This is a genomic window from Stappia stellulata (assembly GCF_020176715.1).
GTDB lineage: Bacteria > Pseudomonadota > Alphaproteobacteria > Rhizobiales > Stappiaceae > Stappia.
In genome coordinates, this window is the sequence record NZ_JAIVMF010000014.1 from 1 (window position 1) to 114,930 (window position 114,930).

Below are 114,930 nucleotides of genomic sequence, written 5' to 3' on the forward strand. Positions count from 1 at the left end.
TGGCTGATCAGCTTCATGAGCTATGATCTGGGATACATCGACCTGGAGCAGAGAACACTACAAACAATCGACAACCCGTTCGGCACGAGGTTGTAACCCATGTCTCCGGTACAAACCGTGACCCATGTCTCCGGATCGGACATATTGGAAAGTGGTAGCGGAGGAGGGACTCGAACCCCCGACACGCGGATTATGATTCCGCTGCTCTAACCGGCTGAGCTACTCCGCCGTCCGTGCCGCGGAAATGGCTCCCGCGCGGATGTGAGCCGCATATAGTCGCCGGCGCGGCGAACTGTCAAGCCACCTGATGCGTTTGCCGGGCGTTCTCCCCAGACCGGGGCCTTTCATCCGCGGTCCGCCCCGGACGGAAGGCATGGGACGGATGGACGGGGCCTGCGGAAACGCCGTCGCCCGCGCGTGCCCAGAGCCCCCTCGGCAGGGACGGCGCCGCGTCCGCCACACCGGCCTCTCGGCGTGTCAGGCCCGCTCCCGGTCCGGCCAGCGCCGCGGCGCCAATCGCTGGGGGCGGGGATGGCAAGACGCCTGTCGCCACGCCCGCTCCCGCCGCCGGTCCACGCGCGCACATGCCGCCAATGCTTGCCCGCGCGCCAAGGGAAGGGTACGAGAAGGCCGCACCGTTTTGCTGCAAGGCGGGCTCCCGGGATGCCACCCGACGACGAACCGACGGCGGAGACGACCGGGCACGGGCTTCGTCCTCGACAAGGCCGCTGGGAGACGGGCTTGCGAAAACGCGCGTTGCGGCTCTCCATTGAGGCGCGCGCGAGGCAACGCGTAATCAGGGGAGCAACGCGTGAGCGCTGCGAAAGACACGAAATCGGCGGCGGGCAATCTCTTCCTGCTGTTTTCCTTCCTGATCCGGGACGGCAACCTGCTGCGCTCGCCGGTGCTCGCCTACGCGATCCTTGCAAGCTTCACCCGGTCGGGAATGATTTTCGCCATCAACGCGATCGCCGGCGGGGCGGCCATCGCATTCGGCAATGTCGCGCTGCTCGCCGTCACGGTGATCTCGACGCTGACCTTCTCGCATCTCGCCCGGGTCAATTCGTTCAAGCTCGTCGAAACCACCAAGCGGCGGATGCGGACCCGGCTGAGCCGCCGCCTGCTGGATGCGCGCGCGGACTATCTGGCGACCCGCGATCAGGGCAAGGTCTATTCCATCGTCACCCATGAGGTGAACCAGATCTCCAGCGCCTCGACCAATTTCATCGAATCGCTCGAGGCCTGCCTGCTGATCGCCTTCTGCATTCCCTATCTCTTCTACCTGTCGTGGCCGAGCGGCGCGGCGACGCTTGCGGCCGTCATCGTCGGCGGGCTCGGCTATCTTCTCGCGCAGGGGCCGGCCCAGGCCAGCGCGGAAGCCGCGTCGCGCATCGAATGGCAGTTCTTCGACCGGATCAACGACGTGCTGCGCGGCTACAAGGAATTGCGCCTGCGCGAAGCCCGCAAGGACGAGCTGCAGAACGACATCGTCGACATCTCCCTGCGCGAGCGCGCGCTGAAGCTCGTGGCGGAACGCTACTACAGCCTCGGCCAGGTCTTTGCCCAGGGGGCGATGATGGGACTGCTCTGCGCCATTGTCGTCGGCCTTCCGCTGCTGGCGGGAACCGAAACCGCCACCGTCCTGCAGATCCTCACCGTCGTGCTCCTGACCTACGGGCCGATCGAGACGGTAATGGGCAATCTCTCCTCCTTTTCGCGCGCAACCGTTGCCAAGCGGCTGATCGACGGGCTGGAACGCGATCTCATCCGCGAGACGGAAGATCCGGCGACGCTCGACCGGACGGCCGGTCCCGCATCCTTCCGTCGCATCGAGCTCAAGGGCGCAACCACGATCCTGACGAGCACCAGCACCTCGGGCGACGACGAGACCTTCACGGTCGGCCCGCTCGACCTGACACTGGTGCCGGGCGAAGTCGTGTTCATCTGCGGCGGCAACGGCGCCGGCAAGTCGACGCTGATTTCATTGCTCACCGGTCTGCGCCAGCCGGACGGGGGCCAGATCCTGCTCGACGGCCAGCCGGTCGGCGACAGGGACCTTGCCCGCTACCGCAGTCTGTTCAGCGCGGTGTTCAGCGAGTTCCACCTGTTTTCGCGGCTCTATGGCCTGAGCGCGGACGAACGGGCCGCCATCCCGGGCCATCTGGCCGATCTGGACCTCGCCCACCGCGTTTCGGTGACCGACGAGAAGTTTTCCACGCTGGCGCTGTCGTCGGGCCAGAAGCGGCGGCTGGCACTTTCGGTGGCGCTCGCCGAAAAGCGCCCGATCATCGTGCTGGACGAATTCGCGGCCGATCAGGATCCGGTCCGCCGCGCGCTCTTCTATGACATTCTGGTGCCGCAGATGGCCCGCGACGGCCATCTCGTCCTCGCCGTGACCCACGACGAACACCGCTTCGCGCAATGCGACCGGCTGATCCGGATGGAAGCGGGACAGATCGTCTCCGACGAACGCATGGACGGCGGCGCGCGCAAGGCCGTATAGCCCAGCGGGTGCGGGACGTGCGACCGGGCGGCGGCGTGCCCCCGGTCCGCCACACCCTTGCCCGACAACGGCCGTTTGCCGTTGGCGGAAATCTCCATTAGGAAACGGACGCAGGACTAGCCTTGCCGACATGCGCGTCGAGCAGGAATCACCGGGATCATTTGGAGACACGCGTCACATGGCCGATCTTTTCGTCGACGGCGGACATCCGATTGCGGGCACGGTCAGCCCGTCGGGAAACAAGAACGCCGTCCTTCCCATGTTGTGCGCCACATTGCTCACCGACGAGCCGGTGACGCTGGAAAACGTTCCCGAAATCAGCGACGTGGAAAAGATCCTCGCCTATTTCGAGCGCATGGGCTCCACGGTGGCCCGCGCCGACGACGGCGCGACGCTGACCATTCGTCACGATTTCGCGGCCTTTCGCGACGCAAAGGCAGAACTGCCGCTCGGCATCCGCTCCGCCGTGCTTTTGCTGGCGCCGGTGATGGTGCGCACCGGCACCTTGCGCTTCGACACGGATGCAAAGGGCTGCGCGCTGGGCCTGCGCGAGATCGATCCGCATCTGGAAATCCTCGAGCAGTTCGGCAGCCGGATCGTTGCGACGCAACCCTATGACATCCGCCGCGACGGCACGCTCGAAGGCCAGGAGATCTGGGCCGACTATGCCTCCGTCACCGCGACCGAGACCTTCGCCATGATGGCGGCCACCGCCAGGGGCACCTCCGTCCTGATGAATGCCGCCTCCGAGCCGCATGTGCAGGCATTGTGCCGGATGCTCACCGACATGGGCGCGCGGATCGACGGCCTCGGCACTTCGCGGCTGACGATCACCGGCGTGGAGAAGCTCTCCGGCACCCGCGCGCGCGTTCCCGACGATCACCATGAGGTCGCGACCTTCCTGGCGATCGGTGGCGTCACCGGCGGCCGGCTGACCGTCAAGACCGACGTGACCGAACACATGACGCTGATCCTGCGTCAGCTTTCCAAGCTCGGTCTGCAGTTCGAGGTGGAAGACGGCGCGATCACCGTGACCGGCTGGACGCGCGAGGTGCAGCGCCCCTACACCCGCGAGATGCTGCCGAAGATCGAGGCCGCGCCCTGGCCCTATTTCCCGGCCGATCTCCTGCCCCAGGCCATCGGCGTTGCGGTCGGCTGCAATTCGGAGATCATGTTCTGGAACAAGATCTACGAAGGCGCGCTGGGCTGGAGCTCCGAACTCGCCAAGTTCGGCGCACGTGTGCACCTATCCGACCCGCACCGGCTGATCGTCTTCGGCGGCAACTCCTTGCGCCCGGCGGTGGTGGAAGCGCCCTACATCATCCGCGTGGTGCTCGGGCTGTTCCTGGCCGCGATCCAGGTGGAAGGCCAGTCGCTGATCAAGAACGCCGATCCGATCCGCCGCGCCCATCCGCGCTTCGTCGAAAAGCTCACGGAACTGGGCGCCAAGGTCCGCTGGACCTGAAAGCGTCCGCAAGCTGAAGGAGCCCCGGATGAAACTTGCCGCACTCGAGACCTTCGTCGTCGGCAATCCGCCACCGGGCTTCGGCGGGCGCTACTTCGTCTTCGTCAAGCTGGCGACCGCCTGCGGGATCGTCGGCTACGGCGAGATCTATACGGCGGCGTTTTCGCCTTTCGTCGTGGAACAGATGGCGCTGGACCTTTTTGCCCGCTATCTCGACGGCGCCGATCCGTTTCGTTGCGAGGCCTTCTTTCGCCGCGCCTACGGCTCGGGCTTTTCACAGCGCCCCGATCCGTCGATGGCGGGGGTGGTCTCCGGGCTAGAGATGGCGATGTGGGACATCGTCGGCAAGGCGGTCGACAAACCCGTGCATGCGCTGTTGGGCGGCCGGGTGCATGAGCGCCTGCGCAGCTACACCTATCTCTATCCCTCGCAAGGCGAGGATCCGGCGACCTTCTACCATGATGCGGACCGGGCGGCGGAAACAGCAGAACGCTATGTCGCGCAGGGTTTCACCGCCGTAAAATTCGATCCCGCCGGCCCCTATTCCGTCTACGACGGCCGCCAGCCGGATCTGGACGCGCTTGAGCGGTGCGACGCCCTCTGTCGCAAGGTGCGCGAGGCGGTCGGCACCCGGGCGGACCTGCTGTTTGGAACGCACGGCCAATTCACCGCCTCGGGGGCGCTGCGCCTGGCGCGGCGGCTGGAGGCCCATGATCCGCTGTGGCTTGAGGAACCCGTGCCGCCGGATGCACCGGAGGAAATGGCGAAGGTGGCGCGCGGAACATCCATTCCCGTGGCAACCGGCGAACGACTTTGCACCAAATGGGAGTTTGCGCGCGTGCTGACGAGCGGCGCCGCCTCCATCCTGCAGATGAACCTCGGTCGGGTCGGTGGACTGCTGGAGGCGAAGAAGATCGCCGGCATGGCGGAGGCCTTCCACGCCCAGATCGCGCCGCACCTCTACTGCGGGCCGATTGTGGCCGCCGCCAATATCCAGCTTGCCGCCTGTTCGCCCAACTTCCTGATCCTGGAAAGCATCGGAACCTTCGACGGTTTTCACACCCGGCTGCTCAAGACGCCGATTGTCTGGGAAAACGGCTACGTGGTGACGCCGACGGCGCCCGGCCTGGGCGTGGAGCTCGATGAGGAGGTCGCCCGCGCCCATCCCTACGAAGGGGAAGGCCTGCACCTCGACATGGCGCAGACCCCGGTCGATCCTACCCGCGACGCCCGTTTCGGCGTGCCGCGCCCCTGAGGCCGCGGCACGCGGCGCACGTCAGCCGTTCAGGTCGCGGTCGAGGCGCGCACCGACGCTGAGGACACGCGTGTCCTGTCCTTTCGCGCCGCCGATCATCAGCGCTCCGGGACGTCCGGTGCCGGTCGTGCGCGTCGGCATGGTCATGGCGCAGGCATCGGCCAGATTGAGCAGCGACGTGTTGCGCAGCATCGCCGCATTGACCCGGTCGAAGTCGGCTTCGGCCTCGCGGATCGTCGGCGGAAGGATCTGCAGGGTCGGCGCGATCAGCGCATCGAAGCCGGACAGCGCCTCGGCAAGGCGGGCAATCACCGCCCGGCGCTGCGCATAGGCCTCGGCAATCTCTTCGGCCGAGGACGCCTCGCTGATGCGGATGCGCGCCAGCACGCGCGGATCGCCGATCACAGCCAACTGATCCAGGTCGTCCTTGTAAACCTCATGCGCTTCCGCCGAAACCAGCAGGCGATTGAGACCGAGCGCTTCGTGCAGGAAGGTCAGGTCCAGTTCGACAAGCGTGTGGCCGCTGTCCTCAATCCGCGCCTTCGCCGCCTCGAAGTGACCACTCGACCAGCCATCGAGATCGTTGGTGAAGGCGCCTTTGGGCACCGCAAGCCGCAGCGGACCCGATGCCGCCTCGACCGCCTCGGCGGGTGTCGCGCTCATCACCGCAAAGGCGGCGAGCATGGTGGCGAAATTGCGGGCCAGCGGACCGCAGGAATCGAAGGAACCCGCCAGCGGATGCACGCCCTGGAGCGGCACCGCGTCCTGGCTCGGCTTGTGACCGTAAAGACCGTTGATGGCGGCCGGAATGCGCACCGACCCGCCCGTATCCGTTCCAAGCGCGACATCGGCAAGGCCGAGCCCCACGCTCACGGCACCGCCGGAGGTGGACCCGCCCGGGATGCCCTCGTCGTCGAACACATTGGCCGGCGTTCCGTAGTGCGGATTAAGCCCGACGCCGGAATAGGCGAGCTCGCTCATCGTCGTTCGGGCGAAGGGAACGCCGCCGGCATCTTTGATCCGTTGCACAACCGGACAGTCAGCGGTTGCCGGCTCCCGGTCGCGCAGGAGGCGGGAGGCTGCAGTCGTGCGCTGGCCCGCCTCGTCGTACAAATCCTTGACGCTGACCAGAAGGCCTGCGAGCGGCAAGGGCCGGTCGGCGGCGGCAACACGGGCTTCCGCCCCGCTTGCGTCCCTGCGGATCCGCTCCGGATCGAACTGCGTGAACAGCTTGCCCGCGGCCTCGCCCATCGCCTCCACCCGAGCAATCGCGGCTTCGGCCTTGTTGACTATCTCTCCCATGTCCCCTCCGGTCGGGCGACCGCGCGCCCATGTCAAACGAACGCCGATCAGGATATGATCGGCAGTGTCCTGATCTGGTAGCGGTGCGCGATGGTGCGATCAAGCTCGGGATCGCGCAGCTCCATCCGGAAGGCGGCAGCCGGGCGCACTCCGCCGATGGCGCCGAAGGTTCCGCACAAGACAGCAGCGGCCCCCCGGGCGGAAGACGCAAGCCCCGCACCGTCGATCAGCTCCTGCAGTGGCCGGATCGAGGCGATGCTCCCCTCCTGATAGAGGGTCCACTCCGCGTCCGGCGTTTCCTGGATCCAGGAGCGCAGCTCGAGGCTTTCCAGCCGCCCGGCGACCTCGGACAGGCGCCACAGATCGCGCGCGACCGGCTTGGCGCAGATCTGCTTGGACAGCGCGACCGAATGCGCTTCCAGCTCGCGGTCGGTGTGATCGGAGGCAAGGCCGAGATAGTATTCGCCGGCATGAGACACGATGAAGGGTTCGACCTCGCCCGACGTGCCCTCCCCGACGACCTCGATTTCGGCCGCCTGGGTCAGCTGGGCGGCCGCGCAGCGATAATAGAGCGGCACGGTGGACGGCGGCGCCACGCCAAGCGCGGCAAGCTCGTCGATGTGATGGCGGATCGCCTCCGGATCGCGTCCCGTCCAGCCGGCAACGGTGAGATCGCGAACGTCGATGGAAATGACGCCATCGTCGAGAAAGAATTCCATTTCAGACCCTTTTTAAAGACTGTTCGGAAGGAAGAGGGCGACATCCGGCACGAGGACGAGCAGTGCCACCATCGCCAGCATCACCAGCACATAGGGAATGGTCCCGACCATCACCTCCGACAGGGTGCCGGATTTGCGCGCGCCTTGAACGACATAGAGGTTCAGCCCCACCGGCGGCGTGATCAGCGCCATTTCCACCAGCACGATCATCAGGATGCCGAACCAGACCGGATCGTATCCAAGGCCGATGACCACGGGCACGACGATGGGAATGGTCGCCACCATCAGCGACAGCGTCTCGATGAAGAACCCGAGCACGATGTAGAGCAGGATCACGACGAGGAGCGTGCCGACGGGCGGCAGGTCCAGGCCTGTGAGCATCGCCTGCAACTCCCGTCCAAGCCCCGCCGAGGCCAGCGTGAAATTGAGGAAATAGGCGCCGGTGATCACCAGCATGATCATCGCGGTGATGCCGATGGTGCCGAGCAGGCTGTCGCGCATCATGCGCATCGACACACCGCCATGCGCGGCGGCGATGGCAAGCGCGATCGCCACACCCACGGCTGCCGATTCCGTCGGCGTCGCCCAGCCGGCGTAGATCGTGCCGATCACCACGGTGAAGAGAATGATGATCGGAATGAGCTGCAGCAGGCTGGCGAAACGCTCGCCCCAGCCGAAGCTGCGGCTTTCGCCACCGAGCGAGGGCTTGATCTTGCACAGGATGGCTGTGATCACGATGAAGGCCAGCGCCATCATCAGTCCCGGCAGCAGTCCGGCGAGGAAAAGCCGCGGGATCGAGGTCTGGGTCAGAAAGCCGTAGACGATCAGGTTGATCGACGGCGGGATCAAAATGCCCAGCGTTCCGCCTGCGGCAATCGCCCCGGAGAAGAGCCGCGGATCATAGCCGAGCCGTTCCGCCTGCGGCATGGCGACGGTGGCGACCGTCGCGGCGGTTGCCACCGACGATCCCGACGTCGCCGAAAACATCGTCGCCGTGCCGATGTTGGCGTGGATCAGCCCGCCCGGCAGCCATGAGAACCATTTGTCGAGCGAGGCATAGGTCTTTTCCGCCACCCCGCCGCGCACCAGGATTTCGCCCAACAGCACGAAAAAGGGAATGGCGATCAGCGTGGCGTGATTGGAGGCGGACCAGACCACCTGCCCCAAGCCGCGCATCAGCGGAAAGGCGGAGAAGAACTGGTCGATGCCGAACCCGAGCAGGAACAACACGATGCCGACGGGAATGGAGAGGGACAAGAGCCCAAGCAGCGCGACCGCGACGCTCCAGATCATTACTCGGTCTCCACTTCAGATCCCGGCCCGACAAGGGCTTCCACCTTGGAAAAGTCTCGGCGCAGCAGAAGCGCGCAGGTCAATGCGACCAGCACGCAGGCCGAGACCGCGAACCAGACCCAGCCGGAGAACCACACGACCTGCGGGATCCACAGGGGCGTTTCCAGCGGCGTGTTCGCCCGCGACGACCGCGTGATCGATTTTTCCAGAACCGGCCAGGCCTGGAAGGCGATGATGCTGACGGTCGCGGCCAGGACGGTGATCGCGAAAAGGTCCATCAGCGCCTTGCCGCCGGCGCGAAGCTTGTGGCGGATCAGGTCGATACGCACATGGGCAAGCTCGGTGAGCGCATAGGAGAGGCCCCAGCTCGCCACGCCGGCCATGACATAGCCGGAGATCTCGTCGGATCCGCCCAGCGAGCGGGCGAACTGGCGCATGGTGATGTCGACAATGATGAACCCGGCGGTGACGAGAAGCACCACTCCAAGGACCAGTGCGATCATCTTATTGAGACGGCGCAGGGCCGTTGCAATTGTATCGATCATATCTCGGTCTCCGCCGGGTTCCTTCTCATCAGTTCAGCGGGATCGACACGCCGACAACCTGGCCGACGCTGTCGTTCCAGCGCTTGGCCCAGTCGTCGCCCGCGCGCTGCGCCCACTCAGGCAGAACCGTATCGGTGAGAATGGCACGGGCAGCCGCGATGTCCGCCTCGCTCGGCTCGACGAGCTTCAGCGATGCCGGATCGCCGGCGGCGCAGTCGCCGTTGCCGGTCAGGCAGGCGATGTCGCTCTCCAGCGAGCCTGCCGCCACATCCCACGCCGGGGCTTCGAACTTCGTGGCGACCTTATCCTGGATCAGGGTCTTGGTCTCATCCGACAGGCTATTCCAGCGGTCCATGTTCATCGCCGTCACGACGGCATCCCAGCCGCCGAGCGGCAGCGTCATCAGCGTGTCGGTGACTTCCCACCAGCCGGCGGAATAGCCCGAACCGGAGCCGGTCACGGCGCAATCGATCACACCACGCTCCAGCGCGCCCGGCACTTCCGAGAAGCCGACGTTGACGCCTTCGGCGCCCAGCGCCTCCAGGAACTTCGTCGTCATGCGGCCGGATCCGCGGATCTTCTTGCCTTCAAGATCGGCAAGCGACGACAGCTCGCCCTTGCAGAAGACGACCTGCGGCGGATAGGGCGCGATGGCGAGCAGCTTGGCGTTGAAGCGGTTCGCGAAGATTTCCTCCACCATCGGGCGGGCGGCGTCCACCATCGCCTTGGCCTCTTCCGCGGTCGTCGCGAGCAGCGGCACATCGAGCCCTTCCAGCTCCGGCGCATCGCCCACGGCGTAGTCGGCGACCGTCATACCGACGTCGAACACGCCGTCGCCCAGCATGCGGAAGACGTCGCCGCCCTTGATGCCCATCTGGTCGTGGGTGGTCAGCTGCACGGTAATGTCACCGCCGGACGCCTCGGGAAGCGTCTCGGTCCAGAACGGCGCCTCGAACTGCTTGTGCAGCGGCAGGCCGCTCCAGCTACCCACCACGGAAATCTCCTCGGCCGCGACCGGCGCGAGCGCCAGCAGGGATACCGCCGATGCGGCTGCGATGCGGGTTAGGGCATATTTCATGTCAACTCTCCTCTGGGTTTTCAGGTCGACGATTGGCGGGCGCCGCCGAGAGAAAACTCGGCCGCATCCGCGGATAGATCGGTGACGAGCATGTGGCCTGGCTCATGGGTGATCGCGAGGTCCGGGCGGGCCGCGCGGATCGCCATTTGCGGGGTCACGCCGCAGGCCCAGAACACCGGAATATCACCGGGCTCAAGGGTCGGCACTTCGCCGAAGTCGGGGGACATGAGATCCGCGATGCCGATCTGGGCGGGATCGCCGATATGCACCGGCGCGCCATGGGCAAGACGATAGCGATCGGACAGAAGCACCGCCTGGATCGCGTCAGCGGCCTTGAAGGCGCGCATCGACACGACCATCGGGCCGGAAAACGGTCCGGCCGGCTCGGTCTGGATCGAGGTGATGTACATCGCAACATTCTGCTTGCGGGCGATATGCGGAAGCGGAATGCCGGCCCTTAGAATGGCCGCCTCGAAGGAAAAGGAACAGCCGAGCACGAAGGAGACGAGATCGTCCCGCCAGACCTCTTCGAGATCGGACACGCGGGCAAATCCCTCCTGATCGGCCTTGAAAACCCGGTAGGCGCCGATGTCGGTGCGAATGTCGAGATCGCGCCCGAGCGCGGGGATCCTCGGATCGCCCGGCTCCGAGATCCCGATCACCGGACAGGGCTTGGGGTTGCGCTGGCAGTAGCGCAGGAAATCCCCCGCAAGCGCGCTCGGCAGAATGGCGAGATTGCCTTGAAGGGCGCCCTCGGCGTAGCCGGATGTCGGGCTGCGAACGTCGCCTGCGCGAATGGCGCGGCGCAGGTCTTCCGGAGACATCCGCCGCGGGTCAAGCGCCGCCTCGAGGTGTGTCTTGGCTGTGGCCGTCACGGTCCGCATACCCTCCCTTGTATGACAAGTGAAGGATTGCGGTCGAAATTGATCTTGTCAAGTTATCGTCTGAAGATTTTTATGATCTATTTAAACGATCACTTTGATCGCAGGCCAGAGCGATCGAGGCCACTGCCGCGCCGAGCTCGGCATTGCGCTCGGGCATATAGGCGACCATGAAGCGCAGATTTGCGAGCTTCGCCGCATCGACAACGGGCAAGGACTTGATGCGCTTGCCGAAGGGTTCGGCCTCCGCCATGCGCTCGGGCAGGACCCCGATGCCGAAGCCATCCGCGACCAGGTGAATGACGGTCGAGAGCGATGCGGACCCGTGCAGCTCGAGCGCTGGCAGGTCCGGCGCGGAGAGCAGAGCCTCAAGTTCGCGAAACGGCGGCGTCGCCTTGGGAAAGGTGACGATGGTATGGCCGGCCAGCTCCGCCAGCGACATCGGTTCGGCCGGCAGGTGCATGTCGAGGGTTCCGTACCAGCCGAGCTTCAGCGGGGTCAGGGCGACGGAGGCGGCACCGCGCGGAACGCTCTCGCGCAGCAGGATGGCGACATCCAGCTCATCGTCGGCAAGAGCCGCGCTCAATTGCCCGGATGTGTCCACCGACAGCTCAAAACGCACCTTCGGATGCGCGTTCTTGAGCTGCGCCAGAAGATCCGACAACAGCGTGTGAACGATGGTTTCCGCGACACCGATGCGCACGGTGCCGCTCAACCCGCCGGGCCGCGTGACCTCCTGCACCAGCCGGTCGCGCGCCGCGACCAGCCGATGCGCTTCCTCCAGAAAGCGGCGCCCGACGGGGGTCAGGCGCACCTGCCGCCGGGCCCGGTCGAAGATCTGGATCCCGAGGCGCTTTTCCAGCGCCAGCACCCGGTTGGAGATCGCCGACTGCGACAGGCCGTACTTTTGTGCCGCAGCGCGAAACCCGCCGGCGCGCACGATGTCCTGCAGGATCTCGATATCTTTCAGTTCAAACACCAACCGCCTCCTCGCGCGCACCGGTCCCCGCCACGGCGCAAGCACCTTAGCCAATTGCTGCGCCCTGTCACGCAGACAGCAAGCGTCCGCTGCAGAGGGCTTTAATCCGCCAGACGGTGGACACTGCGGATTTTCAAGACTTGATTGTCCTGAGCGGGATCGTTTTATCTTAAAGGTCCCCGCCCGGTGCCATCGCCTTTCCGGCGACATCACGCATCGCCCTCATGATCCGAAGCCGATCGCCAGAGTGTCGAACGCCGGCTTCCCCGCCCGCATCGCCTGAAAACCGAAACGAACCGCTCCATGCCCTTCGACCAGCTCTTTGCCTTCGCCACCTTCGCCTATGTGGCCTCGGCAACCCCCGGCCCGAACAACATCCTGTTGACCGCTGTCGGCGGCGCCGGCGGTATTCGCGGCGGGCTTCCGGTCTTGCTCGGCATCGTCTTCGGCTTTTCCGCGATGGTCTTCCTGCTGGCCTTCGGCCTCGGGCGCACGGTCTTCACCATGGACGCGGTGCTCGACACCATCCGATACGGCGGCCTCGCGGTGCTCGCCTGGCTTGCCTGGAAGATCGCCACCGCGCCCGTTGCACAGGCCGACGAACCCGTGCCGGACCTCGGTAGGCGCGGCAGTTTCCTGGGCGCGGCGCTGTTTCAATGGGTCAACCCGAAGGCCTGGATCGTGGCGGCGGGCGCGATCACCTCGTTCCTGCAGCCGGACCTTCCGGTTCTCGCCCAGGCCACGACGCTCGCCGCCGTCTTCATCCTGGCCGGCGCTTTCGGCTGCCTGCCGTGGCTCGCCTTCGGCGCGGTGGTCAAGCGCTTCCTGCGCGATCCGCTGCATGCCCGCCTCTTCAATGTGGCGATGGCGTTGCTGCTCGTGATCTCGATGCTGCTGGTGGTCTTCGGCGGCTGACGCGGGCATCGCGCCAGCCGCCCTTTTGTCACTCAAACGGATCAGACGAGGCCCTTGCGCATGACCTCGCCGAGACGGCGCGCGAAGGCCGCCGTATCGCTCGGGGCGTCGCCGTCCAGGATCCGCGCCTGATCGAAAAGCAGCCACGCCATGTCGGCGAGTTTGCCCTTGTCGCCATCGCCGCTCAGACGCCTGGACAGGCCCTCCACAAGGGCATGCGACGGGTTGAACTCAAGAACCGGCGCAAAGGCCCCGGACGCCGCCCCGGTCTGGCGGGCCATCAGCTTTTCCAGCTGCCGATCGGGACCATGCTCGGGCGCGACCAGACACACGGGGCTCTCCGAAAGCCTTGAGGACGAGCGCACGTCGGACACGCTCTCGCCGAGCGTTTCCTTCAGGAACGCTGTGACCAGTCCGATATCGGCCTTCTCGCCGGCATCAGAGTCCTTGGCCTTGTCCTCCGTGTCCGCGTCGCCTTCGACGGGGATGGCATCAAGCGCCGCCGCGCCCTGGGTGACCGACTGGAACGGCTTTCCTTCAAACCCTTGAGCCATCTGCACCCAGAAGGCATCGACCGGATCGGCGAGATAGAGCACCTCGACGCCGCGCGCGCGAAAACCCTCCAGATGCGGGCTGGAGGCGATCGCCTCGACGCTCGACCCGGTCGCATAGAAGATCTGCGTCTGGTTTTCCTTCATGTCGGCGACATAGTCGGCAAGCGTGCGCCAGCCTTCACCCTTGTCCTTGCTGGAGCGGAAGCGGGCCAGCGCCAGCAGCTTGTCCTTGCGCTCGAAGTCCTCGTAGATGCCTTCCTTCAGCACCGGGCCGAAATTTTCCCAGATCTTGAGGAAGGTCTCGGGATCGTTGTCGGACAGCTTCTGCAGCTCGCTCAGGATGCGGTTGGTCACACCCTTGCGGATCGATTCCAGCACCGGATTGTGCTGCAGCATCTCGCGCGACAGGTTGAGCGGCAGATCGGCGCTGTCGATCACGCCGCGCGCAAACCTCAGCCAGGCCGGCAGCAGATCGACGTCGTCTGCAATGAACACCCGCCGCACATAGAGCTTCACCCGCCCCTTGCGGTCGGGATCGAACAGGTCGAAGGGTTTCATCGACGGCAGGAAGATGAGCACGGAATACTCGTGCCGGCCTTCCGCGCGGTAATGCAGCGTCAGCGCCGGATCGTCGTATTGGCCGGACACATGGCCATAGAATTCCTTGTATTCCTCCGCCGAGACATCGGACTTCGACTTCGTCCAGAGCGCCGTGCCGTCGGCAAGCTGGCGTTCGGCCGGAGCCTTTGCCAGCTGTGCGTTCTCCTCGTCTTCCGTTGCCGCCTCCGGCGCGGCGTCCTCCGCCGCCTTGGCCTCAAGGTCGACGAGCAGGATCGGCACGGGGACATGGGCGGAATAGGACCGAACGACCCGCTCGACTTCGCCCGCCTTCGCATAGGACAGCGCATCGTCCTTCAGATGAAGCACGACACGCGAGCCGCGGGCGGGCGCCTCGGCAAGATCCACCGGCTCGACGGTGAACTCGCCCATGCCATCAGAGCTCCAGCGCCAAGCCTCGTCGCTGCCGGCCGCCCGGCTCACGACCTCCACCTGATCCGCCACCATGAAGGCGGAATAGAAGCCGACGCCGAACTGCCCGATCAGCGCGGAGCCGTCCTTGGCCTCGCCGAGCTTGTCCATGAAGGCGCGGGTGCCGGAGCGGGCGATGGTGCCGAGATTTCCGATCATCTCCTCCTGCGTCATGCCGATGCCGTTGTCGGCAACGACAAGACGCTTGGCCGCCTCATCCACCTCGAGGCGGATGGCGAACTCCGGATCGTCCTTGATCAGGTCGGGCGCGGTCAGCGCGCTGTGGCGCAGCCGCTCGCAGGCGTCCGCCGCGTTGGAAATCAGCTCCCGCAGGAAGATGTCCTTGTTGGAATAGACGGAATGCACCATCAGGTGCAGAAGACGGGCCACCTCGGCCTGGAAGGCATGCGCCTTGGGGGCGGCATCGTCCGTCTTGGTCTTGGTTTCGGTCGTCATCGGGCTCGCGGCTCCTGTTGGATACGTCTCGATCAATCTGGGGGAGCGGCACGCGGGCCGCTCCGGCGGCTCAGATATCGGTGAAGCGACGGGCCGTTTCAAGCGTCACGCGCACTCACCACACGCCTTCTTCCTGCGCCACACGCTTGAGCACCGACGGCCGGTCGGTGACGATGCCGTTGACGCCGAGCCGGATGAGCCGGCGCATCTCCGCCTCCTCGTCGATGGTCCACACGTGAACCGCAATGCCGTGGCGATTGCAGTGGCGCAGGAAGCCCCCGGTCGCCAGCGGCACGCCGTATTGCGACAACGGGATCTGCGCGCAGGCGACATCGGGAACGCCGACCGGCGCGCGCCAGGACCCGAACCGAAGCACGGCGACACTGCGCGGGCCGGAACTGAGGCAGACCCGCTCGCCGAAGCGGGCCCGCGCGGCGCGCAACCGGCTATCCGAAAAGGATGCAACACAAACCCGGTCGAGACAGTTCATCCGCTCAAGCAGGTCCAGCGTCGGCGCGAGCGCGTGATCAGTCTTGATATCGATGTTGAAGCGCATCTCGGGCTGTTCTTCCAGCGCCTCCGCCAGGGTTAGCAGAGGCTCGCCGCCCGCAATCCGCACGCCCTGAAGATCCTGCATGCGCTGCGCGGAGACCACGCCGCGCCCGTCGGTGGTGCGCTCCAGCCGGTCGTCGTGAAAGACGACGACCGTTCCGTCGGAACTCGCCTGCACGTCGATCTCGATGAACCGGTAGCCCATCGCCGCCACGGTGGCAAAGGCGGCACGGCTGTTTTCCGGCTGCTCCAGCCCGCCGCCGCGATGGGCAAGGGCGGCAAACCGCTGGTCGGCCAGATAGGGGTGGACGGGGGAAAAGCCGTCGGCCATGACACACTGATCCTGCTGGCGCCCGGCACGCGGGCCATCCTCCAAGTCCTAGGACCGGGGCGCGGGATGTGCAATCGGGAGCGGAAAGATTGACGCCAATGTCCCGATCGGCTGCAATCGGCAAGAGTGCGGTCCTTGCGTGAAGGATACCGCAGACATTGGGCGGCAAGGGAGCTGACGTAATGACACAGTCCTGGAAAAACGACGGCTCCCGCTGTCGCATCTCCGGCCTTGCAGCCATGCTCATGACCCTTCTGTTCGGCGTCTTGCACCCGGCGAGCGCCCTTGCCGCGGACAGACATGCGCTGGTCATCGGCAACGCCGACTACACGGGCGACACCCTGTCGGCCCTGAAGAACCCGGCGAACGATGCAGCGCTGATCGCCGATACGCTGGAAAAGGCCGGCTTCGAGGTGACGCTGGTACTGGACGCCGACCTGCGCGACATGAAGCGCGCGGTGCGCGATTTCACCGAAACACTCGGCGCGGCCGGTCCCGGCGCGCTGGCGGCCGTCTACTACTCCGGCCACGGTTTCCAGGCCGGCGGGCGAAACTATCTCGCTCCGCTCGGCGCGGACCTGCGCGACGAAGTCGATGCCGAATTCGAGGCGCTTTCCGTCGACTGGGTGCTGTCGCGGGTCGAAGCCGCCCATGACGGTGCAAACATCGTCATTCTGGACGCCTGCCGCAACACCGCGCTGAGCCGCTCCATCGGCACCGGCAGCGAAGGCTTTGCCCTGCTGCAAAGCACACCGCGCGGCAGCTTCATCTCCTTCGCCACCGCGCCGGGCAGCACGGCCGCCGACGGCACCGGCCTCAACAGCCCCTACACCTCGGCCATCGCGGCGGAAATGCTCGTGCCCGGCCGCACGGTGGAAGCCGTCTTCAAGGCCGTGCGCCGGCGCGTCGTGGAAACCACCGGCGGCGAACAGGTCCCCTGGGACCACTCCTCGCTGACCGCCGACGTGGTGTTCCTCGCCGACGGCTCCAGCGATACGGCCCCGGGCGCTGCCACGGGTGCGGCCGTCTCGGACATGCAGATCGAGCTGCAGCTTTGGAACGACGTCAAGGACAGCAATGCGCCCGAGCAACTGCAAGCCTATCTCGACCGCTTCCCGCAAAGCGCCTTTGCGGCACTTGCCAGATCCCGGCTGGAAACGGCGCAACAGGGCGGCACCGGCGAGGTCGAGAAGCTCTTCGCGCAGCTTGCCAGCCGCTCGCTCCTCGTCGACAATCCGACCCGGCCGCATGAGTTCTACAGCAACGCGCGCCTGCGCGAGATCCGCGGCGACTACCCCAAGGCGCGGCAGGACTATCTGAAATACTTCGCCTTCGGCATGCCCCAGGTGGATCCGCACCTGCGGTTCCAGGCCGTCTTGAAGATCCAGGAGGGCCGCGAAGGGGCCCGGGAGGTCTACCGTGCGCTGTCGCAGGGCCGGCAGGACCCGACAACCCTTTTTGCGGAGATCCTGCTCGCCGAGCGCGAGGAACGCGTGCGCCGGCTGACGGCCTTTCTCACGGCGAACCCGGAGTTCACGCCGGCACATTATGCGCTGTCGCAGGACTTCAGCGAGGCCCGGCTTGGTCAACAGTCGACGACCGACAAGAAGCGCGAGCACGCGCTTCTGAGCCGCTTCATGGAGGGGGTCGAGGACGGACGTTTCCTGAGGTTTTATCTGGATCAGCAGATGGCCGCGGAGCAGATCGAGGACGCCAGGACACGCCTTGCGGCCTTGTCCTTCCTGAACACCGCCGCGCTTGCCAATCCGGTGAAGCTCAACGCCATGCGCAGCAATCAGGGCTGGATGCTGACGCTCGCCATCGCCGACCGGGCGCGGGAGATCTTCGTCCAGCTTCCCGGCGAGGAGTTCAAGTCGACCGGATTTGTCAATGGCGCGCTCGACCCGACAACGGGCCAGAAGATCCCCTATCCGGCCTTCGAACTGCCCGGAACCGTGGGGGACACCGAGATCAACGTGCGCTACCGCGACATCCGCGACGAGATGCAGGGCCCCTTCACCGTCAGCTTCACACCGGCGACCGCGCTTGTCGCAGGGCAGAAGGACATTCTGGAACGCCTGTCGAGCGGCTGGCTCAGCTTCCGCGACTGGGACGGCCAGATGTACGTCTATTTCTCGCATCTGATCAGCTATCGCTGCGCCATCGACAGCGTGATGTATGCGGTGGACAGCGACACGCCGGACACGCCCTTCGAGACCGGCCCTTGCGATCCGGAGAATCCGCACGCGGTGCCCCAGACCGGCCCCGGGTCGAAGATCCATATCATTGTGCCAAAGGCGACCGACTATGTGAGCGTCCAGCTCACCTATGCGGACGGAACCCGCTCCGAGATCAAACGCTTCGACGCACCGAAATGACGGTCGGCTAGAAAGATGACACCCGCACCCGCGAGCCGCCACCGGCGGCTGCAGGCGCTCGCCGCTGTCTTCGTCGCGGCAGTGAGCGCCCTCGCCGCCGCCCCGTGGCTGGAACCGCGCGCCGGCGATCTGGCGCTGGCATTCGCCCCCTCGCCCGAGACGGCGGTCGCCGATCAAATCGTCGTGGTGGCGATCACCGAGGAGACGCTTGCCGGCTTTCCCTATCGCTCGCCCATCGACCGCGCGTTTCTCGCCGGACTGATCGAACGGCTGGACGCAGCCGGCGCGCGCGCCATCGGTCTCGATATCCTGATCGACCAGCCGAGCGATCCGCAAAAGGATGCGCGTTTCTTTCAGGCCCTCGATGCATCAGCAACACCGGTGGTGCTGGCGCTGGCAACCCGCAACGACGGGCTGACAGACCGCCAGGCCGGCTATGTCGCGCGCGCAATCGCCCCCCGCCCCGCCGGACTGATCAAGCTGGCCCGCGACGAGATCGACGGCGTCCTGCGGCATCTGCCGGGCGCGCGCCCGGGCATGGCCACTTTCGCGGCAGTCCTTGCAGGTGCCGGACCGGAGATGCCATCGGGGCGGATCCTCTATTCGCGTGCCATCAACGACGCCAGCCCGTTTCCCGTCTATCCGGCGCATCTGGTCGCACAGCTTCCCGATGACTGGTTTGCCGGAAAGATCGTCCTGATCGGCACGGACCTGCCGACCATCGACCGCCATCCGACGCCAATGACGACGCTTGACGGGTCTGCCGCCGGCACCCTGCCCGGCGTCGTCATTCACGCGCATATCCTTGCGCAAGCACTCGCCGGCCTCAGCCTGCGCCCGCTGTCCCCCCTGGCGGTCGGTATCGCGATCCTGGCAGCCGCGATCCTTGCAGCCGTCGCCTTTTCCACCCGCGCCGCACCCCGGCATCTGGTTCTCGGCCTTGCGCTGGCACTTGTCGCCTATCTTGCCGTCGCCGGCATGCTGACTGCCCGCGCCGGCATCCTGCCGCCGCTCATCGCCCCGCCGCTAGCGGCCCTCGTCGCCGGTGGGCTGGTCGCGCTGGCGCGCTGGCGCGCGGATCATGCCGACCGCAGCTTTCTGCGCCATGCCTTCGCGCGCTACGTCAGTCCGTCGGTGGTGGAGCGGATCGCGAGCGGCCGACTGCAGCTCGCGCTCGGCGGGGAAAAGCGCGAGGTCACCTATCTCTTCACCGACCTGGAGGGCTTTACCAGCCTGTCGGAACGCCTGCCGCCCAACGAGGTCGCCGACCTGCTCAATGGCTATCTCGACCGCATGTGCGACCTGATCACCGAGCATGGCGCCACCATCGACAAGGTCATCGGCGATGCGGTCGTCTGTTTCTTCGGCGCACCCGACAACGACCCGGACCAGACGGAGCATGCGCTCGCACTCGCACTCGCCCTCGATGCCTTTGCCGAAACACATCGCGCACGGCAATTGGAGGAGAAAGGCATCGCGCTTGGCGTCACCCGCATCGGCGTGCATCGCGGCGAGGCGGTCATCGGCAATTTCGGAGGACGCCGCTTCTTCGATTACACCGGCGTCGGCGACACGGTGAACACCGCCGCCCGCCTGGAAGGCGCCAACAAGTATCTCGGCACGCGGATCCTGGTCAGCGAGACCGTCGCGCGGGCCTCCTCCTCCTGCCTCCTGCGCCCGGTTGGCAATCTGGTGCTCAAGGGACGCGCCAGCGCGCTCGCCTGTTTCGAACCGCGCCCGACGGAAGACGCACAGGCGGACTGGCTGGCGGCCTATGCCGTCGCCTTCGAGCTTCTCGAGACAAACAGCAAGGAAGCGCCGGCTGCCTTCGAAGCGGTGCTTGCGCTGAAGCCGGACGACCCGCTGGCGCGCCTGCATCTGGAGCGGTTGCGGCGGGGCGAGGAAGGCGCGACACTCACCCTTGGCGGGAAATAGGCAATCGGGGCCGGACAAACGCAGGAGATGGACATGAAACGGCTTTCTGGGAGGCGCCCGCGCCATGCCGCGCGCACGGCCTTCCGCGCCACGGTTGCGCTTGTGGCCCTGTCCCTGACCGTCGGCATGGCGCGTGCGGATTTCGTCGTGCTGGCCGCGAGCGGAGCGTCCGGCGCGCTCCAGCCGGGAGCGCGCCTTGCAGACGACGCGACGCTCACCTTGCCGGACGGCGCCAAGGTCACGCTGATGTCCAGGGATGGGCGCATGCTGACGCTCGAGGGCGCCTATTCCGGTCCGCTCGACCAGCCGTTGGAAGCGGCGGCAGCAGCCAAGGGCAACGACGGCGCCTTGCAGAAGCTCTCAAGGCTGTTGCAGGGAGGGGGTGCCCGCTCCACCGTGCTGGGCGCCGCCCGCGCCGGTGCGGGCGACATTCCCCCTCCGCCGGGCATCTGGCACATCAGCGTCGACAGCTCGGGCCCGCGCTGCGTGCAACCGGGAGCGCTTCAGCTCTGGCGGCGCGATGCCGGGCAGGACAGCCCCGTCACCCTGCGCAGCGCCTCCGGCCGGCGCGACGGCCTCGCCTTCGCGAAGGACAGGCATGTGCTGGCGGTCGAGAATGCGGTGAGCGAAGACGACGACCGGCTGCTGGTCTCGCTCGGAGACGAGTTGCGCGACCTCGCGCTCGCCCACCGTCCGGACACGCTTGCCGACGCCTCTCCCGGCGAACTCCTCGTCTGGATGCTGGACAGCGACTGCAAGCGCCAGGCGCTCACCCTGATCGGACGCGTTCACGCCGGACAACCGCTCGACTGATCCGGCAAGCAGGGGCTTTCGCGAAGGGTATCTGTCTCAGGCGAGTGCCGGACGCGGGGTGCGGGTGCGCCACATCACCAGGCAGATGACCGCGATATTCAGCAGGTTCCAGGCGATGCCATTGAGGAACGCCGCCTGATAGGACGCCGTCAGGTCGTAGATCCAGCCGGACATCCACCCGCCGAGCGCCATGCCGACGATTGTCGCGGTGATCACCATGCCGACGCGCCGGCCGGCCTCGCGCGCGGGCATATATTCGCGCACCACGATTGCATAGCTCGACACGATGCCGCCCTGCGACAGACCGAAGATCAGCGACACCATGTAGAGCGAAGCCAGTCCGTCGTAGGGAATGTAAAGCAGCAGCGCCAGGCACTGCAGCACGGCGCCGATCAGCAGCGTCGGAACGCCGCCGATCTTGTCGGCCAGCACCCCCGAAATCAGCCGGCTGGCGATCCCGCCGGCAAGCATCAGCGACAGCATTTCCGCGCCCCGCGCCACGCCATAGCCGAGATCGACGCAATAGGCGACGATATGAACCTGCGGCATCGACATGGCGACGCAGCAGCCGAGACCGGCGATGATCAAAAGCCCCTGCAGGGCACGCGGCGACATGGCGATCTGACGCGCCGGCGGGGCCTCGGGAACGGGCTGGGCAAGACCGCGCGATGTCATGTGCGGCGGCGGACGGCGCAACAGGAAGGCGACCGGGATCAGCACGCAGAGGCAAACGGTGCCGACGAAAAGATAGGCGCCGCGCCAGCCATGGTCCTGCATCACCGCCTGAAGCACCAGCGGCCAGATCGCGCCGGCGAAATAATTGCCCGACGCGGTGGCGGCGACCGCAAGACCGCGCCGCTTGGCGAACCAGTGCGAGACATCGGCGAGCAGCGGGCCGAAGGTCGCGGCGGACCCGAAACCGATGAGTGCGCCCTGCAGGATCGCGAAAACGAGCAGGGACTGGGCCTGCGACGCGAGCAGGAACCCGGAGCCGAGCGCGGCGGAGGCAATGGCGAGCGGTGCGGTGACGCCGTAGCGATCGACGAAGCGGCCGATCAGCAGATTGCCGAGCGCGAAGCCCATCATCGTCGCTGTATAGGGAAGCGAGGCGTCCGCGCGGTCGACCCCGAACTCGGCTTCCACCGAGGGAAGCACGACGATCACCGACCACATGCCGACGCCGCCGACGGTGGCGAGCAGCATCGACAGGCCAAGGCGCAGCCAAGCATAGGCGCTATCGACGCCACCGGGCGTCGGGGTGTCCGCAGTCGACATGCGCGGGAGTTCCTCGGATCACTTCAGGCGTGGTCCTTTCGAGGTACAACCGCCTGATCGTTCTGGCAATCCCGGACCGACGGATTTCCTAGCAGGCTTTGACGGAAGCGTCGGTCGCCGCTTCCATGGTTTGCTCCGCCGCGCGCGGCGCCGGCTCGCCGGCCAGCCGTTTCATCAACCAGGCACCATCGCCGTCGCTGGAGCGGCGATAGGACATGTCCCGTTCCGGCGGGATCGACGCGATGCCGTCCAGCGTGCGCTCACCGATGGCAAAGCGGAATGCGTAGCCGGGCGTCAGTCCCATGCGCAGGTCCGAGACCACCACCTTGCCGTCGGCTTCCTCGGCACGGAAAAACCCCCGGCTGAACCAGACGAGTTTCTCGAACGCATCGGAGCCGGACAGGCAGGCGACGAGATCGGGACGACGCGGGTGGGTGTAGACCGGGGTGTCCGCCCCGTCGGGATCGAGCAGCGACAGATAGACATTGTGGTATCGGTCCTCTTCAAGCCCGATGACCTTCCAGACGACCGTTGTGAAGGGCGCTGCGATGGCGAAGACCCGGTCGGGTTCGACGCCGGCCCGCGCGAACACCGCCTTGGCCCGCGCCTCCATATGCCCCTGAAGGATGACCGACAGGCCGAGATAGGCCGTACTGACCACAAGTGCCGTCGTCAGCCCGCGCGCGAAGCTGCGCCCCCAATCACGCTTGAACAGCGCCCACACGGTCACAAAGAGAAGCGGCAGCGTGTAGAGCGGATCAATGATGAAAACCGATCCGACCCCCACCGGATCTGGATAAAGCGGCCAGAAGAGCCGCGTCCCGTAGACCGTCATCGCATCGATGATCGCGTGGGTAGACAGACACAGATAGACGGTGAGCCAGACGAGCCAGCGCTTGTCGCGCAGCACGCGAAAGATCCGCATCAGCGCCTCGCCGATCACCGGCGCGGCCAGCGCCTGGATGAACAGCGAATGCGTCGCTCCGCGATGCAGCACGAAACTGTCGACCGGATCGTCGAAGGGAATGAACACGTCGAGGTCCGGCAAGGTGCCGAGCACGCCGCCGACGAGAGCGGCCTTGCGCGGTCCGAGCGTCTTGCCGAGGCAGGCGGTGGAGACCGCCGCACCGAGGAGAAATTGGGTAAGCGAATCCATGCGGGTCTTTTCCGGGTCCGGAACGGGCGGCGGGCGGTCCGCCAAGCCGCCTCGCCCACGGCGAGCTGGCACGGCGACTTGACGCGATCAGCCGAACATAGGGCATCGCCTCAGGGAGACCAGCCCGCAAACTGCCGGCCAGCCGCCCCTTACCCCTCGCTGTTAAGCGAGGCGAAGGTCTTTCCCTCCTCCGCCAGACGCACGAGCAACGGCGCCGGCTCCCAGAAGAAGGCATCTTCCTTCGCGAACTCGCGAAGATCGGCGAGGATGGTTTTCAGGCCCACCGTGTCGGCGTAATGCATCGGCCCGCCGCGCCAGCGCGGGAAGCCGTAGCCGAACAGCATCGTCACATCGACGTCGAGCGGACGCAGGGCAATGCCTTCCTCGACCGTCTTCGCCGCCTCGTTGATCATCGCGGCCATGTAGCGGCGGATGATCTCGGCGTCGCTGAAGTCGCGCGGCACGATCCCCTTGGCCTCGCGCTCGGCCGCGATGATCGCCTCCACCTCCGGGTCGGGCGTGCCCCGGCGTGCACCTTCCTCGTAGCGATAGAACCCGCGGCCCGTCTTCTGGCCGAACCACTCGCGCTCGCACAGCCGGTCGGCGAAACCGACGACACGCTCGCGCGGATCCCTGGTTGCCGCGCGCCGCTTGCGGCCGGCCCAGGCGATATCAAGACCGGCAAGGTCGCCGACCGCGAAAGGACCCATGGGAAAGCCGAAGTCCACCAGCGCGGCATCGATTCGGTAGGGGCTTGCCCCGTCCTCGACCATATAGTCGGCAGCCTTGCGATAGGTGTTCAGCAACCGGTTGCCGATGAAGCCGTCGCACACGCCGGCGCGCACCGCGACCTTCTTCATCCGCTTGGCGAGCGCAAAGCCGGTGACGACCACGTCGGCGGCGGTCTTGTCGGCAACAACCACCTCCAGCAACCGCATGACATGTGCCGGCGAGAAGAAGTGAAACCCGATCACATCCTGCGGCCGGGTCGTCGCCGCCGCGATCTCGTTGACATCGAGATAGGAGGTGTTGGTCGCCAGGATCGCGCGGTCCTTGCACACCGCGTCGAGCTTGCGGAACACCTCCTTCTTGACCTCCATGTCCTCGAACACCGCCTCGATGACCAGATCGGCCTCCGCAAGCGCCGAGTAGTCCGTCGCAACCCGGAAAAGACCGGCCAGAATTCCGTCGCGCTTGGAAGCATCCATCTTCCCGCGCCGCACGCCATCGTCAAGGAGACGCGCCACCATTGCATGAGCGCGCTCGGCGCTCGCGTCGTCGCGCTCGACCAGGGTCACGTCGAGACCGCTTCCAAGTGCTGCGACCGCGATGCCGCTGCCCATGGTGCCGCCGCCGATGATGCCGACCGTATGGAGCGGGCGTGCCGTCGCCTGTCCGGCTTCCGGGATCTTGGCAACCGCACGTTCGGCGAAAAACGCATGGATCAGCCCGGCGCGCTGGTCGGAGGCCATCAGCTCGGTAAAGAGCGCCCGCTCGCGCGAAAGCCCCTCAAAGAATGGCAGGTCGTAGGCCGCCTCCACCGCGTCGATCGCGACCATCGGCGAGAGCTGCCCGCGCGCGCGCTTCTGCGTCGCCTTGCGCACGTCTGCGAACAGCGCCTCGCCCTTCGCCCCCGGATCGATCTCGCCCGTGCGCCTGAGCGCCGGGGCCTTGTCGAGATAGGCACGGGCAAAGGCGAGACCGGCGTTGAGCGCATCGTCGTCGCGCGATACCGCATCGACGATCCCGAGCGTTTCGGCCTCGGCCGCACCGACATGGCGGCCCGAGGTGATCAGATCGAGTGCGGCCTTCGCGCCGGTGAGGCGCGGCAGCCGCTGGGTGCCGCCGGCGCCGGGAAGAATACCAAGCGTCACTTCCGGAAGCCCGACGCGGGCGCTTTCCAGTGCCACACGCGCATGGCAGCCGAGCGCGACCTCGAGCCCGCCGCCAAGCGCCGTGCCATGAAGGGCTGCGATAACCGGCTTGTCGCAGGCCTCGATACGGTTGATCACGTCCGGAAGAAACGGTTCGGCCATCGGCTTGCCGAACTCCTTGATATCGGCACCCGCAATGAAGGTTCGCCCGACGCCGTAAAGCACCGCGATGCGGGCGCTTTCGTCCTGCGCAAAGCGGGCGAGCGCGTCGTCGAGCCCGGCCCGCACGGCCTGCGACAGGGCATTCACCGGCGGATTGTCCACCGCGATCTGCGCAATGCCATTTTCAACGGAGTAGCGAACGGGGTCTGTCACGAACCAAGTCTCCCTGACGAGTGTCTGAAGGCGGGTGTCACGCGCCGCGCAGTCTAAGCAGCGGCAGATTTGTTTCAATCTTAAAATATGTCGCGCGGGCTGCTGCGCAGGCTGCGCCTGCACGCCGAACGGCACGCAGGCCTTGCTCGCTCATGCGGTGATCTCAAGCGCGATATCGGCAAGCGGCACCCCCTCCACCCGGGTCGCCCAGGTCTCGCCCGGCGCGACGGGAAAGGCCCGCGTCAGCGTTCCCGTCGTCACGATCATGCCGGGACCGACAGGTTCGGCCAGCGCCGTCGCCGGCAGCCCGTCGACCATCGCCTTCAGGGCACTCAATGGCCCGCCGAGCACATTCTCCGACGCCCCCCGGTCGATGACCTCGCCGTCCTTTGCCAAGGACAGCGTGAAGGCGGACAAGTCCGCGAACCAGCCATCGCGGTTGTCATCCGTCACCGCGACAAAAGGACGGTGTCTTAGCAATCCATGCAGCGCAAAGGCGGCAACCGTGTCGGGCGCGCGAAACCGCCAGTCGGGATAGGGGGACTGCACGAGTTCAAAGCCGAGCGCGACGCCGTCGATACAGGCAAGAAGCTCCGCCTCGCTCGATCCCGCACGCAGCGGCCTCGCCACCCGGAACACGATCTCCGGCTCGATCCGCGGTTCCATCAGCCGCGCAACGCCGCAGCTTGCCGTCGTATCATCCGTCGCGACATCGACGGTGCTGTCATAGACCGGGCCCCAGATCGGCGCATGCACGTCGTATTCGTCCCAGATCGTTCGGTTGGTGAAACCGATCTTCCAGCCGACCGGCGTCTCGCCGCCCGCGATCCGATGCGCCCGTATCTCAGCCGACACACCGTAGGCAGCCGCAAGATCGAAACCGGGGTCACGATCGGTGACCGGCGCGCTGGATCCCGCACGTCGGGCGACCTCGAGCAAGCTCCGGGCAATCTCGCCGCGCGTGGCGTCCTGGCCGTTCATGGCGTCACTCCCGTTCCCCGGTCGGCGTGCGAGGCGCCCCAGGCAATTGTTTCGCGCGCAACGATGCCGAGCCGGGCGGCGATTGGCAAGCCATGCTTCGGTCAAGATTGCAAGGGAAGAGGGATTGCTAGGGCGCTTGCGCTTGCGCCCCCGACGGCGCGCGCTAATGTGCGCCCGCTTTGCAACATGATCGCGTTCCGGCGAGCCGCCGGAATTTCAAAAGATATTCAAGCCCCTGCGAGGACCCATGAAACGTTTGCTGACCGCGCTGAGCGCCCTTTTCCTCACGGTCGCGCCGGTGGCCGCGGCCGACCTGCAAGTGACCGACGTTGCTGTCGGCAGCGGCGCCGAAGCCGTGCCCGGCTCGACGGTCTCGGTGCATTACACCGGCTGGCTGATGGACGGCACGAAATTCGATTCCAGCCGCGACCGGGGCGAGCCCTTCTCCTTCCCGCTCGGCGCCGGCCGCGTGATCCGCGGATGGGACGAAGGCGTTGCCGGGATGAAGGTCGGCGGACGCCGCGAACTCGTCATCCCGCCGGAAATGGGTTATGGCGCGCGCGGTGCGGGCGGCGTGATCCCGCCGAACGCCACGCTAAAGTTCGACGTGGAACTCCTCGACGTCTCCAACTGATCCTGGCAAGGGAGGCGACCGCCTCCTTTGGGAGACCATCCGCCGGGCCGGAGGACCTCCGCGTCACTCCGGCCCGGCCTCCTCTTGCCTGGTGTTGTCGCTGTCGGCCGCCCGAAGCAGCCCAACGGCGCGCCGCATACGCTGCACGGCTGTCAGATGCGACAGCACGCCGTAGACGCCAAGGCCCGCGGCAATCACGCTTGCCCCGGCAATGCCGGCAAGCGGCGCGGCCCCGGCCGCCAGCAACATCGCGCACAGAAAGATGATCCGCTCCAGCCGCTCGAAAAAGTCCGGCCAGGCCTCGTTGCTGATCGGGATCTCGATGGCGGTGCGCGCCTTGGCGTAGCTCGTCAGCACACCACCGGAAAACGCAAAGAGCGCCAGTCCCCACATGTCCTGCGCGGCGGCGATTGCCGCGAGCACCACGAGCTCCTGGTAACGGTCGACCATCGCATCAAAATAGCCGCCCGAGCGCGTGCACATGTCGCGCCGCCGTGCCACCGCCCCGTCCAGCGCATCGAAGGCGAAGGACACAGCCAGTGTCACCCCGAAAAGCGCGGCATTGCCGTGCCAGAGATAGGCGAGCGAGGCAAGGCAGATCAGCACGAGACCCGTTGCGGTCACCTGGTTCGGCGTCATCCGCGCGCGCACCAGCGGCGTCGACAGGCTTTCCCACAAAGGGTCGATATGGCGCTTGAACAATCCGTCGATCATCGGTGCTGAATCCCTTGAAGGCGCCGCGCCGGGCGGCGATTTCGGTTTGAAGACATGCGTCCGGCCCTATCGGTAAAGGGACAGAAGCCCCTTGCGGTGACGGTCGAGCCGCGCCGCGCGGGCCGCGCAGCGCGCAACGCCGGCGGGCTCGGGATCATAGATCTCGACCGGGCCGGAGGACAGAGCGGGCGCCGCCGCCTGAACGCTGTCGAACCAGCCAAGCGCCGCGCCGGCAATGGCCGCGGCTCCGCGCACGCCCGCATGGCGCGGCGCGCGCACCTCGACCCTGCGGTCAAGCGCATCGGCGAGCAATTGGGCGAAGCGGGGATTGACGGCGGCACCGCCGACCAGCGGCAACGGCAGGTCGTGGCGCACGCCCTTCTGGCGCGCGACCTTCGACATTGCCCAGCGCAGATTCAGCGCAACGCCCTCCAGGGTCGCCCGCAAAACCGCGTTTCGGTCGTGGCGCACGCTCAAACCGTACAGCACCCCGCGCAGACGATCGTCGTCGACGGGAACGCGCTCACCGGCGAGCCACGGCACGAACAGCGGGTCGTCGTCCTGCATCTCGCCGATGCCGTCATAGAGCGTGTCCAGCGCGCTGTCGCTGTCGCCGGCGGATTCGCCGACGAGACGGGCAGCCCAGGCGAAAGCCGTTCCAGCACTTTCCTGGGTCGCGATCAGAAGCGGCCGGAACCCGACGCTGCTGGCAATGGTGGCGTAGGAGTGGAACACATCGAGCCGGCGGGACGGAAAAAAGCCGCTCAGCCACGCGCTCGTGCCGGCATAGACGTGAAGTTGGCCGTCCTCCACCGCCCCCGAACCGATCGCCGTCGCCCCGACATCGCCGGCGCCGGCGACGACGGGAAGCCCCGCCGAAAGCCCAAGGTCGACCGCCGCCCGCTCGGCGAGACGGCCTGCAATAGAGGCGCCGTCGACAATCTCCGGCAGCTTGTCGAGCGGAATTCCGAGCCGGCCGGCGAGAAAGGGCGACCAGCCTTCCCGCCCCGGACGCGTGTCCATCATCCACGTCAGGTTCGCGCTGTCGGCGGTCGTGGTGAGAGCGCCGGTGGCGCGGAAGATCAGCCAGTCCTTGACGTCGAGAAGCTTGTGCGACGCAGCCCAGACCTCCGGTTCATGGGTCTTGATCCACAGCATCTTGGCCGGCGGGTCCATGCCGTTGTGCGACGGCGCGCCATTGGCGATCCTTGTCCAGGTGAACAATTTGTCCGCCCGGTATCCGGCGACCGTGGGAAATCCGCCGTTCATCTTGCGCGACAGAGTACCGGCGCGCTTGTCGAGCGAGATCAGGGCCGGGCGCAGCACATCGCCCGCGCGGTCGACGCACACCAGCCCGCACATCTGCGCGCAAGGGACCAGCGCCACCGCGCGCTTCCTCAGGTCCGGGATCTGGTCGTGCAGCGCGGCAACGCCTCGGCGCAGGGCCTGCCACCAGTCGTCCGGCTGTTGTTCGGCCATGTCCGGGCCGGGAAAGGAAAGCGGGTAGGATTCGGCCGCGGTCGCCAGGAGTGCCAGCGAGCGGTCGAGCGCTGCAAGCTTGACGCCTGACGTGCCGAAATCGGCGGCAATGACCAGTTCCCGGCTGTTCTGCTTGTCCCGTGTCACCACTCGCCCCCCGGCCTCGTTCGGCCATATATTTGCCCATGCGCCGGGACCGGGTTTATAGAGGTCGGCGACAAAAATGAACTCCCCAACGCACCGGGCGCGCAAGGCGCTTCAACAGGAGCCTCGGCTCCCGCTTCCGCACCGGACCGAAGAGAGAGAAAGCGGGTAAAATGTCCGAGGGCGAAACGACCGGGTGCGGGGCACCCCGGGTCGACGTGGTCTACACATGGGTCGACGACACGTTTCCCGGATATGCCGAGACGCTGCGGCAATTCGCGACCAACCGCCACGACACCAATCCCAACCGGACACGCGACAATCTGGAGATGCTGCGCTATTCGCTGCGCTCGCTCGAGCGTCACGTGCCCTTCGTCGGCCGCGTGCATCTGCTGACCTGCCGACCGCAGGTGCCGGACTGGTTGAACGCAGAACACCTCGACATTTCGATCGTGCACCACGACGAGATCATGGCGCCGGAGATCCTGCCGACCTTCAATTCCTTCGCCATCGTCAGCCATCTGGGCAAGCTGCCCGGCGTGAGCGAGCGCTTTCTCTATTGCGAGGACGACATGCTGTTCCTGGCGCCGGCGACCCTCGCGGACTTCGTCGAGGACGACGGCCGCACGCGCGTCTTCACCAAGAACAAGGATGCCCCCGTCCAGGCGCGGACGAAGCCCGAAGACAGCCCGTGGAACCGGTCCATGGCAAACGCCAATGCGGCTCTCGACCGCGAATTTGCGTCGCATCGCCGGCGGTTCCTCGCCCATGGCCCGCGGCTGATCGAGCGCAGCGCGTTCGAGGAGATGTGCAATCGCTTCCCGGGCGAGATCGCGGCGACGCGGGCATCGCGTTTCCGCGGTGGCGACAACGTGCCGCCAGAGTATCTTTATCCGCACTATCTGCTGGAGAAAGACGCGGGTGGTCTTGCGTCCGACGCCGAGACGCGGCGGATGACCGGCTATGCCTCGATCGACAATTTCCTGCCCTGGACCTGGCTGCAGCTTGCGAGGCTTGACCGCCTGCGCCCCGTCACGGCAACGCTCAACGACAATTTCAACGACCGTCCGAACCCGCGTGTCGTTGCCCATCTCCGCAAGCGGCTGAACCGCTGGTTTCCCGAGCCGTCGCGCTTCGAGCGCCCCGACCGCCCGCCGGCCTGATCAGGAGCGCAACGCGTTTCGGTAGATCTCCACGAAGGCCGGCCCCGTCGCCTCGACGCCGAAGGAAAGCGCATGCGGCAACGCCCAGGCGGTGAGCGCCCGGCGCGCCGATGCATCGCCGCATACCTCGATCAGCTTCGCCGCGAGCGCCGGTGCATCGCCCGGCGGCACCAGCAGCCGCTCGCCCGGCCCGGTAAGCACGGTGCGATAGCCCTCGTTGGCGGCCGCCACCGGCAGGGTTCCGGCCGCCATCGCCTCGATCAGGATGAGCCCGAAGCTTTCGCCGTATAGGGACGGCGCCACCAGCAGATCCGCCTCCGCGACAAGCCGGCGCGCGCTCTCCGCATCCGGCGAGGGAACGAACCGGATGCGCTCACCTTCCGTGCCCTGCATGGCCGCATGCAGCAGATCCTCCTGCGGGCCGCCCCCGGCGACGGTCAGCCGAACGCCGGGAAGCCGTGCCGCCACCTCCGGCCATGCCCCGAGCAGGACGCCCAGCCCCTTGCGCGCCTCGAAGCGGCCGAGAAAAACGATCTCCGGGTCCGTGGCGCTATCCGCCCGCCGCGGTTGGGCGCCGGCAGCCTGCCAGGGGGCGAGATCGATGGCCGGCGGCAGGACATGCGCTGCGACCCCGGCATCCTGCGGCCGCAAATGGGCAAGCGGCGTGGCGGAAGGAACGATGGCGGCGCGCGAATGCGTCAGGAAATGCCTCGCGGCCCGGCGCAGGGCGCGCGCGGCAAGGCCGCCCGTCCTGTCCTGCGGCAAGGTCGCATGAAAGGTGGTGACGGTCGGCAGGTCGAGATCGCGCCAGACCTGCCAGGCCATGAAAGGGGTCCAGGGCGTGTGCAGGTGAACAAGCTCCGCACCCCAGTCGCGCAACGAGGCAACCAGCGCGCGACGGTCGCGCGAGCGGGCATGGCTGACCTCGAAGCCGGTTCCGAAGAGCTGCGCCTTGACGGCCCGCCCGCAATGATCGACCCCGGCAAGCGGCGCCCTGTCAAGCGGATAAGGCGCGACGACGCGCACGTCGTGACCGGCCCGCACGAGCCACGCGGAGAGGTCGCGGACATGCGCCTGCACGCCGCCCGGACGGGCAAGGTCATAGGGGCAGATCTGGACGATCTTCATCGCGCGCGCATCATCCATCGCGCCGGGCAAGCGTTTCGACCAGACCCTCGGCGACATCGGCAAGCGCATAGACGAGCAGGAAGACGATCAGCCAGCTCAACGTCCCGCTCCACCAGGCAAGCAGCAGAGCCGGCGGGATCGCCCCGCTCAGCCCGGCAAAGAACCAGAGCACGATATCCAGCGGGCCGGCCGGCCGTTTCTCACCGGCCGCATCGGCCGCGTGGACCGCGTCGGCGCCGCCCGCGCCGGCATCGCGCACGACCCTGGCATAGAGCCGGACCCAGGCGGCCGCGCAGCCTACCGCCGTCCAGAGCGCGCCGGTGTCGAGCACCCGGTCCGCCAGGAGCCCGATGCTACCGTAGAGCAGGCCCCACTGCGCCATGTCGATGAGGAAGTCGAGCGTTCCGCCAAGCCGTGACGTACGCCCGGTGCAGCGGGCGAGCCCGCCGTCGACGCAATCGAGGATCTGAAACACAATCGCGACCAGCCCCACCCCGAGAGCGGCCTGCTCGAGCGGCAGCGTCAGCGCCAGCACCGGCATGGACAGGGCCAGCGGCACGGAGGACAGCGTGACGGCGGTCGGCGAGACAGGCGTGCGCGCGAGCAGCCAGATAAGCGGAAAACTCCAGATGCGATAGAACAGCAAGACGGCCCAGTCGCCCCGCAACTCCCCCTGCCGCTTGTCCCGTCCATAGTCCCGAAGGACGCTGGCGAAGGTCGGGGCGCCATTCAATCCCGTGTTGCTCACCTGCCCTCTCTTGCCCCGTTGCCGGGCCTCGCTTATGACAGGATCGACTTATCATATTCCGGCGGTTCAATGGTCGACATCACTGCAATTTTTCTGGCCGCCGGGCGTGGCATGCGCATGGGCGAACGCGGACGCATGATCCCCAAGGGATTGCTGTCGATCGGCGAGGCGACCTTCGTCGAGGAAGCGGCCAGCACCTTGCGCGCGCACGGGATTTCGGCGCCGCGCATCGTCACCGGCCACCTGGCGGACCAATATGCAACGCTGGCGAGCGAGCGCCTGCCCGACGCCGAGCTGCGCCACAATCCCGACTTCGCCACCAAGGGATCGCTCCACAGCCTGCTCGTGGGACTGCGAGGCCAGACCGGACCGTGCCTGCTGCTGGAATCCGACCTGATTTTCGAGCCGCGCGCCGTGGCGGCCGCGATTGCGGACCCGTCGCAGGCCGCCCTGCTTGTATCCGGCGCAACGGGCGCGGGCGACGAGGTCTATGTCTGGGCCGACGAGAAAGCCGGCCAGAACTGCCTGCGCGACATGTCCAAGGACGCCGCGCGCTGGCCGGATCGCCACCATGGCGAGCTGGTCGGGCTGACCTATCTGACGGAACGGGCCGTGGCGCATCTGAACGCCATCGGCGCCGCAATGGTCGCCCAGGACCCGATGGCGGACTATGAAAGCGGCATCGTCGCCCTCGCCGGTGAGGAGCCCGTCGCCTGCCCTCGGATCGACGATCTCGCATGGGCGGAAGTCGACAACGAGGCAATGCTGGAACGCGCCGCGACCCTTGTCTATCCGCGCATTGACGCAGCCCGCCGGGCACACCCGCTAATGCGGGCGTGACAGGACGGCCTGCGCGACAAGCGTTCCGACAAGCGCGAAGACGACGGCGATCCAACTGCTGGTGAAACCGGACAGCGCGCCGATCTCGCCCATTGCCCAGGAAACCTTGGTGGCCACGAGCGCGAAATACCCGCAAAGCGCCAGCCCGACGATCCGCCCCGGCGAGACGATCCGGCCGGAGCCCGCGATCGGCGCCAGACTGGCCCCAAGCAACGCATAGGCTCCGGGAAGGAAAAACGCCGCAATGCGCCGCCACAAGGCAGCCTCGACGTCCGGCCCCTTCAACGGATTGTCGTCTGCCGCCAGCCGTTCAAGCGGCTGTTGCGGCAGATAGAAAGCCGGAATGTCGAAATACGTCAGCGTTGACGGAAGCACATCCAGACGAATGTCGAGCGTTGCGTAGCGCGAGATCAGATAGAGCGGTTGCTCCGCATAGCCCTCCGATCCCGGCTCTCCCTCGTCCCCGCTTCTGTCGTCGGGCGGCAAGCTCGCCCAAAGGTCCACATCATGGAACCGCCAGAAACCGCCCTGCCCCAGGGGCTCTGCCTTGCGCGCAACGATCACGTCACGCAAGTCGCCGGAAACCACCCCTCGATAGAGTTCAACATCCCTGAATTCCGGCCGATCGGCACGCACGATCCGTGCCCTCAGCGTCGTATCGTTGACCACGAGCCAGCGCTTGTCCGCGAGCACGCCCCGTTTGAAACGGCCACCATAGGCGCCAAGCTCGAGATCCGCCTGGGCGAAGACGGCCGCCGGTCGCCACCAGCGTTCCAGCGAGCCCTGCAACGCGCCGCTGAGGCAGGCAAAGGCGGCAACGGCCACCAGCGTCTGCCGCGGCGACCAGCCGGCGGCGGCAAGGATCGTCGTCTCGCGATTGAACAGACGATAGAGTTCCGCCGCGAACACCCCGATGAAACAGGCGACCGGAAAGAGCCGCGTTACAATATCGACCGTGCGAAACCCGAGGTAGGTCGCAAGAAGCACAGGGCCGGACCGCTCGAGCTCGACGGCGCGGGCGAGCACGCCGTCGAGGTTCTGCGCCAGATCGATCGCCCAGGCGATGATCAGGAACATCGCCATCACGAGCGCCGTCACTTTCACGTAGAGCGCAAGCGCCCGGCGGGCGGCAATGCCGAACAGCGCCACGGGAGGCCCGGCGGCGATCCGCCACCCGTAGCTGCCTTTTGCCTGCGCCGCCCCCATGCTCATGCCCGTTCGTTCACCGGACGCAGCAACGCCGCCGATCGCGCCCCGACCGTCAGCACCAGGAGCAACGCAAGGCCGAGCCCGGTGACGGATCCAAGCGACACCATGGCGGCGGGCTGGGCAAGCGCCACCGAGCCAAGCAGCGTCCGCAGGCCGACGTCGAGGGCAAGAAGGACCGCGCAGGCGAACGGCATTGCGAAATAACCGGTCAAGCCCCCGGAGGCGAAGGAACAGGCCAGCAACGCCAGAAGCGGCGCCAGAAAGGCGGCGATCGCCCTGGCGAAGCGTTCGCCGGCAATCTGACGCGCGGCCGCCCCGGCCTCCGACCCGGCCGATCCCGGATCGAGCGCCTCGAAGAAGGTCCATTCCTGCGCCACCTCGCCGCGGGCGGCGTGGTGCAGGATGTTGGTCAGGCTGACGGGAACGGACACATTCTCCACCTTCATGCGCGGAAGCACGGGTACACTCTCCAGATCCGGCGTGCCGAGCGCGCGCAGGTTCGACCCGCGCCCGCTGCGCAAGACCCCGCCAGCGCGGTCTTCGGGCGCGACGCGCACGAAATCATAGGCGATCACCCGGCCAAGCCCCAGATTGTAGTTGCCCTTATCGTCGGGCCCCTCGAGGTTCCAGTTGCCGGCCTGGGTCACGCGCCAGGTGCCCTCCTCGCCCGGCTGATGCACGAACAGGCTCTCGTGCGGCGGCGAGACCGACGTGTCACTCAAGGCGGCGAATGTCTTTCCCCGGATCGTCTCGATCAGCGTGCCTTCGCTGGGCTCGGTGATGCGGCGAAACAGGAGATCGCTCTTCAGGGTGAAGATGACGGTCCGGGTGGCGTTCTTCGCCAGCGGATTGACGAAACCGGACACGGCAAGACTTGCGCCGAAAGCGCAGACCCCGAGGACAAGCGCGACCTTGAGCGGCAGCGCCGAGGAGACGCCGGCTGCGGAGAGCGCAACCATCTCGCGCTCCTCGCGCGCCGCGACAAAGGCGAAATAGCCGCCGATGACGCAGGCAAGCGCCAGCGCGAAATCGAAGATCTCAGGAGACGAAAGCAAAAGGATGAACACGGCCGACAGCACGTCGCCGCCGTTGCCGAGCACCTGTTCCAGGATGCCGGTCAGCTCTTCCGCCAGAAACACCACCTCGATCGTCACCAGAACGATCAGCACCCTTGCGAGCACCCGCAAAAATAGCGAGCGGGTGGCGAGCGACCAGCCTCTCATCACGCACCACCACGGGACCGGCGCGCTGCACGGCCGCCGGCGGTGTGGCGTTGATCGTCAGTGCGTCGCGGCATCGCTCCCAATTCCGTTTCGTGCTAAAGCACCGGTCGAACCGGCATCCTCCTGGCAGGATCCATCACGGACCCGCTCCGCGAGAAAACAGACCCTGATTCCCTCGCGCCATCATAGGCCGCAGCCCATGCGACGTCTTGCCCATATCCTTGCCCTGTCCTTCGGTGCCGGTCTGTCGCCGGTCTGGCCGGGAACCGTTGGCGCGGCCGTCGGACTTGTGTTTGCCGCCGCGCTCCTGCCGCTCGCGCCGGCGCTTCAGGCCGGACTGCTGGCCGCCTTGCTCCTGATCGGCATCTGGGCCTCCGCGATCGTTGCCGCCGACACCGGCGAGGACGATCCGCAGATCGTGGTGATCGACGAAAGCTTCGGCGCCGCGGCCGTCGTGCTCGCGCTTCCCGCCGAACCGCTCTGGTGGATTGCCGGTTTCATCGCCTTCCGCGCCTTCGACATTCTCAAGCCCTGGCCGGTCAACTGGGTGCAGGACAGCGTTCCGGGTGGGACCGGCATCATGCTCGACGATGCCGCCGCCTCCGTCTTCGCTCTGGTCGTGCTGCTACCGCTTGTCTATCTGCTTCGCTAGGTCTCAGCTCACCCGGCAACCGCAGCCAGCAGAACAAGCGCCGGCCCGGCGATCAACCAGGCATCGGCGATATCGAGCGCGCCGCCCTGGCGCGGCAGCACCGCCGGATAGTCCTTGACACCCGAGGCGCGCTTCAGCCGCGACCCGGCAAGATCGCCGCCGACGGCGGCCACCGCGATGAGCGCGGCTGCAAGCAGGGAGGCGGCAAGGCTCCAGCCGAACACCAACGGCCCGACAAAGCCCGCCGTCAGCGCCATCATCGCCCCGCCAACCGCCAGACCCTCCACCGTCTTTTTCGGGCTCAGCACGGGAAAGGCCGGACGGCGCCCGAAGAGCTTGCCGCCGAGCAGCGCGTAGCTGTCGTAGGTCTCGACCAGCAGGAAGGCGAGGAGCAGCAGCCCGGCGTTGGATGCATCCCCCGCCGCCGCCATGAACAGAACCAGCGGCACGGCCGGAAACACCAGCAGTTCCAGCGTGACGGCAAGCGGCTGACCGGCATGTGTCAGGAAAGACCGCCACAGGATGGCAAGGCCCGCCAGCAGCGCCCCGGCACCGGCAACAACGGGAAAGGAAACCCGTGCGGCAAGCATGCCGGCAAGCGCCAGACCGCCACCGGCTGCCAGCGGAAGCAGCCACCTGAGCAAGAGGTCGCCCGGTCGCCCCCCGGCGGGAGCAAATCGCAGCAACGCCACCTGCGTCGCCTCATAGCCGACCCGGACCGCCAGCAGGACAAGCGCCAGATCGAGCAGGGCACCGCCGGCAACGAAGGGCAGAACCGCGACCGCGACGATCACCATCTCGGTTGCAAACACCGGCCAGATCGGCCGCGCCTTGCGCGAGGTCGCGGGCAGAACGCTTGCAAGGGCCAGCGCGAGACCGCCGAGCGCAAGCCCCGCGGCCACCGTTGCGGCAACGAGCATCATCGGGACGGGGGTCAGGGAAAGCAGCGGCAAGGACATTCAGCGATCGTGCTTTCTCGCGATCCGCGCCTGATAGACGCGCAGCAGCGGCGACAGGAGACTGTGCCCGTGGGCAAGCAGCCGCATCTGCGCGCCGGGTGTCACCAGAAAGCGGCGGCGGCGTGCGGCCGCGATGATCTGTGACGCGACCCTGTCCGCCGGCCACAGGCCGCCGCCGGCGGTGATGGCCTTGGTTGCCGCCGGTTTGGTGCGGCATTCCTCCGCCAGTTGCGGCGTGTCGGTATCGGGCGGATAGGCAAGCGTCACATGAATGCCCCGGGGCGCGAGTTCCACCCTGAGCACCTCGGCCAGCCCGCGCATGGCGAATTTCGACGGCGCATAGGCGCCATATCCGTAGATCCCGAAAAACGCCGCGCCGGAGGAGACGAAGACCATATGACCGCTTCCGGCTTCAGCCATCGCGGGAGCAACCGCATGCGCGACATGCAGGGCCCCGAGATAGTTGGTGCGCATCTGGTCGAGATGATCGTCAAGCGGCTGTTCCAGGAACCGGCCGGGACGGGCGATGCCGGCATTGAGCACGACCCAGGCCGGAGGCCCCATTTGCGCGATCACGGTTTGGACGGCACCGGAGGCCGCCGCCACGTCGCCGACATCCGCCGGATAGCAGTTTACCGTCGCCTCAGGTACCGCGGCACCGACGAGGCGCCGGGTTTCCTCCAGTCGCTCGATGCCCCGGGCGAGCAACGCCAGGTCAAAGCCGTCGCGTGCAAGCCTGAGCGCAAGGGCGCGACCGATGCCGCTGCTGCCGCCGGTGATCAGCGCCACCGGCCGGCGCGATTGGTGCGACGCGCCGGCAGCGCTCATCGGCTCACGCCTCCGTTTCACCCGCGAAGGCCAGCAAACGAGCATAGCCTTCCGCATCCTCGAACTGAACCGGCGGATGCTTGAACAGGAAGGCGCTGGCATCGTCCACCGGACCGGACAGCCCCTTGTCTCGGGCGATTGCCGCGCAGCGGATGGCGATCAGCGCCATGGCCGCTGCATTCGGCGAATCCTCGACCTCAAGGCGCATCTCCACATGGGTGCGCACGCCGCCGAAGAGCCGCCCTTCCAGCCGGACATAGGCGACCTTGCGGTCCTCCAGCCACGGCACGTAATCCGACGGGCCGATGCGGATCTCGTTGTCCGACAGCCGCGAATTCATCGCCGTCTGCACGGCCTCGGTCTTGGATTCCCGCTTCATGGTGAGGCGGTCCATATCCATCATGTTGAGGAAGTCGGTGTTGCCGCCAACGTTCAACTGATAGGTCTTGTCGATCTTAACGCCGCGCATGTCGGCAAGACGCGCCAGCGCGCGGTGGGTGATCGTGGCGCCGAACTGCGCCTTGAAATCGTCGCCGACGATGGGCACGCCCGCCTTGCGGAACCGCTCCGCCCAGGCGGGATCGGAGGCGATGAACACCGGGATACCGTTGACGAAGGCGCAGCCGGCCTCAAGCGCGCAGGCGGCATAAAACTCCGTCGCCTCGATGGAGCCGACCGGCAGGAAGTTGATCATCACCTCGGCACGGGCCTCGCGCAATGCGGCGACCACACCGGCCTTGTCGAGCGCGGGCTCCTGCGAGACCACGAAACTGCGGTCCGGCGCCTGGTTGCGCATGAAGGCGGACACGCCGTCGAGATCGGGACCGCGCATCACAGGCGCGGTCATCGTCCCGAGGTCCTTGTGGAAGACCTCCGTGCAATTGGGCAGCGCGAGCGCCGCCTCGCCGACGGTCCGGCCGACCTTGCGCGCATCGACGTCGAAGGCCGCGACAATTTCCACATCTTCCGGGCGATAGCCGCCAAGCGTGGGGAAAGCCACACCGATCGCCTCGTCACCCAGAGCGCGGCAATAGGCAATGCCCTGAACCAGGGAACTGGCGCAATTGCCTGCTCCAACGATCGCCGTACGGATCGGCCTGGCGGAAGAACCTGTCATGATCTGCTTCTTTTCCCCTGCGCGTCGTCCGATGCGGCGACGGTCGCCGGCACCGGCAGGTCTTGTGTTCTGGCGCGCCGTTCCCTTGCGCGACCAGCCGAAATGCTGTGAACCGAGCTCCCTCGGCCGGTGCAGCGTTACTCTATCTGGATGCGTTCGACCAGCGCCTTGCCGGTGGCGAGATCGCGGCCCATCACCCGCACCTCGCGCACGCTCGGCATGAGCCCGTCCTCATTGACGTCGACATAGGCGTAGAGCGGCCGGAACGTCCGCTCGCCGGCGGTCGCGGTGACTTCCGCACGCCCCGGTTCCACCAGTTTCAGCGTCGCCATCCGCTCCGGGTAGGACACCACATAAAGCTTGAAGACGTTCGGATCGCCGGTCGCCTGGGCGCGGACGCCGAAGGCAAAATTGTCCTCCACCATCTTCAGCGCCTTGCGCTCCCCGGTGGTGTTGAACCGGCGCCAATAGGCAACCACGGGCTCGTCCGGATCAAGCGTCCCGTCGTCGCGGAAGTTCGCCACATAGACAATGGTGTTGGAGTTGGTCGAGCGCTGCAGGTAAAACAGCATGCCGGTCTCGTCAGGCACCGGAAAGTCGGGGCGCACGACCGGAACCTCCTCGACAAGCGTGACGCTGGACCCGGCAACGGCCTGTTCGGTTCCCGGACGGATGCGCGTGCCTTCCTGCGCCTGCGACAGCGACCCGACCACGAGAACCCCGAACGCCAGCGCAAAGGCGCCAAGCCTTGCAACGGCGCGCCGACGCGTGACGACCCGTGTCATCGGCGTCGGTCTCCAGTCCTGTTCGCTCTCTGCCGGCATTGTCTGCTGTACCGCTGGACGGGCGATCAGGCGCCCGCGATCGCCGGGCGCGGCTCCGCGTCGGCGCCGTCGAAGCTCGCCACGATCTCGGCGATGAGCCCGATGGTCTTTTCCATCTGGTCCCGGGTGTGTTCGGCGGAAATGAAGAAGCGGATGCGGGGAAGATCTTTCGGCACGCCCACCTGGACGATCGGCGGCGCGTAGATCCCGGCGTCGAGCAGCGTCTGCGAGACGATCATCGTCTGCTCGGGCGTGGCGAAGAGGATCGGCACAACGCCACAGCCGATGGCATCGCCCGTGTTCAAGCCACAGTCGCGGGCGTGGTCGCGGAAGAACAGCGAATTCTCATGCAGCCGGGCAACCCGTTGCGGATTTGCCTTGAGGTGGGTCAGCGCGCCTTGCGCCGCACCAAGGGTCGCAGGCGACAGACCGACACTGTAGACGAAGCCCGGCAGACAGAACCGGAGCCAGTCGATGACGCTCTTATCCGCGCAGACGAAGCCGCCGGAGGACACGAAGGATTTCGACAAGGTGCCGACGCCGAGTTCGATCCGGCGCGGGTCTATCCCGAAATGCTCGCACAGGCCGCGACCGGTCTCGCCGAGCACGCCGTAGGAATGGGCTTCGTCGACCAGGAGCCAGGCGTCGTGCTTCTCCTTCATCTCGACAAGGCGGGGAAGATCGGGGATGTCGCCATCCATCGAGTAGAGACCCTCGACGACGACGAGCACGTTCCGGTACTCGCCGCGACACTCTTCGAGCTGGCGCTCAAGGTCGTCGAGATTGTTGTGATCGAAGGTCCGGTATTCGTAGCGCCCGTTCTTCGCTCCGACGAAAATCGAGTTGTGAGCAAGTTCGTCGATCAGCACCAGGTCGCGCGGCCCCATCAGGAAGTTGATGAGGGAGACATTGACCAGATAGCCGCTGACCAGCGTCATGACGTCGCCGACGCCTAGAAATTCCGCCAACTCCGTCTCGAAGGCGCGGTGGCCGCTGCGCTCGCCGCCGACAAGCCGCGACGCACCGACGCCGCTTCCCAGCCGGTGCAATTCGGCGCTCGACGTCTCGATGATATCGGGATGCTGGCTCAGGCCGAGATAGTCGTAATGCGCGAAACTGATGAAGGGGATACCGTTGCGTTCGCAGATTTCCCGTTGCCGGTCGACCGGCAGAAAATACGGATTGTGGCGCTCGATGATCGCCTTTCCGGCCAAGCGGAAACGGCGCTCGGCAACCACGGAAAAACTTGGCCGCTCAGGCTTCATTCTCGTCTACCCCCAACACCCGATCAACTGTCGAAAACAAGCCGGGCCTTGTCAAATTTCTGTCTCGCAAATCGCCGACGCGTGATGCGCGGTCTTGCGGACCACAAGATGGTCGGGACCTCGACGGACAGAACCAGCGAGGCGCTCGCGCAGAGCCAGCCGGTTCGCCAAAGCCCAAAACTGTGGCCGACCCGCCAAGGCTTTTTTTTGATGTTTATCAGGCGGATTTCGCTAAATAACCGAAAGCACCCGGCCTGTCGAGTAAGCCGACCAAGGGTTGGCCGCCTACCACGGACCGGCCGATTGCCGGCTTGCCCGAAACGCGCGGCACGAATGCCGCCTGCCGGGGCCGGGGTCCGCGTCTCTCCCGACCGGTTCAAGAGATCCGCAACGTCAGAAACTGCGCTCAAACTCCCGGCATATCAGAAATTATCACAAGGGTTTCCCTTGCCCGCGCCCGCACCTTCCGCGTGGCGGCGCCCCGGCCCGCGCCTGCCGGCGAAGGGGTCGCAGGAGCGGGAGACACGGACAAGCGCGAGCCGCGCTCCCGCCGAAGACCCGCACGCGACCTCGCGGATCGTCACGAGATCACTTTCTGTTTCATCTCTGACACAACCTCGCCCGCCGCCAGAAGGAACGCGTCGATGGTGACAGGATCGATCGCTCCGATGACGCCGACGCGAAACGTGCCGCGGCCGGTCATCTTGCCGGCATAGATCGCAAAGCCGCGCGCGCGCAGCGCCTCATAAAAGGCCGGGAAGGCAAACCAGCGTTCGTGCGGTTCGACGAAGGAGGCAATCACCGGCGCCTGGCGCGCCGGATCGAGCGCCGGGTAAAACCCGAGATCCGCCATTCCCGACAGGAGCGTGTCGAGATTGCGCGAATAGCGCGCCAGCCGCGCGGGCGGACCGCCCTCCGCCTCCAGTTCGGCGAGCGCCGCATCGAGCGCGGCAATCACATGCGTTGGCGGGGTGAACCGCCACTGCCCGCCGTTGGCGAGCGCCTCCGCCTGCGCCTGGAGATCGAGCACCACGGACGGCGAGCGTCCCCGCGCCGCCTCCAGCAGATCCTTGCGGCACACCACGAAGCCGAGACCCGGAACGCCTTGCAGGCACTTGTTGGAGGATGCGGCCATTGCCGCCAGCTCCAGCCCGCTCATATCGACCGGCAACGCGCCGAAACCGCTCATGCTGTCGACCAGAAGCCAGCGCCCTTCGGCGCGCACACAGCTTGCGATTTCCTCCAGGGGATTGAGCAGGCCCGAGGTCGTCTCGCAATGGACCATCGCAACGAAACCGATTTTCGGATCCGCGCGAAGCCGGCGCGTAATTTCGGCGGCGTCATGCACGTCGGTTTCCGCGACCTCATAGATCTCGACGGCGCGACCGCTCTTGCGACAGATGTCGGCCATGCGATGGCCGTAGGCACCGTTGACCAGCAGCAAAACCCGCTCTCCCGCGCCGACGAAGGTCGTCAGCATCGCCTCCACGGCGAATGTGCCACTGCCCTGCAAGGGAACGCAGACATGCGCCGCCTCCGTTCCGCCGGCAAGCGCGCGAATGCGCTCGAACACGGTATGGGACAGATCGACGAAGGCTGGATCCCGCGATCCCCAGTCGCGAAGCATGGCTTCCTTGACGCGGGCGCTCGTCGTCAGCGGTCCGGGCGTCAGCAGCACGGGCGTCTGCGCATCGTCGCTCGACCGGCTGGCGGCGGTCTTCGCGTATGTTGGGCTGCTCATAACGTCTGTTCCCCCAGATAGGTCCGAAAGCGGCGCGCCACCTCGCGCGGGGCAACCGTCGGCCGGCCAAGTCCCTCCACCGGATCCGTCGACACCCTGACGTGGAGCAACCGGGGCCCGGGGGCCGCAAGCGCTGCCTGAAGAGCCGCAGCCGCACCGCCGAGGCCTGCGGCCCGGGCGGCGAAACGATAGCCGCAGGCGGCCGCAACCTGCGCGAAATCGACGTTCGGCGAAACCGTCGCCTGCCCGCCGGTCGACAGGTGGCAGCCGTTGTCCAGCACGATATGGGTCAGGTTTTCCGGCGCCTGCGCGCCGATGGTCGCCATATTGCCGAGCTTCATCAAAGCCGCGCCGTCGCCGTCGAGGACGACAATCTCGCGGCCGCTGTTCAGGGCCGCTCCCAGGCCGATTGCGCTGGCCCCGCCCATCGAACCGACGCAGTAGAGATTGCGCGCCTCATCGCCGAGGGTGAAGAGCTCGCGCCCCGTGTGCCCGGTCGTGGCGATCACGCCCGCGCCCTCTGGCAGGAGCCGCAAGAGCGCCTGGAGCGTGTCGATGCGCCGTGCCGCCGCGGCGGCCGCATCGAAATCGGCAATTTGTGAAGGCGCGCGTTTTTCAAGACCCGGCTCCTCCCGCGGTGCTGCGGCAACCGCGCCCTTGGGCTGGACCAGCGCCACCGGCTGTCCGGTCTCGCGCATCAGGCGCGCGGCCTGTGCGAGGCAGCTCTCCACATCGGCGGCATTTTCGGGAAAATCGAGACGCCGCGCGCCGATCAGATCGAGCATCGGTTGGGTGATCCGCCCCATCAGCTCGTGCTGCGGTTCGTCCGTCAGCCCCGGCGCGCCGCGCCAGGTGACGATCATCAGCGTCGGGATGGCGAAGGGATGGTTGAGCGAGGTGATCGGATTGACCGCATTGCCAAGGCCGGAGTTCTGGCACATGACGGCGGTGTCCCGCCCGGCAAGCCAGGCACCGGCGGCAATCGCCACGGCCTCGCCCTCGCTGGTCGCGCCGACATAGCGGGTCTGCACATCCGAGATCGCCGCATTCATCAAGGGCGTCAGGAAACTGCAGGGAACCCCGGCGAAAAAACCGATGCCCTGCCGCTTGGCGGCATCGAGAAACTGTCCGGCTTCGATCATCTTGCGCTCACACCGCGTCCCGCGCCTGGGCGAGGTCCATGAGGTCGTTCACATTGCCCCAGTAACCGCGCACGTAAACGACCCCGATCCGCTCGCCCTCGCCGGCCAACCGGGTCAGGACCGCACCGAGATCGGCGGTGTCGAGGGTCCCCTCGACCTCCATCGCTGCCAGCGTCTCGCGGATCCGGCTCACGCCCTCGGCGTTTGCGCGCATCAAGCCGATAAAGGTGCCGTTGGCAGCCGTGCCATCGGTAACGAAGCTCGTGAGGAAGACCGGCGCACCGGTCACCTCGAGATCGGCATCATGAGGCTGCGAACACGCGACCGCGTCGCGGAGGAGCTGACCGCCGGCAGCGGGATCCGCCTGCGGATCGACCAGAAGCACAATGTCGGCCTGCGCCTCTTCCAGGAGCGACAGAAAGAACGGCCGGTAGAGAATGTCGCCATAGGAAACGATCGTGTCGCCTTCGCCCTGCGTGAGCGCAAGCGCCAGCGACCGGGCCTCGCCGGAGGAGGCATGAGCCGGGTTTTCCACCTTGCGAATGCCCGGTACGACCACCGCATCCTCGCGGTAGCCGACGACAACGGAAATCTCCGACACTCCGTGTCGGCCCAGCGCCTCGACCTGGCGGCCGAGCAGCGACTGTCCGCGCACGGGCACCATGCACTTGGGGCGATCCGCGGTCAGCTCGCCCAGCCCCTCTCCCCGCGTCGCCGCCAGAATGACGGCCCGCGCCGGGTCGCGTGTCGAGAGGTAGCGCTTTTCCGCCTGTTCCAGTTCCTGCGCGCCGGCGAGGGCGAAGACGTCGGCGAGCGGCGCAACCGCATCCTCGACCTCCAGCAGCGTTTCCTGCGCCTTCAGCTTGGCGCAAGTGTCGCGCATGGCCTGGATCGAGCTTCTGAGATTGTGGTTGGCCCAGATCACCATCGCCGCATTGGCATCGCGGAACCGGTCCGTCGGGGTGCGGTAGTATTTGGTCGGAATGAGCACCACCGGCGCACGGTTCTCCCATTGCCGGCAGAACTCGAGGATCTCGTCGGCGGTGCTCTTCTTGGAGTGAATGACGATCGCATCCGCGCCGGCCTCGACATAGGCATGGGCGCGCGTCAGCGCCTCATCCACGCCCCGCCCCGCGATCAGCGCCTCGACCCGTGCAACCACAGTGAAATCCGGATGCGTCTGCGTGTCCTTGCCGGCCTTGATCTTTCCGCAGAACTCGTCGACGTCGGCCAGCGGCTGGTTTTCGCCGAGGAAAGAATTCGTCTTGGGAAAGATCTTGTCCTCGATGCAAACGCCGGCGATGCCGCGCTCGCAGAGCTTTTGCACGAAGCGGCGGAAATTGTTGAAATTGCCGTAGCCGGTGTCGCCATCGACGAGGATGGGCAGCGACGTCGCGTCGGACATATATTCCAGCATGTCGAGGACCTGCGTCCAGGACAGTTCGTTGTTGTCCCTGACCCCCAGCATCGCCGACATCGACAGGCCGGACGCCCAGATCCCCTCAAACCCCGCCTCCTCGGCGATGCGGGCCGACAAGCCGCTGTGCGCTTCCATCAGGAAGGCGAGCTCGGGGCGGGTCAACATCTGCCGCAAGCGGGTGAATCTCGATGCCTGGGTCGGCAGCCGATCGGGGAAGCCATCGAAATGCAAGGGAATGCCCTTTCTGGATACTCAGGATCGTCGGCGAAAAGACGGTGCAACGACAGGCCGACGGGTCAGGGTGCGAAGAAATGGAGCCTCAGACGCGGAATGTATAGTCGCCGGACGGGTTCCGCTCCACATCGGGCGGGTAGGCTGCATGTTTATCGGCATAATAGGCATCCAGATGGTCGCCCTCGGATGCGCGATTATAGGTCGCGAAATAGAGCCGGCGCTGCTCTTGCGCGCGATTGACGGAAGAGCGGTGCGGACAAAAGCTGTCGATCAGGACCACATCGCCGGGCCGGGTTTCCACGGGCACGAATGTCATTGTCTTCATGTCGTCCTCGCTCAGCGGTTCCCATTCGCGGAACATGCCGTCGCGATGATGCCCGGCGGCGAACTCTACGCAGCCGTTTTCCTCCGTCGATGCATCGATCGACACCATGATCGACACGAACCGGCTGGCATAGTTCCACCAGCCCGCCTGCTGATCCTGATGCGGGGTGAAACCGGCGCCCCCCGGGCGTTTGAAATTGAGTTTTTCCTTGAAGAGCACCGCGGGCTCCTCGAGTGCCACCGTCGCATAGGCCGTCAGCGCGCGGCTGAGCGTTGAAAACACGGGAGAATGGCGTTCGAGATACTCCATCCGGCTGATGACCCGCCGTGCTTCAGGGTCACAGACCGTCTCGCCATAGACCCAGTGCTGGCCAGGCTTTTCCGGCATGGATTCCAGCCGCCGCACTTCCTGTTCGATCATCTGGAGCGCCGCCGGGGGAAAAGCCTGCTCGAGCAGGAGATAACCGTCGTCGTGATAGCGACGGGCTTCGTCGTCCGTCATGCTGCGCAGGGCAAACGTCGGTGCGTCCGGTGAGGACGAGGCGGTCCCCTTGCCTGAATGTGTCATCGCGACGTCTCCTCCAGCAGTCAAACGACATGACCGGTCGAAACTGAAAGACCCATTGCCGCCGACAGTGCGCGCCCGCGCGCCAGCCAAGTTCGCTCGGACACCAGTCCTAGCGAACTCTCGCACTGAAGAAAAGAATGCAGAACGATTGTTGCCGATCCCGCGACGCCATCCTGCCGCAAGCGCGCCCCGGACCGACCTGCGTCCCGAGACCCAGCGACACCCAACGACGCTGATCCGCGAGCCGGCGGTTCGTCCGCCCGTCCCCGCGGGAAACGCAGGGACGGGCGCCGGCTTTTGGTCAGGCGTTGACGTCGACGACGACGCGGCCGCGCACTTCGCCCTTGAGAATGGCGCGGCCCAGGTCCGGCAGGTCGGCGAGCGTCGCCGGCTGGATCATGTCGGCGAGCTTGTCCATCGGCAGGTCCTGCGCGATGCGCGACCAGGCCCTGACCCGGTCCTCATAGGGCCGCATGACGGAATCGATGCCGAGCAGATTGACCCCGCGCAGCAGGAAGGGAATGACCGTGGCAGGCAGGCCCGCACCGCCGGCAAGGCCGACGGCAGCAACGCTTGCGCCATATTTCATCTGCCCGAGCACCCGCGCCAGCATCGCCCCGCCGACCGCATCGACGCAGCCGGCCCAGGTTTCCGCTTCGAGCGGGCGCTTGACCGTTTCGTTGATATCCGCGCGCGGAACGATGCTCTTCGCACCGAGCCCCTTGAGATAGGCCTCCGTTTCCGGACGTCCGGTCACCGCCGCCACCTCGTGGCCGAGCTTTGCAAGAATGGCGGTTGCCACCGAACCGACGCCGCCGGCCGCACCGGTCACGAGAACCGGGCCGGATCCGGGCGTCAGCCCGTGATCCTCAAGCGCCATCACCGCCAGCATTGCGGTAAAGCCGGCCGTACCGACCGCCATCGCATCGCGGGTGGACAGCCCCTCGGGCAGCGGCACCAGCCAGTCGGCCTTGACCCGGGCCTTCTGGGCGTAGCCGCCCCACCAGACCTCGCCGACGCGCCAGCCGGTGAGAACGACCTTGTCGCCGGGCTTGTAGCGGGGATCGTCGGAGGCCTCCACCGTGCCGGCGAAATCGATCCCCGGCACATGCGGATAGCTCCGTACCAGCCCGCCGCCCGGTCCGAGACACAGGCCATCCTTGTAGTTCACGGTGGAATAGTCCACCGCCACCGTAACATCGCCGTCGGGCAGACGGCTTTCATCGATGGACTGAATGCCGGCAGACGTCGATCCATCCTCGGCCTTTTCGACGATCAAAGCGTTGAAGCTCATGCCTTCGTCCTTTCCTGTCTCTTCGCGTTGGAGTGCGTGCCGGCGCTCAGCCTTGCCCGCCCCAGTCGATTTGGCAAATCTCGGCACTGCGGCCATCGAAATCCCAGACGCGGCCAAAGGCCCGCACCCGCCCCTTGCTGGCGGTCGCGATGGTGATGTCCGGTCCCATCCAGTAGCCGGTGTTGGTGACCATCACGTCGGTGTCCGGGTCGGGCCCGGCAATCGGCGCGACCTCGCCCTGGATCGCCTTGCCGACGGTCAGCCGGCGCGTCTTGCCCTCGGTCTGGAAGTCGACCGGCGCGCGCTCGGCGCCGAGAAATTCCGATACGAGCAGCTTGAACAGCCCTGTGGTTCCCCGCGCCCGGCCCGAGAAGATCTCGATCAGCCCGTCGTAGGCCCGATCGGACGCGCGCTCGTCGATATAGGCGGCGCATTTCCAATTGCCGCGCGCCATATTGCCCGGAATGTCGAGCACCAGGCCGACGTTCAGCCCCGAGAGGTCCTCCCCCTTGTAATGCCCGCTGTCGATGCGCACCCCCGCCCAGGCCTGGCAATAGCCCTCCGTCGGCGGATGCTTGCCGAGCGACACGACGCAGGGACAAAACACCGTGCAGTTGCAATTGAGGATCAATTCCCCCTTGATCGCCCAGTCCGCCATTTTTCTTCTCCCGATCAGATGACGTTTGTCAGACGCAGCGCGTCCATAAGTCCGGCGACGATCAGCACCGCCGCCAGCGGCCGGGTGAGCAGACGGCCCACATCCGGCAGTTTCTCCAGGACCATCACCAGCGTGGCGAGCCCCATGAACGCCAGGTTCATGGTTCCCCCGACGAAGGCGAGCAACATCAAGGCCCAGCAACAGCCGACGCACACGAGCCCGAGCCTGAGGCCCATGGCAGCCGCACCAGCCGTTCCCTCGCGCCAGTTCGCGACAAAGAAGGTCAAGGGCGCGCGGCACTTGCTGAGGCATGCAGCCTTCGCCGGAGACAGCTGGTAAAGGCCGGCGAGGACCAGCAGCGCGGCACTCGCCCCCGGCGCGAACAGGACGCCGTCTGGCCGCAGCCATCCGGCCGAGGCAAGGCCGAGCTGCAGCGCCGCCGCCAGGACCGAAAATCCCATCCACGCGAACAGATAGCCCGCAATCAGAGCCCAGAAGCCCGCCGAAGATCCCGCCCCGGCGTATCCAAGATCGAGATAGGTTCGAAACGCGGGAAGAGCGGTCGGCGCCATCATCGCGGCGCTCATCACCGCCCACATGCCGAAGACCGCCGGAAAGCCGGCAATGCCGGGCGAGACCGCACAGATCGACCGCCAGTAGTCGGCGCCGAACACCTCGCTGCCCGGCGGCAACTGCGAGGCCGCCGACATCCACATCAAGACGCCCCAAGCGCCGAGCACCAGGGCGAAAAACCCGAGCCAGAGTGTTGCCCGACCGCCACCTGCGAACCGCGAGCCGCGCGCGGCGGAACGTTGCCCGGACAAGGGGTGAGCGGTCATTGGCATTGCCTCCCGATGCGGATGCGCTTCGGCACAAGCCGGCGATCCGTCCGTTTTCCAACCGCCGTCACTGCCTGCGAGCGACCGTCCTCTCGGCGGCTCTTTGCCTCAAAGACGCCCCCGGACCGGGGTGGCGGCGTGTTGCAGCCAACTTCGAAAACGCGCCTTCAATTGTCAAACATTATTTTGTCTGACATTTATTGGATAGACATTTGACCCTCTTCCGGGACACCCTTATGGTCGCGGCGTCAAAGAGGATGTCCATGTCGATCGAGTATACGGGAATCACGCGCGAGGGCCTGTCGAAGCAGATCGCCGACGCGATCCGCACCGCCATCATCGACGGCCGGCTGATGGTCGATGAACGGCTGCCCAGCGAGACCGAGCTTGCCGACCGCTTCGGCGTGTCGCGGCCGACCGTGCGCGAGGCCTTGAAGCGTCTGGCCGCTCAGAACCTGATCCGCACCCAGCGCGGCCCGACCGGCGGCGCTTTCGTCAACCGGCTGACCTGGTCGGAAGCGCATGACGCGCTGGTGACGACCTCCACACTCCTGATCGGCATGAACGACATCCCCTTCGAGGAAGCCATCGAGGCCCGATTCGCGCTGGAGGCGGCCTGTCTGCCCTTCGCGGTCGAACGGCGCAGCGACGACCAGCTGGAGAGCCTGCGTCAAGAGATCGAAAAGCAACGTCGCGGCGGAATGTCGGACGAGGCGTTTTGTGCCTCCGACGTGCGCTTCCACCGGGTGCTGGTGGATGCGGCCGATAATCCTGTGCTGTCCTTCCAGATGGCCGGGGTCATCGAGGCGATGCAGCCGCTGATGAACATGCTGACCTACCGGATGCGCGACCGCACGAGGATCGCCCGGCTGCATGCCACCCTTGCCGACGCCCTTGAGACCCGCGACGCCCCCGCCGCGCTGGCGACGCTCAAGGAGCTTGGCGACTACACCCAGGACCTCGCCCGCGCCCGCCGCGAAGGGTAGCCGCGACCGGCGCCCTGCAGGACGCCTGGGAATGATGTCGCCACCGCAAGTCATTGGACGTAGTCGCCTGCGCGGGCTAAGACCGCAGCCAAGCTCGTTCATTCCAAATGGTGAGAGACTTCATGACCGGCCCCCTGTCGCACCTGCGCGTCCTCGATCTGTCCCGCGTTCTCGCCGGCCCCTGGTCGACGCAGACGCTTGCCGACATGGGCGCGGAGGTGATCAAGATCGAGCGTCCCGGCACCGGCGACGACACCCGCGGCTGGGGTCCCCCTTTCGTGGAGGACGGCCCCGCCGCCGGTGAAAGCGCCTATTTCATGGCGGCAAACCGGGGAAAGAAGTCGGTCGCCGTCGACATTTCGACCGAAGCCGGCCGAAACCTGCTCGTCGATCTCGCCAGGAAGTCGGACATTCTGGTGGAGAACTACAAGGTCGGGGGCCTGAAGAAATACGGTCTCGACTATGCGAGCCTCGCGGAGATCAACCCGTCGCTCATCTATTGTTCGATCACCGGTTTCGGCCAGACCGGCCCCTACGCCCAGCGCGCCGGCTACGACTTCATGATCCAGGGCATGGGCGGGCTCATGTCCGTCACGGGCGAGCGCGACGCGGTGCCAGGCGGCGGCCCGCAGAAGGCAGGCGTGGCGCTTGCCGACGTGCTCACGGGGCTGAATGCCACCATCGCCATCCTCGGCGCGCTGGCCCACCGCGAGCGCAGCGGCGAGGGTCAGCATATCGACATGGCCCTCTTCGACGTGCAGGTCGCCTCGCTCGCCAACCAGGCGCTCAGCTATCTGGTCTCGGGCACATCGCCCGTACGCATGGGCAACGCCCACACCGCCATCGTTCCGTATCAGGCCTTCGAGACCGCGGACGGCCACATCATCCTCGCGGTGGGCAACGACGGCCAGTTCCAGCGCTTCTGCGAGATCGCCGGCCGTCTTGACCTTCCCGCCGACCCGCGCTTTGCCCTCAACCGCGACAGGGTCAGGAACCGCGAGGTTCTGGTGCCGGTGATCGCCGAGATCATCAAGACGCGCAGCACCCGCGACTGGATCGACGTTCTGGAGGCGGCAGCCGTTCCCTGCGGCCCGATCAACACCATCGCGGAAGTTTTCGAGGAACCGCAGGCCAAGGCCCGCGGACTGCTGAACCCGGCCCTGCCCCACGCCAGCGGCGGAACAGTGCCCGGCGTTGCCAGCCCCTTGCGGTTTTCGAAAACGCCGGTCAACGACACCGTCGCGCCGCCCGTTCTCGGCCAGCACACACGGGACGTCCTGTCGGGCGTTCTCGGCCTCGACGACGACGCGATTTCCGCCCTTCTGGCCTGCGGTGCCGTGGAGTGCATGTGACGCTGCGGCACGCTGCGGTGCAACATTTTTGTGCAGTGCGCAGGCCTGCCGCTTAATTTTGCAACGCCGGCCGCGCGACAGACCGACACGCAAGGTCACCGGAAAAGCCTTTAGAAAACAATTTCCTCAGCGGAAACTCTCCCTGCGTTTTCCGCATGGCACGGTTCTTGATCCTCTTGCTGACGTCTCTTCCTCCCAGGGAGACGCGACAGAGGGGAAAAACAATGACCGTCAAACACACGAAATCCTTGTCCGGCCTTGCGCTCGCCGCGATGCTCGCCTCCACCGCCTTCACCGGAGTTCAGGCCCAGGAAGAGACCATCAAGGTCGGCATCCTGCATTCGCTGTCCGGCACCATGGCGATCTCCGAGACCACGCTCAAGGACGCCATGCTTATGCTCATCGAGGAGCAGAACAAGAAGGGCGGACTGCTCGGCAAGAAGCTTGAGGCCGTGGTCGTCGATCCGGCGTCCGACTGGCCGCTCTTCGCCGAAAAGGCCCGCGAGCTGATCGAAGTGAACGGCGTTTCCGCCGTCTTCGGCTGCTGGACGTCGGTGTCGCGCAAGTCCGTCCTGCCCGTCTTCGAGGAGCTGAACAGCCTGCTGTTCTATCCGGTCCAGTATGAGGGCGAGGAAAGCCAGCGCAACGTCTTCTACACGGGTGCGGCGCCCAACCAGCAGGCCATTCCCGCCGTCGACTACCTGATGAACGAGGAAGGCGTCGAGCGCTGGGTGCTGGCCGGCACCGACTACGTCTATCCGCGCACCACCAACAAGATCCTCGAGGCCTACCTGAAGTCCAAGGGCGTGGCGGATGAGGACATCATGATCAACTACACGCCGTTCGGACATTCCGACTGGCAGACGATCGTGTCCGACATCAAGACCTTCGGCTCCGCCGGCAAGAAGACCGCGGTGGTCTCCACCATCAACGGCGACGCCAATGTGCCCTTCTACAAGGAACTGGGCAACGCCGGCATCAAGGCGGAAGACATTCCCGTCGTCGCCTTCTCGGTCGGCGAGGAGGAGCTTGCCGGCCTCGACACCGGTCCGCTCGTCGGCCATCTGGCCGCGTGGAACTATTTCCAGTCCGTCGACACCGAGGTCAACGCCGAGTTCATCGACGCCTGGCATGCCTATATCGGCGACGACACGCGCGTGACCAACGATCCGATGGAAGCACATTTCATCGGCTTCAACATGTGGGTCAAGGCGGTCGAGAAGGCCGGCACCACGGACCCCGACGCGGTGATCGATTCCATCATCGGCGTGACGGTGCCCAACCTCACCGGCGGATATTCCGCGATGATGCCGAACCACCACATCACCAAGCCCGTGCTGATCGGCGAGATCCAGGACGACGGCCAGTTCGAGACCGTGTGGGAAACCTCGGGTCTTGTCGTCGGCGATGCCTGGTCGGATTATCTGGAAGGCTCCAAGGACCTGATCGCCGACTGGCGCGCGCCGATGTCCTGCGGAAACTTCAACACCGCCACCGGAAAATGCGGCGGCTCGGGCAGCTAATCCCGGCCTTCGCATCCAGAGGGGAGGGAGGCGGGCAAAGCACCCGCCTCCCCCATCCCCGTCGCCGGACCGCAAGCCTTGGGGCCTCCGCCCTTGCGCGGTACCACGCATCGCGACCGGCGCGTCATCCCGCGCCCGTCCCTTGACCTTCCCACCCCGGGGTCCTGCCAATCATGCCGATTAGCCCGCGACGCCACCTTGCCGCCCTGAGAGCTCTCGCCGCCTTGCTGGCGCTCACGCTGCTGTGCGCCGTCTTCGCCGGCACGGTGCAGGCTCAGTCCGCCGACGACGACCTGCGGGCGCGACTGAACGCGCTCGCCTCCGGCGGCTTCGACGAGACCCAGCGCCAGATCGACGCGATCGCCGCAACGGGCGATCCGCGCGCAGCTCCCGCATTGGAAGCTCTTTCGGAGGGCGACCTCTATTTCCGGCAATCGGACACCGCTGTCTTCATCGTGCGCAAAGAGGGCTCCGGCTACAGGCTCCAGGATCCGCTGACACTGGAAGACACCGGCACGGCCGGACGGCGCGAGGTCAAGAAGATCCGCGTCAACAACCGCCTGCGCCGGGCGATCCGCACCGCGCTCGGCACGCTGACGCTGCGCGCGCCCGACCCGGCCGCGCGCATCGAGGCCGCCGACGCCATCTTCAAGGCGCAGGATGTCGACAGCATCGAGCCGCTGGACGCCGCCCTTGCCGCCGAGACCGACACGGACGTGGCGCGGCACATGCGCGAGGCCCGCGCCGCCGCAGTGCTTGCCTCCGACCGTCCGACGCAAGACAAGCTCGAGGCAATCGCCACCATTGCCGCGCGCGGCGACCGCGATGCCCGCTCCCTGCTCACCGGCATTTCCAACGGCCCCGACACCGCCCTGCATGAGGCGGCCAATGCGGCGATCGCCAAGGTGGAGCGCGTGCAGGGTCTGTGGGACACGGCCAGAAACATCTGGTTCGGACTGTCGCTCGGCTCCGTGCTGCTACTGGCCGCCATCGGCCTTGCAATCACCTTCGGCGTGATGGGCGTGATCAACATGGCGCATGGCGAGATGGTCATGCTCGGCGCCTACACGACCTTCGTCGTCCAGAGCCTGTTTCGCACGGCCGCACCCGAATACTTCGACTATTCGCTGATCGTGGCGCTTCCCGCCGCTTTCCTCGTCGCCGGGCTCGTCGGAATCGCCATCGAGCGCGGCATCATCCGCTTCCTGCACGACCGTCCGCTCGAAACCCTGCTGGCGACCTGGGGCGTCTCGCTGATCCTCCAACAAAGCGTGCGCACGATCTTCGGACCGACCAACCAGGAGGTCGGCAATCCCTCCTTCATGTCCGGCGCCTTCGAGATCGGCCAGCTCACCATCACCTACAACCGGCTGTGGATCGTCGTCTTCGCGCTTGTCGTCTTCACCGTTTTACTGGTGGCGATGAAGGCGACCCGCTTCGGCCTCTATGTGCGCGCGGTCACCCAGAACCGGCGCATGTCCGCCTCCATGGGCATCCGCACCCCGCTGGTCGACGCGCTCACCTTCGGCCTCGGCTCGGGGATCGCCGGGATCGCCGGCGTGGCGCTCTCCCAGATCGACAATGTTTCGCCCAACCTCGGCCAGTCCTACATCATCGACAGTTTCATGGTCGTCGTCTTCGGCGGGGTCGGAAACCTCTGGGGCACACTGCTCGGCGCCTTCACGCTCGGGATCGCCAACAAGTTCCTGGAACCGGTCGCCGGGGCGGTTCTGGCCAAGATCCTGGTGCTCGTCTTCATCATCCTCTTCATCCAGAAGCGCCCGCGCGGCCTGTTCGCGCTCAAGGGCCGGGCGGTGGACGCATGAGCCGCGCCGTCACCGGGAGGACCTCGTCATGACGCTCCGCTTTCTCTCCGGCGGCCTGACCGGCGGGCGCATCGTCATGCTGGCGCTGCTCGTCGCCGCCGCGATCCTCGTGCCGGTGCTGAACCTTGCCTTGCCCGAAAGCCACCCGCTGCATGTGCCAACCTATGCCGTCACGCTGATGGGCAAATACCTCACCTATGCGCTGCTTGCGCTGGCGCTCGATCTGGTGTGGGGCTATTGCGGCATTCTCTCGCTCGGCCACGCCGCCTTCTTCGCGCTCGGCGGCTACGCCATGGGCATGTATCTGATGCGCCAGATCGGCACGCGCGGCGTCTATGGCGATCCGGTCCTCCCGGATTTCATGGTCTTTCTCAACTGGCAGGAGCTGCCCTGGTACTGGTACGGCTTCGACGCCTTTCCCTTCGCGATGCTGATCGCGCTGGCGGCCCCCGGTCTGCTTGCCTTCATCTTCGGCTGGTTCGCCTTCCGCTCGCGGGTGACCGGCGTCTATCTCTCCATCATCACCCAGGCGATGACCTATGCGCTGCTGCTCGCCTTCTTCCGCAATGACATGGGCTTTGGCGGCAACAACGGCCTGACCGACTTCAAGGACATTCTCGGCTTCGACATCCAGTCGGACGCCACCCGCGCCGGGCTTTTCGCGGCCTCCGCGCTGGCGCTCGCGGGCGGACTGGTGATCGCGGTGGCCATCACCGCCTCCAAGCTCGGCAAGGTGCTGATCGCCGTGCGCGACGCGGAAAGCCGCACCCGGTTTCTCGGCTACCGGGTCGAGCACTACAAGCTCTTCGTCTGGACGGTGTCGGCGATGATGGCAGGCCTTGCCGGCGCGCTCTACGTGCCGCAGGTCGGGATCATCAATCCGGGCGAATTCGCCCCCGCCAACTCGATCGAAGCCGTGATCTGGGTCGCCGTCGGCGGGCGCGGCACGCTCGTCGGTCCGATCATCGGCGCGGTTCTCGTCAATTTCGCCAAGAGCTGGTTCACCGCCGCCCTGCCGGAGTTCTGGCTGTTCGCGCTTGGCGGGCTCTTTGTCTTCGTCACGCTGTTCCTGCCGAAGGGCATCGTCGGGCTCGCAAAATCGGCCGTGCAGCGCCTGCGCCGCATGCGGGAGCCGCAGACGCCCGGCCGCGAAACGAAGACGCCTCGCGAGATGGCGGCAGCCCGCCCAAGCGAACAGGCGGCGGAGTAACCCAATGGCAAAAGCGGAAAACCTTCTCTATCTTGACGGAGTCAGCGTTTCCTTCGATGGCTTCAAGGCGCTGAACAATCTGTCGTTCCTGATCGGCCGCAACGAGATGCGGGCGATCATCGGGCCGAATGGCGCAGGCAAGACCACGATGATGGATGTCATCACCGGCAAGACGCGGCCCGACGAGGGAACGCTGCGCTTCGACGGCAAAATCGACCTCACCGCCCATGACGAGGCGGAAATCGCCGGTTTCGGCATCGGCCGCAAGTTTCAAAAACCCACCGTCTTCGAAAATCAAAGCGTGCGCGACAATCTGAAACTGGCGTTGAAGGCGCCGCGCGGCCCCTTCGCCACGCTGTTTCACCGCGACGACGCGGCCCAGCGCGCCCGGATCGACGAATTGCTTGCAACGATCAGGCTTCGCGACCGCGAGACCGATCTGGCCGGCGACCTGAGCCACGGCCAGAAGCAGTGGCTCGAGATCGGCATGCTGCTCGCGCAGGATCCGGAACTGCTCCTGATCGACGAGCCGGCCGCCGGCATGACAGATGCGGAGACGGCGGCGACCGCCGACCTGCTGCGCGAGATCGCCAGGACCCATTCCGTTGTCGTGGTGGAACACGACATGACCTTCGTGCGCGCGCTTGGCGTGAAAGTCACCGTCCTGCACGAGGGCTCGGTTCTGGCCGAAGGCTCGCTTGATCACGTCTCCAGCGACCAGAAGGTCATCGATGTCTACCTCGGACGCTGACGTTTCCCCGGAAGGTCCCGCCTCATGCTGACCGTCGACGCAATCGATCTCCACTATGGCGCGGCCCAAGCGCTGAAACAGGTGAGCCTCACCGCAAAGACCGGCGAGATCACCTGTGTGATGGGCCGCAATGGCGTCGGCAAGACCTCGACGCTGCGCGCCATCGCCGGCCAGCATCCGGTCAGCCGCGGTTCGATCCATTGGGAAGGCACCGATATCACCCGCCTGTCGGCGTTCCAGCGCGCCAGACGCGGCATTTCCATCGTGCCGCAGGGGCGCGACATCTTTCCGCTTCTGAGCGTGAAGGAAAACCTGGAGACCGGTTTCGCGCCGCTTCCCCGCAAGGACCGCTTCGTGCCCGACACGGTGTTCGAACTCTTCCCGGTCCTGAAGGACATGCTGTCGCGGCGCGGCGGCGATCTTTCGGGCGGACAACAGCAGCAGCTTGCCATCGGGCGCGCCATCGTCATGCGGCCGCGCCTGCTGATCCTGGACGAGCCGACGGAAGGGATCCAGCCCTCGATCATCAAGGACATCGGTCGCGCCATCGCCTTCCTGCGCGAAAGCGGCGACATGGCAATCGTGCTCGTCGAACAGTATTTCGAGTTCGCCCGCGACCTTGCCGACAGCTTCGCCGTGATGGATCGCGGCGAGGTCGTGCTCGCCGGCGCGCGAGACACGCTCGACGAACAGGAAGTCCGCGCCCATCTCACCGTTTGAGGCGTCCCCCGCGCGGGGTATTGGGCCCAAGGGCGCGCCTAGCCGCGCCCGATGTACGGCATGCTCGTCGCCATCACCGTCATGAACTGCACGTTGGCGTCGAGCGGCAGGCCCGCCATATGCAGCACGGAGCTTGCCACATGAGCTGCGTCCATGACCGGTTCCGCGCGCACCGAGCCGTCCGGCTGCGGGACGCCCTGCGGCATCTTGGCGGTCATGTCGGAGGCGGCATTGCCGATGTCGATCTGCCCGCAGGCAATGTTACAGGCCCGCCCGTCGAGCGAAATCGAGCGCGTCAGCCCGGTGATGGCATGTTTTGAAGCGGTGTAGGCAACAGACCCCGGGCGGGGCACATGGGCGGAAATCGAGCCGTTGTTGATGATGCGCCCGCCCTGCGGATCCTGCCCGCGCATCTGGATGAAGGCGCCGCGCGCGACCAGAAACGCACCGTCGACATTGACCGACATAACCTTGCGCCAGTCGGCAAAGGAGAGATCCCCGATCGGCGTGCCGAGCACCGAAGTGCCGGCATTGTTGAAGACGACATCAAGCCGACCGAAGCGCTCCTTGATGGCCGCGAAGAGCGCATCGACGGCTTGCGGATCGCTGACGTCGCAGGGAACGCACAGCGCCGCGTCCCGGTCGACGCCGGCCTCCGTAACCGCGCTGTCGAGAAGCTCGGCGCGCCGGCCGGCGAGCACCACCCGGTATCCCGCCCGCATGAAGGCGATCGCACAGGCGCGCCCGACCCCCGCCGTTGCCCCCGTCACAAGCGCCACATCGCCCTGCTCCGCCATCGATGACCTCCCGCTGCTGAATTGTTCTGGGCGTCACAATGCGCGAGGGCGATCCGTCAAGGCAAGCCCGCAAAGGCTTGCCGGTCAACGGCCAAGGATCGGGAGGTCAGACGAAATTGCGGGCCACCATGTATCCAGCCCAAGCGGAGACGCCGGTGACGAAGGTGCCCCAAGTCACATCGACGAGGGTCACGACCACCGGCCAGTCGCGCAGCGTCGCCAGATTGGTGAAATCATAGGTCGCGTAGGCGAAGAAGCCGAAGAGCAACCCGTAGATCAGCGCATCCTGCCAATTGCCCGACTTGAGCGCCGGACTGACGGCGAAAATCACGATGCCGACGACATAGACGGTGTAGAACGCCCCCGCGACGGCGAAATTCACCTCGTCGGCCATCAGCGCCCCGACGCGATCCCGATAGAAGGATCCGGCGATGCGCGTCAGCCACACATAATCGATGGCGAAAAAGACGACCGCAGTCGCAAGATAGGCAATCGCGTAGGACATGTCTCAAACCCTTGTCAGTGTCATACACGTTAGACGCAACGGGATAGCGATCGGTTCACCTTGAGGCGCGGACAGGGGCGACAGCAAGCGACCAATCGCCTCAGTCGGCACCGATATCGGGGGAGCAGGCGACAAAGCCGCCGCGTCCCCCTTCACAAGACTTTGGAATGATTCTAATTTGAGAAATGTGTTCGCGCATCGCCACCGATGCCGTCGGACCGCAAACGCAGGAGATTTTTATGAAGGGCAGTGAAAAGGTTATCGAGCGACTGAACGAGGCGCTCTTGCTCGAACTCGGAGCCGTCAATCAGTACTGGCTTCACTACCGCATGCTCGACGACTGGGGCCTTGGAAAACTGGCCAAGAAGGAGCGTGAGGAATCCATCGAGGAAATGCACCACGCCGACAAGATCATCGAGCGGATCATTTTCCTCGAAGGCCACCCGAACCTTCAAAAGGTCGGCGCGCTGCGCATCGGCCAGGACGTCCGGGAAGTGCTGGAATCGGACCTTGCCGGCGAACATGACGCCCGCGCCTCCTATTCCAAGTCCCGCGACATCTGCCATGACGAAGGCGACTATGTCTCCATGAAGCTCTTCGAAGAGCTTCTGAAGGACGAGGAAGGCCATATCGACTTCCTCGAAACCCAGCTCGACCTTCTCGACAAGCTCGGCGTGGAGCGCTACTCGCTCCTCAACGCGACATCCGCCGACGAAGGCGAAGAGTGAGTTTCCGACCGCCGCGCTCCATCGGGTGCGGCGGTCGAACGTCTCGGGGCCGCATCCGTCGCCGCTCTGTCGCGCGGCCCGGCAGTCTCCGGTGCCCGCGCCCTTCGCAACGCCACATCCCGCCTGCCCCTCCCCCTCGCTCACGTCCTTGTCAGCCGTCCGCCCCCGGTCTCGGCCATCCTGAGCCGAAAACCTCGCGCATAAAGAGCGTCTGACGTTTTCGGCAACCCTTGCCATCCATTGTGGTCTATCATCGCCAGACTGTCGGTCGACCGCGGCGGATGCGCGCTGGCCGGTCGCGGGCGAAAACGGCAACCGAAGAGGACCGCCGCACACAAAGGGGGAGATGGTCATGGCATTCCAGCCCGGATTCGACGTCACCGAGGCAACCGCGACGCTGGCGCTGTCGCAGGCGATCTATGGCGTTCCCGCCATTCCGGTTCCGACCCCTGACCCGCACTCGCTGGGCTGGTCGAAGGTCGACGCCTTGTCGCCGAGCGGTCCGACGCTGCTCGACAATCTCTGGCAGGTGTGGCGCGACGACACCCGCCCCAACCGGTATGCGATCGTGGTGCGCGGCACGGTCGACAGCGATGCGAGCATTCTCGCCGACCTGCTGTTTCCGCTGGTCGATGCCAGGCTCGACCTTGCCATCGAGACCGGCGGGTTCAGGCTCGAATTCCCGTTTCATCTCGCCCGCGACGAAGCCGGCAGCGCCGTCGTGGCCGGCACCCATCTGGGCTTCAGCCTGAGCCTCTTCCTGATGCTCCTGACGACGGACCGCCCGCTCCTGACAACCCTCGTCGCGCTTTCGCTCGACCCGGAGGCGGAGATCCTCATCACCGGCCACAGCCAGGGAGCCTCGATTGCAACGCTCCTGACCTCCTTCGTGCGCCACGCCTCCGGGATCTTCGCGAATATCGCGAAGCCCTCCTACAAGACCTATGTCTTCGCGCCCGCCAAGCCCGGCAACGATCACTACGGCTATGACTATGCCGGCATCGCCGGTGTTGCGGGCAGGGGCTGGAGCGTTGTCAGCACGCAAGGCTGGGTGCCGCAGGTGCCCTTTACCCTGCAGCTTCCGGGCGACATCAACACGCCCAACCCCTTGCGCGATTATCGCGGCGCCCGCAACCTCGATATCGACCCGCGCGTCGCCGCGCTCTGCGCGACCGTCGAGCCGTCGGTCGAGGATGCGCAGCGGCAGGTCGTCGCCCATGCCTATCGGGTCGCCGGAACCCTCAAGGACCGGCTCGCGGAGGAAAAGCTCACGCTCGACACAAGGCTGCTGGGCGCGCCGGAGACTGTCGCGCTCGACGGCACATCCCTCGCCGGCGGGATCGACAGCATACTGTCGCACATCCAGACATCACTGAACTTCGCAACCGCCGGCAATCTGGTGCCGCTCTTCGCCGTTCCCGGCGAGAACCCGGACGATCCGACCGACTTCTTCTGGCAACATCACCTTGGCAACTATTGGAAATACTTGCAGGCGCAATACGGCGCCACCTGACCCGAACCTCGTCAAGACGTGCAGGAGCCGACGCCACACAACCTGCTTGTCATTGCACGTTTCGCACGGCACTCTCCAGCAAACGGGGGCTTTTCGTGCCCCGCCGGGGGATATGCGCATGCGATTGATCGGTCTTGCTCTGGCGCTTGGCGCCACTCTTCTTCACACTCCGCTGGCGCAAGCTGCCTGCCCGGATGCGGCAACGGTCGACACCTTCATCGCCGATCGTGCCGCCGCGCGACCGGCCATGCCGCCGATCGCCGCCGGCTCCTCGCTGGACGACGGGCTCTGCGCACAGGCGATGGTCGTCGAGCGCCTGTCGAAAGACCTCGGTCCGGTGGTCGGCTACAAGGCGGGCCTCACATCGCCCCCGGCGCAGCAGGCCTTCGGTGTCGACGAACCTGTGTTCGGCACGCTTCTGCGCGACATGTTGCTCAAGCCCGGCGCAAGCGTTCGCGCAGCCGACGCGGTGCGCTCCCTGTTCGAGGCGGACCTGATCGTCGAGATCGGCGACGCCGCCGTCAACGACGCGACGACGCCGGCAGACGTGCTGGCCGCCATTCGCGGCGTTCGGCCGTTTCTCGAGCTTCCGGCCCTGGTCGCGCCGCTCGATATCCAGCTCGACGGCCCGATGATCACGGCGATCAACGTCGGCGCCTGGCGCGGCGTGATGGGCGAACTGATCGCGGTGCCGGCGGATGAAACAGGCGTGGCGATGCTAGCGGATTTCACCGCCAGGCTGACCGACGAGACGACCGGCGAAACCATCTCCGCCGCCCCGGGCAAGGCCGTGCTCGGCCATCCGCTGAACGCGGTGATCTGGATCGCCGGCGTGCTCAAGGCACAAGGCAAGGCCCTGAAACCCGGCGATCTCGTCTCGGTCGGCTCCATCGGCCCGCTCAATCCGATGAAGCCGGGACAAAAGATCCGCCTCACCTATGAGGGGCTGCCGGGCACACCGGGCGTCTCCGCCGCCTTCGAGTGATTGGGAAGGGTCAGCGCTTCTTCTTGTTGAAGGCCGCCGCAAGCGCCGCCGCCATCGCGCCGTCCCCCGAGCCACCGTCGGAGCCGCGCCCCTGCGACCCGCCGCCGCCCTTCGGCCGCGGCTTGGTCGGCGCGCCGCCTTTCGGGCCGCTCCCGCGCGGATCGCGACCTCCAGGACCAGAGCCGCGCGTGCCCGGCTGGCCGGCGTCGGCGCCGCCGTCCTTGCGCATGGTCAGCGCGATGCGCTTGCGCGGCATGTCGACCTCAAGCACCCGCACCCGCACGATCTCGCCGGCCTTCACCACCTCGGCAGGGTCGCGCACGAAGCGGTCTGCAATCTGCGAGACATGCACCAGCCCGTCCTGATGGACGCCGATATCGACGAAGGCGCCAAAGTTGGTGACATTGGTGACGGTGCCCTCAAGCGCCATTCCGGGCTTGAGATCGGCCATCGTTTCCACCCCGTCCTGAAGCTTCGCGGTGCGAAACTCCGGGCGCGGGTCGCGGCCGGGCTTTTCCAGCTCGGCGAGAATGTCGCGCACCGTGGGCAAGCCGAAGACCGCGTCGACGAAGTCCTCGGGATCGAGCGCCTTGAGCCGCTGCGCATTGCCCATGACCTCCGACAGCGGCCGCCCGCAAGCCTTCACGATCCGCTCGGCCACCGGATAGGCTTCCGGGTGGACGGCCGACGCATCGAGCGGGTTGTCGCCGCCTGGAATGCGCAGGAAGCCGGCGCATTGCTCGAAGGCCTTCGGCCCGAGCCGGGGAACGGACAGCAGATCCTTGCGCGAGCGGAATGCGCCGTTCGCGTCGCGATGCGCCACCACCGCATCGGCAAGCCCGGCGGACAGGCCCGACACACGGGTCAGAAGCGGCGCCGAGGCGGTGTTGAGATCGACGCCGACCGCATTCACCGCATCCTCGACCACCGCATCGAGCGCACGGGCGAGCTTGGTCTGGTTCACGTCGTGCTGATACTGGCCGACACCGATGGACTTCGGCTCGATCTTGACCAGTTCCGCCAACGGATCCTGCAGGCGGCGGGCAATCGAGGCCGCGCCGCGCAGCGACACGTCGACGTCGGGCATCTCGCGCGCAGCCAGCGCGCTCGCCGAATAGATCGAGGCCCCCGCCTCATTGACGATCACCTTGACCGGACGTGCTGCGACAGGGACGTCGCCGAGAAGGTCGCCGACCAGCCGGTCGGTCTCGCGGCTCGCGGTGCCGTTGCCGATCGCGACCAGCGCGATCTTGTGTTTCGCGATCAGCGCGAGCAGCGTGTTGCGGGTCCCCGCCACGTCGTTGCGCGGCTGGAACGGATAGACCGTCGCGGTCTCGACGAGCTTGCCGGTGGCATCGACCACGGCGACCTTCACGCCGGTACGGATGCCGGGGTCGAGGCCGAGCACGGTCGAACGACCAGCCGGTGCTGCGAGCAGCAGGTCCTTGAGGTTTCGGGCGAAGACATTGATCGCCTCGTCCTCGGAACGTTCGCGCAACTGCGTCATCAGGTCGAGTTCCAGATGCAGCGCAAGCTTCACCCGCCAGGCCCAGCGCGCGGTCTCCGCAAGCCAGCGATCCGCCGGGCGTCCCTCATCGGAAATGCCGGCCGCCGCCATCACCATGCGCTCCACCGGCTTGACCGGCGCGGGGTCTTCCGCGTCGACCACAAGATCGAGCGCAAGCACGCCTTCGTTGCGGCCGCGCAAGAGCGCCAGTGCGCGGTGGCTCGGAATATCCGCCCATTTCTCGCGGTAGTCGAAATAGTCGGAGAACTTGGCTCCGGCCTCTTCCTGGCCCTCGACCACGCGCGACTGCACGACACCGCCGCGCATCAGGTGCTGGCGCAGCCGGCCGACCAGCGCCGCATCCTCCGCGAAACGCTCCATCAGGATCTGGCGCGCGCCGTCGAGCGCGGCCTTCTCGTCCGCGACCCCCTTGTCGGCATCGACAAAGCGCGCGGCCTCTGCCTGCGGATCGCGGGTCGGATCGCCGAGCAGAAGGTCGGCAAGCGGTTCCAGCCCGGCCTCGCGCGCGATCTGGGCCTTGGTGCGCCGCTTCTTCTTGAAGGGAAGATAGAGATCCTCAAGCTGCGCCTTGGTTTCGGCAGCCGCGATCCGCCCGGCAAGATCCGCGTCGAGCTTGCCCTGCTCGTCGATGGAGGCAACGATTGCCGCGCGCCGGTCTTCCAGTTCGCGCAGATAGACGAGCCGCTCCTCCAGCGTGCGCAGCTGGGTGTCGTCGAGCCCGCCGGTCGCTTCCTTGCGGTAGCGCGCGACGAAGGGAACCGTCGCCCCGCCGTCGAGAAGCTCCACGGTGGCGACGACCTGCTCGGGCCGGCAACCGAGCTCGCCGGCGATACGGGAGCTGATGCGGGCGAGAAGATCCTTTGCACGGGCCGGATCGGTGGTCGGGCCGGCGGAGACGGATGTTTCGGTCATTGGAGGTATCTGTCCTGAAAAAATGTCGGTTCGACGGCACAGGAAGGATGGAAGCCAGCCGGCTCAGCGCACCACGGTGATGCGTTGGGCCGCGCGCGTCACGGCGGTGTAGAGCCAGCGGTCGCGGTAGTCGCGAAAGGCGTAGCTCTCGTCGAAGAGCACGATGTCGTCCCACTGCGAGCCCTGCGCCTTGTGGACGGTCAGCGCATAGCCGTAGTCGAATTCGTCGGAGCGCCGGCGAATGGCATAGGGAAGCTGTTCCGCCCCGTCCTCGAAGAGACCCGGCAGCACCTTGACGGAGATCTTTGCCTTGCCGGCGGCCTCGTCCTCCGGCTTCACGTCGAAGCGCAACGTGTTGCCGCGCGAGGGCCTGAGCCGTGCCACGGTCCACAGTCCGCCGTTGAGCAGGCCCTTGGCCTTGTCGTTTCGCAGGCAGACGAGCTTGTCGCCGACCGCCGGCATCTGGGTGGTGAAACCCTTGAGCTCGCGGATGCGCCCGTTGTAGAGCCGACGCGTGCGGTTGGTGCCGACCAGCACCTGGTCGGCGGCCAGGATCGCCTCGGCGTCGATCTCCCGCCGCGAGATGATGCGGCTGTCGCCATAGTCTCCGGGCTCCAGCGTGCCGCCCTCGCGGATCAGCATCGACATATGCACGATCGGATTGTCGCGCGCCTGACGGTGCACCTCCGTCAGCATGATGTCCGGCTCGGCCTCGGTGAAGAAACCGCCGCCCTTGACCGGCGGCAGCTGAGCCGGATCGCCGAGCACCAGCACAGGCGTACCGAAGGACAGGAGATCGCGGCCCAGGTCCTCGTCGACCATCGAGCATTCGTCGATGACGATCAGCTTCGCCTTGGCGGCGACGCTGTCGCGGTTGATCGAGAAGCTCGGACCGGCCTCCTCATCGTCGGTCTCGTCCTTGTGACCGCGCGGGCGGTAGATCATCGCATGAATGGTGGTCGCGCCGTCGCAGCCCTTCTGGCGCAGCACATGCGCCGCCTTGCCGGTGAAGGCGCCAAAGGCGACGTCGCCGTCGATGCCGGCCGCAAGATGGCGGGCAAGCGTCGTCTTGCCCGTTCCGGCAAAGCCGAACAGCCTGAACACCTGCTTGTCGCCCGATTTCAGCCAGCGCGCGGTTTCTGCGAGCGCGGCTTCCTGCTGCGGTGACCAATCCATGAAGCGATTCCCGTTGCCAACCGCTCCTGTCTACCTGCTTTGGATGGCGAATGGCACCCGCATTTCCGGGGTTTTCAAGGGCCGGGATAGACCGTCACACCGGTTCCGGTGACGGAGAAGCCGGCCATATAGGGATCGCGGTCGTCGAGCGTGATCTGCGAGGTGCCGGTGCGGATCGCCCAGCCCTCGATGGTCGGCACGATGGCCGGCAGATCTCCCACCCGCGTCTCGTCCTTCACGCCGCCGGCGAAGAGCGAGCCGATCACGCTTTCATGCACGAAACTGTCGCCGGTCTTGAGCCGTCCGCGTGCGTGCAACTGCGCCATCCGGGCGGATGTGCCGGTGCCGCAGGGGCTGCGGTCGATGGCCCGGTCGCCATAGAAAACGGCGTTTCGGCCATCGGCGCCCGGCTGCGTTGGCGGCCCCGTCCACTGCACATGGGTGATGCCGCGAATGCGCGGATCGAGCGGATGGGCAAAGTCGAACGCCTCGTTGAGGCGTGCGCGCAAGAGCGGGCTGATCGACACCAGCCGGTCCACATCGATGGATCCGACGCCGGCAAAATTCTCCTGCGGCTCGATGATCGCATAGAAGTTTCCGCCATAGGCGACGTCGAAGGTGATCCGGCCAAGCTCCGGACAGTCGATTTCCAGATCGCGGGCCGCCAGAAAGGCCGGCACGTTGGTCAGCCGGACGGAGGCGACATGTTCGCCCTCCATCGTGTAGTCGGCGGTGACCAGGCCGGCCGGCGTGTCGAGCCGGGCCGTGCCGGGTGTCGCGGGCCGGATCAACCCTTCCTCGATCCCCATGGTCACCGTCCCGATGGTGCCGTGACCGCACATCGGCAGGCAGCCGGAGGTCTCGATATAGAGCACGCCGATGTCGCAATCGTCGCGCGTCGGCGGATAGAGGATCGAGCCGGACATCATGTCGTGACCGCGCGGTTCGAACATCAGGCCCGAGCGGATCCAGTCGTAGCGGGCCAGGAAATCGGCGCGCCGCGCCAGCATCGTGTCGCCGTCGAGCGCGGGTCCCCCGCCGGCGACAAGCCGCACCGGATTGCCGCAGGTATGTCCATCGATGCAAAAGAACGTGTGCCGCGCCATCGGCGCCTCTCCTCAAAAACGGTCGACCGCATAGGGCGCGAGATCGACGGCGGGATCCTTGCCCGAAATCATGTCGGCAACGAGTTCGCCCGTCGCCGCGGCTTGCGTCAGACCGTGATGCGCATGCCCGAAGGCGTAAAAGACATGCGCGGCCCGCCGGCTTTGCGAAATCACCGGCAGGCTGTCGGGAAGCGAGGGGCGAAAGCCCATCCAGCGTTCGCCGCCGTCCACCGACAGGGCCGGCGCCACGCGTTTGGCGCGCGACACCAGCGCATCGACGCGCGCCCAGTTGGGCGGCGCCTTCAGGCCTGCAAATTCCACCATTCCGCCGATGCGCAGGCCGCGCGCGATCGGCGACATGACAAACCCGTAGCCCGCCAGCATGACGAAACGCCGGAAGGCGACGCCCGGCTCCGGCACGGTGATATTGTAGCCGCGCTCCGTGTCGAGCGGCACGTCCTCGCCGAGCGAGGCCGCCAGCCGCCTCGACCAGGCGCCGCAGGCGATCACGAGATCTTCGGCATGCACAACGGGTCCCTCGTGCAGGCCAAGCAGCGCGCCTCCGTCCGTGCCGACAATGCTGACGACATCGCCGCGCAGGATCTGGCCACCCCGCTCCCTGACCACACGCTCAAGATCCAGACACATGGCATGGGGATCGTCGAGATGCGCCCAGCCAGGGATGAAGGCACCGCCGACCACCGACGGCCCGAGGTCCGGTTCCATCTCGCGGATCTCCGCACCCGACAGCTCGCGCACCTCGATGCCGTGATCGCGCTGGAGCTTCCAGCCGGCCCGGGCCCTGGCGACCTCGCCCGGCTTGTCGAAGACATCGAGACACCCCTCCAGACGCAGCCGGCCGCCGGTACCGGTGTCCGCCCAAAGCCGCTCCCAGGCCGGCAGCGCCTCCGCGTTGAGCGCGGCGATTGCGGCCACCGACCGCTTGAAGGCGGCAGGGCGCGACGCGGCCATGAACCGCAGCATCCACGGCAGGATCGAGGGGGCGTAGGAGGGGCGGATCGTCAGGGGCCCGAGCGGGTCGAGCAGCCAGCCCGGCGCCTTGCGCCAGACGCCGGGCGAGGCCAGCGGCGCGACGTCGGTCCAGGCAATGCCAGAGGCGTTTCCACGCGAGGCGCCCGAGCCCGGCTCGTTGCGCTCGATCAGCGTGACCTGGTGGCCACGGGCCTGCAATGTGGCGGCGGCGGCAAGCCCGACAATCCCCGCGCCGACAATGTGAACGGAAGAGCGATCTGTCATCTCGGGAAATCAGGTCTCCGAAGGGCCGCTACGATGTCTGGCGGTATCGCATTGAGACACCGGACGGACGCCGTGTCCAGAGCGTCGAACCCGCCGCCCATGCAGTGATATATCACGAATATCCGCGAAGATTTCATCCCCGGCTCGGCAAGTCAACCCGCGACACATGTCCACGCAGGACCACGATGGCAGCAAGCGCTGCGCAGGACAGGCAGCTTGCGGCGAATGCAAGGGCCAGGGCCGCCGAGGCTCCGGCGAAATCGAATGCCACGCCGAGCGCAAAGGGCGCCAGCGCGCCGACGATCAGCACCGGGCGCGCGATCCGGCCGAGCAGCACCGCGTAGCCGTCAGCTCCGAACAGATAGAGCGGCAACGTACCCCGCACAATGGTCGACAAGCCGTTCGACCCGCCATAGAGGATGGCAAAGACAGAAGCACTCAGCGTATCGACCCCGAGCACAGACAGCATAACAAAGGCGAGCAGGATAACGCCGCCAGATGCCAGCCCGACGGCAAGCGGCGATACGTTGCGCGCCCACCAGAGCTCGAGAACGCGGGCCCCGACCTGGGACGGGCCGATCAGGGTCCCGACCATGACGGCGGCCGTGGCGGGCATTCCCAGGTCGCCGAGAAGCGCCAGCAGATGCGCCGACAATCCGACGAACTGGAAGGCGGCGCTGCTGAAGGCGAGCGCCAGCAGCAGGAAGGCGTACCGGCGCCGGCGGGCGTCGGGAAAGATGCCTCCCGCCTCCGGCAGCGGGCCGCCGGGGACGCCGGCGTCAGGACGGGCGGCGACGGCTTCAGGACGCGGCAGCGCCAGATGCAACGGCAGCGCGACAAACGCGGTCACGGCGGCGAACACCAGATAGGTCTCCCGCCATCCGAGCGTTTCAAGCAGGTAGAGCGTCGCCGGCCAGCCGATGGTGGAGGCAAAACCAGCGATCAGCGTCAGCGCGGTGATCAGCCGGCGCGCGCGGCCTGCAAACAGCGATCCGAGGGTTGCGAAGGCCGGATCGTAGAGCGTCGCCGCCATTCCAAGGCCGAGCAGGCTCCACACCAGGAGATAGGAAACCGGCCCGTCGACCAGGGACATGGCCGCCAGGCCGCAGGCGGCGGTCGCCGACCCGCCCGCCATCACGCCGCGCCCGCCGAACCGCTGGATCAGCCGGCCGACGCGCGGCGAGGCCAGCCCGGCGACGATCAGCGCCAGCGAGAACCCGCCAAGCCCGAAGGCACGCGACCAGCCGAAACTGTCGGAGATCTGTGGCACCGCCAGAACCACCGCATACATCAGCGTGGCATATCCGATGATCTGGGTGATGCCGAGCAGGAGCACGGCCCGTGCGGCTCGGCTCATGCGGCGTGTCCGCCGGTACGGACCGCGGCCCGCGTCATCCGGGAAACCGCGCGCGGGTGCGGTTGGCGAAGGCCACCAGGCTCAGCATCACCGGGACCTCGACCAGGACGCCGACGACGGTGACGAGGGCGGCGCCCGAGTTCAGCCCGAACAGCCCGATGGCGACCGCCACCGCCAGCTCGAAGAAATTCGAGGTCCCGATCAGCGCGCAAGGGGCGGCGACCCGATGCGGTAGCCGCCACAGATAGGCCCAGCCATAGCCGAGCGCGAAGATCCCGTAAGACTGGATCAGGATCGGCACGGCCAGCAATGCGATCAGGAGCGGACGGTCAAGAATCACCGGCCCCTGAAAGCCGAAGAGCAGGACGACCGTAAGGAGGAGCCCCAGGATCGAGGCGGGCTTCACCCGGGCGGTAAAGCGCGACACCGCCGCTTCGCCGCCGCGTGCCGTCAGCACGGACCGGGTCAACGCTCCAGCAACCAGCGGGATCACCACATAGAGGCCGACGGAGAGCAGCAGCGTGTCCCAGGGCACGGCGATGTCGGTCACCCCCAACAGCAGCGCCACGATGGGGGCGAAGGCGAAGACCATGATCACGTCGTTGAGCGAGACCTGCACCAGCGTGTAGTTAGCGTCGCCCTTGGTCAGCTGTGACCAGACGAAGACCATCGCCGTGCAGGGTGCGGCTCCAAGGAGGATCAGCCCGGCGATATACTGGCCGACGTCCTCCTGCGGGATCAGCCCGGAAAAGACGTGCTTGAAGAACAGGATGCCAAGGGCTGCCATGGTGAAGGGCTTGATCAGCCAGTTGACCACAATGGTGATCACCAGCCCCTTGGGCCGCTTGCCCACGTCCTTCAGGCTGGTGAAATCCACCGCCACCATCATCGGATAGACCATCGCCCAGATCAGAACGGCAACCAGCAGGTTGACGGAGGCATATTCAAACTGCGCGAGGGCGGCGAAGAGGCCCGGCACGAGATTGCCGAGAATGACGCCGGAGACGATCCCCAGACCGACCCACAGGGAGAGATAGCGTTCAAAGATGCTCATTGTTCAGCTTTCGTGATATCGGGGGATCGGGAGGACGCGAAGGGACCGCAAAGTTCGGGCCGTCCCTTGCAGCAGTCATGCAGGAGGAAATCGAAGAGCGCGCGAATGCCGTCGTAATGGGCGCTGTAGCGGATCGCGCGCCCGTCGCGCTCAGCCGCAATCAGGCCGGCCCGCGCAAGTGCGGAAAGATGCGTGGACAGCGTATTGGCCCGCACGTTCAGGACTTGCGCGAGATCGCCCGCACCGACGCCTTCGGGCCCTGCGGTCACGAGATGGCGAAAGACGTCGAGACGAGTGTCCTGACCGAGCGCGGACAGCGCGGCGATAGCGGCTTTTTTATCCATAATTCGAGAAATATCGAATTATAAAGCCCCGTCAAGCGAAGCTTTTGTGACGGCCCGCGGGACCGCCGCCGCGTCCCGCGCCCTGCCCTGCCACCATGCGAGGATCTGCAAGGACGGAAACCGCCTCAGGCGGCCGATTTCGCCGCCAGCCGCTTCTTGATGCTCTCCACATCGGCGCGCGGCGTCGCCGCGAACAGCGTCTTGGTGTAATCGTGCTGGGGATCGGAAAACACCTGATCGCGCGTGCCGTGTTCCACCGCCTCGCCGAAATACATCACCATCACCTCGTCGGCGATGTAGCGCACGACAGAAAGATCGTGGCTGATGAAGACGTAGGTCAGGTCGAACTCGTCCTGCAGGTCGCGGAGCAGGTTGAGGATCTGCGCCTGCACGGACAAGTCCAGCGCGGAGACCGGCTCGTCGAGCACAAGCAGTTTCGGACGCAGCATGATCGCGCGGGCGATCGCCACGCGCTGGCGCTGACCGCCGGAGAACATATGCGGATAGCGGCCGTAATGCGCGGGCGGGAGCCCCACCTTCTCCAGCATGGCAAGCGCCGCGTCGCGCCGTTCGGCCGCACTCATCGAGGTGTTGAGCAGCAAGGGCTCTTCCAGCACCGCCCCGATCTTCTGGCGCGGATTGAGCGAGCCATAGGGGTTCTGGAAGACGATCTGCACGGCCTGGCGCATTTCGCGGGTGATGCCGTGGCTGGTAATGTCGATCGTCTCGCCGTCGATCTCGATGGTGCCGGAGGTCGGCGGATCGATCATCGTCAGCATGCGCGCGAGCGTCGACTTTCCGCAGCCCGATTCCCCGACGACGGCCAGCGTCGAGCCGCGTGCGACATCGAAGCTCACGCCCTTGACCGCATGTAGCAGCTTGGTCTTGCCGAACATGCCGCCGCTGATCACATAATCGCGCTTCAGGTCGCGGACTTTCAGGATCGGGTCGCTCATGGCTGCACCTCGCGCACATCGGCCTGCATCATCGCCTCATAGTCGGCCACCGTCGGCAGCCGGTCGCCGGTCGCGTTTTCCGGCAAGGCCGACAGAAGCGCCTTGGTATAGGGGTGCGAGGGATTTTCAAACAGCGTCAGCACGTCCGCCGTCTCCATCTGCTTCCCTTTGTATTGCACCACCACCCGGTCGGCGGTCTCCGCCACCACGCCCATGTCGTGAGTGATCATGATCAGCCCCATGCCGGTGTCGCGCTGCATGTCCGTCAGGAGATCGAGGATCTGCTTCTGGATCGTCACATCGAGCGCCGTCGTCGGCTCGTCGGCGATCAGGAGCTTCGGCGCGCACGCCGTGGCGATGGCGATCATGACCCGCTGGCACTGGCCGCCCGACATCTGGTGCGGGAACGCCGAAACCCGCCGCAGCGGATCGGGAATGCCGACGGATTCCAGCAGTTCGATCACCCGGTCCTTGCGCTCCTTGCGTGACAAAGACGTATGCGCCTTGAGCACCTCGTCGAGCTGGAAGCCGACGGTAAAGCACGGGTTGAGGCTCGCGATCGGCTCCTGGAAGATCATCGCGATGTCCTTGCCGATCACCTTGCGCCGTTCGGCCGCGGGCATTGCCCGCAGGTCAATGCCCTCGAAGGCCATCAGGTCGGCTGACACCGTCGCGCTGTCGGGCAGAAGGCCCATCACGGCGAGCATGGCGACCGACTTGCCGGACCCCGATTCCCCGACGATGGCCAGCACCTCGCCACCCTCGACCGTATAGTCGACGCCGTCGAGCGCCCGGAACGGACCGGCGGCGGTGTCGAACTCGACGCGCAGATTGCGGATTTCAAGAAGGGCCATGCCGTCAGCTCCGCTTCAGCTTGGGATCGAGGGCGTCGCGCAGCCCGTCGCCGACGAGATTGATCGCCAGCACGGTGATCAGGATCGCAAGCCCCGGGAAGGTGACCACCCACCAGGCGCGCAGGATGAACTCGCGCGCTTCGGCAAGCATCGTGCCCCATTCCGGCGTCGGCGGCTGTGCGCCCATGCCGAGAAAGCCGAGCGCGGCGGCATCGAGGATCGCGTTGGAGAACGACAGCGTCCCCTGCACGATCAGTGGCGCCAGACAGTTCGGCAGGATCGTCTTGAACATCAGCCGCGTGTTGCCCGCACCTGCAAGCCTTGCGGCGACCACATAGTCGCGGGTGCGCTCGGTCAGCACCGCGGCCCGGGTCAGGCGCACGAAATGCGGCTGCAGCACGATGGCGATGGCGATCATCGCGTTCATCAGCCCGGGACCGAGCACGGCAACGAGCACGAGCGCGAGAAGCAGCGAGGGAAACGCGAGAATGACGTCCATCACCCGCATGATCACCGTGTCGACCCAGCCGCGGAAATAGCCCGCGATCACGCCGATGACGATGCCGCCGGTGAGCGCGATGCCGACGACGACGAGACCGATGAACAGAGAAAACCGCGCACCGAAGATCAGCCGCGAGAGCATGTCGCGCCCGACCGCGTCGGTGCCCAGCAGGAACATGGCGTTGCCCCCCTCCTGCCAGACCGGCGGGGTGAGGAAGAAGTCGCGATACTGCACGTCCGGGTCGTGCGGCGCGACCAGCGGCGCCGCCAGCGCCACAATCACCAGGGCGATGAAGACGACGAGACCGGCGACCGCGCCCCTGTTCTGCGAGAAGTAAAACCAGAATTCCGCCAGCATCTTGCGGGTGGCGTTGCGGCTCTCCGCGACGACGACGGCACTCTTGTCTGAAATGCTCATGGAGTGTGCCTCGGCGTTCAATTGTGACGAATGCGCGGATTGACCAGCCCGTAGAGCAGGTCGACCGTCAGGTTCACCACCATGACGATGGCGGCGATCATCAGCAGGCCGCCCTGCACGACCGGATAGTCGCGCCGCGCGATGCTGTCGACCATCCACTTGCCGATGCCGGGCCACGAGAAGATCGTTTCGGTCAGGATCGCGCCGGCGAGCAGCACCCCGACCTGCAGGCCGATGGTGGTGATCACCGGGATCAGGGCGTTGCGCAGCGCATGCATCCCCACCACGCGGAAGGGGGTCAGCCCCTTGGCGCGGGCCGTGCGCACATAGTCCTCGCCCAGAACCTCCAGCATGGCGGAGCGCGTCTGGCGCGCGATCACGGCAAGCGGAATGGTGGCAAGCACGATGGCCGGCAGGATGAGATGGCGGGCAGCGGAGGCAAAGGCGCCCTTTTGACCCGACAGCAGGCTGTCGATCAGCATGAAGCCGGTCGGCTGCGGAAAGAAGAACATCAAGGAGATGCGGCCCGAGACCGGCGTCCACTGCAGGATGCCGGAAAACAGGATGATCAGCAGCAGGCCCCACCAGAAGATCGGCATCGAGTAGCCGATGAGCGCAGTACCCATGATCGTCTGGTCGAAGAAGGAGCCGCGCTTGACCGCGGCGAAGATCCCCGCAGGGATCCCGATCGCGACGGCGAGAATGATGGCGCAAAGCGCCAGTTCCGCGGTCGCGGGAAACAGCGTGAAAAACTCTGTGACAACCGGCTTCTTGGTGACGATCGAGGTGCCGAGATCGCCCTGCAGCAACCCAACCAGATAGTCGAAATACTGCTCCCAGATCGGCCGGGAAAAGCCGAACTGCTCCATGAGCTGGTTGTAGCGTTCTTCGGTGATGCCACGTTCCCCGGCAAGCAGAAGCACGGGATCGCCGGGCAGAAGGCGAATAAATCCGAAAGCGACGATGGTGACACCGAGAAAGGTCGGCACCAGCAACGCCAGGCGTCCTATCAAAAAGCGGAACATGGGGTTCATCCAGACGCGCGCATCGGCCGGAACCGGCCGATGCGCTATGCTGCGAGGCGGTGCCGGACCCGCAGGTCACGGCACCGTTCGGCCCGTTGGCTTATTCGGCGATGTCGACGCCGTCGAACCAGTGACCGCCCAGCGGATCCATGACGTAGCCCGACACCTTGGTCGACATCGGCATGAACACCACCGAATGGGCGATGGTCGCCCAGGGGGCCTGCTCCTTGAAGATCACCTGGGCTTCTTCGTAGAGCTTGGTGCGCTCGCCCTTGTCGGCGATCGTCTTGGCCTTCTGGATCAGGTCCTCAAACGGCTGGTGGCACCACTGCGCGCGGTTGGAACCGCCAACGCCGTCGCAGCCGAGCAGCACGGCGAGGAAGTTGTCCGGATCGCCATTGTCACCGGTCCAGCCGAGGAGCACGGCGCCGTCGCGGTCCGTTTCCTTGGAGCGCTTGAGGTACTCGCCCCACTCGTAGGAGACGATCTCGACCTCGACGCCGACCTTGGCGAAATCCGCCTGGATCACTTCGGCCATGCGGCGCGCGTTCGGGTTGTAAGGACGCTGCACCGGCATCGCCCAGATCTTCATCTTGAGGTCCGTGACGCCGGCTTCCTCAAGCATCTTTTTCGCCGCTTCCGGATCGAACGCGTCGTCCTCGATGGCCTTGTTGTAGGACCACATCGTCGGCGGGATCGGGTTCTTGGCCGCCTGGCCGGCACCCTGGAACACGGCGTCGAGAATGGCCTGCTTGTTGATGGCCATGTTGAGCGCCTTGCGGACCTTCGGATTGTCGAAGGGCGCCATCTGGGTGTTATACGCCAGATAGCCGACGTTCAGGCCTTCCTGCTCCATCAGGGTCAGGTTGGCATCCGCCTTGATGTCGGCGATGTCGGCCGGTGCCGGATAGGGCGCGACATGACATTCGCCGGCCTTCAGCTTCTGCAGGCGCACCGAGGCATCGGTGGTGATGGCGAAGATCAGGTTGTCGATCGGCTGCTTGCCGCCCCAATAGTCGGCGAAGGCCTGATAACGGATGACCGCATCCTTCTGGTATCCGACGAACTGGAACGGGCCGGTGCCGACCGGAACCTGGTTCATCATCTCCATCTTGCCGTCAGCCTCGAGCGTGTCGGCATATTCGGCGGAAAGCACCGAGGCGAAGTCCATCGCCAGGTTGGCGAGCATCGGCGCTTCCGGGCGGTTCAGCACGAACTTGACCGTATAGTCGTCGACCTTGACGATCTCTTTCAGGAGATCCGGCATCGACATGCCGTTGAAATACTCCCAGGACGCGCCCGCCGTATAGGAGTGCCAGGCATGATCCTTGTCGAGCTGGCGACCGAAGGAATAGATCACGTCGTCAGCATTGAAGTCGCGGGTCGGGGCGAAACCGTCGACCGAATGGAACTTCACGCCCTTGCGCAGGTTGAAGGTGTACTCCAGCCCGTCCTCGGACACGCTCCAGCTTTCGGCGAGACCCGGGATCACCTCGGTTGTCCCGCGCTTGAATTCCACAAGGCGGTTGTAAACCGGCTTTGAAGAAGCGTCGAACGTCGTACCGGCCGTGTAAAGCGCAGTATCGAACCCTTCCGGCGAGCCTTCCGAGCAATAGACGAGGGTCTTTGCCGATGCAGCGGACACCGCGAACATGGCAAGACTGACGCCCATGAGTGCAATTTTCATGGTGCGGCGAATGATCATATTTAAATCTCCCATTTATTTTTTGGCCGATCCGAACGGACTTCATCCGCGTAAAAAGGACTTGTCCTGTTTCAAGGGCACGGCCTAGTGCGCACAATAGTGCCGCAATCCCGCCCATACAACAGAATTAGAATTTCTGAAATCGCTCAAATTTGGAATTTTTAACCTTCCCATGCGATCTAACGGAAACGATTACGCGCAATCCTGTCAGATACTACAATTTGGCATCGCGCACGAAAAAGCAGTCGGCCTTTAGCGTCACCACTGCCGCACTCGCACAGTCCCCAGAGATCCACCGCCTCCCGGACATCACGGTACAGGCAAACGGGGGACGTTGAACGCCTCCCGTGGCATGACCGATCTTCGCCTATCCCCGCGTCATCGACTGTCCCGGTGAAAGCGCCCGCTTCGGCCGGCGGTCTGGCGAGGGTGCCACCCGCCCGGCGGTCCGCATAAGGTCACCCCCCTCTCGCCGGCATCCGGATCGACTTGCCGGGTCCGGCTTTGCGCCTGCCGGTTGAGCGCGCCGCAAACGTCATGAGGCGCCGGAACTTCGGGCAGTCCATGTGGTTCTCCGCCGGGCACTCCGCCACGTGGCGCAAGGCATCGCGAAGCTGCGTCAATCCGCGGATCTGGTCGTCCAGCGCATCGGCGCGCAGATGCAGCTCCGCCCGCGGGACCTGGGGAGATCCGTCTTCGGAAAAAAGCGCCTTGATCTCCTCCAGCGAGAATCCGGCCATCTTTCCCAGCGAGATCAAGGCAAGGCGGGTCACGGCAGGCGTGTCGAACTGGCGCCGCAATCCCCGGCGCCCCACGGACTGGAGCAGCCCGATGTCCTCATAGTAGCGCAGCGTCGATGCCGGAACTCCGCTCAGTTTCGACAAGACGCCAATGTCGAGAAGTTTCATGCTTGACCTCAAGTTGACTTGAAGTGGCAGGTTAGCCGCCTCCTGACGTCAAACGCAAGAGGCTCCCCCATGACCGACACGCCCCGGACCCGCACATCGCCCCTCATCCTGCTCGCGCTCGCCTCAGCCACCTTGACCGCGGCGCTCGGAATCAGCATCGCCTCCGTCCTGCTGCCGACCCTGTCGCGAAGCTACGGCGCATCGGTCTCCCAGGTGCAGTGGGTCGTCCTCGCCTATCTGATGTCGATGACCGTGGCTGTCGTGTCAGCCGGCCGGCTCGGCGATACTTTCGGCCATCGCCGCGTGCTGTTGTCCGGGCTGGCCGTCTTTGTCGCGGGATCCCTTGCCTGCGCCACCGCGCCGGGGCTTGAGTGGTTGATCCTGGGCAGGGCGGTCCAGGGACTTGGCGCGGCGATCCTGATCGCGCTCCCCATGTCGATCGCGCGCGACATGTTTTCGACCGCGCGGCTCGGGACCTCGATGGGCGTGATTGCAACCATGTCGGCAATCGGCACCGCGCTCGGCCCCTCTGTGGGCGGTGCCTTGCTGGCCTGGGGAGACTGGCGGATGACCTTTCATCTCCTGGCCGGTGCCGGCCTCGTGACATTTGTCCTTGCGGCGGTATCCTTGGGCCCCGGCGTGGCACGCAGGCGCCCGACCGCACGGGAGATGGACATTCCCGGAACGTTTTTGTTGATGATCGCCGTTGCAGCCTATGCGCTGGCGACCAGCGGCGGAGCCGTCCGCCTCCCGGTGGGTCCGGCCGTGCTGATCCCTTTCGCCGCTCTCGCTGCCGTGGTGTTCGCGACGATCGAAACCCGCGTCGCGTCGCCGCTCGTGCCCATGCATCTGCTGCGCGACCGAAAGACCGGCATCGGTTTCGTGATGAACATGATCGTGGGAACGATCATGATGTCGACGCTGGTGATCGGCCCGTTCTTCCTGGCCTTCGCACTCGGACTGAACGAGGCGCTTGTCGGCCTGGTCATGGCGGTGGGTCCGGCGGTTGCATCGCTCGCCGGCATCCCCGCGGGGCGCCTGACGGACCGGCTTGGCGCAAAAAGGGTGGTTCGCATCGGCCTCGCCCAGATCGCGGTCGGTTTGCTGTGCCTGGCCGTCCTGCCGCGATACTTCGGCGTTGGCGGATATGTTGCCGCCCTGTTTACGCTGACGCCGGCATTCCAGCTCTTTCTGGCCGCCAACAACACAACGGTTTTGCTTGATGCCTCACCCGAACAGCGCGGCAGGTTGTCCGGCCTTCTCGGCCTGTCGCGCAACCTCGGTCTCATGACCGGCGCCTCGCTCATGCCGTCGGTATTCGTTGCCATCCTCGGGACGGGGGACGCCGCTCATGCCTCCGGCGACCGCGTCGCCCATGCCTTTTCGATGACCTTCACGGCCGCTGCGGGAGTTGCGCTCCTCGCTCTCGGCCTTGCCGCCTTCAGCCAGTCGGGGCGCGCGGCCGGCACCTCCGACCCGGCGCGATGACCGCAGCCGGCGCCGCAAGAGCGGATCGGCGCGCCCGAAACACAAACCGGGCGCGCCTGGGCTTGGCTCCCTTCGGAGCGGACCCTAGAGCTCGTCCTCGCCCTCAGGCATGTCCGAGCGCGAAGCGGGTGTGTTGCGGCCGGGCTTTTGCGGCTTGCGTCCGGCGCGCGCGCTGCCGTCCTCCAGTTTGGCAGGCTCCTCCTCCACGTCGGCGTCCGCCGCCGCCGGCGCTGCGGCCGAATGATAGGTGACCTGCGGGAAGGGAATCTCGATCCCGCGCTCGTCGAAAACCGTCTTGACGTGCTCGTTGTAGGCGCGACCGATCGCCCATTGCGTGCCCGGAGTGGTCTTGATGCGCGCACGCACGGTGATCGCGCTGTCGCCGAACATGGTCACGCCATGCATTTCCAGCGGCTCCAGGATATCGGCCCCCAGATCGCCTTCCTTGAGCCGGTCGAAGGCCACATGCATCGCCATTTTGACTTCGGAAATGTCGCTGTCGTAGGCAACGCCGATCGCCGCGACATGATAGGCGTAATCCCGCATGAAGTTTGCCACACGGTCCACCGTGGAGAAGGGGATCACATGCGCCGTGCCGTCGAGGTCGCGCAGGCAAACCGAGCGGATTGTGAGCTTTTCCACCACGCCGGTCACGCCGCCGAGTGTGACCACGTCGCCTTCGTTCATCGCGTTTTCGAGCTGGATGAACGCGCCGGTGATGATGTCCTGAACAAGCTTCTGCGAGCCGAAGGAGATCGCCAGACCGAAGACACCGGCACCGGCAATGAGCGGGCCGATGTTGACCCCGATCTCCGACAGCGCCAGCAGCGACGCCATCACCACCAGGATGATTGAAAAGGCGTTCCGGAACAGGCCGAACAGGGTCTTTTCCCGCGAGGTCGGTAGGCGCCCGCGCGGATTGAGCCGGAGATCGATCCAGGACATCACCGACAGCCAGATCAGGAAGGAGATCAGCAGGACGATGCCCGCCGACAGGGCGCGGCCGATCCAGTCCTGCCCGTCGGAGGAAGCCGACCAGTTCAGCACGTCGATGGCGCCCCAGGCCTGCAGGATGGCAAGCACGACACCGACGAACACGCCGAAGCGCAGGATCGCGAGCATCCTGGGAATGAAGGCGTTGAGCCGGCGCTCCAGAAGCGGAAGCCGCGCATGCACATTGGACGGCAGACGCACGCCGCCGGTGATCGTACGCGTCAGGGCGAGCGAGACCAGCGTCCCGATCATCACCGCAAGCACCGAATAGACGGACGCGCGGATCATGAAGGTCGTGGCATCGAACGGACGGGCGAGCCACACGGTCAGCAGCAAGAGCACATAGAAGATCGCCAAAAGGTGCCAACTGCGCGCAACCAGCTCGATCGCGCCGGAGGCGACCACATTCGTGCGGTCCGAGGCATATTCCAGGATCCGGTCCCGCGTCGCCTTGCGGTTAAGCAGGATGGCCACGATCGCCATGAACACGCTGGTCAGAACGATCATCATCCTGAGCGAGTTCGCAAGCAGGAAGGACAGGTTGGTCGACACCAGCGGCACGACGACCATCGTGCCGTAGACAAGCACGTTGAAGATCGCGAACAGCCAGCGACGCCAGTAAAGCGCCTGGGCATCGTCCAGCGGCACGAGACGCAGCGCGGAAAATTTCGGGCTGAGCGCGAAGCGGGTGCTGACCTTCGCGATCTGGACGAAGAAGAACGCGTTCAGGAACAGCGATTCGACAAGTTCGACCCGACGCGTTTCCGCACCCGTCAGCACTGCGGTGACGTAACCGACGCCCAGCGCGATCGCCACCACCACAGCCTCGCTGAGGGCACGGGCAAACAACAGACTCACGCGCTTGACAATGGTTGCCTTTTCCGCGCCGACCACCAGCCGGGCGAAGACCCGGTCCGCCAGCTTGCGAAGGAACAACAGGGTCGCGAAGACGACGAGACCGAGAAGCAACAGCTGCAGCGCGATCCCCTGTACGACCTTCCAGTCCGCACCCAGACTGGAAGACAGCCCCGCCGGCAGGTTGGCAAAAGGACGCCGGATCTTCTGGAGAAAGCCGATACCCTCGTCGATCAGATTCTCGGTGAAGGTCGCGATGCGCACCGCAATATGCGGCGCCTCGGCCGCGTCTTTATCGCCAGCCTGGTCGCCCTCGGCGGGCGGCGCGTCGGATGGCGGGGCGTCGGACGGCTGGGCGTCGGATGTCTGCGCCGTGGCCGAGGGTGTCGCGCCGCCGCTGGCCGCATCCGGGGCCGGCGCACCCGCCTCCCGGCCGAGGTAGTCGATCAGCGCCTGACGTGCGCCCGGGTCCTGCAGCAGCCGGAGCAGGGCCTCGGCGCCTTCGGCCGGCGTCGCGGACGTCGCCGGCGCGTTTGCCGCCCCGCCGACCGTGGCCTGCGCGGGGTCTTGCGACTGTGCGGCGGCGGGTCCCGGACCGGCAAGAGCGGCGAGCAGAACGCACAAAAAGGCGACGAAGCGAAAACGCTGCATAACAACTCCCAGAAGAGACACCGGCGGCCATCGCGACCAACCGGCAGACGTGTCTTTTGCGCCATCCGCAGGTGACGATCGCATGCCGGCAGCTTTCAAGGCCATCGGGAAACCTGAAATCCTGCGCCTCCGGCCTGCACCGAACCGGCCAAAAGGAAACCGGGTTCGGCAATGCGGCGTCGGCTGCGCCCTCTACTACCTATCGATCTGGTCTTTCGCGTCAACCGACGGCCAATTGGAAATGAGCAATTGAAGCAGTTGAAAATGGTGGTTTTACAGATGAGATCGCCCCGCGCGACGACCAGCGGATGCAGTAAAAAAGCCTTCAACCGATTGGTAACAGGCTGTGTGCAATATGGGATTGGACAAAGGAAGGTTTGATGCTCCGCGATCTGCTCGAGCTCGCACGCAATCCGTCGATGAAGGCGCGTGGCCAATTGCTGCAGCGCGTCGCGGACCTGTTTCTGGAGCGCGTCGGCTATCACAGCGAGGCGGAGCTCGAGCTGTTTTGCGAAATCATCATGAAGCTGCTCGACGGCAGCGAAACCGAGGAGCGCGCCCGTCTGTCCAAGCGGATGGCGCCCTGGCACGACACGCCGAACAAGATCGCCTATCGGCTTGCCAGTGACGAGATCCTCGTCGCCGCACCGATGCTAGAACTCAGTCCCAGTCTCAGCGAGCACGACCTTTTGAAACTGGCCCGGCGCATGCCGCAGGCGCATCTGGTTGCCCTGGCCAAACGGGCCGACATGCCGTGCCGCCTCTCCGATACGCTCGTGGAGCGCGGCAGCACAAAAGTGTGGCGCGAGATGGCCGGAAACCGGAACAGCACCTTCTCGGAATGGGCCTTGCGCGCCCTAGCCAAGCGCTCGATCTCGGATGCTCCGCTGCGGGAGAAGATGGGCGCACGAACCGATCTCACCCCGCTGATCTGCGAGTGGCTGATCCCCCATGTCAACGCGTCGACCCGCGTGCGGCTGGAAGCGATCATGAGCGGCTCCGATCCGCAGGACCTGACCGCACCGGACGCCGTGCGCCAGGACATGCGCCGCCGCCTGAACGTCTTTCTGGAGACATCAAACGTCAACGAGCTGGAAAAGCTGGTGCGCGAGGGCGAATACCGCATCGGCACCATCGTTCTCGTGTTGCTGGCGGAGGGACGCACCCAGGACGCCTTCGAGTTGCTCGCCCGCCAGACCCGGCATCCGGTGAAAGCGGTGCAGCGGGCGGTGTTCCAGGCCGGGATCGACGAGCTCATCAACCTGTGCCACAGCGCCGAACTGCCCGACCAGGTGTTCCTGGCGCTCGCGCATCTGCGCTGCAAGCACCTGCGCATTCCCGAAACCCAGGCGGTGCGCTGGCTCGACGCTTTCCGCCGCACCGCGCCCGAGCCGCCGCTGCGGGCGGAACCTCCGGGGCCACGCAAACCGGCGCAATAGGCGGCAGAAGCCCCTACCGCCCGCCCTGCTCCGCGAGCCACGCCCCGAATGCCGTGAGAAGCGTCGCCGCCCCGTAAAACCACATCCCCGGCAGGCTTGCCGCTTGCGCCAGTCCCGTCGTCTTGGCGGCGAACACGACGAGCGCGACAAGCATCACATCCATCATCGACCACCGTCCGAGCGCATGCAGCAGCGACGACCCCGCGCCGGCACGCCCCATCACCGCCGCGACATGCAGCGCGATCAGCTTGATCGCCGGGAACACGATCGAGAAGGCCGCGATCAGGCCGGCGAGCAACCGCTCCTCCTCCGCCCAAAGCCCGGTGACGACCTGCAGCAGCGTCGGGCGGTCGACGAAGAAATACAGCCGCTCCAGCTCCAGCAGGGGCAAGGTCAGCCCGAGCACGAAACTGGCGGTTGCCAGCGGCAGGATCAGAGATAGAACTGCAAGCCGCACCGCGCATCCTCTTCGTTTTGCCCCATGATTTGCCCCGAGAGTTGGCCAGGCATCGCAGGTTTCCCGCCACGCCGGGCTCCCGCCGCCGGCAGTGACGAGGCAACGCCGGTCGACAGTCCTTGCATAGGACGTCGCTGCGCGATTGCCAACGTGGAAGCGGGCGCACAGGCATTCCGAAACGAAACCGGGGGAGCAGGGGGCGCGCCGGCGATCAGGCGCGCAAGGGCCAGATGCCACGGGCAACGGCCAAGAGGCAGACAAAGGCGCGGGCAAAGGGGCGGGACGCGCGAAAGCCGGGCAGCCAATCGGGCCCGGCGTTTCCGCAATCGGGGTCGCCTCAGCTCTTGTGCTGGGCGTGACGCCGCGCGGCGATCTCGTCGAGCTCTTCCTGCTCGCTGGCCTCGCGCTCGGCGCGGTCGCGGATTTGGTCGCGTTCTTCCAGCAGCTCGAATTTCTTCAGCTCTTCCAGGGCTTCACGCAGATCCTCGCGCGCCGCCTCGAGCTGGCCACCCAGCTCGTCGGCCGAATTCAGCAGGTTGTCCCGGCGCTGCGCCGCCGCCTTGGCAAAGGTCGGATAGGCAAAATGCCCTTCGTCGGTGATCCCGACGCGTTCCTGCTCGGCTGCGATCTGGTCGTCGAGCTCCTGCGCCATCCGCTTGAACTCGTCCACCATCGCCTCGATCTGCGCCAGTTGCCGGCGACGCTCGTCCACCTGAAACTGCTTCAGACGAATCAGACTCTCACGCGACTTCATTACTCAAAACTCCCTTTTCACGGACAGATTACGCGAGAGTCATTTCCAAAAGGTTGGCGAGTTCGGCATAACCCGCTTCAAGCGATGTCGCCTCGCCCTTGCCCTGGGCCAGGAAGGTTTCCAGCGGCTCATGGCGGCGGATCGCCTCGTCCACCACCGCATCGGAGCCCCGCCGGTAGGCTCCGAGACGAATGAGCTCTTCCATGTCGGCATAGGTCGACATCAACTGCCTCGCCTTGCGCAGCACGGGTTCGGCTTCGTCCGGAACGCAGCGCGGCATGGTGCGCGAGACGGATTTGAGCACATTGATCGCCGGATAGCGCCCGCGCTCCGCAATCGCCCGTTCCATGACGATATGCCCGTCGAGAATGCCGCGCACCGCATCCGCCACCGGCTCGTTGTGATTGTCGCCCTCGACCAGCACCGTGAACAGCCCCGTGATGGTCCCCGTTCCGGCCCGCCCGGGACCCGCGCGCTCCAGAAGCCGCGGCAACTCGGTGAATACCGTCGGCGTATAGCCCTTGGACGCCGGCGGCTCGCCGATCGACAGGCCGATCTCGCGCTGGGCCATGGCGAAGCGGGTGACGGAATCCATCATGCACATCACGTTCTTGCCGGCATCGCGGAAATGTTCGGCGACCGTCAGAGTCATATAGGCCGCCTGGCGGCGCATCAGCACGCTCTCGTCCGAAGTTGCGACCACCACGACGCTGCGTGCTAGGCCTTCCGGCCCCAGATCGTCCTCGATGAACTCCTGGACCTCGCGGCCGCGTTCGCCGATCAGTCCGATCACCGCCACATCCGCCGCCATGTTGCGCGCGATCATCGACATGAGAACGGACTTTCCGACGCCCGAGCCGGCGAAAATGCCCATCCGCTGCCCCTGGCAGCAGGTAACGAAGGTGTTGAGCGCCCGCACGCCGAGATCGAGCGGCGGGCCGACCCGGCCGCGCTCGTTGGCCGGCGGCGGTGTGGAGCGCAGGCGCCGGCCAACCCCGCCGCCGGGAAGCGGTCCCTTGCCGTCGATCGGCTCGCCCATGGCATTCACGACCCGCCCGAGCCAGCCGTCGCCCGGATAGGCGAGACACTCGCGCGCGGCCAGAACCGCCCGACAGCCCATGCGCACGCCCTCAAGGCCGGCAAACGGCATGCACAAGGCACGCCCGTCGCGAAATCCGACGACCTCCGCCGGCACCGGACTTCCGCCCTCCCCGCTTTCCACAGCCAGCAGCGCACCGACGCTCATCTCGTGGATCGGGCCGGCGACTTCCAGGAGGAGACCCTGCACGGAGACGACCCGGCCGAACACCTCGGCCGACATCAGCGCCTCGATTTCCGCAAAGAGTGGTTCCATCTCTTTAGCCGGCCTCCTCGCCGTAACAGGCAAAACCCGCGCAAGTGTGAACGCCCGGACACGTTTCGGCAATTCCGGGAAAGCGGTAATCTTCCGCGGGATCCCGCCGTTTTCGCGGCCCGGCACGCCAATCGTTAACACGCCCTATCCGAACAATATGCATCAAGGTAACGTATCGTTTACGAGTTTGGTTAATCTTGATCGTGAGGGCGTTTTGGATGGTGAGCCGTTCTGAGGCCCGTGCCCGGCGTAGAGGTTGAGTCGCATGAGTCGGTTCGTCCGGCTTGTTAATGTGAAACTTGAAGATTTAGCGGAAAGAATTTCCACCGGATTTTCAAGGAATTGGGAAAGTTTCCCAATCTGGCCTCATCGGTGCTTGCAGGTGTGAATCAGAATTTGTTAACCATTGTCTCACAGAGTGAGTCGAGGGTTAATCCACAGTCCTTCGCACCGGGAGCGTATCCGCCGGCGCGGCTTGCCCAGGATAGGCAAACATAGGGGATTGGCATGCGTGTCCTGTTGATCGAGGATGACAGCGCCACGGCGCAGAGCATCGAACTGATGCTCAAGTCAGAAAACTTCAACGTCTATACGACGGATCTTGGCGAGGAAGGTATCGACCTCGGCAAACTCTACGACTACGACATCATCATGTTGGATCTCAATCTTCCCGATATGTCGGGTTACGAGGTTCTGCGGACGTTGCGCGTGGCGAAGGTAAAGACTCCGATCCTCATCCTCTCCGGCCTGGCCGGGATAGAGGACAAGGTTCGCGGTCTTGGGTTCGGCGCAGACGATTACATGACCAAGCCGTTCCACAAGGACGAGCTTGTCGCGCGCATTCATGCGATTGTGCGCCGCTCCAAGGGCCATGCACAGTCGGTCATCACGACCGGCGATCTTGTGGTCAATCTGGACACCAAGACGGTGGAGGTATCCGGTCAGCGGGTGCATCTGACCGGCAAGGAGTACCAGATGCTCGAACTGCTCTCCCTGCGCAAGGGAACCACGCTCACCAAGGAGATGTTCCTGAACCATCTCTACGGCGGCATGGACGAGCCGGAGCTCAAGATTATCGACGTCTTCATCTGCAAGCTTCGCAAGAAGCTCGCCGCGGCGACGTCGGGAAAAAACTATATCGAGACTGTCTGGGGCCGCGGCTACGTGCTGCGCGAGCCCGAGGAGAAAGCCGCCTGAGGGCAGCATTCCCCCGGTCGGCTCCTGGTTGTCGCTATTGGAAAGGCCCCGCTCCGGCGGGGTCTTGCCGTTTCGGCCGGGCCCGATCGCAACTGGTGGCTCCATGGTGCCGACGCAAAGACCGGCGGACGTGCCCGAATTGTCCAGGCGTATTTGACACATCTCAAGGCTGCCTGACCTGCTGCTTCCTATTGTTTCAGAATCTTGAAACCAAAAGGAAGATTGCAATGTCGAGACTGACCGCCATCGTGTTGGCGATCCTCATGGCCATGGTTTTGTCGGTTCCGGTGGCAAGCGCTGAGACGGACAAGACCGCCGGGCTCTTCGTCAATCTGACGAGCGACGACACATGGGGCGCCGCCAAGGCCATTTCATTCGCTCACCAGCGTGTTCTCAAGGGCGGCCATTCGCCGGTTGCCATCTGGCTGAACGTACGCGGGGTCTATCTGGCGGACAAGAAACGGCCGTCGCACGTGCATGGCCTGATGCGCTCTCAAAACCTCTCGATCCAGGACATGTTGACCGCCTTCATGGCGGATGGCGGACGCGTGATCATGTGCGCAGCCTGTTCAAAGGCGGCCGGCCTAACTCTTGAGGACTATATCGACGGCGTCGAGATGGGGTCTTGGACTCTGGTGGAAAGCCTGCTGTTCGATCCGGCGGTCAAAACGCTCTCCTGGTAGCCAAGGGTCGGCAATCTCCGCCAGCGGAGCCGGGGTGACGTGCAATGCAATACGGCCGGCGTAAGAACGCCGGCCGTTGATATGTCGAGAAACGGTCCCGATCGAAACACACACACTCAGCCGGCGGCGGAAAACCTGTTGCGCACAGCCGTGACGCCCATCTGGCCGGCCGTTGCCGTTTGATACAGGCCGCGGTGGTCGGGAACGGGACGGAAGGCATCGGTCAGTCCGACGACCGTCTCCGCCGCACCAAGCACCAGATAGCCGTCGCTCGGCATCTGCTTCGCCATGCGCTGCAGCACATCGACCTTGGTCGGCTGGTCGAAATAGATCAGCACGTTACGGCAGAAGAGAATGTCGAAGGTGCCAAGCGTGGAAAAGCTCTCCAGCAGATTGAGCTTGCGCCACTGCACCATCGCGCGGATGTCCGGATTGACCTGCCAGAGGTCGCCCTTCTGGGTGAAGTATTTCAGCAGCATCTGGATCGGCAGGCCGCGCTGGACCTCGAACTGGCTGTAGATGCCGTTGCGCGCCTTGTCCAGAACCTCGCTCGACAGGTCGGTGCCGAGGATCTCGACGCGAAAGCCGCCGACCTTCTGGGCTTCTTCCTTCAGACAGATCGCCAGCGAATAGGGTTCCTGACCGGTGGAGGCGGCCGCGCACCAGATGCGGATCGTGCGCCGGTCGGCCCGCGCCTTCAGCATCGCCGGCAACATCGTCTCGCGGAAATGCTTGAACGGCGTGGTGTCGCGGAAAAAGAAGGATTCATTCGTGGTCATCGCCTCGACCACGTCGGACGCGATCTGCGTCGCGCCGGGCCGCTGCATCGCCTGAACGAGTTCGGACAGGCCGGCAAAGCCATGCCGGCGCGCGACCGGAAGCAGCCGGCTTTCCACAAGGTACTGTTTCTCGTTGCTCAGCACGAGCCCGGACTGGGATTTCAGGTACTGCTTGAGATACTCGAACTGGGACGCAATCACCTGAGACCTCCACTCAACAAACTGACGACCTTCGGCCCGATCCTGGAGATCGGGAGAATGTCGCTACACAAACCCGTGTGGGCCGCTGCTCCAGGCATGCCCCAGACGACGCTGCTGGCTTCGTCCTGGGCAATAATGCTTCCGCCACCTGCGGAGATCGTCCGCACGCCGTTGGCGCCGTCATGGCCCATGCCGGTCAAAACGATCGCAAGCGTTGCCGAGCCGAAGACCTTGGCCACGCTGTCGAACAGGGGATCGACGGCCGGCTTGCAGAAGTTGATCGGCGGCCCGTCCTCCAGACAGGCGACCGGCTGGCCGCCGTCCTTTTTCAAGATCATGTGCTTGCCGCCCGGCGCGACGTAGATATGGCCGGGCTTGAGCACCTCGCCGTCCTCGGCTTCCTTCGCCGGACGCATCGCCGCCTTTGCAAGATGCTCGGCCAGGATCGCCGTGAAGGTCGGCGGCATGTGCTGTGTCACCACGACGGGCACGTCGCGGATCGCCGTTCCGATCTCGCTGAGCACCTGCTGCAAGGCCTGCGGACCGCCGGTCGAGGATCCGATCGCGACGATGCGCGGCTTGACGTTCGAATAGGGCCGCGTTTTCAGCGCCGGCTTCGCGGCGACCGGAGCCGGCGCCGCCGCCATGCGGCTGTAGCCTTGCGCGGCGGTGGCCGCGCGCGAGACCGGCATCTGCGACACCGTCTGGCCGGCGCTCGTCTGCGCACGCATCTGGCGACCGCCGAGCGGGCGCGATGCCCTGCGGCGTTCGCCGAGCGCCTTGATCTTCTCGATCAGCTCGCGCCGGAAATCGACGGAGGTGGTGACCTCGCTGGTGGATTCCGGCTTGGGGACATAGTCCTGCGCCCCGAGCGAGAGCGCCCGCAGGCTGATTTCCGCGTTGCGCCGCGTCAGCGTCGAGGCCATCACGACGATTAGGTCGCGTTTCTTCTTCAGCATCAGAGGAAGGGCGGTGAGACCGTCCATCTCCGGCATCTCGATGTCGAGAACGACGACATCGGGATTGCTCCGTTCAATATCATCGACGGCGAGCTTGCCGTTGCGGTGCGAGGCGACGAGATGCAGGGCCGGGTCTGCCTCGACCCAGCGGCTGAGCAGTCCGCGAATGACCACGGAATCGTCCACGACCATGACGCGGACACGATCCGGGTTGGCGCCGCCTTGTGGAAGCGACGCAGATGGAGAAGCGATCATGTAACGGACCCCGCAAGGGTGACTAGATAAGCCCGGCTTCCTGGAACTTCGCTTCCACGATGTCCTTGTCGAAAGGCTTCATGATGTATTCGTTCGCCCCGGCACGCATGGCGCGCGTGATATGGGCGACGTCGTTCTCCGTGGTGCAGAAGACGACGATCGGCTGGTCGCCGCCCTCCTCGCGCCGAAGCGACAACAGGAACTCAAGACCGTCCATTTCCGGCATGTTCCAGTCGAGCAGGATGGCGTCCGGCATCTGCTGTCGGCAGGCCTCGAGCGCCTTGAGGCCGTCCTCGGCTTCCGAAATGGAGAACTCGAGGTCCTCCAGAATGCGGCGCGCCACCTTGCGGATCACGCTGGAATCGTCGACGACGAGACAATGCTTCATTTCAGTTTCTCCCGAGTGCCGAACATCGGCAGGTCGTTCCCAGGGACGAGAGGCCGATCAGGCCGCGGCCTTGGGCTGTTCCACCATCGCGGAGAACAGCCGGGCAACGTCGAGGATGATCATCAGCTTGCCGTCCAGGCGATGAACGCCGCCGGAGATCTCGGCCCAGCGCTTGTCCAGATTGGACGGGTTCGGCTCCTGCGAGGACGAGGAAAGCCGCAGCACCTCGCCGACGGAGTCGATCACCAGTCCGTAGCTCTCACCCTTCTGCTCGATGCCGACGGCCATCACCTGCGATCCCTCGTCGCGTTCGGGAAGATGCAGCAGCTTGCGCATGTCGATGGCGGTGACGATCCGGCCGCGGAGGTTCAAGACGCCGGCGACCTGCGGAGCGGCCAGAGGCACGCGGGTAACCCGTTCGGGCACGAACACATCGTGCACCTGGCTGATCGGCAGACCGAACAGCTGCCCTCCGATCACGACGGTCACATACTGGATGACCTCGTCGGCATTGGACGCGTGATTGTCGTTGTTGCTCATGCCGCAATCCCCACTTCACCCGAAAACAGGTCCTTCAAGGAGGCGATCAGCCCCGGCCTGTCGAATTTCGCCACATAGTCGTCGAAGCCGGCCTGACGTCCGCGCTCGATCGATGCCGGGGAGACCACCGCCGAAAGGGCGAGGATCGGCATCTTGCGGAACCGCGGGTCGCGGCGCAGAGATTCGCAGAACTCGAAACCGTTGATCTCCGGCATCTCGATGTCGCTGACGATGGCCTGATACACATCGCCGTTTTCCAGGAGCTCAAAGGCATGCTGCGCGCTCTGGCAGGCCGTCACGTCATAGCCGGCGGCCTTGAGAACGGGCGTCAGCATGTTGCGGAAGAAGGCGCTGTCGTCGACCAGAAGGACCTTCTTGGTCAGAGCGGCGATGTCCATTTCCTTGCGCATGAACCAGTCCTCGAAGGCCTGGGGCAGGAAGTAGCCGAGGTCGATGATCTCGGTCGCCTTGTCCTTGATGACCGCCGAGCCGAGCACGCCGGCACGATCCGAGCCGACCTCGATGTTCATGCGATCCTCGACGATATCGACGATCTCGTCGACCACCAGGCCCATGGACCGGCCGGCATCGGAGAAGACCAGCATCGGCTGGGTGCCTTCCGAGCGGCGCGTCTGTGCCGGGTCGATATAGACCAGCGGCATCAGCGAACCGCGATACTGCACCAGGTCGCGACCGTTGGACTGCTCGATCTTGGTGACGTCGAACTCTTCCAGACGCGTGACCAGCGAGAGCGGCACCGCCTTGGGTTCGGCCGATCCGGCCCGGAACAGCAGCATCGACACCGTCGACTGGCCGTCGAGCGCGGAGGTGATCGCCTCCTCGTGCTGCTTGCGCTCTTCCTCGGCCACCACGCTGGAAGCATGGCTCGCCATCGCGGAGGCGACGCCGTTCGGATCGATGATCATGATCACCGCGCCGTCGCCAAGGATGGTGTTGCCCGAGAACATGGTGAGGTTGCGCAGCATCGTCGACATCGGCTTGACGACGATTTCTTCCGTATGGAAGACGCCGTCGACGACAACGCCGAAGGTCTCGCTGCCGACCTGCATCACCACGATGAAGCCGGTGTCGGAATTCGCTTCCGCGTCGACCGCATTCGGGTTGGCGCCAAGCAGATAGGACATCTGCACCAGCGGCAGCAGCTTGTTGCGCAGCCGCAGCACGGGCGTGTCCTTGATGCGTTCGATCCGCGGCTCGGAATTGTCCTGAACGCGCACCAGTTCGACCACCGAAAGCTGCGGAATGGCGAAACGGTCGCCCCCGGCCTCGACGATCAGCGCCGAGACGATCGCAAGCGTCAGCGGGATCTTGATGATGAAGCTCGACCCCTTGCCCGGAACCGAGCGCAGGTCGATCGAGCCGCCGATGAGTTCGACGTTGTTGCGCACCACGTCCATGCCGACGCCGCGGCCCGACACGCTGGTGACATTCGCCGCCGTGGAGAAGCCCGCGGCGAAGATGAACTTGTGGATCTGCTGATCCGTCATCTTCTCCAGTTCGGCTTCGCTCGCCAGACCGCGCTCGAGCACATTGGCCTTGACACGGTCGACGTCGATGCCGCGGCCGTCGTCGCGCACCTCGATGATGATATGGCCGCCCTCATGATAGGCGGAGAGCGTGATCGTGCCCTTCTCCGACTTGCCGACGGCGCGGCGGTCGGCCGGCATCTCCAGACCGTGGTCGGCGGAGTTGCGGATCATGTGGGTGAGCGGATCCTTGATCAGCTCCAGCACCTGGCGGTCAAGCTCGGTGTCGGCGCCGAGCATCTCCAGCTCGATCGGCTTCTCAAGCTCCTGGCTGAGATCGCGAACGATACGCGGAAGCTTCTGCCAGGCGTTTCCGATCGGCTGCATGCGCGTCTTCATGACGCCTTCCTGCAGCTCCGCGGTCACATTGGACAGCCGCTGCAGCGGCACCTTGAATTCGGAATCCTCGTGACGGCGCACGATCTCCAGGAGCTGGTTGCGCGTCAGCACCAGTTCCGAGACCATGGTCATCAGGTCTTCCAGCGTATCGACCGCAACGCGGATCGACTGGCTGGAGACGGACGCCTTCTTTTCGGTCGGCTCCTTGGCCGCGGGTTCTTCCTTGGCCTTGGCCTTCACCTTGGCCGTTTCGGCCAGCGGCGCGGCTTTGACAGGCGCCGCTTCGGCCTCGACCTCATGGTCCAGCTCTTCCTCGGACGCGGCGACAGGGAGCTCCACCTCGCATTCCGCCTCGCGGAAGGCGCGTTCGAGATCGTCCAGGGACACCTCACCCGGGCGCAGCGGACGCTCAAGGCTCTGATCGACGATATCGCCGGTGGCGACCTCATCGGCAGGCTCTTCGGCCGCGCTTCCGGCTGCGTCCTTGGTTTCGGCCGACAGCGACAGGCGCTCCAGTTCGGAGATCAGGTCGTCGTCGCTGCCTTCCGGCTCCGCGCCGCCTGCCGTCTCGAGATCCGCGAGGATCTCCTTGATGCGGTCGATCGACGTCAGGATCAGCGACACCGCTTCCTGGGTGACCGGCGCTCCGTCGCGGAACTTGCCCATCAACGTCTCGGCCGCATGTGCCAACGCTTCCAGACGGGGCAACCCGAGGAACCCGCAGGTCCCCTTAATGGTGTGAACCAATCGGAAAACGTTATCAAGAATCTTGGCGTTGTTCGGTTCTTGCTCGAACTTCACGAGTTCGACGTCAACGACATCAAGGCTCTCGTTCGTTTCGGTAAGGAACTCGCTAAGCAAGTCGTCCATGGTCAAACTCACCCGACTGGTTACTGGTACACAGCCCGGATCTAAGTCCGGGCAACCCATCCCTCGTCGAAGAGCATGCCGCCGAAACAGTTAAGATAAATTGAAACCAGAGAACTACGTCTGGCGCTAAATTACGCCACAGAGGCCGCAGTAATTTTTACGCCGTCTTCTTCCTTAACGACCTCTAAATTCATTCCCGATTCCCGTGCAAGAAGCGCTGCATACACGGGCTGCACCGTATGGGCGTCGATCCGCTCCGGTTCGTTGCCAGCCATCATGTCGAGCACCAGCGCCGGCACCTTGGTCGTCGAGCCGGTGACCTTGAGTTCGAAGGTCGGCGACTGGGGTTCGCCCTGCATCGTGACGGTGATCAGACCGCCGCGCGGAACGCACTGGTTCGCGAGCAGAATGAGGTTGAGGAGCAGCTTGACCCGGTTCTTGGGCATCAAGAGGCGCGGCACCTGCCATTCGAGGTCCGCCTTTTCATTGGCCAGGAACCCGGCGGCGACCGACTGCGCGTCTCCGAGATCGATCTCGGCTCCGGCGGAGCCCGCCGCCCCGAAGGCCAGACGCGCGAACTGGAGCTTCGCGGAGGCCTGGCGGGCGCTCTTGCGAATCAACTCCATCGCGAATTCCTTCATGTCGCCGCTGTCTTCCTCGTCGAGGACTTCAAGGCCGTTGGTGATGGCCCCCACCGGCGAGATGATGTCGTGGCAAACGCGGCTTGCAACAAGGGCTGCAAGGTCCAGGGCGCTGAGATCGTCGATGGCGGTCATGCGGTCGTCCTCGAATGGGGCTGTCCGTCGATGGCGGAGGTGGCGCGCGTTTTCACAGTGATTCGCGAAACACTGAAAGGGTTACACTTGGCATCGCGCACTGCCAAGCGAACCGGGCGTCCGAGAACGTCAGAAAAGCGGGCGATTGCCGGCCGAGGACCGGGAAGGTAGGCCGCAAACCCGTCTTCGCCTCGGCTACGGGTTGCTGCCGCGGCGACCGACACAGCCAAGCCGCGCGGCATTGCCCTTGGCCGCGCCCATCTGGCTCTGCGGATCGGCCAGGAAGAGAAACCGGTTGATCTCCGAGTGAAACAGCAGGAGGTCGCCGTCGTAGAGGGCGAAGATCATCGGATTGCCCTCGGTCACGAATCCGTCGGCCAGCGCCACCGGGTCGCAGCCGGCCAGATGCGGGGCATAGACTTCCGGGTCAGCCTCGAACGCGGCCCGGTTGCCCTCGTTGACGAACACCCAGATGGTCCCGCCCCAGCGCAATTCATGACGCGGAAGACCCTCAAGCGGCTGACGGGCGATGAAATAGGCGACCGGATCCTGTCCGCCGAGCGCATAGCCGCTCATCATGTCGGTGGCGTAATCCTGCGCGTACGCCCCCGGTCCGCCCGAAAACAGGGCGACAACGGCCGCGGCTGCCCGCCACCATAATGTCTTCGGAATTCGATTACACTCTGACACCGAATCAACTCCGACGAATGCGACGGACCGAATGTGCACCGCGACCATCCGCCTGGCCACCTTTGCCATCGACACCGGCTTTGGTCATCCGCATTCCGCCCGTCCATTGCCTGTCGGTGCGCCACGCGTCGCACAAGCGCCCCCCAGTCTGAGAGGACACTAAACATGATTCCGCACCGCGCGTCCGCTTCCCGCGTTTCCCTGCGCTCCGGCTTTCGGGCCATGGCCCTTGCCCTTGTTGTTGCGATGACGGTTGTCCTGGCCCCTCCCGCCAGCGCACAGCAGCCCGAGCAATACAGCCAGGACGAGCTTCTCAACGCCGGCCACCGCTTCTTCGGCCAGATCTCCGGCGGTCTCGCCTCGGTGATCGAACGCGCGGTTTCGCAATACGGCCAGCCGAACGGCTATATTCTCGGCGAAGAGGGTTCCGGCGCCCTGCTTGCGGGCGCGCGCTACGGCGAGGGTCAGCTCTACACCCGCAACGCCGGCACCCATAAGGTCTTCTGGCAGGGGCCGTCCTTTGGCTGGGACGTGGGCGCCGACGGTGCCCGGACGATGATGCTCGTCTACAATCTGCCCGATACCGATGCGATCATGCGCCGCTATGTTGGCGTTGCCGGATCGGCCTATCTCGTCGGTGGCTTCGGCATGACCGTGCTGTCGAACCACGACATCTATGTCGTCCCGGTCCGCGCAGGGGTCGGTGCCCGGCTCGGTGTCAATGTCGGCTACCTCAAGTTCACCCCCGAGCCGACATGGAACCCGTTCTGACGGCATCCGCCGGCGACCCCGCGCGCAGCTCCCGCTTGGCGGAAGACCGCACGTCAGGTAAGCATCAGGTAGGAAGACGGGATCGAAGTCGGCGGAGACGTGCGGCCAGGGGGTCCGCGCGCGGCGAAACAGTGGTGGTCGGTCTTGATTGAAGCGGCAATGCTTGTGGTTCTGGGCGCCTGCCTTGCGGGCCTCGTCGCGCTGGCGATGCTGCCTGCGATCTGGCGCCGCGCGGTGCGCCTGACGCGCCAGGCCGTCGAGGCCACCAGCCCGATGACCCACTCCGACGTGCGCGCGGAAATCAGCAGCCTGCGCGCCAGCCATGCGCTGGAGCAGCGCCGCCTGGAAACCGGTCTGGAACGGCTTCAGGCGGAAACCGCATCCAACCGCATTGCCCGGGATCGGGCCGAAAGCGCCGCCAACGACCTGCGCAAGGAGGTGCTCGCTCGCGACCAGGCGCTGGCAGAGGCGGCAACGCGCGAAGACGGTCTGCGCCGGGACATCCAGGAACGCGAGGAAGCCGTCGCCATGGCCAAGGCGCGCCAGCGCGAGCTGGAACGCAGCCTCAAGCGCATGATGGCCTCGGCCGGCGACGGCGCAACCGGGCTCGCGGCCGTGCCGACAGACAGCGCGGAGGCAGCATCGGCCTGGCAGGCCGAGTCAGACGCCAGCATCGCCCGCGCCTCCGATCTTGCCCGGATCGCCGGGCTTGAATCGGAAATCACCGCCTTGAAGCGCAAGCTCGAAGCCGCGGAACAAAAGGCGCGCGAGACCGCGGGCGCCCGGTCGGCCGAGGGATCGCCCGCGCCGCAGGCGGAGACCGACCGGCGCCGCTTCGGCCAGCAGAACAACCGGCTGTTTGAAGTGGAATCCAAGCTGATCGCCGCGCAGGCGGAAATCACCCGCCTGTCCATTCTGCTGGAAGAAGCCGGTCCATCCGCATCGACCGACGCGCAGCCTGCGACCGCGGACGGCGCACAGCGGCTCACGCGTCTGACTGCCGACGCGGAGCGGCTGGAAGCGGAAAACGCCCGCCTGCGGGCCGAATTGCACAGCAACGACGCCTTCATGTCGATGCGGCGCGAGCTCTCGGACCTTGCGGCCTCCGTGATGGCGAGCCTCGAGGGCGAAGCGGATGCCGCAACGAGGGAAAAGAGCCCGGCCGCGCCGGGAAACGCCAGAACCGCGCCGGAGCCAAGCGCCGGCAACAGCGACGAGCCGGCGGACCCGCAGCCCGGCAAGGACACCCAGACGTCGCTCTCCGCGCGCATCCGCGCGGCCCGCAAGCGTCTGAAGCCGGACAATGGGTCCGGCGCGGCGTCGGACACGACCACGCGGGAAACGCCCGCGTCGAAAGAAAAGGCCGGGGTCTGAACCTCCCGTCGACCGCGGCCTGCCCGCAAACCGGCGCGTTTGGCGAAATCCGACACGGCAGACGACTGTCTCGGAGCGCGCGGACATGCGCCGCTGAGAACGGTGACTTGGGACTATGACCTGGGAAAGCCGGCTCGTGGACCGCGCCAGGGGCTGACCGGCAGACCGGACTTCGCCCCTTGCGAAAATGGTACCCCCAAGGGGACTCGAACCCCTGTTTCCGCCGTGAGAGGGCGGCGTCCTAGACCGCTAGACGATGGGGGCATCGCTGGTCTTCGACGAGAAGAAGCGCGGTATAGACCGGGGCGCTGACGAATGCAAGCACCGATAACGCGGAATTCGCGAGTTGCCCCCAGGCCGTGGAAACCGGCTGGCAAAGACCGCCCTACCGCGAAACGAAGGCGGTCTCGCCGATCACGGTTCCGGTCATCGGGTCGAGATAAAGCAGCTTGCTTGCCGCGCCCTCGCGCACCAGCAGGATCAGCCGCCCCTCGGCAAGCGCCATGCTTTCCACGCGGCCATCCTTGCCGATGGCGATGGTAGCGGCTATATCGCTTGCATCCGGCGGCGAGGCGCGGTCGGACAATCTGTAGATGATCGCCGCGAAAACCGCCACGAAGCCGAGCACCATGATCAGTCCGGACACGGCGAGCAGGCGTTTCAGTTTCGCCTGAAGACGTTCTGCGGCCGGGTCAAGCGGCGGCTCCGTCTGGCTGTCGTCGTCCAAACCCGGATGTGTCATGTCGATGTCCACCAATGAAATGCCGGATTTCGGTCCGGCCGAAATCACTGCCGGTCCGCAGGATGCGGGCGTCCGTCTGGACGCCTGTCTGGCGCGGCACGTTCAGGATATCAGCCGCAACCGCATCCAGTCCCTGATCAGGGAAGGTCACGTGCGCGTCGGCGCGCGGACCATAGTCGAGCCCAAATACCGGGTCAACGAAGGAGACGAACTCTCCCTCGACCTGCCGGAGCCGGAGCCCGCGGAGCCCGAAGCCCAGGACATCCCTCTCGTCGTCGCCTATGAGGACGAGCATCTGATCGTCATCGACAAGCCGGCCGGACTGGTGGTTCACCCGGGCGCCGGTCATGCCACCGGCACGCTCGTCAACGCCCTCCTGCACCATTGCGGCGACAGCCTGTCCGGCATCGGCGGCGTCAAGCGTCCGGGCATCGTCCACCGCCTCGACAAGGACACCAGCGGACTGCTCGTGGTCGCCAAGACCGATGCCGCGCATCAGGGCCTGAGCGCGCAATTCGCCGATCACGGCCGCACCGGTCCGCTCGAGCGCGAATATTCCGCGCTGGTCTGGGGCGCGCCCTCGCATCTGAAGGGCACCGTCGACGCCAACCTCGGACGCTCCACCCACAATCGCCAGAAGATCGCGGTCTTCCGCTCCGGCGGGCGCAACGCCATCACCCATTGGCGGGTGCGCGAGCGCTTTCTGGAACCCGGACCGCAGCCCAAGGGCGCGCCGGCGATCGCCGCGCTGCTGACCTGCCGGCTGGAAACAGGCCGCACCCACCAGATCCGCGTCCACATGGCCCATATCGGCCATCCGCTCGTGGGCGATGCCGACTATGGTGCGGGCTTTCGCACCAAGGCGACCCGGCTGGACGAGCCGGCAAAGAGCATCGTCCAGGCTTTCCCGCGCCAGGCGCTTCATGCCGGACTGCTCGCCTTCGAGCACCCGGCAACCGGCGAGACCCTGCGCTTTGAAAGTCCCCGTCCGGACGACCTGGAGGGCCTGATCGGAGCATTTCGATCTATTTCCCAACGTTAAAATGCAAAATCAGGCCGTGTTTTTGTCAATTTGATCCTTATATTGGGCATCGGCGTGCCGTTTGGGCGCCGACGGGGATGCCCTTTGATGGCGGTTGTGCGGGGACTTCTCCCGCATCGCGCCTGAGGGATCACATTGGGAGAAAGGGTGCATTCATGGCCCAGAATATTCCGGTTCTGAGTTCCGGCGAGGGCGGGCTCAGCCGATACCTGGACGAAATCCGCAGGTTCCCCATGCTGGAACCGCAAGAAGAATACATGCTCGCCAAGCGCTACAAGGAACATGAGGACCCGCAGGCCGCGGAACGCCTCGTGACCTCGCACCTGCGCCTGGTCGCCAAGATCGCCATGGGCTATCGCGGCTACGGCCTGCCGATTTCCGAGGTCGTTTCGGAAGGCAACGTCGGTCTGATGCAGGCGGTCAAGCGCTTCGAGCCGGACAAGGGCTTCCGGCTCGCGACCTACGCGATGTGGTGGATCAAGGCGGCGATCCAGGAATACATCCTGCGCTCCTGGTCGCTGGTCAAGATGGGCACCACGGCGAGCCAGAAACGCCTGTTCTTCAACCTGCGCCGCCTCAAGGGCAAGATCCAGGCGCTGGAGGAAGGCGACCTGAAGCCGCATCAGGTCACGGAGATCGCGACCAAGCTCGGCGTCAGCGAGACCGACGTGGTGTCGATGAACCGCCGGCTCGCCGGCGACGCCTCGCTGAACTCGCCAATCCGCGCCGAAGCCGACAGCGGCGAATGGCAGGACTGGCTGGTCGACGAGAGCGAGAGCCAGGAAACGCTCTACGCCCGGCAGGAAGAGCTGGACATGCGCCGCAAGCTGCTTGGCGACGCCATGGACGTTTTGAACGAGCGCGAGCGGCGGATCTTCGAGGCCCGGCGCCTGTCGGAAGACCCGATCACACTGGAAGATCTCTCGACCGAATTCGGCGTCAGCCGCGAGCGCGTGCGCCAGATCGAGGTGCGCGCCTTCGAAAAGGTTCAAAAGGCGGTGCGCCGCGGCGCCAAGGAACTCGAACAGCGTCCGGCCGAACTGGCCGACCACAGCTGACGCCCGGCGGCCGCACCGCCGCCGCCCACGGAGCGAAGATTACCGACGCCCCGTCTCCTTGCAGGAGGCGGGGCGTTTTTCTAACGTGACGACCTTCGCCCTGTTCGCGCTCCTCTCACTCTGGAGCGCGAGGCCCGAGAGGATGGCGCGCGGTGCCGGAAACGAAACCCCAATGCGGATGAGCCGCCGCAAGCATCTTGCCGTCGCGGGCGTGGCAGGCGTTTTCCTGCTGGTCGTGACGCTGTTGCGGGCCATGGACCCGGCTTTCGTGGAATCCGTCCGCCTGATGGGGTTCGACACCTATCAGCGCCTCTGGCCGCGCGCGGACGACGACTATCCCGTTCGCATCGTCGACATCGACGAGCGCTCGCTCGCCGTTCACGGCCAATGGCCCTGGCGGCGCGACACGCTCGCCGCACTGACAGATGCCCTGGCGGAGATGGGCGCTGCGGTCGTCGCCTATGACATGATCTTCGCCGAGCCCGACCGGCTGTCGCCGCACCGCTACCTGCCCGAACTTGAGCAGGTGCCGGAGCTGAAGGCGCAGGCGCTTCCCGACACTGACGCCGCCTTTGCCGAGGCGATCGCCCGCATGCCGGTCGTGCTCGGATATGCGCTGCGGTCCGATGCGGACGGCGGGACGCCCGCCTCCAAGGCGGGCTTCGCCTATGCCGGCAGCAACCCGGCGGCCTCCCTGCCCGGGTTTCCCTCCGCGCTCAAGAGCCTCGACATGCTGGAGGCCCGGGCCGCCGGCAGCGGCAGCCTCAGCCTGTCGGCCCGCGACACCTCGGGGATCGTGCGGCGCATTCCGATGCTGGTGACGAATGGAGAGGCCCTGTTTCCCTCGCTGTCGATGGAGGCCTTGCGCGTCGCGCAAGGGGCCAGCGGCTATATCGTGCGCAGCGCGGATGCCAGCGGCGAGCTTGCCGTGGGCGGTGCCGCGGTGACCGAGGTCAAGGTCGGCGCGGTTTCCTTTCCAACGACGGCCATCGGCGAGCTCTGGGTCTATTTCAACGCCGACCGCAAGGACCGCTACATCTCCGCGGCCGACGTCCTCGATCCCGCCAAACGCCAGGAACTGCAATCGGAGATCGAAGGCAGGATCATCTATGTCGGCACTTCCTCGATCGGGCTGTTCGATATCCGCACCACCCCGCTGGGTGAACTGGTGCCGGGGGTCTCCGTGCATGCGCAGGCGACCGAACAGATCCTGTCCGGCGATTTTCTCGCCCGCCCCGACTGGGCCTATGGCGCCGAGATCATCGCGACCGTCGCGATCGGGCTGATCGTCATCGCCCTGGTCCTTGCGGTCGGCGCGGGATGGGCGGCGCTGATCGGCGGAGCCATCGCCGCCGCGCTCTATGCGGGGGCGGTGCATCTGTTTCGCACGCAAGGGCTGCTGCTCGATCCGGTCTATCCCACGGCCGCGAACCTCTTCGTCTATGCCGCCGCGACCGCGCTGCTCTATGTGCTGACCGAGCGCGAGAAGCAGTTCGTCCGCACCGCCTTCGGCCAGTATCTCGCGCCGGAAATGGTGCGCCGTCTGGAAAGCGCACCGGACACGCTGAAACTCGGCGGCGAGATGCGCGACATGACGATCCTCTTCATGGATGTCCGCGGTTTCACGCCGATTTCCGAGCAATTGACGCCGACCGAACTCGTCGCCTTCCTCAATGCGCTGCTGTCTCCGCTCAGCGAGGAGATCCAGCGTCACGGCGGCACGATCGACAAATACATCGGCGACAGCATCATGGCCTTCTGGAACGCGCCGATGGAGGTGGAGGATCACGCCCGCAAGGCGGCGCAGGCCGCGCTGGCGATGCTGCGGGTGGTCGACGAATTGAACGCCAGTGACGCCTTCGGCTTCAAGGCGCGCGACATGCCGCAAAAAACCGTCCAGATCGGCGTCGGACTGAACAGCGGCGAGGCCTGCGTCGGCAACATGGGCTCGAGCCGCCGGTTCAACTATTCGGTGATCGGCGACGCGGTGAACATCGCCGCACGGATCGAATCGAGCTGCAAGGGCATCGGCGCGGATTGCGTCGTGTCGGAAACGACCGCCCTTGCCGCGCCCGACTTCGCGCTGCTGGAGGCCGGTGCGATCCCGCTGAAGGGCAAAAGCGTGCCGATCACGCTGTTCGCGCTCGCCGGCGATCCCGCCTATGCCGCAACGCCCGCCTTTGCGGATCTTGCCGCCAAGCACGAGCGGATGATGGGCGCGATTGCAACGGAGGATGCACCGGCCGCCCGCAGGGCGCTCGACGCCTGCCGCGCTTGCGCGCCGCCGCATCTCTCGGGCTTCTACGACCGCTTCGCGGAGCGGATCGCCGCAATGGCTCCCGCCTCCCCGGCCCTGTGAGGATCCGCAGGATCAGCGGCCCTCGCCTGTCGGCTTCGACACCGGCCGGTCACGCGGTGCAAACAGCTTGAACACCCGCCCGTCGAGCACGCACAGGCCTGCGAGCAGGATCGCCATGCCGGCAAACTGGACACCGGAAAGCGCCTCGCCCAGAAACCCCGCACCGATCGCGGTCGCGGTCACCGGCACCAAAAGGGTCACAAGCGAGGCATTGGTCGCCCCGGCTTCGCGCAGAAGGCGAAAATAGATCAGATAGGCGAACGCCGTGCATAGGACGCCAAGTAGCGCCATCGCGATCCAGCCTTGCGCGCTCGTCTCTGCCACACGCCACCCCGCCCCCTGCCATGTCGCTGCCTGCCAGGCAGCCAGCGGCGCCATCAGCAACGTCGAGCCGGTCAGCTGGCCGGCGGCGGCAACCAGGATGGAAACCCCGGAAAACCAGCGGGCGAAGGTTGCCGCAAAGGCATAGGAGAGCGCCGCGCCCAGAAACAGCATCTTCGCCCACAGGGGCTCCGTGCCGATGCCGAAGAGGCCCGGCGACAGCAGCACCGCGACCCCGACGAAACCGAGAGCGATGCCGGCAACCCGGTTGGCCTTGAGAACTTCCTGCGAAAACACCAGCGAGGCGACGATGACGGTGAAGATCGGCGTCGACGCATTGAGGATCGAGGCAAGGCTCGCGCTCACCTCCGTCTGCCCCCAGAAGATCAGCGAGAAGGGGATCGCGTTGTTCAAAAAGCCCATCAGCAGAAACGCGAGAAGCATGTCAGGGGCGGTCGGGAACCGCAGGCCGCGAAGCCGCAGGATGACATGCAGCACGACGGCAGCGATCGCGACCCGCGCGAAGACCAGCACGAGCGGCGGGATTTCCGCGACCGCAAGCTTGGCGAGGGGAAAAGTCCCGCCCCAGATCAGGGCGAGCAGGCACAGCAACGACCAGTTTTTCAGGCTCATCTCGGCAAATCCGGTTCGGCCGGGGAGCGACCGCTGTCAGGCGTGGAGGGGTATCACTTTTGTCCCCGCGCGGACACCCGATTTGCGAGCCCGCGCGGCCACGCCCGGACGCCCGCCCCCGCGCTACGCGCAATGCGGACCAGCGGTAATCGAGGGGGTAGCCGGCTTGCCCTGGTTCGCGATCCCGGTCACTCTCGTTCGACTGCATTGCCCTGATTGCGGGCACTGCCCGCTGTTTCTTTCCAACAACACCCTGCCGCATTTTCCGATGCCCGACAGTCCCGCCCTGGCGCCACAACGCCCCCTTCTCGCCCGGCTCGTGCCATTGCTCGCCGCTGCCGCACTGCTGCTTGGTGCCAACGGGCTTGCCATGACGGTGATTGCCGTGCGCGCGCGCGACGGCGGGCTCTCCGACACGATGATCGGCCTGTTCGGCTCCGCCTATTACGCCGGCTTTATCGCAAGCGTCCTGCTCGCGCCCCGGCTCATTCGCCGGGTCGGGCATATTCGCGTCTTCACGGCCCTTGCCTCGCTCGGCGCCATGTCGGTCCTGGCGCTGCTCCTGAGCGAACCGGGGCCCTCCTGGAGCGCCTTGCGCTTCCTCAGCGGGGCGGCGTTCTGCGGCACCGCGATGGTGCTGGAAAGCTGGCTCAATGCCCTTGCCTCCAATTCGGAACGCGGCCGGATCCTCAGCATCTACCGCATTGTCGACCTGGCGGCGGTGACCGGCGGCCAGTTCCTGCTCCCGGCCTTCGGCGCAACCGGGACGGACATTCTGGTGATCATCGCGCTCTTGTTCTGCGGCGCGCTGATCCCGGTGTCGCTTGCGCGCGAGGACAATCCTCCGATGGCGGAAAACCCGGGTCCGGTGAACTACTTCGCGCTCTGGGCGATCTCGCCGGTCGCCGCCGTCGGCTGCCTGACCATCGGCCTGACCAATGGCGCCTTCCGCACCGTGGGTCCGGTCTATGCCCAGGCCGTCGGTCTCGACACCGAAAGCCTCGCCTTCTTCATCAGCCTGTGGGTGATCGCCGGCGCCCTGTTCCAGTACCCGCTCGGCTGGGCCTCGGACCGCACCGACCGGCGGTATGTGCTGCTGCTTGCGACCGCCGGCGCCGGCCTGTCCTGCGCGCTTCTTGCAGGCGTGGTCTCGCCGCTTGCGATCTTCATCGGCGGCTTTCTCTTCGGCGGCTTCGCGCTGCCGCTCTATTCGCTGTCGGCCGCCCATGCCAACGATCACGCCCGTCCCGGACAATTCGTCGAACTGGCCGCCGGCCTGACCATGTTCTTCGCCATCGGCGCCATGGCGGGACCCTTGCTCGCCTCGCTGGTGATGGATCGTTTCGGTCCGTCCGCCTTCTTCGTCTATACGGCCACCCTGCATCTCGCCTTCGTCGGCTTCGTGATCCTGCGCCTGGCCGCGCGCGACGCCGTTCCCGCCGATCGCCGCAAGCGGTTCGTCTGGCTTTTGCGCAACTCTCCGGCGATCTTCCGGCTGGCGCGCACGGCCCGCAAACGGACCCGGGCCGACAAGCCCTGAAAAACGCCGCGCCAGGGGATGCATTTCCCGGCGAAGGACTCGTCAGGGCGGATCGGCTTGGGTATAGTCCGCGCGCTCTCCCCGGTTCGCAGGCCGGGGATTTTCGTGTGCGCGCGACACGGCGCGCAACAGTGTCGTTCTCCGCGCGGTTTTCAACCGCGCCGTCGAGATCTCGTCTGCGCGGCAGCAAACCGCGCGCTCTGGCTGAAATGCCTGTTGAAGGAACGCGAATACCATGGCCAATGTCGTCGTCGTCGGATCTCAGTGGGGTGACGAGGGAAAAGGCAAGATCGTCGACTGGCTCTCCGAGCAGGCCGACGTCGTTGTCCGCTTCCAGGGCGGGCACAACGCCGGCCATACGCTGGTGATCGACGGGGTCAGCTACAAGCTGTCGCTGCTGCCCTCGGGCGTGGTGCGCGGCAAGCTTTCGGTGATCGGCAACGGCGTCGTCATCGACCCGCATGCGCTGGTCGCCGAGATCGCCCGCCTGGCCGACCAGGGCGTGACCGTCTCGCCGGAAACGCTTGTCATCGCCGGCAATGCGACGCTGATTCTCTCGCTCCACCGCGAGCTCGATGCCCTGCGCGAGAACGCCGCCGCCGCGGGTACCAAGATCGGCACCACCAAGCGCGGCATCGGCCCGGCCTATGAAGACAAGGTCGGACGGCGCGCGGTGCGGGTCATGGATCTGGCGAACCTCAAGACGCTTCCGGCCAAGATCGAGCGCCTTCTCACCCACCACAACGCCCTGCGACGCGGGCTTGGCGAGGCCGAGATCGATCCGGCGGCGATCTTTTCCGAGCTGGAAACCGTCTCCGAAGCGCTGCTGCCCTACATGGGCACCGTGTGGAGCCTGCTCGACACCGCAAGGCGGGAAGGCAAGCGCATCCTGTTTGAAGGCGCGCAGGGCACGCTGCTCGACATCGACCACGGCACCTATCCCTTCGTCACCTCGTCCAACACGGTGTCGGGACAGGCAGCCGCCGGCAGCGGCCTCGGCCCCGGGTCCGTCGGCTATGTGCTCGGCATCACCAAGGCCTATACGACCCGCGTCGGCGAAGGCCCCTTCCCGACGGAGCAGGACAATGAGGTCGGTACTTTCCTTGGCACCCGCGGCCATGAGTTCGGGACCGTCACGGGCCGCAAGCGGCGCTGCGGCTGGTTCGACGCGGTGCTCGTGCGCCAGTCCTGCTGCATCAACGGCATCAACGGAATTGCCCTGACCAAACTTGACGTTCTCGACGGGCTGGACGAAATCAAGATCTGCGTCGCCTATGAACTGGACGGCGAGCGGATCGACCACCTGCCCGCGTCGCAGGGTGCCCAGGCGCGGGTGAAGCCGATCTACGAAACCCTTCCGGGATGGAAGGAGTCGACCGAAGGCGCACGCAGCTGGGCGGATCTTCCCGCACAGGCCGTGAAATACGTACGTCATGTCGAGGAGCTGATCGGCGCGCCGGTCGCGTTGCTGTCGACCTCGCCGGAACGAGATGACACAATCCTTGTCCAGAATCCGTTTCAGGATTAAGCCTTAAAACAGGGTCCGCGAGTCGCGGCGGATCCGCTGCGGCGACGGCGAGTTGAGCATATGGCAGACTATTATCCGGTTTTGAAGAAGACCGTTGCTGCGCTTCCGGAAAACACCGGGGCAGCGCGGCGCGAAATCTATCAGCGCGCTCGAAAAGCCATCGTTGCCCAGTTGAAGGGCTACGATCCCCCGCTGTCACCATCGGAAATCACCGCCGAGCAGTTGCGGCTCGAGGAGTCGATCCGCAAGGTCGAGGCCGAAGCCGCCCGCGAAACGCTGGGTTACAGCCAGCCATCCACATCTGCCGCACCGGCGGCGCCGGCCAAACCGCCGGAAGCACAGCGCACGGAGCCCAAGCCGCCGGAACCCCGCACCTCGGCTGCGGCGGTCTCATCGCCCAAGGCAGAAGGCGCTGCAGCGCCGACCAAGGCGGATCCTGCACCCGCTGTCTCGTCGTCCGGATCGGGCGGTGAAGCGCCGGCCGGACCCGAAACGCTGAAAAATGCGATCGAAGATGCCCGCAAACTCGGCGCTTCGGCAGACAGCGCCGGGCGCAGCGCGCGCAATGCGTTCGACGGACAGCCAAGCGATCCGCAAAAGCGCGAACCCACGATCGGCACGCCCGAACCCGACGCATCCGCTTCCAGTTCCACTTCCGGATCCACCGCGCGCCGCAGGTCTGCAACCGACGTCGGCGGCGCCACGCTTTCGGGATCCGGCGGACGGTCCTTGCCGCCGATCGACGGTCCGATGCAGGGATCGCGCCTGCCCGCGATCATTGGCGGCGTCGCCCTGCTGCTTCTTGTCGTCGGCGTTGGTGCCGTCGGCTACTCGCAGCGCGACGTCCTGAGCGACTTCTTCCTAGGCGACGACGGCGCGGCCACGACGGCGACCGCCCCCCAGACGCCGTCGGAGCCCGAGCAGCCCGCCGAAACCGAGGGCTCGCGCAAGAACGCCGCGCGGCTTCTCGACAACGGTGAAACCGCCATCGCCCCCGATGCGCGCAGCGTCACAACCACGCGCATCACCCCGACGGCCCCGCAGACGGACCCGCTGGCGCCGACCGCTCCGGCTCCGGGCGAGACCCCCGCGGTCCGCAGCGTCGAGCCGGAAACACCGGCCGAGACCGGCGAGGCCCAGGTGGCCGAAACGCCGCAACAGGCTGCTCCCGACGCCCCGGCGCCGGAAACGCCGGCGCCGGTAGCACCTCCTGCCGCACAGACAGCTCCGGATGCGCAGACCGCAGTCGTTGCCCAGCGTGCCTTCCTCTATGAAGAGGGTGTCGAACCGGGCAGTGCCGGCCAAGCCTCGTCCGGACAGACCATCTGGAGCGTCGCCGAGGAGACGATCGAGGGACGCACGGAAACGGTGTTGCGCATGCGCATCGAAGTGCCCGAGCGCAGCATTGTCGCAAATCTCTCGCTGCGTCCCAATCGCGACGACACCCTGCCGGCCAGCCATCTGCTCGAGGTCCGTTTCGACCTACCGCAGAACTTCTCCGGTCAGGGCGTTGCGGAAGTGCCGGGGCTTGTGATGAAGACCACGGAAGAGGCACGCGGCGATGCGCTGATCGGCGCCTCCGTGAAGGTTGCCGACGGGTTTTTCTGGGTCGCGCTGTCGAATATCCCGGACGAACGGGAGCGCAACCTGACGCTCCTGCAGGAACGCGGCTGGATCGACCTGCCGATGCTCTACGAGAACCGCAAGCGCGCCATTCTGACGCTTGAAAAGGGCACGCCGGGAACCCGCGCCGTCGAACGGGCCGTCACTGCCTGGCGGGCCGAATAGCCGTCGCCGCCACGCAGCAACAGACGTGAAAACGGCCGGATGTGCCTCATCCGGCCGTTTCTTTTTGTCTGACATCCGAAGCAAGATACGGCAGCCGCCGTGGCGACCGCCCGCGTGCTTCAGAAGCGCAGCGGCTTGGCCTGCTTCACATGCGGCAACGCGGCGATGCGCTCCAGCACCTCGGCCGGCACCTGTCCGTCGACCTCGACCAGGCAGATCGCATCGGCGCCAGCGGCGGTGCGGCCGAGGTTGAAGGTCGCGATGTTCACGCCGGCATCGCCCAGAACCGAGCCGAGATCGCCGATGAAGCCCGGCTTGTCCTCGTTGGTGACATAGAGCATGTGCGGACCAAGTTCCGCTTCCATGTTGATGCCCTTGACCTGGATGATGCGCGGCTTGCCATCGGAGAACACGGTGCCGGCGACCGAGCGTTCCTGCCGGTCGGTGGTCACCGTGAGACGGATGTAGTTTTCATAGGCACCCGCCTGCGCGCGGCGCACCTCTTCCACCTTGATGCCGCGCTCGCGGGCCAGCACCGGCGCGGAGACCATGTTCACGGTCTGAAGCAGCGGCTGCAGCACACCGGTCAGGGCGGCAGCGGTCAGCGCCTTGACGTTCATCTCGGCCACGTCGCCCTCATACTCCAGCCGGACGCCGGCAAGGCCCGTCTCCGTGAGCTGGCCGGCAAAGGACCCGAGCAGTTCGGCAAGCTTGACGAAGGGCACCAGACGCGGCGCTTCCTCGGCCGTGATCGAGGGCATGTTGAGCGCGTTGGAAACGGCGCCCTTGACCAGATAGTCCGACATCTGCTCGGCCACCTGCAGCGCGACGTTTTCCTGCGCTTCGGAGGTCGACGCCCCCAGATGCGGCGTGCACACGAGATTGGGCGCGCCGAAGAGCGCATTCTCCGTCGCCGGTTCCTCGACGAAGACATCGACGCCCGCGCCGCCGACCTTGCCGCTGTCGAGCCCGGCGCGCAGCGCCGCCTCGTCGACCAGTCCGCCGCGCGCGCAGTTGATGATGATCACGCCGTCGCGCATCTTCGCGATGGCCTTCGCATCGATGATATTGCGGGTCTTGTCGGTCAGCGGCGTGTGCAGCGTGATCGCATCGGCGCGCGCGAACAGCGTGTCGAGATCGACCTTCTCCACGCCAAGCTCGACGGCCCGCTCCTCCGACAGGAACGGATCGAAGGCCACAACCCGCATCTTCAGCCCGATGGCGCGTTCCGCGACGATCGAACCGATGTTGCCGCAGCCGATCAGGCCGAGCGTCTTCGACGTCAGCTCGGTGCCCATGAACTTCGACTTTTCCCACTTGCCGGCCTGGGTCGAGGCATCGGCTTTCGGGATCTGGCGGGCGACGGCGAACAGCATCGCAATGGCGTGTTCGGCGGTGGTAATGGAATTGCCGAAGGGCGTGTTCATGACGATCACCCCCTTGGCGCTTGCCGCCGGAATGTCGACATTGTCGACGCCGATGCCGGCGCGGCCGACCACTTTCAGCCGGCTGGCCGCCGCGATCAGCTTGTCGGTGACCTTGGTTGCCGAGCGGATCGCCAGACCGTCGTACTGGTCGATGATCGAAAGCAGCCGGTCCTTGTCCTTGCCGATGTCGGGCTGGTAGTCGACCTCGACGCCGCGCGACTTGAAGATGTCGACGGCGGCGGCGGACAGTTTATCGGAAATCAGCACCTTGGGCGCCATATCAAAGCCTCCTTGCCGGGTCGCTGCGGGGATGGTTTCCCCGTCCCGCAGCCGACCGCAAACCTGTAGAAATGTCTGGACGTGTTGATGAAAGGGCTGCGCTCAGGCAGCCGCCTCCAGCGTTTCCGCCTGTTTGGCGAAGGCCCAGTCGAGCCAGGGCAGCAAAGCCTCGATATCCGAGGTCTCGACCGTCGCACCGCACCAGATGCGGAAGCCGCTCGGCGCATCGCGGTAGGCTCCGATGTCGTAGGCGACACCTGCCTGATCCAGCGCAGTGGCCATCGCCTTCGCGAAAGCCGCCTGCGCGGCCGGGTCGAGCGATGCGACCCGATCGTCGACGATCTTGAGACAGACCGAGGTGTTGGAGCGGGTGGCCGGATCTTCGGCCAGAAACCCGACCCAGGACGTGCGCGCCACCCAGTCGGCAATGGCACCGGCATTGGCATCGGCACGGGCGATCAGCGCGGCAAGGCCTCCGATCTGCTGTGCCCATTTCAGCGCGTCGATATAGTCCTCGACGCAAAGCATCGACGGCGTGTTGATGGTCTCGCCCTTGAAGATGCCCTCGATCAGCTTGCCGCCCTTGGTCAGGCGGAAGATCTTCGGCAGCGGCCAGGCCGGAGTATGGCTTTCCAGCCGCTCGACTGCGCGCGGGCTCAGGATCAGCATGCCATGGGCCGCCTCGCCGCCCAGCACCTTCTGCCAGGAGAAGGTCACGACATCGAGCTTGGAGAAATCGAGCGACTGCGCGAAGGCGGCCGAGGTGGCATCGCAGATCGTCAGGCCTTCGCGGTCGGCCGGAATCCAGTCGCCGTTCGGCACGCGCACGCCGGAGGTGGTGCCGTTCCAGGTGAAGATCACGTCGCGGGAAAAATCGACCGCCCCGAGATCGGGGAGCTTGCCGTAGTCGGCGTCAAGCACGCGTGTATCGTCGAGCTTCAACTGCTTGACCGCGTCGGTCACCCAGCCGGCGCCGAAGCTTTCCCAGGCGAGCAGGTCGACGCCGCGCGGGCCGAGCAGCGACCACATCGCCATTTCGACCGCGCCCGTGTCGGAGGCGGGCACGATGCCGATCCGGTAGTCGTCGGGAACGCCCAGAACCGCACGCGTCAGATCGATCGCCTCGGCAAGCTTCGCCTTGCCGGGCTTGGCCCGGTGGGAGCGACCGAGCGGCGCGTCATCGAGGGCTGCGGGGGACCAGCCGGGGCGCTTTGCGCAGGGGCCGGAGGAAAAACGCGGATTTTCCGGCCGCGTGGCCGGTTCATGCAAGTTGCTCATCTGCTACCCTTCCAGATAGAAGCCCCTCGTTGGGGAGGGGTGTCCCGCACACGGGCTTATCGGAAGGCTCGGTCCGGCGCAAGCTGGCAACAAGGTCGAAATGCGACCGAGACGAATTTCATCATCACTGGATGAAATGCACAGGTGAACTTTTATGCACTACGTAGAGCTATTAAAAACTATCGAATTCATGTTAGTTTTATGTAGCTCTGACTAGCACATTATGGCTCCTGGAGGCTCGGTATGGACCCTGTAGCAAATCCTTTCTCACCTGGCGCAGGCTCACGCCCCCCGGAATTGGCCGGCAGGGAAGAAATAATTCGTGATGCCGAAGTAGGGCTGAAGCGCGTAATTATGGGAAAAAACGCCCAGAGCCAGATTTTCCTGGGACTAAGAGGTACTGGAAAGACCGTTCTTTTAAACGAAGTTTTAGATATCGCTGAGCGTGAGGGGTATATTTCCGCGTTTATTGAGGCTCCTGAGAATAAACCACTCACAGAAATGATATACCCTGCAATGCGACAAGTGCTCCGCAAGCTATCTGCATTGGAAGGTGCCAAACACCTCGCAACGCGAGGCCTTCAAGCACTTCGTGGTTTCGCGAGTGTGTTCAAGATAAAACTTGGTGACGTTGAAATAGGCGTAGATGCGGATCCAGGGGTCGCCGACAGCGGTCATTTGGACATCGACCTAGGTGATATGTTTGAGGCGATCGGTCGAGCCGCTCAAGCTGCGGGCAAAGGTTGGGTGCTCTTAATCGACGAAATCCAATACCTAAAAGAAGAAGAACTCGCGGCTGTCATTGTCGCGGTCCATCGCATGTCACAGCGCAAACTACCTGTCATGGTTTTTGCTGGTGGACTTCCACAAATTGCAAAACTATCAGGTGATGCAAAAAGCTATTCTGAAAGGCTATTCGTATACCTGAAAATAGATGCGCTTGATGAAGTTGCGGCACATGATGCAATTACCAAACCACTTGATGCTGAAAACGTAAAGATCGAGAATGACGCAATATCGAAGATAAATAAAATGACATCAGGATATCCATTTTTTCTCCAAGAATGGGGACATCATGCGTGGAATGTTGCTGATGGAAGCCCAATTGATATTAATGATATAGAAAGAGCTACCGAAAAAGCTTTTGCTCGTCTAGATGACGGCTTCTTTCGTGTCCGTTTTGACCGTCTTACCAATGCTGAAGTTGACTATGTAGAGGCCATGGCGAGTTTAGGAAATGGCCCCTACAAAGTAAATGATGTCGCGAAAGCGTTAGGAAAAGATCCAAAATCCTTAGGTCCGAGACGGGCCAGCATCATTACAAAAGGCATGATTTACTCACCTTCGTATGGTGAGATAGACTTCACTGTTCCATTGTTTGATGATTTTTTGCGAAGGACTAGGCTTGAGATTTAATATTATCGGGAGGATAAGCTTCCATATCAAAATCTAACCAGTGAAGATTCGCTGCCACTCCCAAACGAAAAAGGCCGGGCGCTGTGGCGCCCGGCCTTTTCTTGCATTCCACCGAAAGCCGATCAGTACTTGGTGATGATCGGCTCGGGAATGTAGCTCGGCGTCGAGTTGAACGTGTAGCGCGCGCCGACGCGGAACTCGTGCGCCTGCAAGTCCTCGTAGCGGATCTTGCGCGACGGGTTCGGAGCGCCCGTGCTGAAGCTCTTCGAATAGACATTGCCGATGTTGAGGTAGCGGTAACCCGCATCGATCGACCAGTTTTCGTCGATCGCGTAGGAGCCACCCGCCATCAGCGCCCAGGCGAAGTTCCAGGTGCTGTCGCCGGGATAGGTGCCGCTCGCGCCATTCGGATTCGAGAACTTGATATTGTCCACGTTGACATAGGCCGCACCGATACCGGCGCCGACATAGGGCGTGAACCCGCGCCAGGTGCCGATGTCGACATAGCCGTTCAGCATGAACGTCAGGACGTCGATATCGGCCGTCTCGGTGGAGAAACCGGCCGCACCGCCTGCACCGCAGGTCGTACAAGGGGCGTAGCCCTTGAACTTGGCGGGGAATTCATAGTCGACGGTAAGATCCGCGCGCAGGAAATCGGAAAACTTGTAACCGACACCGGCACCGATCATCCCGGTGTTGTTGAGTTTTTCGTTGGTGAAGTCGAGAGCGCCATAACCGACGGTCGGGGCTTGATACACCTTGTAGCCGATGTCGCCACGAAGATACCATCCACCAGCGACGACAGGCACCTGCGGCACATGTTCGATCACCGGAACGGGCATATCCGCCGCGTGTACAGCTGACGAGACGATCATCGCGACGCCAGCCAGGCAAAGTTTTGTAAAGTGGCTGCTCATGTCTCGGTCCTCGTTGGATAGCGTCCGAAAAGTCTGTTCTTGCCGGCCGCGCACGTGAAACACGAGGGTAGAATTGCCGAAAATACTTAAGAGCCACTTAACCCTAAAAATTAACCGCGCTTTTTTACCTTAACAAAAAGTAAAAGAATGCCGGCGCGTTGCTTCCTGCGACGGTTCTCCACGGATTTGGGTTACCAAGTGATGAACACAGGGCGATACGCCCCGTTCGACACGGCCGTCGGGCAGGCATCGGCACGCTAAAGCTCAACCGGGACGAGAAAGACGCCGCCTTCAGGCAGCCGCATGGGTCACGGCGTCGACAATCCGCTCGACGACGCCGGCGAGCACGTCCTCATTGTCGGCCTCGCCCATCACGCGGATCAGCGGCTCGGTGCCCGACGGGCGGATCACCAGACGGCCGGAATTGCCAAGGGTCTTGCGCCCCTCTTCGATCGCCGCCAGGACATCCGGGTTTTCCAGCGGCTTCGAGCCCTGATAGCGGACATTCCTGAGGATCTGCGGCACAGGGTCGAAGCGCCGGCAGACCTCGGACACCGGCCGGCCCAGCTTGGAGACGCAGGCAAGCACCTGCAGCGCTGCGACCAGCCCGTCACCGGTGGTCGCGAAATCCGACAAGACGATGTGGCCCGACTGTTCGCCGCCGACGTTGTAGCCGTGCTGGCGCATGTGCTCGACCACATAGCGGTCGCCGACCTGGGTGCGTGCGAGGCTGAGACCAAGCCCGCCGAGATAGCGTTCCAGACCGAGGTTCGACATCACTGTCGCCACGATCCCGGACGCGGACAGCCGGCCGTCCTCGAGCCAGGACTGCGCAACCACGGCCATCAGTTGGTCGCCATCGACCACCTGCCCGTTTTCATCGACGATGATCACCCGGTCCGCGTCGCCGTCGAGCGCAATGCCGATGTCCGCGCGCACCTCGTGAACCTTGCGGCACAGGGCCTCGGTGTCCGTCGATCCGCATTTCAGATTGATGTTGTAGCCGTCCGGCTCATCGCCAATGGCGATCACATCCGCGCCCAGTTCCCACAGCGCTTCCGGGGCGACCTTATAGGCCGCGCCATTCGCGCAATCGACGACGATGCGCAATCCGGACAGGCTCATCTCGCGCGGCAGCGTGCGCTTGGCGAACTCCACGTAGCGGTCGCGCATTCCGTCGATCCGGCGCGCGCGGCCGAGCTTCGAGGGCGCAACCAGCATCGATGCCGAATCGCGCTCGATCAGAACCTCGATCTCCTTTTCCACCGCATCCGACAGCTTGTAGCCATCGGGGCCGAAGAACTTGATGCCATTGTCCTGATACGGATTGTGCGACGCCGAGATCATCACCCCGAGGTCGGCGCGGACCGAGCGGGTCAGCATGGCGACCGCCGGCGTCGGCATCGGACCGAGCAAAAGCACGTCGAGGCCAACGGAGGTGAAACCGGCAACAA

97 protein-coding genes and 2 tRNA genes (1 of these 99 only partly in view) are annotated in these 114,930 nt (G+C 65.5%); 34 read left to right on the forward strand and 65 right to left on the reverse strand.

The window, feature by feature from the left end; genetic code table 11:
- Positions 1-152: 152 nt before the first annotated feature.
- Positions 153-229 (reverse strand) — tRNA-Met (locus LC092_RS15460).
- A gap of 582 nt (positions 230-811) precedes the next feature.
- On the opposite strand from LC092_RS15460, the gene LC092_RS15465 reads away from it, so the two are divergent.
- The 3 genes from LC092_RS15465 (at position 812) to LC092_RS15475 (ending at position 5,223) form a co-directional block, all read left to right on the forward strand.
- Entirely contained in the window at positions 812-2,503 is a 1,692-nt protein-coding gene (locus LC092_RS15465) for a cyclic peptide export ABC transporter (RefSeq protein ID WP_224808051.1), read from the forward strand.
- Positions 2,504-2,681: 178 nt separating this feature from the next.
- Positions 2,682-3,968 (forward strand): UDP-N-acetylglucosamine 1-carboxyvinyltransferase, encoded by a 1,287-nt coding sequence (locus LC092_RS15470; protein WP_224808052.1) that lies wholly within the window; start codon positions 2,682-2,684, stop codon positions 3,966-3,968.
- A gap of 28 nt (positions 3,969-3,996) precedes the next feature.
- The gene (locus tag LC092_RS15475) at positions 3,997-5,223 is read left to right on the forward strand and encodes a mandelate racemase/muconate lactonizing enzyme family protein (protein WP_224808053.1); all 1,227 of its coding nucleotides are present in this window, start codon (positions 3,997-3,999) and stop codon (positions 5,221-5,223) included.
- Between the two features lie 21 nt (positions 5,224-5,244).
- On the opposite strand, the gene LC092_RS15480 is transcribed toward LC092_RS15475, so the two are convergent.
- From LC092_RS15480 to LC092_RS15510, 7 genes are all read right to left on the reverse strand, one after another.
- Positions 5,245-6,525, reverse strand: coding sequence for an amidase family protein (locus LC092_RS15480; protein WP_224808054.1), 1,281 nt, complete (start codon positions 6,523-6,525; stop codon positions 5,245-5,247).
- Between the two features lie 47 nt (positions 6,526-6,572).
- On the reverse strand, positions 6,573-7,244 hold the full coding sequence (locus tag LC092_RS15485; protein ID WP_224808055.1) for a DUF2848 domain-containing protein: 672 nt from the start codon (positions 7,242-7,244) through the stop codon (positions 6,573-6,575).
- A gap of 12 nt (positions 7,245-7,256) precedes the next feature.
- Positions 7,257-8,537, reverse strand: a complete 1,281-nt coding sequence (locus tag LC092_RS15490; RefSeq protein ID WP_224808057.1) for a TRAP transporter large permease — start codon at positions 8,535-8,537, stop codon at positions 7,257-7,259.
- Positions 8,537-9,082: a TRAP transporter small permease subunit gene (locus LC092_RS15495; protein ID WP_224808059.1), complete on the reverse strand. Its 546-nt coding sequence runs from the start codon at positions 9,080-9,082 to the stop codon at positions 8,537-8,539. The genes LC092_RS15490 and LC092_RS15495 overlap by 1 nt, the downstream gene beginning before the upstream one ends.
- A 28-nt stretch (positions 9,083-9,110) precedes the next feature.
- Positions 9,111-10,160, reverse strand: a complete 1,050-nt coding sequence (locus tag LC092_RS15500) for a TRAP transporter substrate-binding protein (protein ID WP_224808061.1) — start codon at positions 10,158-10,160, stop codon at positions 9,111-9,113.
- Positions 10,161-10,180: 20 nt separating this feature from the next.
- Positions 10,181-10,984: a putative hydro-lyase gene (locus tag LC092_RS15505; RefSeq protein WP_224808184.1), complete on the reverse strand. Its 804-nt coding sequence runs from the start codon at positions 10,982-10,984 to the stop codon at positions 10,181-10,183.
- Between the two features lie 130 nt (positions 10,985-11,114).
- Positions 11,115-12,020, reverse strand: a complete 906-nt coding sequence (locus LC092_RS15510; protein ID WP_224808062.1) for a LysR family transcriptional regulator — start codon at positions 12,018-12,020, stop codon at positions 11,115-11,117.
- A gap of 303 nt (positions 12,021-12,323) precedes the next feature.
- Between LC092_RS15510 and LC092_RS15515 the strand changes: the two genes are divergently transcribed.
- Complete coding sequence (locus tag LC092_RS15515) at positions 12,324-12,935, forward strand: LysE family translocator (RefSeq protein WP_224808064.1); 612 nt, start codon at positions 12,324-12,326, stop codon at positions 12,933-12,935.
- Between the two features lie 41 nt (positions 12,936-12,976).
- Here LC092_RS15515 and htpG read toward each other — a convergent pair whose 3' ends face one another.
- On the reverse strand, positions 12,977-14,974 hold the full coding sequence (gene htpG / locus LC092_RS15520; RefSeq protein ID WP_224808066.1) for a molecular chaperone HtpG: 1,998 nt from the start codon (positions 14,972-14,974) through the stop codon (positions 12,977-12,979).
- A gap of 115 nt (positions 14,975-15,089) precedes the next feature.
- A complete protein-coding gene (locus tag LC092_RS15525; RefSeq protein ID WP_224808068.1) occupies positions 15,090-15,857 on the reverse strand; it encodes a glycerophosphodiester phosphodiesterase family protein in 768 nt (255 codons plus the stop codon).
- A gap of 182 nt (positions 15,858-16,039) precedes the next feature.
- On the opposite strand from LC092_RS15525, the gene LC092_RS15530 reads away from it, so the two are divergent.
- Genes LC092_RS15530 through LC092_RS15540 form a run of 3 tightly spaced genes read left to right on the forward strand, consistent with a single transcriptional unit; the run spans position 16,040 to position 20,983 of the window.
- Positions 16,040-18,235 (forward strand): caspase family protein, encoded by a 2,196-nt coding sequence (locus LC092_RS15530; RefSeq protein WP_224808070.1) that lies wholly within the window; start codon positions 16,040-16,042, stop codon positions 18,233-18,235.
- A 15-nt stretch (positions 18,236-18,250) separates the two neighbouring features.
- Positions 18,251-20,170: an adenylate/guanylate cyclase domain-containing protein gene (locus tag LC092_RS15535; protein WP_224808072.1), complete on the forward strand. Its 1,920-nt coding sequence runs from the start codon at positions 18,251-18,253 to the stop codon at positions 20,168-20,170.
- Between the two features lie 33 nt (positions 20,171-20,203).
- Positions 20,204-20,983, forward strand: coding sequence for a hypothetical protein (locus tag LC092_RS15540; RefSeq protein WP_224808074.1), 780 nt, complete (start codon positions 20,204-20,206; stop codon positions 20,981-20,983).
- 36 nt (positions 20,984-21,019) lie between these two features.
- Here LC092_RS15540 and LC092_RS15545 read toward each other — a convergent pair whose 3' ends face one another.
- The 4 genes from LC092_RS15545 to LC092_RS15560 all read right to left on the reverse strand — a co-directional run bounded on the left by LC092_RS15545 (position 21,020) and on the right by LC092_RS15560 (position 26,644).
- Positions 21,020-22,258 (reverse strand): MFS transporter, encoded by a 1,239-nt coding sequence (locus LC092_RS15545; RefSeq protein ID WP_224808076.1) that lies wholly within the window; start codon positions 22,256-22,258, stop codon positions 21,020-21,022.
- Between the two features lie 88 nt (positions 22,259-22,346).
- Entirely contained in the window at positions 22,347-23,414 is a 1,068-nt protein-coding gene (locus LC092_RS15550; RefSeq protein WP_224808078.1) for a metal-dependent hydrolase, read from the reverse strand.
- A gap of 149 nt (positions 23,415-23,563) precedes the next feature.
- A complete protein-coding gene (locus tag LC092_RS15555) occupies positions 23,564-25,663 on the reverse strand; it encodes a 3-hydroxyacyl-CoA dehydrogenase NAD-binding domain-containing protein (protein WP_224808079.1) in 2,100 nt (699 codons plus the stop codon).
- 150 nt (positions 25,664-25,813) lie between these two features.
- A complete protein-coding gene (locus LC092_RS15560) occupies positions 25,814-26,644 on the reverse strand; it encodes a 2-keto-4-pentenoate hydratase (RefSeq protein ID WP_224808081.1) in 831 nt (276 codons plus the stop codon).
- 247 nt (positions 26,645-26,891) lie between these two features.
- On the opposite strand from LC092_RS15560, the gene LC092_RS15565 reads away from it, so the two are divergent.
- Positions 26,892-27,278 carry an FKBP-type peptidyl-prolyl cis-trans isomerase gene (locus LC092_RS15565; RefSeq protein ID WP_224808083.1) on the forward strand — a complete coding sequence of 129 codons (387 nt, stop codon included), beginning with the start codon at positions 26,892-26,894 and terminating at the stop codon, positions 27,276-27,278.
- 63 nt (positions 27,279-27,341) lie between these two features.
- Here LC092_RS15565 and LC092_RS15570 read toward each other — a convergent pair whose 3' ends face one another.
- Positions 27,342-27,992 carry a CDP-alcohol phosphatidyltransferase family protein gene (locus LC092_RS15570; protein ID WP_224808085.1) on the reverse strand — a complete coding sequence of 217 codons (651 nt, stop codon included), beginning with the start codon at positions 27,990-27,992 and terminating at the stop codon, positions 27,342-27,344.
- A gap of 66 nt (positions 27,993-28,058) precedes the next feature.
- On the reverse strand, positions 28,059-29,618 hold the full coding sequence (locus LC092_RS15575) for a xylulokinase (protein WP_224808087.1): 1,560 nt from the start codon (positions 29,616-29,618) through the stop codon (positions 28,059-28,061).
- A 170-nt stretch (positions 29,619-29,788) separates the two neighbouring features.
- On the opposite strand from LC092_RS15575, the gene LC092_RS15580 reads away from it, so the two are divergent.
- The gene (locus LC092_RS15580) at positions 29,789-30,778 is read left to right on the forward strand and encodes a stealth conserved region 3 domain-containing protein (RefSeq protein ID WP_224808088.1); all 990 of its coding nucleotides are present in this window, start codon (positions 29,789-29,791) and stop codon (positions 30,776-30,778) included.
- Here LC092_RS15580 and LC092_RS15585 read toward each other — a convergent pair whose 3' ends face one another.
- Both LC092_RS15585 and LC092_RS15590 read right to left on the reverse strand, forming a co-directional pair.
- Positions 30,779-31,906: a glycosyltransferase family 4 protein gene (locus tag LC092_RS15585; RefSeq protein ID WP_224808089.1), complete on the reverse strand. Its 1,128-nt coding sequence runs from the start codon at positions 31,904-31,906 to the stop codon at positions 30,779-30,781.
- 10 nt (positions 31,907-31,916) lie between these two features.
- On the reverse strand, positions 31,917-32,654 hold the full coding sequence (locus tag LC092_RS15590) for a CDP-alcohol phosphatidyltransferase family protein (RefSeq protein ID WP_224808090.1): 738 nt from the start codon (positions 32,652-32,654) through the stop codon (positions 31,917-31,919).
- A gap of 69 nt (positions 32,655-32,723) precedes the next feature.
- Here LC092_RS15590 and LC092_RS15595 point away from each other — a divergent pair, with 69 nt between their 5' ends.
- On the forward strand, positions 32,724-33,494 hold the full coding sequence (locus LC092_RS15595; RefSeq protein WP_224808091.1) for an NTP transferase domain-containing protein: 771 nt from the start codon (positions 32,724-32,726) through the stop codon (positions 33,492-33,494).
- On the opposite strand, the gene LC092_RS15600 is transcribed toward LC092_RS15595, so the two are convergent.
- Together LC092_RS15600 and LC092_RS15605 are read right to left on the reverse strand one after the other, a co-directional pair.
- Positions 33,480-34,706 carry an LptF/LptG family permease gene (locus LC092_RS15600; RefSeq protein ID WP_224808092.1) on the reverse strand — a complete coding sequence of 409 codons (1,227 nt, stop codon included), beginning with the start codon at positions 34,704-34,706 and terminating at the stop codon, positions 33,480-33,482. The two genes, LC092_RS15595 and LC092_RS15600, sit on opposite strands and share 15 nt — an antisense overlap.
- Entirely contained in the window at positions 34,703-35,926 is a 1,224-nt protein-coding gene (locus LC092_RS15605) for an LptF/LptG family permease (RefSeq protein WP_224808093.1), read from the reverse strand. The genes LC092_RS15600 and LC092_RS15605 overlap by 4 nt, the downstream gene beginning before the upstream one ends.
- A 199-nt stretch (positions 35,927-36,125) precedes the next feature.
- Between LC092_RS15605 and LC092_RS15610 the strand changes: the two genes are divergently transcribed.
- Positions 36,126-36,578, forward strand: a complete 453-nt coding sequence (locus tag LC092_RS15610; protein ID WP_224808094.1) for a phosphatidylglycerophosphatase A — start codon at positions 36,126-36,128, stop codon at positions 36,576-36,578.
- An 8-nt stretch (positions 36,579-36,586) separates the two neighbouring features.
- Here LC092_RS15610 and LC092_RS15615 read toward each other — a convergent pair whose 3' ends face one another.
- From LC092_RS15615 to LC092_RS15670, 12 genes are all read right to left on the reverse strand, one after another.
- Entirely contained in the window at positions 36,587-37,537 is a 951-nt protein-coding gene (locus LC092_RS15615) for a phosphatidate cytidylyltransferase (protein ID WP_224808095.1), read from the reverse strand.
- Positions 37,538-38,365, reverse strand: coding sequence for an SDR family oxidoreductase (locus LC092_RS15620; protein ID WP_224808096.1), 828 nt, complete (start codon positions 38,363-38,365; stop codon positions 37,538-37,540).
- Between the two features lie 4 nt (positions 38,366-38,369).
- On the reverse strand, positions 38,370-39,482 hold the full coding sequence (locus tag LC092_RS15625; protein WP_224808097.1) for an inositol-3-phosphate synthase: 1,113 nt from the start codon (positions 39,480-39,482) through the stop codon (positions 38,370-38,372).
- Positions 39,483-39,619: 137 nt separating this feature from the next.
- Positions 39,620-40,267, reverse strand: a complete 648-nt coding sequence (locus LC092_RS15630; protein WP_224808099.1) for a DUF4833 domain-containing protein — start codon at positions 40,265-40,267, stop codon at positions 39,620-39,622.
- Between the two features lie 65 nt (positions 40,268-40,332).
- Positions 40,333-41,571 (reverse strand): aminotransferase class I/II-fold pyridoxal phosphate-dependent enzyme, encoded by a 1,239-nt coding sequence (locus LC092_RS15635; protein ID WP_224808101.1) that lies wholly within the window; start codon positions 41,569-41,571, stop codon positions 40,333-40,335.
- Between the two features lie 580 nt (positions 41,572-42,151).
- The gene (locus LC092_RS15640; protein ID WP_224808103.1) at positions 42,152-43,312 is read right to left on the reverse strand and encodes a 2-aminoethylphosphonate--pyruvate transaminase; all 1,161 of its coding nucleotides are present in this window, start codon (positions 43,310-43,312) and stop codon (positions 42,152-42,154) included.
- Positions 43,309-44,454, reverse strand: a complete 1,146-nt coding sequence (aepY, locus tag LC092_RS15645; RefSeq protein WP_224808105.1) for a phosphonopyruvate decarboxylase — start codon at positions 44,452-44,454, stop codon at positions 43,309-43,311. Before aepY ends, LC092_RS15640 begins: the two co-directional genes overlap by 4 nt.
- Positions 44,455-44,461: 7 nt before the next feature.
- Entirely contained in the window at positions 44,462-46,039 is a 1,578-nt protein-coding gene (aepX, locus tag LC092_RS15650) for a phosphoenolpyruvate mutase (RefSeq protein WP_224808186.1), read from the reverse strand.
- A gap of 154 nt (positions 46,040-46,193) precedes the next feature.
- On the reverse strand, positions 46,194-47,000 hold the full coding sequence (locus LC092_RS15655) for a phytanoyl-CoA dioxygenase family protein (protein ID WP_224808107.1): 807 nt from the start codon (positions 46,998-47,000) through the stop codon (positions 46,194-46,196).
- Positions 47,001-47,301: 301 nt separating this feature from the next.
- Complete coding sequence (gene acuI, locus LC092_RS15660) at positions 47,302-48,294, reverse strand: acryloyl-CoA reductase (RefSeq protein WP_224808109.1); 993 nt, start codon at positions 48,292-48,294, stop codon at positions 47,302-47,304.
- 46 nt (positions 48,295-48,340) lie between these two features.
- On the reverse strand, positions 48,341-48,952 hold the full coding sequence (locus LC092_RS15665; protein WP_224808111.1) for a DUF1326 domain-containing protein: 612 nt from the start codon (positions 48,950-48,952) through the stop codon (positions 48,341-48,343).
- 14 nt (positions 48,953-48,966) lie between these two features.
- A complete protein-coding gene (locus LC092_RS15670; RefSeq protein ID WP_224808113.1) occupies positions 48,967-49,791 on the reverse strand; it encodes a DUF2182 domain-containing protein in 825 nt (274 codons plus the stop codon).
- A gap of 263 nt (positions 49,792-50,054) precedes the next feature.
- Here LC092_RS15670 and LC092_RS15675 point away from each other — a divergent pair, with 263 nt between their 5' ends.
- From LC092_RS15675 to urtE, 7 genes are all read left to right on the forward strand, one after another.
- On the forward strand, positions 50,055-50,777 hold the full coding sequence (locus LC092_RS15675) for a FadR/GntR family transcriptional regulator (protein WP_224808114.1): 723 nt from the start codon (positions 50,055-50,057) through the stop codon (positions 50,775-50,777).
- Between the two features lie 122 nt (positions 50,778-50,899).
- Positions 50,900-52,129 carry a CaiB/BaiF CoA transferase family protein gene (locus tag LC092_RS15680; protein ID WP_224808115.1) on the forward strand — a complete coding sequence of 410 codons (1,230 nt, stop codon included), beginning with the start codon at positions 50,900-50,902 and terminating at the stop codon, positions 52,127-52,129.
- A gap of 224 nt (positions 52,130-52,353) precedes the next feature.
- Entirely contained in the window at positions 52,354-53,652 is a 1,299-nt protein-coding gene (gene urtA, locus LC092_RS15685) for an urea ABC transporter substrate-binding protein (protein ID WP_224808116.1), read from the forward strand.
- 173 nt (positions 53,653-53,825) lie between these two features.
- A complete protein-coding gene (gene urtB / locus LC092_RS15690) occupies positions 53,826-55,478 on the forward strand; it encodes an urea ABC transporter permease subunit UrtB (RefSeq protein WP_224808117.1) in 1,653 nt (550 codons plus the stop codon).
- A gap of 28 nt (positions 55,479-55,506) precedes the next feature.
- Positions 55,507-56,688 carry an urea ABC transporter permease subunit UrtC gene (gene urtC, locus LC092_RS15695; RefSeq protein ID WP_412103591.1) on the forward strand — a complete coding sequence of 394 codons (1,182 nt, stop codon included), beginning with the start codon at positions 55,507-55,509 and terminating at the stop codon, positions 56,686-56,688.
- A gap of 4 nt (positions 56,689-56,692) precedes the next feature.
- Positions 56,693-57,439 (forward strand): urea ABC transporter ATP-binding protein UrtD, encoded by a 747-nt coding sequence (gene urtD / locus LC092_RS15700; protein ID WP_224808118.1) that lies wholly within the window; start codon positions 56,693-56,695, stop codon positions 57,437-57,439.
- Between the two features lie 24 nt (positions 57,440-57,463).
- Positions 57,464-58,159 carry an urea ABC transporter ATP-binding subunit UrtE gene (gene urtE / locus LC092_RS15705; RefSeq protein WP_224808119.1) on the forward strand — a complete coding sequence of 232 codons (696 nt, stop codon included), beginning with the start codon at positions 57,464-57,466 and terminating at the stop codon, positions 58,157-58,159.
- A gap of 38 nt (positions 58,160-58,197) precedes the next feature.
- Here the strand turns inward: urtE and LC092_RS15710 are convergent, their stop codons facing one another.
- Both LC092_RS15710 and LC092_RS15715 read right to left on the reverse strand, forming a co-directional pair.
- Positions 58,198-58,956, reverse strand: a complete 759-nt coding sequence (locus LC092_RS15710) for an SDR family oxidoreductase (RefSeq protein WP_224808120.1) — start codon at positions 58,954-58,956, stop codon at positions 58,198-58,200.
- 106 nt (positions 58,957-59,062) lie between these two features.
- Positions 59,063-59,461, reverse strand: coding sequence for a DUF2177 family protein (locus tag LC092_RS15715; protein WP_224808121.1), 399 nt, complete (start codon positions 59,459-59,461; stop codon positions 59,063-59,065).
- A 239-nt stretch (positions 59,462-59,700) separates the two neighbouring features.
- On the opposite strand from LC092_RS15715, the gene bfr reads away from it, so the two are divergent.
- The 3 genes from bfr to LC092_RS15730 all read left to right on the forward strand — a co-directional run bounded on the left by bfr (position 59,701) and on the right by LC092_RS15730 (position 62,687).
- The gene (gene bfr / locus LC092_RS15720) at positions 59,701-60,189 is read left to right on the forward strand and encodes a bacterioferritin (RefSeq protein ID WP_224808123.1); all 489 of its coding nucleotides are present in this window, start codon (positions 59,701-59,703) and stop codon (positions 60,187-60,189) included.
- A 352-nt stretch (positions 60,190-60,541) separates the two neighbouring features.
- Positions 60,542-61,702 (forward strand): lipase family protein, encoded by a 1,161-nt coding sequence (locus LC092_RS15725; protein WP_224808124.1) that lies wholly within the window; start codon positions 60,542-60,544, stop codon positions 61,700-61,702.
- Between the two features lie 118 nt (positions 61,703-61,820).
- On the forward strand, positions 61,821-62,687 hold the full coding sequence (locus LC092_RS15730) for a 2-keto-4-pentenoate hydratase (protein WP_224808125.1): 867 nt from the start codon (positions 61,821-61,823) through the stop codon (positions 62,685-62,687).
- 10 nt (positions 62,688-62,697) lie between these two features.
- On the opposite strand, the gene LC092_RS15735 is transcribed toward LC092_RS15730, so the two are convergent.
- The 13 genes from LC092_RS15735 to LC092_RS15795 all read right to left on the reverse strand — a co-directional run bounded on the left by LC092_RS15735 (position 62,698) and on the right by LC092_RS15795 (position 77,788).
- On the reverse strand, positions 62,698-65,127 hold the full coding sequence (locus LC092_RS15735; RefSeq protein ID WP_224808126.1) for a Tex family protein: 2,430 nt from the start codon (positions 65,125-65,127) through the stop codon (positions 62,698-62,700).
- Between the two features lie 63 nt (positions 65,128-65,190).
- Positions 65,191-66,303 (reverse strand): ATP-dependent DNA helicase, encoded by a 1,113-nt coding sequence (locus tag LC092_RS15740; protein ID WP_224808127.1) that lies wholly within the window; start codon positions 66,301-66,303, stop codon positions 65,191-65,193.
- Between the two features lie 74 nt (positions 66,304-66,377).
- Complete coding sequence (locus LC092_RS15745) at positions 66,378-67,409, reverse strand: 4-hydroxyproline epimerase (RefSeq protein WP_224808128.1); 1,032 nt, start codon at positions 67,407-67,409, stop codon at positions 66,378-66,380.
- A 12-nt stretch (positions 67,410-67,421) separates the two neighbouring features.
- The gene (locus LC092_RS15750; protein ID WP_224808129.1) at positions 67,422-68,666 is read right to left on the reverse strand and encodes an NAD(P)/FAD-dependent oxidoreductase; all 1,245 of its coding nucleotides are present in this window, start codon (positions 68,664-68,666) and stop codon (positions 67,422-67,424) included.
- Positions 68,667-68,799: 133 nt separating this feature from the next.
- The gene (locus LC092_RS15755) at positions 68,800-70,023 is read right to left on the reverse strand and encodes an MFS transporter (RefSeq protein ID WP_224808130.1); all 1,224 of its coding nucleotides are present in this window, start codon (positions 70,021-70,023) and stop codon (positions 68,800-68,802) included.
- A 34-nt stretch (positions 70,024-70,057) separates the two neighbouring features.
- A complete protein-coding gene (gene arsB / locus LC092_RS15760) occupies positions 70,058-71,077 on the reverse strand; it encodes an ACR3 family arsenite efflux transporter (protein WP_224808131.1) in 1,020 nt (339 codons plus the stop codon).
- Entirely contained in the window at positions 71,074-71,421 is a 348-nt protein-coding gene (locus LC092_RS15765; RefSeq protein ID WP_224808133.1) for an ArsR/SmtB family transcription factor, read from the reverse strand. Before LC092_RS15765 ends, arsB begins: the two co-directional genes overlap by 4 nt.
- A 125-nt stretch (positions 71,422-71,546) precedes the next feature.
- On the reverse strand, positions 71,547-72,377 hold the full coding sequence (locus tag LC092_RS15770; RefSeq protein WP_224808135.1) for a dipeptide ABC transporter ATP-binding protein: 831 nt from the start codon (positions 72,375-72,377) through the stop codon (positions 71,547-71,549).
- Positions 72,374-73,231, reverse strand: a complete 858-nt coding sequence (locus tag LC092_RS15775) for an ABC transporter ATP-binding protein (RefSeq protein ID WP_224808137.1) — start codon at positions 73,229-73,231, stop codon at positions 72,374-72,376. Before LC092_RS15775 ends, LC092_RS15770 begins: the two co-directional genes overlap by 4 nt.
- A gap of 4 nt (positions 73,232-73,235) precedes the next feature.
- Positions 73,236-74,150 carry an ABC transporter permease subunit gene (locus tag LC092_RS15780; protein ID WP_412103592.1) on the reverse strand — a complete coding sequence of 305 codons (915 nt, stop codon included), beginning with the start codon at positions 74,148-74,150 and terminating at the stop codon, positions 73,236-73,238.
- A gap of 17 nt (positions 74,151-74,167) precedes the next feature.
- Positions 74,168-75,175 carry an ABC transporter permease subunit gene (locus tag LC092_RS15785; RefSeq protein WP_224808138.1) on the reverse strand — a complete coding sequence of 336 codons (1,008 nt, stop codon included), beginning with the start codon at positions 75,173-75,175 and terminating at the stop codon, positions 74,168-74,170.
- A gap of 100 nt (positions 75,176-75,275) precedes the next feature.
- The gene (locus LC092_RS15790; protein ID WP_224808139.1) at positions 75,276-76,862 is read right to left on the reverse strand and encodes an ABC transporter substrate-binding protein; all 1,587 of its coding nucleotides are present in this window, start codon (positions 76,860-76,862) and stop codon (positions 75,276-75,278) included.
- Between the two features lie 476 nt (positions 76,863-77,338).
- Positions 77,339-77,788 carry a helix-turn-helix domain-containing protein gene (locus tag LC092_RS15795; protein WP_224808140.1) on the reverse strand — a complete coding sequence of 150 codons (450 nt, stop codon included), beginning with the start codon at positions 77,786-77,788 and terminating at the stop codon, positions 77,339-77,341.
- A gap of 69 nt (positions 77,789-77,857) precedes the next feature.
- Here LC092_RS15795 and LC092_RS15800 point away from each other — a divergent pair, with 69 nt between their 5' ends.
- Positions 77,858-79,276, forward strand: coding sequence for an MFS transporter (locus LC092_RS15800; protein WP_224808141.1), 1,419 nt, complete (start codon positions 77,858-77,860; stop codon positions 79,274-79,276).
- Positions 79,277-79,360: 84 nt separating this feature from the next.
- On the opposite strand, the gene LC092_RS15805 is transcribed toward LC092_RS15800, so the two are convergent.
- Positions 79,361-81,775, reverse strand: coding sequence for a mechanosensitive ion channel domain-containing protein (locus LC092_RS15805; RefSeq protein WP_224808142.1), 2,415 nt, complete (start codon positions 81,773-81,775; stop codon positions 79,361-79,363).
- Positions 81,776-82,155: 380 nt separating this feature from the next.
- Between LC092_RS15805 and LC092_RS15810 the strand changes: the two genes are divergently transcribed.
- Positions 82,156-83,214 carry a DUF2336 domain-containing protein gene (locus tag LC092_RS15810; RefSeq protein WP_224808143.1) on the forward strand — a complete coding sequence of 353 codons (1,059 nt, stop codon included), beginning with the start codon at positions 82,156-82,158 and terminating at the stop codon, positions 83,212-83,214.
- 13 nt (positions 83,215-83,227) lie between these two features.
- Here LC092_RS15810 and LC092_RS15815 read toward each other — a convergent pair whose 3' ends face one another.
- The 3 genes from LC092_RS15815 to fliI all read right to left on the reverse strand — a co-directional run bounded on the left by LC092_RS15815 (position 83,228) and on the right by fliI (position 85,779).
- On the reverse strand, positions 83,228-83,671 hold the full coding sequence (locus tag LC092_RS15815) for a paraquat-inducible protein A (protein ID WP_224808144.1): 444 nt from the start codon (positions 83,669-83,671) through the stop codon (positions 83,228-83,230).
- Positions 83,672-84,008: 337 nt separating this feature from the next.
- The gene (fliJ, locus tag LC092_RS15820; RefSeq protein WP_224808145.1) at positions 84,009-84,425 is read right to left on the reverse strand and encodes a flagellar export protein FliJ; all 417 of its coding nucleotides are present in this window, start codon (positions 84,423-84,425) and stop codon (positions 84,009-84,011) included.
- A gap of 28 nt (positions 84,426-84,453) precedes the next feature.
- Positions 84,454-85,779, reverse strand: coding sequence for a flagellar protein export ATPase FliI (gene fliI, locus LC092_RS15825; RefSeq protein ID WP_224808147.1), 1,326 nt, complete (start codon positions 85,777-85,779; stop codon positions 84,454-84,456).
- 507 nt (positions 85,780-86,286) lie between these two features.
- Here fliI and ctrA point away from each other — a divergent pair.
- Together ctrA and LC092_RS15835 are read left to right on the forward strand one after the other, a co-directional pair.
- Positions 86,287-86,976 carry a response regulator transcription factor CtrA gene (gene ctrA / locus LC092_RS15830; protein ID WP_029059375.1) on the forward strand — a complete coding sequence of 230 codons (690 nt, stop codon included), beginning with the start codon at positions 86,287-86,289 and terminating at the stop codon, positions 86,974-86,976.
- 227 nt (positions 86,977-87,203) lie between these two features.
- Entirely contained in the window at positions 87,204-87,659 is a 456-nt protein-coding gene (locus tag LC092_RS15835; RefSeq protein ID WP_224808149.1) for a DsrE family protein, read from the forward strand.
- Positions 87,660-87,775: 116 nt separating this feature from the next.
- On the opposite strand, the gene LC092_RS15840 is transcribed toward LC092_RS15835, so the two are convergent.
- The 7 genes from LC092_RS15840 to LC092_RS15870 all read right to left on the reverse strand — a co-directional run bounded on the left by LC092_RS15840 (position 87,776) and on the right by LC092_RS15870 (position 94,892).
- Positions 87,776-88,639, reverse strand: a complete 864-nt coding sequence (locus LC092_RS15840; RefSeq protein WP_224808151.1) for a CheR family methyltransferase — start codon at positions 88,637-88,639, stop codon at positions 87,776-87,778.
- A complete protein-coding gene (locus tag LC092_RS15845; protein WP_263627166.1) occupies positions 88,636-89,790 on the reverse strand; it encodes a protein-glutamate methylesterase/protein-glutamine glutaminase in 1,155 nt (384 codons plus the stop codon). The genes LC092_RS15840 and LC092_RS15845 overlap by 4 nt, the downstream gene beginning before the upstream one ends.
- Positions 89,791-89,875: 85 nt before the next feature.
- Positions 89,876-90,241, reverse strand: coding sequence for a response regulator (locus tag LC092_RS15850; RefSeq protein ID WP_224808154.1), 366 nt, complete (start codon positions 90,239-90,241; stop codon positions 89,876-89,878).
- A 57-nt stretch (positions 90,242-90,298) separates the two neighbouring features.
- On the reverse strand, positions 90,299-90,781 hold the full coding sequence (locus LC092_RS15855; RefSeq protein WP_224808155.1) for a chemotaxis protein CheW: 483 nt from the start codon (positions 90,779-90,781) through the stop codon (positions 90,299-90,301).
- Positions 90,778-93,537, reverse strand: a complete 2,760-nt coding sequence (locus tag LC092_RS15860) for a chemotaxis protein CheW (protein ID WP_224808156.1) — start codon at positions 93,535-93,537, stop codon at positions 90,778-90,780. Before LC092_RS15860 ends, LC092_RS15855 begins: the two co-directional genes overlap by 4 nt.
- Before the next feature lie 131 nt (positions 93,538-93,668).
- On the reverse strand, positions 93,669-94,313 hold the full coding sequence (gene chpT / locus LC092_RS15865) for a histidine phosphotransferase ChpT (protein WP_224808157.1): 645 nt from the start codon (positions 94,311-94,313) through the stop codon (positions 93,669-93,671).
- A 195-nt stretch (positions 94,314-94,508) separates the two neighbouring features.
- A complete protein-coding gene (locus LC092_RS15870; protein ID WP_224808158.1) occupies positions 94,509-94,892 on the reverse strand; it encodes a YHS domain-containing (seleno)protein in 384 nt (127 codons plus the stop codon).
- A 357-nt stretch (positions 94,893-95,249) separates the two neighbouring features.
- On the opposite strand from LC092_RS15870, the gene LC092_RS15875 reads away from it, so the two are divergent.
- Entirely contained in the window at positions 95,250-95,774 is a 525-nt protein-coding gene (locus tag LC092_RS15875) for a DUF1134 domain-containing protein (protein WP_224808190.1), read from the forward strand.
- 159 nt (positions 95,775-95,933) lie between these two features.
- Positions 95,934-97,148 carry a hypothetical protein gene (locus LC092_RS15880; RefSeq protein WP_224808159.1) on the forward strand — a complete coding sequence of 405 codons (1,215 nt, stop codon included), beginning with the start codon at positions 95,934-95,936 and terminating at the stop codon, positions 97,146-97,148.
- A gap of 188 nt (positions 97,149-97,336) precedes the next feature.
- On the opposite strand, the gene LC092_RS15885 is transcribed toward LC092_RS15880, so the two are convergent.
- Both LC092_RS15885 and LC092_RS15890 read right to left on the reverse strand, forming a co-directional pair.
- Positions 97,337-97,412 (reverse strand) — tRNA-Glu (locus LC092_RS15885).
- Between the two features lie 121 nt (positions 97,413-97,533).
- Positions 97,534-97,890, reverse strand: coding sequence for a hypothetical protein (locus LC092_RS15890; RefSeq protein WP_224808160.1), 357 nt, complete (start codon positions 97,888-97,890; stop codon positions 97,534-97,536).
- Here LC092_RS15890 and LC092_RS15895 point away from each other — a divergent pair.
- The 3 genes from LC092_RS15895 (at position 97,889) to LC092_RS15905 (ending at position 102,349) form a co-directional block, all read left to right on the forward strand.
- Entirely contained in the window at positions 97,889-98,932 is a 1,044-nt protein-coding gene (locus LC092_RS15895) for an RluA family pseudouridine synthase (RefSeq protein ID WP_412103593.1), read from the forward strand. The two genes, LC092_RS15890 and LC092_RS15895, sit on opposite strands and share 2 nt — an antisense overlap.
- A 155-nt stretch (positions 98,933-99,087) precedes the next feature.
- Complete coding sequence (gene rpoH / locus LC092_RS15900; RefSeq protein ID WP_224808161.1) at positions 99,088-99,990, forward strand: RNA polymerase sigma factor RpoH; 903 nt, start codon at positions 99,088-99,090, stop codon at positions 99,988-99,990.
- A gap of 172 nt (positions 99,991-100,162) precedes the next feature.
- A complete protein-coding gene (locus LC092_RS15905; RefSeq protein WP_224808162.1) occupies positions 100,163-102,349 on the forward strand; it encodes a CHASE2 domain-containing protein in 2,187 nt (728 codons plus the stop codon).
- Between the two features lie 12 nt (positions 102,350-102,361).
- Here the strand turns inward: LC092_RS15905 and LC092_RS15910 are convergent, their stop codons facing one another.
- Entirely contained in the window at positions 102,362-103,303 is a 942-nt protein-coding gene (locus LC092_RS15910) for a DMT family transporter (protein ID WP_224808163.1), read from the reverse strand.
- 268 nt (positions 103,304-103,571) lie between these two features.
- Between LC092_RS15910 and LC092_RS15915 the strand changes: the two genes are divergently transcribed.
- From LC092_RS15915 to LC092_RS15925, 3 genes are all read left to right on the forward strand, one after another.
- Positions 103,572-104,843 (forward strand): MFS transporter, encoded by a 1,272-nt coding sequence (locus LC092_RS15915; protein WP_224808164.1) that lies wholly within the window; start codon positions 103,572-103,574, stop codon positions 104,841-104,843.
- Between the two features lie 235 nt (positions 104,844-105,078).
- Positions 105,079-106,371 carry an adenylosuccinate synthase gene (locus LC092_RS15920; protein ID WP_224808165.1) on the forward strand — a complete coding sequence of 431 codons (1,293 nt, stop codon included), beginning with the start codon at positions 105,079-105,081 and terminating at the stop codon, positions 106,369-106,371.
- 60 nt (positions 106,372-106,431) lie between these two features.
- Positions 106,432-108,159 carry a hypothetical protein gene (locus LC092_RS15925; protein ID WP_224808166.1) on the forward strand — a complete coding sequence of 576 codons (1,728 nt, stop codon included), beginning with the start codon at positions 106,432-106,434 and terminating at the stop codon, positions 108,157-108,159.
- A gap of 119 nt (positions 108,160-108,278) precedes the next feature.
- Here LC092_RS15925 and serA read toward each other — a convergent pair whose 3' ends face one another.
- A complete protein-coding gene (gene serA / locus LC092_RS15930; protein WP_224808167.1) occupies positions 108,279-109,865 on the reverse strand; it encodes a phosphoglycerate dehydrogenase in 1,587 nt (528 codons plus the stop codon).
- A 102-nt stretch (positions 109,866-109,967) separates the two neighbouring features.
- Positions 109,968-111,143 (reverse strand): phosphoserine transaminase, encoded by a 1,176-nt coding sequence (locus tag LC092_RS15935; RefSeq protein WP_224808169.1) that lies wholly within the window; start codon positions 111,141-111,143, stop codon positions 109,968-109,970.
- 243 nt (positions 111,144-111,386) lie between these two features.
- On the opposite strand from LC092_RS15935, the gene LC092_RS15940 reads away from it, so the two are divergent.
- Entirely contained in the window at positions 111,387-112,559 is a 1,173-nt protein-coding gene (locus tag LC092_RS15940) for an ATP-binding protein (protein WP_224808171.1), read from the forward strand.
- Positions 112,560-112,681: 122 nt separating this feature from the next.
- Here the strand turns inward: LC092_RS15940 and LC092_RS15945 are convergent, their stop codons facing one another.
- Together LC092_RS15945 and glmM are read right to left on the reverse strand one after the other, a co-directional pair.
- Positions 112,682-113,476: an outer membrane protein gene (locus LC092_RS15945; protein ID WP_224808173.1), complete on the reverse strand. Its 795-nt coding sequence runs from the start codon at positions 113,474-113,476 to the stop codon at positions 112,682-112,684.
- 291 nt (positions 113,477-113,767) lie between these two features.
- Positions 113,768-114,930: the 3' portion of a phosphoglucosamine mutase gene (gene glmM / locus LC092_RS15950; protein ID WP_224808175.1), read on the reverse strand. Its footprint extends 184 nt past the window's final position; the window shows 1,163 of its 1,347 coding nt (coding positions 185-1,347); its start codon lies off the right edge, out of view; the stop codon is at positions 113,768-113,770.

What these genes read in the sequence shown, in the direction of transcription:
- LC092_RS15780 (WP_412103592.1), bottom strand. Translation starts at nt 74,150, where the DNA reads ATGAGCATTTCAGACAAGAGTGCCGTCGTCGTCGCGGAGAGCCGCAAC.
- LC092_RS15945 (WP_224808173.1), bottom strand. Translation starts at nt 113,476, where the DNA reads ATGAGCAGCCACTTTACAAAACTTTGCCTGGCTGGCGTCGCGATGATC.
- LC092_RS15880 (WP_224808159.1), top strand. Translation starts at nt 95,934, where the DNA reads ATGCTTGTGGTTCTGGGCGCCTGCCTTGCGGGCCTCGTCGCGCTGGCG.
- LC092_RS15630 (WP_224808099.1), bottom strand. Translation starts at nt 40,267, where the DNA reads ATGACACGGGTCGTCACGCGTCGGCGCGCCGTTGCAAGGCTTGGCGCC.
- LC092_RS15550 (WP_224808078.1), bottom strand. Translation starts at nt 23,414, where the DNA reads ATGGATTCGCTTACCCAATTTCTCCTCGGTGCGGCGGTCTCCACCGCC.
- LC092_RS15600 (WP_224808092.1), bottom strand. Translation starts at nt 34,706, where the DNA reads ATGAGCATGGGGGCGGCGCAGGCAAAAGGCAGCTACGGGTGGCGGATC.
- arsB (WP_224808131.1), bottom strand. Translation starts at nt 71,077, where the DNA reads ATGAGCATCTTTGAACGCTATCTCTCCCTGTGGGTCGGTCTGGGGATC.
- LC092_RS15675 (WP_224808114.1), top strand. Translation starts at nt 50,055, where the DNA reads ATGTCGATCGAGTATACGGGAATCACGCGCGAGGGCCTGTCGAAGCAG.
- chpT (WP_224808157.1), bottom strand. Translation starts at nt 94,313, where the DNA reads ATGACCGCCATCGACGATCTCAGCGCCCTGGACCTTGCAGCCCTTGTT.
- LC092_RS15715 (WP_224808121.1), bottom strand. Translation starts at nt 59,461, where the DNA reads ATGTCCTACGCGATTGCCTATCTTGCGACTGCGGTCGTCTTTTTCGCC.
- LC092_RS15560 (WP_224808081.1), bottom strand. Translation starts at nt 26,644, where the DNA reads ATGAACGGCCAGGACGCCACGCGCGGCGAGATTGCCCGGAGCTTGCTC.
- LC092_RS15515 (WP_224808064.1), top strand. Translation starts at nt 12,324, where the DNA reads ATGCCCTTCGACCAGCTCTTTGCCTTCGCCACCTTCGCCTATGTGGCC.
- LC092_RS15725 (WP_224808124.1), top strand. Translation starts at nt 60,542, where the DNA reads ATGGCATTCCAGCCCGGATTCGACGTCACCGAGGCAACCGCGACGCTG.
- LC092_RS15735 (WP_224808126.1), bottom strand. Translation starts at nt 65,127, where the DNA reads ATGACCGAAACATCCGTCTCCGCCGGCCCGACCACCGATCCGGCCCGT.
- LC092_RS15475 (WP_224808053.1), top strand. Translation starts at nt 3,997, where the DNA reads ATGAAACTTGCCGCACTCGAGACCTTCGTCGTCGGCAATCCGCCACCG.
- LC092_RS15895 (WP_412103593.1), top strand. Translation starts at nt 97,889, where the DNA reads ATGTCGATGTCCACCAATGAAATGCCGGATTTCGGTCCGGCCGAAATC.
- LC092_RS15480 (WP_224808054.1), bottom strand. Translation starts at nt 6,525, where the DNA reads ATGGGAGAGATAGTCAACAAGGCCGAAGCCGCGATTGCTCGGGTGGAG.
- LC092_RS15845 (WP_263627166.1), bottom strand. Translation starts at nt 89,790, where the DNA reads ATGGTCGTGGACGATTCCGTGGTCATTCGCGGACTGCTCAGCCGCTGG.
- LC092_RS15625 (WP_224808097.1), bottom strand. Translation starts at nt 39,482, where the DNA reads ATGACAGGTTCTTCCGCCAGGCCGATCCGTACGGCGATCGTTGGAGCA.
- LC092_RS15605 (WP_224808093.1), bottom strand. Translation starts at nt 35,926, where the DNA reads ATGAGAGGCTGGTCGCTCGCCACCCGCTCGCTATTTTTGCGGGTGCTC.
- LC092_RS15470 (WP_224808052.1), top strand. Translation starts at nt 2,682, where the DNA reads ATGGCCGATCTTTTCGTCGACGGCGGACATCCGATTGCGGGCACGGTC.
- LC092_RS15755 (WP_224808130.1), bottom strand. Translation starts at nt 70,023, where the DNA reads ATGAGCCGAGCCGCACGGGCCGTGCTCCTGCTCGGCATCACCCAGATC.
- LC092_RS15785 (WP_224808138.1), bottom strand. Translation starts at nt 75,175, where the DNA reads ATGTTCCGCTTTTTGATAGGACGCCTGGCGTTGCTGGTGCCGACCTTT.
- LC092_RS15495 (WP_224808059.1), bottom strand. Translation starts at nt 9,082, where the DNA reads ATGATCGATACAATTGCAACGGCCCTGCGCCGTCTCAATAAGATGATC.
- acuI (WP_224808109.1), bottom strand. Translation starts at nt 48,294, where the DNA reads ATGAGCTTCAACGCTTTGATCGTCGAAAAGGCCGAGGATGGATCGACG.
- LC092_RS15490 (WP_224808057.1), bottom strand. Translation starts at nt 8,537, where the DNA reads ATGATCTGGAGCGTCGCGGTCGCGCTGCTTGGGCTCTTGTCCCTCTCC.
- LC092_RS15855 (WP_224808155.1), bottom strand. Translation starts at nt 90,781, where the DNA reads ATGAGCAACAACGACAATCACGCGTCCAATGCCGACGAGGTCATCCAG.
- LC092_RS15875 (WP_224808190.1), top strand. Translation starts at nt 95,250, where the DNA reads ATGACGGTTGTCCTGGCCCCTCCCGCCAGCGCACAGCAGCCCGAGCAA.
- LC092_RS15800 (WP_224808141.1), top strand. Translation starts at nt 77,858, where the DNA reads ATGACCGACACGCCCCGGACCCGCACATCGCCCCTCATCCTGCTCGCG.
- LC092_RS15765 (WP_224808133.1), bottom strand. Translation starts at nt 71,421, where the DNA reads ATGGATAAAAAAGCCGCTATCGCCGCGCTGTCCGCGCTCGGTCAGGAC.
- LC092_RS15610 (WP_224808094.1), top strand. Translation starts at nt 36,126, where the DNA reads ATGCGACGTCTTGCCCATATCCTTGCCCTGTCCTTCGGTGCCGGTCTG.
- LC092_RS15565 (WP_224808083.1), top strand. Translation starts at nt 26,892, where the DNA reads ATGAAACGTTTGCTGACCGCGCTGAGCGCCCTTTTCCTCACGGTCGCG.
- urtD (WP_224808118.1), top strand. Translation starts at nt 56,693, where the DNA reads ATGGCAAAAGCGGAAAACCTTCTCTATCTTGACGGAGTCAGCGTTTCC.
- urtA (WP_224808116.1), top strand. Translation starts at nt 52,354, where the DNA reads ATGACCGTCAAACACACGAAATCCTTGTCCGGCCTTGCGCTCGCCGCG.
- fliJ (WP_224808145.1), bottom strand. Translation starts at nt 84,425, where the DNA reads ATGAAGTCGCGTGAGAGTCTGATTCGTCTGAAGCAGTTTCAGGTGGAC.
- LC092_RS15745 (WP_224808128.1), bottom strand. Translation starts at nt 67,409, where the DNA reads ATGGCGCGGCACACGTTCTTTTGCATCGATGGACATACCTGCGGCAAT.
- LC092_RS15525 (WP_224808068.1), bottom strand. Translation starts at nt 15,857, where the DNA reads ATGGCCGACGGCTTTTCCCCCGTCCACCCCTATCTGGCCGACCAGCGG.
- LC092_RS15545 (WP_224808076.1), bottom strand. Translation starts at nt 22,258, where the DNA reads ATGTCGACTGCGGACACCCCGACGCCCGGTGGCGTCGATAGCGCCTAT.
- LC092_RS15805 (WP_224808142.1), bottom strand. Translation starts at nt 81,775, where the DNA reads ATGCAGCGTTTTCGCTTCGTCGCCTTTTTGTGCGTTCTGCTCGCCGCT.
- LC092_RS15915 (WP_224808164.1), top strand. Translation starts at nt 103,572, where the DNA reads ATGCCCGACAGTCCCGCCCTGGCGCCACAACGCCCCCTTCTCGCCCGG.
- aepY (WP_224808105.1), bottom strand. Translation starts at nt 44,454, where the DNA reads ATGATCGAAGCCGGACAGTTTCTCGATGCCGCCAAGCGGCAGGGCATC.
- LC092_RS15920 (WP_224808165.1), top strand. Translation starts at nt 105,079, where the DNA reads ATGGCCAATGTCGTCGTCGTCGGATCTCAGTGGGGTGACGAGGGAAAA.
- LC092_RS15890 (WP_224808160.1), bottom strand. Translation starts at nt 97,890, where the DNA reads ATGACACATCCGGGTTTGGACGACGACAGCCAGACGGAGCCGCCGCTT.
- LC092_RS15940 (WP_224808171.1), top strand. Translation starts at nt 111,387, where the DNA reads ATGGACCCTGTAGCAAATCCTTTCTCACCTGGCGCAGGCTCACGCCCC.
- LC092_RS15835 (WP_224808149.1), top strand. Translation starts at nt 87,204, where the DNA reads ATGTCGAGACTGACCGCCATCGTGTTGGCGATCCTCATGGCCATGGTT.
- LC092_RS15860 (WP_224808156.1), bottom strand. Translation starts at nt 93,537, where the DNA reads ATGGACGACTTGCTTAGCGAGTTCCTTACCGAAACGAACGAGAGCCTT.
- LC092_RS15710 (WP_224808120.1), bottom strand. Translation starts at nt 58,956, where the DNA reads ATGGCGGAGCAGGGCGATGTGGCGCTTGTGACGGGGGCAACGGCGGGG.
- LC092_RS15580 (WP_224808088.1), top strand. Translation starts at nt 29,789, where the DNA reads ATGTCCGAGGGCGAAACGACCGGGTGCGGGGCACCCCGGGTCGACGTG.
- fliI (WP_224808147.1), bottom strand. Translation starts at nt 85,779, where the DNA reads ATGGAACCACTCTTTGCGGAAATCGAGGCGCTGATGTCGGCCGAGGTG.
- LC092_RS15595 (WP_224808091.1), top strand. Translation starts at nt 32,724, where the DNA reads ATGGTCGACATCACTGCAATTTTTCTGGCCGCCGGGCGTGGCATGCGC.
- LC092_RS15850 (WP_224808154.1), bottom strand. Translation starts at nt 90,241, where the DNA reads ATGAAGCATTGTCTCGTCGTCGACGATTCCAGCGTGATCCGCAAGGTG.
- LC092_RS15790 (WP_224808139.1), bottom strand. Translation starts at nt 76,862, where the DNA reads ATGAAAATTGCACTCATGGGCGTCAGTCTTGCCATGTTCGCGGTGTCC.
- LC092_RS15500 (WP_224808061.1), bottom strand. Translation starts at nt 10,160, where the DNA reads ATGAAATATGCCCTAACCCGCATCGCAGCCGCATCGGCGGTATCCCTG.
- LC092_RS15770 (WP_224808135.1), bottom strand. Translation starts at nt 72,377, where the DNA reads ATGAGCGACCCGATCCTGAAAGTCCGCGACCTGAAGCGCGATTATGTG.
- LC092_RS15505 (WP_224808184.1), bottom strand. Translation starts at nt 10,984, where the DNA reads ATGTCTCCGGAAGACCTGCGCCGCGCCATTCGCGCAGGCGACGTTCGC.
- LC092_RS15925 (WP_224808166.1), top strand. Translation starts at nt 106,432, where the DNA reads ATGGCAGACTATTATCCGGTTTTGAAGAAGACCGTTGCTGCGCTTCCG.
- htpG (WP_224808066.1), bottom strand. Translation starts at nt 14,974, where the DNA reads ATGACGACCGAAACCAAGACCAAGACGGACGATGCCGCCCCCAAGGCG.
- ctrA (WP_029059375.1), top strand. Translation starts at nt 86,287, where the DNA reads ATGCGTGTCCTGTTGATCGAGGATGACAGCGCCACGGCGCAGAGCATC.
- LC092_RS15910 (WP_224808163.1), bottom strand. Translation starts at nt 103,303, where the DNA reads ATGAGCCTGAAAAACTGGTCGTTGCTGTGCCTGCTCGCCCTGATCTGG.
- LC092_RS15615 (WP_224808095.1), bottom strand. Translation starts at nt 37,537, where the DNA reads ATGTCCTTGCCGCTGCTTTCCCTGACCCCCGTCCCGATGATGCTCGTT.
- LC092_RS15540 (WP_224808074.1), top strand. Translation starts at nt 20,204, where the DNA reads ATGAAACGGCTTTCTGGGAGGCGCCCGCGCCATGCCGCGCGCACGGCC.
- LC092_RS15485 (WP_224808055.1), bottom strand. Translation starts at nt 7,244, where the DNA reads ATGGAATTCTTTCTCGACGATGGCGTCATTTCCATCGACGTTCGCGAT.
- LC092_RS15750 (WP_224808129.1), bottom strand. Translation starts at nt 68,666, where the DNA reads ATGACAGATCGCTCTTCCGTTCACATTGTCGGCGCGGGGATTGTCGGG.
- LC092_RS15635 (WP_224808101.1), bottom strand. Translation starts at nt 41,571, where the DNA reads ATGAAGCCTGAGCGGCCAAGTTTTTCCGTGGTTGCCGAGCGCCGTTTC.
- LC092_RS15620 (WP_224808096.1), bottom strand. Translation starts at nt 38,365, where the DNA reads ATGAGCGCTGCCGGCGCGTCGCACCAATCGCGCCGGCCGGTGGCGCTG.
- rpoH (WP_224808161.1), top strand. Translation starts at nt 99,088, where the DNA reads ATGGCCCAGAATATTCCGGTTCTGAGTTCCGGCGAGGGCGGGCTCAGC.
- LC092_RS15530 (WP_224808070.1), top strand. Translation starts at nt 16,040, where the DNA reads ATGACACAGTCCTGGAAAAACGACGGCTCCCGCTGTCGCATCTCCGGC.
- urtB (WP_224808117.1), top strand. Translation starts at nt 53,826, where the DNA reads ATGCCGATTAGCCCGCGACGCCACCTTGCCGCCCTGAGAGCTCTCGCC.
- LC092_RS15740 (WP_224808127.1), bottom strand. Translation starts at nt 66,303, where the DNA reads ATGGATTGGTCACCGCAGCAGGAAGCCGCGCTCGCAGAAACCGCGCGC.
- LC092_RS15670 (WP_224808113.1), bottom strand. Translation starts at nt 49,791, where the DNA reads ATGACCGCTCACCCCTTGTCCGGGCAACGTTCCGCCGCGCGCGGCTCG.
- LC092_RS15680 (WP_224808115.1), top strand. Translation starts at nt 50,900, where the DNA reads ATGACCGGCCCCCTGTCGCACCTGCGCGTCCTCGATCTGTCCCGCGTT.
- bfr (WP_224808123.1), top strand. Translation starts at nt 59,701, where the DNA reads ATGAAGGGCAGTGAAAAGGTTATCGAGCGACTGAACGAGGCGCTCTTG.
- LC092_RS15730 (WP_224808125.1), top strand. Translation starts at nt 61,821, where the DNA reads ATGCGATTGATCGGTCTTGCTCTGGCGCTTGGCGCCACTCTTCTTCAC.
- LC092_RS15640 (WP_224808103.1), bottom strand. Translation starts at nt 43,312, where the DNA reads ATGAGCAGCCCAACATACGCGAAGACCGCCGCCAGCCGGTCGAGCGAC.
- aepX (WP_224808186.1), bottom strand. Translation starts at nt 46,039, where the DNA reads ATGTTGACCCGCCCCGAGCTCGCCTTCCTGATGGAAGCGCACAGCGGC.
- LC092_RS15655 (WP_224808107.1), bottom strand. Translation starts at nt 47,000, where the DNA reads ATGACACATTCAGGCAAGGGGACCGCCTCGTCCTCACCGGACGCACCG.
- LC092_RS15775 (WP_224808137.1), bottom strand. Translation starts at nt 73,231, where the DNA reads ATGGCCCTTCTTGAAATCCGCAATCTGCGCGTCGAGTTCGACACCGCC.
- LC092_RS15870 (WP_224808158.1), bottom strand. Translation starts at nt 94,892, where the DNA reads ATGATGAGCGGCTATGCGCTCGGCGGACAGGATCCGGTCGCCTATTTC.
- LC092_RS15795 (WP_224808140.1), bottom strand. Translation starts at nt 77,788, where the DNA reads ATGAAACTTCTCGACATTGGCGTCTTGTCGAAACTGAGCGGAGTTCCG.
- LC092_RS15585 (WP_224808089.1), bottom strand. Translation starts at nt 31,906, where the DNA reads ATGAAGATCGTCCAGATCTGCCCCTATGACCTTGCCCGTCCGGGCGGC.
- LC092_RS15810 (WP_224808143.1), top strand. Translation starts at nt 82,156, where the DNA reads ATGCTCCGCGATCTGCTCGAGCTCGCACGCAATCCGTCGATGAAGGCG.
- serA (WP_224808167.1), bottom strand. Translation starts at nt 109,865, where the DNA reads ATGGCGCCCAAGGTGCTGATTTCCGATAAACTGTCCGCCGCCGCCGTC.
- LC092_RS15665 (WP_224808111.1), bottom strand. Translation starts at nt 48,952, where the DNA reads ATGGCGGACTGGGCGATCAAGGGGGAATTGATCCTCAATTGCAACTGC.
- urtE (WP_224808119.1), top strand. Translation starts at nt 57,464, where the DNA reads ATGCTGACCGTCGACGCAATCGATCTCCACTATGGCGCGGCCCAAGCG.
- LC092_RS15905 (WP_224808162.1), top strand. Translation starts at nt 100,163, where the DNA reads ATGCGGATGAGCCGCCGCAAGCATCTTGCCGTCGCGGGCGTGGCAGGC.
- LC092_RS15570 (WP_224808085.1), bottom strand. Translation starts at nt 27,992, where the DNA reads ATGATCGACGGATTGTTCAAGCGCCATATCGACCCTTTGTGGGAAAGC.
- urtC (WP_412103591.1), top strand. Translation starts at nt 55,507, where the DNA reads ATGACGCTCCGCTTTCTCTCCGGCGGCCTGACCGGCGGGCGCATCGTC.
- LC092_RS15935 (WP_224808169.1), bottom strand. Translation starts at nt 111,143, where the DNA reads ATGAGCAACTTGCATGAACCGGCCACGCGGCCGGAAAATCCGCGTTTT.
- LC092_RS15535 (WP_224808072.1), top strand. Translation starts at nt 18,251, where the DNA reads ATGACACCCGCACCCGCGAGCCGCCACCGGCGGCTGCAGGCGCTCGCC.